114 protein-coding genes and 1 tRNA gene (1 of these 115 running past the window's edge) are annotated in these 113,381 nt (G+C 56.2%); 63 read left to right on the forward strand and 52 right to left on the reverse strand.

The genetic code is table 11. From position 1 onward, the window contains the following. A partial coding sequence (locus PHA01_RS22395; protein ID WP_271895911.1) for a sugar phosphate nucleotidyltransferase occupies positions 1 to 168 on the reverse strand: 168 nt, incomplete at its 3' end. Positions 169 to 681: 513 nt separating this feature from the next. Here PHA01_RS22395 and PHA01_RS22400 point away from each other — a divergent pair. Beyond that, positions 682 to 987, forward strand: a complete 306-nt coding sequence (locus tag PHA01_RS22400) for a hypothetical protein (protein ID WP_271898558.1) — start codon at positions 682 to 684, stop codon at positions 985 to 987. Positions 988 to 995: 8 nt separating this feature from the next. Here PHA01_RS22400 and PHA01_RS22405 read toward each other — a convergent pair whose 3' ends face one another. After that, on the reverse strand, positions 996 to 1,667 hold the full coding sequence (locus PHA01_RS22405; RefSeq protein WP_271898654.1) for a pentapeptide repeat-containing protein: 672 nt from the start codon (positions 1,665 to 1,667) through the stop codon (positions 996 to 998). Between the two features lie 156 nt (positions 1,668 to 1,823). On the opposite strand from PHA01_RS22405, the gene PHA01_RS22410 reads away from it, so the two are divergent. Beyond that, the gene (locus PHA01_RS22410) at positions 1,824 to 2,252 is read left to right on the forward strand and encodes a DUF4864 domain-containing protein (protein WP_271898559.1); all 429 of its coding nucleotides are present in this window, start codon (positions 1,824 to 1,826) and stop codon (positions 2,250 to 2,252) included. A gap of 14 nt (positions 2,253 to 2,266) precedes the next feature. Here PHA01_RS22410 and PHA01_RS22415 read toward each other — a convergent pair whose 3' ends face one another. Beyond that, entirely contained in the window at positions 2,267 to 3,202 is a 936-nt protein-coding gene (locus PHA01_RS22415) for a dimethylarginine dimethylaminohydrolase family protein (protein WP_271898560.1), read from the reverse strand. Positions 3,203 to 3,213: 11 nt separating this feature from the next. Next, a complete protein-coding gene (locus PHA01_RS22420; RefSeq protein WP_271898561.1) occupies positions 3,214 to 4,803 on the reverse strand; it encodes a zinc-binding metallopeptidase family protein in 1,590 nt (529 codons plus the stop codon). Between the two features lie 108 nt (positions 4,804 to 4,911). Between PHA01_RS22420 and PHA01_RS22425 the strand changes: the two genes are divergently transcribed. The 6 genes from PHA01_RS22425 to PHA01_RS22450 all read left to right on the forward strand — a co-directional run bounded on the left by PHA01_RS22425 (position 4,912) and on the right by PHA01_RS22450 (position 11,267). After that, positions 4,912 to 5,802, forward strand: coding sequence for a LysR substrate-binding domain-containing protein (locus PHA01_RS22425; RefSeq protein WP_271898562.1), 891 nt, complete (start codon positions 4,912 to 4,914; stop codon positions 5,800 to 5,802). A 126-nt stretch (positions 5,803 to 5,928) separates the two neighbouring features. Continuing rightward, on the forward strand, positions 5,929 to 7,035 hold the full coding sequence (locus tag PHA01_RS22430; protein WP_271898564.1) for an ABC transporter ATP-binding protein: 1,107 nt from the start codon (positions 5,929 to 5,931) through the stop codon (positions 7,033 to 7,035). 43 nt (positions 7,036 to 7,078) lie between these two features. Beyond that, entirely contained in the window at positions 7,079 to 8,194 is a 1,116-nt protein-coding gene (locus tag PHA01_RS22435; protein WP_271898565.1) for an ABC transporter substrate-binding protein, read from the forward strand. A 64-nt stretch (positions 8,195 to 8,258) separates the two neighbouring features. Continuing rightward, on the forward strand, positions 8,259 to 9,092 hold the full coding sequence (locus PHA01_RS22440; RefSeq protein WP_271898566.1) for an ABC transporter permease: 834 nt from the start codon (positions 8,259 to 8,261) through the stop codon (positions 9,090 to 9,092). A gap of 1 nt (position 9,093) precedes the next feature. Beyond that, positions 9,094 to 9,906, forward strand: coding sequence for an ABC transporter permease (locus PHA01_RS22445; protein ID WP_271898567.1), 813 nt, complete (start codon positions 9,094 to 9,096; stop codon positions 9,904 to 9,906). Beyond that, the gene (locus PHA01_RS22450) at positions 9,903 to 11,267 is read left to right on the forward strand and encodes an FAD-binding oxidoreductase (protein WP_271898568.1); all 1,365 of its coding nucleotides are present in this window, start codon (positions 9,903 to 9,905) and stop codon (positions 11,265 to 11,267) included. The genes PHA01_RS22445 and PHA01_RS22450 overlap by 4 nt, the downstream gene beginning before the upstream one ends. An 11-nt stretch (positions 11,268 to 11,278) precedes the next feature. Here the strand turns inward: PHA01_RS22450 and PHA01_RS22455 are convergent, their stop codons facing one another. After that, entirely contained in the window at positions 11,279 to 12,730 is a 1,452-nt protein-coding gene (locus PHA01_RS22455) for a DHA2 family efflux MFS transporter permease subunit (protein WP_271898569.1), read from the reverse strand. A gap of 391 nt (positions 12,731 to 13,121) precedes the next feature. Here PHA01_RS22455 and PHA01_RS22460 point away from each other — a divergent pair, with 391 nt between their 5' ends. From PHA01_RS22460 to PHA01_RS22490, 7 genes are all read left to right on the forward strand, one after another. Further along, the gene (locus PHA01_RS22460; RefSeq protein ID WP_271898570.1) at positions 13,122 to 13,709 is read left to right on the forward strand and encodes a thioredoxin family protein; all 588 of its coding nucleotides are present in this window, start codon (positions 13,122 to 13,124) and stop codon (positions 13,707 to 13,709) included. A 64-nt stretch (positions 13,710 to 13,773) separates the two neighbouring features. After that, positions 13,774 to 15,408, forward strand: a complete 1,635-nt coding sequence (locus PHA01_RS22465) for an FAD-binding protein (RefSeq protein WP_271898571.1) — start codon at positions 13,774 to 13,776, stop codon at positions 15,406 to 15,408. After that, complete coding sequence (locus tag PHA01_RS22470; RefSeq protein WP_112527140.1) at positions 15,405 to 15,734, forward strand: 4Fe-4S binding protein; 330 nt, start codon at positions 15,405 to 15,407, stop codon at positions 15,732 to 15,734. The genes PHA01_RS22465 and PHA01_RS22470 overlap by 4 nt, the downstream gene beginning before the upstream one ends. A 12-nt stretch (positions 15,735 to 15,746) precedes the next feature. Further along, positions 15,747 to 16,583 carry an ABC transporter ATP-binding protein gene (locus PHA01_RS22475; RefSeq protein WP_271898572.1) on the forward strand — a complete coding sequence of 279 codons (837 nt, stop codon included), beginning with the start codon at positions 15,747 to 15,749 and terminating at the stop codon, positions 16,581 to 16,583. 18 nt (positions 16,584 to 16,601) lie between these two features. Continuing rightward, the gene (locus PHA01_RS22480; protein ID WP_271898573.1) at positions 16,602 to 17,468 is read left to right on the forward strand and encodes an ABC transporter permease; all 867 of its coding nucleotides are present in this window, start codon (positions 16,602 to 16,604) and stop codon (positions 17,466 to 17,468) included. 42 nt (positions 17,469 to 17,510) lie between these two features. After that, positions 17,511 to 18,539 carry an aliphatic sulfonate ABC transporter substrate-binding protein gene (locus PHA01_RS22485; RefSeq protein ID WP_271898574.1) on the forward strand — a complete coding sequence of 343 codons (1,029 nt, stop codon included), beginning with the start codon at positions 17,511 to 17,513 and terminating at the stop codon, positions 18,537 to 18,539. Positions 18,540 to 18,654: 115 nt separating this feature from the next. Further along, entirely contained in the window at positions 18,655 to 20,091 is a 1,437-nt protein-coding gene (locus tag PHA01_RS22490; RefSeq protein ID WP_271898575.1) for an MFS transporter, read from the forward strand. Positions 20,092 to 20,098: 7 nt separating this feature from the next. Here the strand turns inward: PHA01_RS22490 and PHA01_RS22495 are convergent, their stop codons facing one another. Together PHA01_RS22495 and PHA01_RS22500 are read right to left on the reverse strand one after the other, a co-directional pair. Further along, entirely contained in the window at positions 20,099 to 20,524 is a 426-nt protein-coding gene (locus PHA01_RS22495) for an OsmC family protein (protein ID WP_271898576.1), read from the reverse strand. Between the two features lie 36 nt (positions 20,525 to 20,560). After that, positions 20,561 to 20,893, reverse strand: a complete 333-nt coding sequence (locus tag PHA01_RS22500) for a hypothetical protein (protein WP_271898577.1) — start codon at positions 20,891 to 20,893, stop codon at positions 20,561 to 20,563. 276 nt (positions 20,894 to 21,169) lie between these two features. Between PHA01_RS22500 and PHA01_RS22505 the strand changes: the two genes are divergently transcribed. From PHA01_RS22505 to PHA01_RS22525, 5 genes are all read left to right on the forward strand, one after another. Next, positions 21,170 to 21,709 (forward strand): tetratricopeptide repeat protein, encoded by a 540-nt coding sequence (locus PHA01_RS22505; RefSeq protein ID WP_271898578.1) that lies wholly within the window; start codon positions 21,170 to 21,172, stop codon positions 21,707 to 21,709. A gap of 56 nt (positions 21,710 to 21,765) precedes the next feature. After that, entirely contained in the window at positions 21,766 to 22,392 is a 627-nt protein-coding gene (locus tag PHA01_RS22510; RefSeq protein WP_417021015.1) for an RNA polymerase sigma factor, read from the forward strand. Further along, entirely contained in the window at positions 22,389 to 23,189 is an 801-nt protein-coding gene (locus tag PHA01_RS22515) for an anti-sigma factor family protein (protein ID WP_271898579.1), read from the forward strand. The genes PHA01_RS22510 and PHA01_RS22515 overlap by 4 nt, the downstream gene beginning before the upstream one ends. Before the next feature lie 80 nt (positions 23,190 to 23,269). Beyond that, on the forward strand, positions 23,270 to 24,988 hold the full coding sequence (locus PHA01_RS22520; protein WP_271898580.1) for an AMP-binding protein: 1,719 nt from the start codon (positions 23,270 to 23,272) through the stop codon (positions 24,986 to 24,988). A gap of 162 nt (positions 24,989 to 25,150) precedes the next feature. Continuing rightward, the gene (locus PHA01_RS22525) at positions 25,151 to 25,645 is read left to right on the forward strand and encodes a hypothetical protein (protein ID WP_271898581.1); all 495 of its coding nucleotides are present in this window, start codon (positions 25,151 to 25,153) and stop codon (positions 25,643 to 25,645) included. Positions 25,646 to 25,797: 152 nt separating this feature from the next. On the opposite strand, the gene PHA01_RS22530 is transcribed toward PHA01_RS22525, so the two are convergent. Then, entirely contained in the window at positions 25,798 to 26,646 is an 849-nt protein-coding gene (locus PHA01_RS22530; protein ID WP_271898656.1) for an alpha/beta fold hydrolase, read from the reverse strand. 149 nt (positions 26,647 to 26,795) lie between these two features. Next, positions 26,796 to 27,155: a COG4315 family predicted lipoprotein gene (locus tag PHA01_RS22535; protein ID WP_271898582.1), complete on the reverse strand. Its 360-nt coding sequence runs from the start codon at positions 27,153 to 27,155 to the stop codon at positions 26,796 to 26,798. Positions 27,156 to 27,352: 197 nt separating this feature from the next. Here PHA01_RS22535 and PHA01_RS22540 point away from each other — a divergent pair, with 197 nt between their 5' ends. After that, entirely contained in the window at positions 27,353 to 27,784 is a 432-nt protein-coding gene (locus PHA01_RS22540) for a GFA family protein (RefSeq protein WP_271898657.1), read from the forward strand. Between the two features lie 7 nt (positions 27,785 to 27,791). Here the strand turns inward: PHA01_RS22540 and PHA01_RS22545 are convergent, their stop codons facing one another. Then, a complete protein-coding gene (locus PHA01_RS22545) occupies positions 27,792 to 30,458 on the reverse strand; it encodes an autotransporter family protein (protein WP_271898583.1) in 2,667 nt (888 codons plus the stop codon). Positions 30,459 to 30,813: 355 nt separating this feature from the next. On the opposite strand from PHA01_RS22545, the gene PHA01_RS22550 reads away from it, so the two are divergent. Genes PHA01_RS22550 through tmpB form a run of 3 tightly spaced genes read left to right on the forward strand, consistent with a single transcriptional unit; the run spans position 30,814 to position 32,440 of the window. Continuing rightward, positions 30,814 to 31,059, forward strand: coding sequence for a hypothetical protein (locus PHA01_RS22550; protein WP_114430138.1), 246 nt, complete (start codon positions 30,814 to 30,816; stop codon positions 31,057 to 31,059). An 11-nt stretch (positions 31,060 to 31,070) separates the two neighbouring features. After that, positions 31,071 to 31,817: a 2-trimethylaminoethylphosphonate dioxygenase gene (gene tmpA, locus PHA01_RS22555; RefSeq protein ID WP_271898584.1), complete on the forward strand. Its 747-nt coding sequence runs from the start codon at positions 31,071 to 31,073 to the stop codon at positions 31,815 to 31,817. Further along, positions 31,817 to 32,440 (forward strand): (R)-1-hydroxy-2-trimethylaminoethylphosphonate oxygenase, encoded by a 624-nt coding sequence (tmpB, locus tag PHA01_RS22560; RefSeq protein ID WP_271898585.1) that lies wholly within the window; start codon positions 31,817 to 31,819, stop codon positions 32,438 to 32,440. The genes tmpA and tmpB overlap by 1 nt, the downstream gene beginning before the upstream one ends. A 121-nt stretch (positions 32,441 to 32,561) precedes the next feature. Here tmpB and PHA01_RS22565 read toward each other — a convergent pair whose 3' ends face one another. Beyond that, positions 32,562 to 33,092 (reverse strand): flavin reductase family protein, encoded by a 531-nt coding sequence (locus tag PHA01_RS22565; protein WP_271898586.1) that lies wholly within the window; start codon positions 33,090 to 33,092, stop codon positions 32,562 to 32,564. Positions 33,093 to 33,351: 259 nt separating this feature from the next. Between PHA01_RS22565 and PHA01_RS22570 the strand changes: the two genes are divergently transcribed. Continuing rightward, positions 33,352 to 33,495, forward strand: coding sequence for a hypothetical protein (locus PHA01_RS22570; protein ID WP_271898587.1), 144 nt, complete (start codon positions 33,352 to 33,354; stop codon positions 33,493 to 33,495). Positions 33,496 to 33,697: 202 nt separating this feature from the next. Further along, on the forward strand, positions 33,698 to 33,856 hold the full coding sequence (locus tag PHA01_RS22575) for a hypothetical protein (RefSeq protein ID WP_271898588.1): 159 nt from the start codon (positions 33,698 to 33,700) through the stop codon (positions 33,854 to 33,856). 263 nt (positions 33,857 to 34,119) lie between these two features. Here the strand turns inward: PHA01_RS22575 and PHA01_RS22580 are convergent, their stop codons facing one another. Next, positions 34,120 to 34,569 (reverse strand): host attachment family protein, encoded by a 450-nt coding sequence (locus PHA01_RS22580; RefSeq protein WP_271898589.1) that lies wholly within the window; start codon positions 34,567 to 34,569, stop codon positions 34,120 to 34,122. Positions 34,570 to 34,705: 136 nt separating this feature from the next. Continuing rightward, on the reverse strand, positions 34,706 to 34,894 hold the full coding sequence (locus PHA01_RS22585; RefSeq protein WP_271898590.1) for a hypothetical protein: 189 nt from the start codon (positions 34,892 to 34,894) through the stop codon (positions 34,706 to 34,708). 134 nt (positions 34,895 to 35,028) lie between these two features. Between PHA01_RS22585 and PHA01_RS22590 the strand changes: the two genes are divergently transcribed. From PHA01_RS22590 to bfr, 7 genes are all read left to right on the forward strand, one after another. Further along, a complete protein-coding gene (locus PHA01_RS22590) occupies positions 35,029 to 35,394 on the forward strand; it encodes a putative quinol monooxygenase (protein ID WP_271898591.1) in 366 nt (121 codons plus the stop codon). A 102-nt stretch (positions 35,395 to 35,496) separates the two neighbouring features. Beyond that, complete coding sequence (locus tag PHA01_RS22595) at positions 35,497 to 35,727, forward strand: hypothetical protein (protein WP_224512779.1); 231 nt, start codon at positions 35,497 to 35,499, stop codon at positions 35,725 to 35,727. Positions 35,728 to 35,804: 77 nt separating this feature from the next. Continuing rightward, positions 35,805 to 36,116, forward strand: a complete 312-nt coding sequence (locus PHA01_RS22600) for a hypothetical protein (protein WP_271898592.1) — start codon at positions 35,805 to 35,807, stop codon at positions 36,114 to 36,116. Positions 36,117 to 36,403: 287 nt separating this feature from the next. Continuing rightward, the gene (locus PHA01_RS22605) at positions 36,404 to 36,649 is read left to right on the forward strand and encodes a hypothetical protein (RefSeq protein WP_112527107.1); all 246 of its coding nucleotides are present in this window, start codon (positions 36,404 to 36,406) and stop codon (positions 36,647 to 36,649) included. Positions 36,650 to 36,791: 142 nt separating this feature from the next. Beyond that, a complete protein-coding gene (gene rirA, locus PHA01_RS22610) occupies positions 36,792 to 37,253 on the forward strand; it encodes an iron-responsive transcriptional regulator RirA (protein ID WP_112527105.1) in 462 nt (153 codons plus the stop codon). 660 nt (positions 37,254 to 37,913) lie between these two features. Then, positions 37,914 to 38,225, forward strand: coding sequence for a (2Fe-2S)-binding protein (locus PHA01_RS22615; RefSeq protein ID WP_271898593.1), 312 nt, complete (start codon positions 37,914 to 37,916; stop codon positions 38,223 to 38,225). Beyond that, complete coding sequence (bfr, locus tag PHA01_RS22620; protein ID WP_112527101.1) at positions 38,191 to 38,676, forward strand: bacterioferritin; 486 nt, start codon at positions 38,191 to 38,193, stop codon at positions 38,674 to 38,676. The genes PHA01_RS22615 and bfr overlap by 35 nt, the downstream gene beginning before the upstream one ends. Positions 38,677 to 38,746: 70 nt before the next feature. On the opposite strand, the gene PHA01_RS22625 is transcribed toward bfr, so the two are convergent. The 6 genes from PHA01_RS22625 to pcsA all read right to left on the reverse strand — a co-directional run bounded on the left by PHA01_RS22625 (position 38,747) and on the right by pcsA (position 45,289). Next, positions 38,747 to 39,814: a BMP family ABC transporter substrate-binding protein gene (locus PHA01_RS22625; RefSeq protein ID WP_271898594.1), complete on the reverse strand. Its 1,068-nt coding sequence runs from the start codon at positions 39,812 to 39,814 to the stop codon at positions 38,747 to 38,749. A 51-nt stretch (positions 39,815 to 39,865) separates the two neighbouring features. After that, the gene (locus tag PHA01_RS22630; protein ID WP_183660709.1) at positions 39,866 to 40,786 is read right to left on the reverse strand and encodes an ABC transporter permease; all 921 of its coding nucleotides are present in this window, start codon (positions 40,784 to 40,786) and stop codon (positions 39,866 to 39,868) included. Beyond that, entirely contained in the window at positions 40,786 to 41,877 is a 1,092-nt protein-coding gene (locus PHA01_RS22635) for an ABC transporter permease (RefSeq protein WP_271898658.1), read from the reverse strand. Before PHA01_RS22635 ends, PHA01_RS22630 begins: the two co-directional genes overlap by 1 nt. Next, positions 41,877 to 43,430, reverse strand: coding sequence for an ABC transporter ATP-binding protein (locus PHA01_RS22640; RefSeq protein ID WP_271898659.1), 1,554 nt, complete (start codon positions 43,428 to 43,430; stop codon positions 41,877 to 41,879). Before PHA01_RS22640 ends, PHA01_RS22635 begins: the two co-directional genes overlap by 1 nt. A gap of 129 nt (positions 43,431 to 43,559) precedes the next feature. Then, positions 43,560 to 44,537, reverse strand: a complete 978-nt coding sequence (locus tag PHA01_RS22645; RefSeq protein WP_271898595.1) for a quinone oxidoreductase family protein — start codon at positions 44,535 to 44,537, stop codon at positions 43,560 to 43,562. Then, positions 44,537 to 45,289, reverse strand: coding sequence for a phosphatidylcholine synthase (gene pcsA / locus PHA01_RS22650; RefSeq protein WP_271898596.1), 753 nt, complete (start codon positions 45,287 to 45,289; stop codon positions 44,537 to 44,539). Before pcsA ends, PHA01_RS22645 begins: the two co-directional genes overlap by 1 nt. A gap of 152 nt (positions 45,290 to 45,441) precedes the next feature. On the opposite strand from pcsA, the gene PHA01_RS22655 reads away from it, so the two are divergent. Further along, a complete protein-coding gene (locus PHA01_RS22655) occupies positions 45,442 to 46,641 on the forward strand; it encodes a UbiH/UbiF family hydroxylase (RefSeq protein ID WP_271898597.1) in 1,200 nt (399 codons plus the stop codon). A 1-nt stretch (position 46,642) separates the two neighbouring features. Here the strand turns inward: PHA01_RS22655 and PHA01_RS22660 are convergent, their stop codons facing one another. Then, entirely contained in the window at positions 46,643 to 47,989 is a 1,347-nt protein-coding gene (locus PHA01_RS22660) for an Nramp family divalent metal transporter (RefSeq protein WP_271898598.1), read from the reverse strand. Positions 47,990 to 48,128: 139 nt separating this feature from the next. Beyond that, entirely contained in the window at positions 48,129 to 49,073 is a 945-nt protein-coding gene (locus PHA01_RS22665) for an AEC family transporter (RefSeq protein ID WP_271898599.1), read from the reverse strand. Between the two features lie 98 nt (positions 49,074 to 49,171). Between PHA01_RS22665 and hspQ the strand changes: the two genes are divergently transcribed. Then, entirely contained in the window at positions 49,172 to 49,504 is a 333-nt protein-coding gene (hspQ, locus tag PHA01_RS22670; RefSeq protein WP_271898600.1) for a heat shock protein HspQ, read from the forward strand. A 68-nt stretch (positions 49,505 to 49,572) separates the two neighbouring features. Here the strand turns inward: hspQ and PHA01_RS22675 are convergent, their stop codons facing one another. After that, positions 49,573 to 50,196 carry an invasion associated locus B family protein gene (locus PHA01_RS22675; RefSeq protein ID WP_112527087.1) on the reverse strand — a complete coding sequence of 208 codons (624 nt, stop codon included), beginning with the start codon at positions 50,194 to 50,196 and terminating at the stop codon, positions 49,573 to 49,575. A 285-nt stretch (positions 50,197 to 50,481) separates the two neighbouring features. On the opposite strand from PHA01_RS22675, the gene PHA01_RS22680 reads away from it, so the two are divergent. Next, on the forward strand, positions 50,482 to 52,299 hold the full coding sequence (locus PHA01_RS22680; protein WP_417021016.1) for an extracellular solute-binding protein: 1,818 nt from the start codon (positions 50,482 to 50,484) through the stop codon (positions 52,297 to 52,299). 8 nt (positions 52,300 to 52,307) lie between these two features. Further along, complete coding sequence (locus tag PHA01_RS22685) at positions 52,308 to 52,973, forward strand: DsbA family oxidoreductase (RefSeq protein ID WP_114430158.1); 666 nt, start codon at positions 52,308 to 52,310, stop codon at positions 52,971 to 52,973. Here PHA01_RS22685 and mfd read toward each other — a convergent pair whose 3' ends face one another. After that, positions 52,974 to 56,474 carry a transcription-repair coupling factor gene (gene mfd, locus PHA01_RS22690; protein ID WP_271898601.1) on the reverse strand — a complete coding sequence of 1,167 codons (3,501 nt, stop codon included), beginning with the start codon at positions 56,472 to 56,474 and terminating at the stop codon, positions 52,974 to 52,976. A gap of 7 nt (positions 56,475 to 56,481) precedes the next feature. Next, entirely contained in the window at positions 56,482 to 56,769 is a 288-nt protein-coding gene (locus PHA01_RS22695; RefSeq protein ID WP_271898602.1) for an FAD assembly factor SdhE, read from the reverse strand. Between the two features lie 120 nt (positions 56,770 to 56,889). Between PHA01_RS22695 and recG the strand changes: the two genes are divergently transcribed. Continuing rightward, positions 56,890 to 58,995, forward strand: coding sequence for an ATP-dependent DNA helicase RecG (gene recG / locus PHA01_RS22700; protein WP_271898603.1), 2,106 nt, complete (start codon positions 56,890 to 56,892; stop codon positions 58,993 to 58,995). Positions 58,996 to 59,262: 267 nt separating this feature from the next. Here the strand turns inward: recG and PHA01_RS22705 are convergent, their stop codons facing one another. The 4 genes from PHA01_RS22705 to PHA01_RS22720 all read right to left on the reverse strand — a co-directional run bounded on the left by PHA01_RS22705 (position 59,263) and on the right by PHA01_RS22720 (position 63,902). Next, a complete protein-coding gene (locus tag PHA01_RS22705) occupies positions 59,263 to 59,724 on the reverse strand; it encodes a cupin domain-containing protein (protein WP_271898604.1) in 462 nt (153 codons plus the stop codon). Between the two features lie 52 nt (positions 59,725 to 59,776). After that, complete coding sequence (gene glmS, locus PHA01_RS22710) at positions 59,777 to 61,600, reverse strand: glutamine--fructose-6-phosphate transaminase (isomerizing) (protein ID WP_271898605.1); 1,824 nt, start codon at positions 61,598 to 61,600, stop codon at positions 59,777 to 59,779. 105 nt (positions 61,601 to 61,705) lie between these two features. After that, complete coding sequence (gene glmU, locus PHA01_RS22715; RefSeq protein ID WP_271898606.1) at positions 61,706 to 63,067, reverse strand: bifunctional UDP-N-acetylglucosamine diphosphorylase/glucosamine-1-phosphate N-acetyltransferase GlmU; 1,362 nt, start codon at positions 63,065 to 63,067, stop codon at positions 61,706 to 61,708. A gap of 88 nt (positions 63,068 to 63,155) precedes the next feature. Next, positions 63,156 to 63,902, reverse strand: a complete 747-nt coding sequence (locus PHA01_RS22720) for a cytochrome c biogenesis CcdA family protein (protein WP_114430164.1) — start codon at positions 63,900 to 63,902, stop codon at positions 63,156 to 63,158. A gap of 271 nt (positions 63,903 to 64,173) precedes the next feature. Between PHA01_RS22720 and PHA01_RS22725 the strand changes: the two genes are divergently transcribed. Together PHA01_RS22725 and PHA01_RS22730 are read left to right on the forward strand one after the other, a co-directional pair. Further along, a tRNA-Lys gene (locus tag PHA01_RS22725) sits at positions 64,174 to 64,249 on the forward strand. 982 nt (positions 64,250 to 65,231) lie between these two features. Beyond that, positions 65,232 to 65,831, forward strand: coding sequence for a GNAT family acetyltransferase (locus tag PHA01_RS22730; RefSeq protein WP_271898661.1), 600 nt, complete (start codon positions 65,232 to 65,234; stop codon positions 65,829 to 65,831). Between the two features lie 287 nt (positions 65,832 to 66,118). Here PHA01_RS22730 and PHA01_RS22735 read toward each other — a convergent pair whose 3' ends face one another. Then, entirely contained in the window at positions 66,119 to 67,003 is an 885-nt protein-coding gene (locus PHA01_RS22735) for an NmrA/HSCARG family protein (RefSeq protein ID WP_271898607.1), read from the reverse strand. A 99-nt stretch (positions 67,004 to 67,102) separates the two neighbouring features. On the opposite strand from PHA01_RS22735, the gene PHA01_RS22740 reads away from it, so the two are divergent. After that, positions 67,103 to 68,035 (forward strand): LysR family transcriptional regulator, encoded by a 933-nt coding sequence (locus PHA01_RS22740; RefSeq protein WP_271898608.1) that lies wholly within the window; start codon positions 67,103 to 67,105, stop codon positions 68,033 to 68,035. A 13-nt stretch (positions 68,036 to 68,048) separates the two neighbouring features. Here the strand turns inward: PHA01_RS22740 and PHA01_RS22745 are convergent, their stop codons facing one another. The 4 genes from PHA01_RS22745 to PHA01_RS22760 all read right to left on the reverse strand — a co-directional run bounded on the left by PHA01_RS22745 (position 68,049) and on the right by PHA01_RS22760 (position 72,661). Further along, positions 68,049 to 69,143, reverse strand: coding sequence for an alcohol dehydrogenase family protein (locus PHA01_RS22745; protein ID WP_271898609.1), 1,095 nt, complete (start codon positions 69,141 to 69,143; stop codon positions 68,049 to 68,051). Positions 69,144 to 69,153: 10 nt separating this feature from the next. Continuing rightward, positions 69,154 to 70,533: an aspartate aminotransferase family protein gene (locus PHA01_RS22750; protein WP_271898610.1), complete on the reverse strand. Its 1,380-nt coding sequence runs from the start codon at positions 70,531 to 70,533 to the stop codon at positions 69,154 to 69,156. Between the two features lie 18 nt (positions 70,534 to 70,551). Then, complete coding sequence (locus PHA01_RS22755; protein ID WP_271898611.1) at positions 70,552 to 72,045, reverse strand: NAD-dependent succinate-semialdehyde dehydrogenase; 1,494 nt, start codon at positions 72,043 to 72,045, stop codon at positions 70,552 to 70,554. Positions 72,046 to 72,163: 118 nt separating this feature from the next. Next, positions 72,164 to 72,661 (reverse strand): Lrp/AsnC family transcriptional regulator, encoded by a 498-nt coding sequence (locus PHA01_RS22760; protein WP_271898612.1) that lies wholly within the window; start codon positions 72,659 to 72,661, stop codon positions 72,164 to 72,166. An 86-nt stretch (positions 72,662 to 72,747) separates the two neighbouring features. Between PHA01_RS22760 and ehuR the strand changes: the two genes are divergently transcribed. From ehuR to doeB, 10 genes are all read left to right on the forward strand, one after another. Further along, positions 72,748 to 74,133 (forward strand): MocR-like ectoine utilization transcription factor EhuR, encoded by a 1,386-nt coding sequence (gene ehuR / locus PHA01_RS22765; RefSeq protein WP_271898613.1) that lies wholly within the window; start codon positions 72,748 to 72,750, stop codon positions 74,131 to 74,133. A 125-nt stretch (positions 74,134 to 74,258) separates the two neighbouring features. Then, positions 74,259 to 75,056 carry an ectoine/hydroxyectoine ABC transporter ATP-binding protein EhuA gene (gene ehuA / locus PHA01_RS22770; RefSeq protein ID WP_271898614.1) on the forward strand — a complete coding sequence of 266 codons (798 nt, stop codon included), beginning with the start codon at positions 74,259 to 74,261 and terminating at the stop codon, positions 75,054 to 75,056. A gap of 54 nt (positions 75,057 to 75,110) precedes the next feature. Beyond that, entirely contained in the window at positions 75,111 to 75,959 is an 849-nt protein-coding gene (ehuB, locus tag PHA01_RS22775) for an ectoine/hydroxyectoine ABC transporter substrate-binding protein EhuB (RefSeq protein WP_271898615.1), read from the forward strand. A 79-nt stretch (positions 75,960 to 76,038) separates the two neighbouring features. Next, on the forward strand, positions 76,039 to 76,698 hold the full coding sequence (gene ehuC, locus PHA01_RS22780; protein ID WP_210004170.1) for an ectoine/hydroxyectoine ABC transporter permease subunit EhuC: 660 nt from the start codon (positions 76,039 to 76,041) through the stop codon (positions 76,696 to 76,698). Positions 76,699 to 76,707: 9 nt separating this feature from the next. Further along, positions 76,708 to 77,364 (forward strand): ectoine/hydroxyectoine ABC transporter permease subunit EhuD, encoded by a 657-nt coding sequence (gene ehuD, locus PHA01_RS22785; RefSeq protein ID WP_112526986.1) that lies wholly within the window; start codon positions 76,708 to 76,710, stop codon positions 77,362 to 77,364. A gap of 11 nt (positions 77,365 to 77,375) precedes the next feature. Next, the gene (eutA, locus tag PHA01_RS22790) at positions 77,376 to 78,155 is read left to right on the forward strand and encodes an ectoine utilization protein EutA (RefSeq protein ID WP_271898616.1); all 780 of its coding nucleotides are present in this window, start codon (positions 77,376 to 77,378) and stop codon (positions 78,153 to 78,155) included. 3 nt (positions 78,156 to 78,158) lie between these two features. Further along, positions 78,159 to 79,160 carry a hydroxyectoine utilization dehydratase EutB gene (eutB, locus tag PHA01_RS22795; RefSeq protein ID WP_271898617.1) on the forward strand — a complete coding sequence of 334 codons (1,002 nt, stop codon included), beginning with the start codon at positions 78,159 to 78,161 and terminating at the stop codon, positions 79,158 to 79,160. Beyond that, positions 79,148 to 80,140, forward strand: a complete 993-nt coding sequence (gene eutC / locus PHA01_RS22800) for an ectoine utilization protein EutC (RefSeq protein WP_271898618.1) — start codon at positions 79,148 to 79,150, stop codon at positions 80,138 to 80,140. The genes eutB and eutC overlap by 13 nt, the downstream gene beginning before the upstream one ends. Before the next feature lie 33 nt (positions 80,141 to 80,173). Next, positions 80,174 to 81,355, forward strand: coding sequence for an ectoine hydrolase DoeA (gene doeA, locus PHA01_RS22805; RefSeq protein ID WP_271898619.1), 1,182 nt, complete (start codon positions 80,174 to 80,176; stop codon positions 81,353 to 81,355). A gap of 8 nt (positions 81,356 to 81,363) precedes the next feature. Then, entirely contained in the window at positions 81,364 to 82,368 is a 1,005-nt protein-coding gene (doeB, locus tag PHA01_RS22810; RefSeq protein ID WP_271898620.1) for a N(2)-acetyl-L-2,4-diaminobutanoate deacetylase DoeB, read from the forward strand. A gap of 28 nt (positions 82,369 to 82,396) precedes the next feature. On the opposite strand, the gene PHA01_RS22815 is transcribed toward doeB, so the two are convergent. Together PHA01_RS22815 and PHA01_RS22820 are read right to left on the reverse strand one after the other, a co-directional pair. Next, positions 82,397 to 83,809: an ATP-binding protein gene (locus PHA01_RS22815; protein ID WP_271898621.1), complete on the reverse strand. Its 1,413-nt coding sequence runs from the start codon at positions 83,807 to 83,809 to the stop codon at positions 82,397 to 82,399. Beyond that, positions 83,806 to 84,522, reverse strand: coding sequence for a response regulator (locus tag PHA01_RS22820; protein ID WP_271898622.1), 717 nt, complete (start codon positions 84,520 to 84,522; stop codon positions 83,806 to 83,808). The genes PHA01_RS22815 and PHA01_RS22820 overlap by 4 nt, the downstream gene beginning before the upstream one ends. 161 nt (positions 84,523 to 84,683) lie before the next feature. On the opposite strand from PHA01_RS22820, the gene PHA01_RS22825 reads away from it, so the two are divergent. The 3 genes from PHA01_RS22825 (at position 84,684) to PHA01_RS22835 (ending at position 85,943) form a co-directional block, all read left to right on the forward strand. Further along, positions 84,684 to 85,109 carry a hypothetical protein gene (locus PHA01_RS22825; protein ID WP_271898623.1) on the forward strand — a complete coding sequence of 142 codons (426 nt, stop codon included), beginning with the start codon at positions 84,684 to 84,686 and terminating at the stop codon, positions 85,107 to 85,109. 42 nt (positions 85,110 to 85,151) lie between these two features. Beyond that, a complete protein-coding gene (locus tag PHA01_RS22830) occupies positions 85,152 to 85,376 on the forward strand; it encodes a hypothetical protein (RefSeq protein WP_271898624.1) in 225 nt (74 codons plus the stop codon). Between the two features lie 312 nt (positions 85,377 to 85,688). Further along, positions 85,689 to 85,943 carry a GlsB/YeaQ/YmgE family stress response membrane protein gene (locus PHA01_RS22835; protein WP_271898625.1) on the forward strand — a complete coding sequence of 85 codons (255 nt, stop codon included), beginning with the start codon at positions 85,689 to 85,691 and terminating at the stop codon, positions 85,941 to 85,943. Between the two features lie 69 nt (positions 85,944 to 86,012). Here the strand turns inward: PHA01_RS22835 and PHA01_RS22840 are convergent, their stop codons facing one another. Next, positions 86,013 to 89,099: an efflux RND transporter permease subunit gene (locus PHA01_RS22840; protein ID WP_271898626.1), complete on the reverse strand. Its 3,087-nt coding sequence runs from the start codon at positions 89,097 to 89,099 to the stop codon at positions 86,013 to 86,015. Continuing rightward, positions 89,096 to 90,298, reverse strand: a complete 1,203-nt coding sequence (locus PHA01_RS22845) for an efflux RND transporter periplasmic adaptor subunit (RefSeq protein ID WP_271898662.1) — start codon at positions 90,296 to 90,298, stop codon at positions 89,096 to 89,098. The genes PHA01_RS22840 and PHA01_RS22845 overlap by 4 nt, the downstream gene beginning before the upstream one ends. Before the next feature lie 329 nt (positions 90,299 to 90,627). On the opposite strand from PHA01_RS22845, the gene PHA01_RS22850 reads away from it, so the two are divergent. After that, positions 90,628 to 91,206, forward strand: a complete 579-nt coding sequence (locus PHA01_RS22850) for a TetR/AcrR family transcriptional regulator (RefSeq protein WP_271898627.1) — start codon at positions 90,628 to 90,630, stop codon at positions 91,204 to 91,206. Here the strand turns inward: PHA01_RS22850 and tgt are convergent, their stop codons facing one another. The 5 genes from tgt to coaD are packed head-to-tail and all read right to left on the reverse strand — an operon-like array spanning position 91,207 to position 95,071. Beyond that, positions 91,207 to 92,340: a tRNA guanosine(34) transglycosylase Tgt gene (gene tgt, locus PHA01_RS22855; protein WP_271898628.1), complete on the reverse strand. Its 1,134-nt coding sequence runs from the start codon at positions 92,338 to 92,340 to the stop codon at positions 91,207 to 91,209. Then, positions 92,337 to 93,416 carry a tRNA preQ1(34) S-adenosylmethionine ribosyltransferase-isomerase QueA gene (gene queA / locus PHA01_RS22860; protein WP_271898629.1) on the reverse strand — a complete coding sequence of 360 codons (1,080 nt, stop codon included), beginning with the start codon at positions 93,414 to 93,416 and terminating at the stop codon, positions 92,337 to 92,339. Before queA ends, tgt begins: the two co-directional genes overlap by 4 nt. Positions 93,417 to 93,432: 16 nt before the next feature. Then, positions 93,433 to 93,942 (reverse strand): peptidylprolyl isomerase, encoded by a 510-nt coding sequence (locus PHA01_RS22865; protein ID WP_271898630.1) that lies wholly within the window; start codon positions 93,940 to 93,942, stop codon positions 93,433 to 93,435. A 35-nt stretch (positions 93,943 to 93,977) separates the two neighbouring features. Continuing rightward, positions 93,978 to 94,562 (reverse strand): peptidylprolyl isomerase, encoded by a 585-nt coding sequence (locus tag PHA01_RS22870; protein ID WP_271898631.1) that lies wholly within the window; start codon positions 94,560 to 94,562, stop codon positions 93,978 to 93,980. A 14-nt stretch (positions 94,563 to 94,576) separates the two neighbouring features. Continuing rightward, entirely contained in the window at positions 94,577 to 95,071 is a 495-nt protein-coding gene (gene coaD, locus PHA01_RS22875; RefSeq protein WP_114429407.1) for a pantetheine-phosphate adenylyltransferase, read from the reverse strand. Positions 95,072 to 95,257: 186 nt separating this feature from the next. On the opposite strand from coaD, the gene PHA01_RS22880 reads away from it, so the two are divergent. Next, positions 95,258 to 95,398: a hypothetical protein gene (locus PHA01_RS22880; protein ID WP_271898632.1), complete on the forward strand. Its 141-nt coding sequence runs from the start codon at positions 95,258 to 95,260 to the stop codon at positions 95,396 to 95,398. 16 nt (positions 95,399 to 95,414) lie between these two features. Here PHA01_RS22880 and gyrA read toward each other — a convergent pair whose 3' ends face one another. Then, positions 95,415 to 98,132, reverse strand: coding sequence for a DNA gyrase subunit A (gene gyrA / locus PHA01_RS22885; protein ID WP_417021019.1), 2,718 nt, complete (start codon positions 98,130 to 98,132; stop codon positions 95,415 to 95,417). 340 nt (positions 98,133 to 98,472) lie between these two features. Here gyrA and PHA01_RS22890 point away from each other — a divergent pair, with 340 nt between their 5' ends. Further along, complete coding sequence (locus PHA01_RS22890; RefSeq protein WP_210004217.1) at positions 98,473 to 99,102, forward strand: MarC family protein; 630 nt, start codon at positions 98,473 to 98,475, stop codon at positions 99,100 to 99,102. Between the two features lie 3 nt (positions 99,103 to 99,105). Here the strand turns inward: PHA01_RS22890 and PHA01_RS22895 are convergent, their stop codons facing one another. The 3 genes from PHA01_RS22895 to PHA01_RS22905 form a co-directional block, all read right to left on the reverse strand. After that, positions 99,106 to 99,558 (reverse strand): hypothetical protein, encoded by a 453-nt coding sequence (locus PHA01_RS22895; RefSeq protein ID WP_271898634.1) that lies wholly within the window; start codon positions 99,556 to 99,558, stop codon positions 99,106 to 99,108. After that, positions 99,533 to 100,834 (reverse strand): NAD(P)/FAD-dependent oxidoreductase, encoded by a 1,302-nt coding sequence (locus tag PHA01_RS22900; protein WP_271898635.1) that lies wholly within the window; start codon positions 100,832 to 100,834, stop codon positions 99,533 to 99,535. The genes PHA01_RS22895 and PHA01_RS22900 overlap by 26 nt, the downstream gene beginning before the upstream one ends. An 83-nt stretch (positions 100,835 to 100,917) precedes the next feature. Then, complete coding sequence (locus tag PHA01_RS22905; RefSeq protein ID WP_271898636.1) at positions 100,918 to 101,811, reverse strand: AraC family transcriptional regulator; 894 nt, start codon at positions 101,809 to 101,811, stop codon at positions 100,918 to 100,920. Positions 101,812 to 101,849: 38 nt separating this feature from the next. Here PHA01_RS22905 and PHA01_RS22910 point away from each other — a divergent pair, with 38 nt between their 5' ends. Further along, entirely contained in the window at positions 101,850 to 102,257 is a 408-nt protein-coding gene (locus PHA01_RS22910) for a DUF2000 family protein (protein ID WP_271898637.1), read from the forward strand. Between the two features lie 9 nt (positions 102,258 to 102,266). Here PHA01_RS22910 and PHA01_RS22915 read toward each other — a convergent pair whose 3' ends face one another. From PHA01_RS22915 to PHA01_RS22925, 3 genes are all read right to left on the reverse strand, one after another. After that, the gene (locus PHA01_RS22915) at positions 102,267 to 102,899 is read right to left on the reverse strand and encodes a Vat family streptogramin A O-acetyltransferase (RefSeq protein ID WP_271898638.1); all 633 of its coding nucleotides are present in this window, start codon (positions 102,897 to 102,899) and stop codon (positions 102,267 to 102,269) included. Between the two features lie 83 nt (positions 102,900 to 102,982). After that, positions 102,983 to 103,426 carry a YqaA family protein gene (locus tag PHA01_RS22920; protein WP_271898663.1) on the reverse strand — a complete coding sequence of 148 codons (444 nt, stop codon included), beginning with the start codon at positions 103,424 to 103,426 and terminating at the stop codon, positions 102,983 to 102,985. A gap of 48 nt (positions 103,427 to 103,474) precedes the next feature. Beyond that, positions 103,475 to 103,990 (reverse strand): single-stranded DNA-binding protein, encoded by a 516-nt coding sequence (locus PHA01_RS22925; protein ID WP_224512674.1) that lies wholly within the window; start codon positions 103,988 to 103,990, stop codon positions 103,475 to 103,477. A 441-nt stretch (positions 103,991 to 104,431) separates the two neighbouring features. On the opposite strand from PHA01_RS22925, the gene uvrA reads away from it, so the two are divergent. The 4 genes from uvrA to glnA all read left to right on the forward strand — a co-directional run bounded on the left by uvrA (position 104,432) and on the right by glnA (position 110,253). After that, positions 104,432 to 107,353: an excinuclease ABC subunit UvrA gene (uvrA, locus tag PHA01_RS22930; RefSeq protein ID WP_271898639.1), complete on the forward strand. Its 2,922-nt coding sequence runs from the start codon at positions 104,432 to 104,434 to the stop codon at positions 107,351 to 107,353. Positions 107,354 to 107,378: 25 nt separating this feature from the next. Then, positions 107,379 to 108,182: a DUF72 domain-containing protein gene (locus PHA01_RS22935; protein ID WP_271898640.1), complete on the forward strand. Its 804-nt coding sequence runs from the start codon at positions 107,379 to 107,381 to the stop codon at positions 108,180 to 108,182. Between the two features lie 251 nt (positions 108,183 to 108,433). Next, on the forward strand, positions 108,434 to 108,772 hold the full coding sequence (locus PHA01_RS22940) for a P-II family nitrogen regulator (protein ID WP_008123000.1): 339 nt from the start codon (positions 108,434 to 108,436) through the stop codon (positions 108,770 to 108,772). 71 nt (positions 108,773 to 108,843) lie between these two features. Further along, positions 108,844 to 110,253 carry a type I glutamate--ammonia ligase gene (gene glnA / locus PHA01_RS22945; protein ID WP_114429396.1) on the forward strand — a complete coding sequence of 470 codons (1,410 nt, stop codon included), beginning with the start codon at positions 108,844 to 108,846 and terminating at the stop codon, positions 110,251 to 110,253. An 81-nt stretch (positions 110,254 to 110,334) separates the two neighbouring features. Here the strand turns inward: glnA and PHA01_RS22950 are convergent, their stop codons facing one another. The 3 genes from PHA01_RS22950 to crcB all read right to left on the reverse strand — a co-directional run bounded on the left by PHA01_RS22950 (position 110,335) and on the right by crcB (position 112,691). Then, complete coding sequence (locus tag PHA01_RS22950; RefSeq protein WP_271898641.1) at positions 110,335 to 111,129, reverse strand: ATP12 family chaperone protein; 795 nt, start codon at positions 111,127 to 111,129, stop codon at positions 110,335 to 110,337. A 16-nt stretch (positions 111,130 to 111,145) separates the two neighbouring features. Continuing rightward, on the reverse strand, positions 111,146 to 112,132 hold the full coding sequence (locus PHA01_RS22955; protein ID WP_271898642.1) for an RluA family pseudouridine synthase: 987 nt from the start codon (positions 112,130 to 112,132) through the stop codon (positions 111,146 to 111,148). A 181-nt stretch (positions 112,133 to 112,313) separates the two neighbouring features. Next, positions 112,314 to 112,691: a fluoride efflux transporter CrcB gene (crcB, locus tag PHA01_RS22960; protein ID WP_271898643.1), complete on the reverse strand. Its 378-nt coding sequence runs from the start codon at positions 112,689 to 112,691 to the stop codon at positions 112,314 to 112,316. A 199-nt stretch (positions 112,692 to 112,890) separates the two neighbouring features. On the opposite strand from crcB, the gene PHA01_RS22965 reads away from it, so the two are divergent. Next, positions 112,891 to 113,381, forward strand: partial view of a glucan ABC transporter ATP-binding protein/ permease gene (locus tag PHA01_RS22965; protein ID WP_271898644.1) — the start only. It continues 1,285 nt past the right edge of the window; 491 of the gene's 1,776 nt are visible here — the first part of the coding sequence; the start codon lies at positions 112,891 to 112,893; the stop codon falls past the right edge of the window.

Genomic DNA, 113,381 nt, shown 5'->3' on the forward strand with positions numbered 1-113,381 from the left:
GTGCGGTGTCGAAATCACCAGAATGTCGCGTATTCCCGCCAGCATCAGAACGCTCAGCGGATAATAGATCATCGGCTTGTCGTAGATGGGAAGCATTTGCTTCGAGACGGCAATGGTCAATGGATAGAGACGTGTACCGCTTCCACCTGCGAGGATTATTCCCTTCATTCGCTACTTGTCCTCGTCATTAGGCGGCATCTCGACAAAACTTTAGTGGCCTTAACATGGCAACGTGAGTTCCGGAAGTCCCAAATAGCCTCTCGATTGCATGGAGAATGCTTACGGCCTCTCGCTTTGGAAACGTTCTGATTACGTGAGACCGAAAAGAAGATTTCCGTCGCAACGTCGCCCTTAAGCAGGAACCGAGCCTCTCCAGCCAATATTTTATCTAGATAGAGGCATAATACAGCCGGTTCGCGCAACACAGACGGGGATTCCGCCGCTCGTTCATACTCAAAAATTTGGAACCATCGCGCTCATTGCGCGTTTCACCTTTGCCAGGGTGGCATTGGACAAGTTCCAAAAAGTATCCTGACACGAGGCTCAGTATAGTCCAACCAAAAATGGGCTATCTGGGCCTCACTTGTTCCTCACGGACCATGTCGCCAAGATTAGCTCCTTTGAATTGGATCGAATTGCGCTTCCAAACGTTGAGCGAATTCAACCAGGAGGATGCCAGCCATGAACGCAGCCAATCTGCAAATTGAAGGTCTGTGTCTCGCCATTGCATCGATAAACCGATTACTCGTGGCCAAGGGGCTCGTTTCGCAAGACGAGTTGGACGTCGCGTTTCAAAAAGCCGAGGCGACCGCTCACGGGGATAATCGTTTTGCCGAAGACTTGTTGCCGTCAAATCGGAACGCTGTCTGCTTTCCTATCAGGGTCCTCCAGGTGGCCAACGATACCGGAGCGGAAAAACCTTGGTCCTTCTCTGAATTAGCCAAACTCGTTGGGGAAACCAAAGAACCTTATAATGATCAGCTCTAGGCTGTTTCTTAATCAGCCGTGCAGGGCCAACTGCCGGGAGTAGACAGTCCAGCCGGCAGCTTTGTTGACGTGTCTCCACACGCAAGATCGATTTGTGACTGCTGCAGCCCTTGCGCTGCGGACAAGTCCAACCCTTCTATTCTGGTCCGGAACATGAATGCGCCTTCGAACACTGGTTTGCCTCCGATGGCAGCCCCTGTCAGATCGGCGCGCGAGAGGTTTGCAAGGAAAAACCGTGCGTCCGCCAGCGCTGCCTTCTGGAAATTCGCCCGCCCCAGTTCCGCTTTCTCAAAATTTGCTTTCTTGAGGCTTGCTCCGCTGAAATCCGCGCGCTGAAATTCGGCGCTGGCAAAAGATGCACCATCGGCAGAAATGCCTGTGAAACTTGATCGATAGGCTTCAACCCTTGAGAAGTTGGCATTCTCGGCTTTGGCACCCGCCAAGGACGCCCGCATCAAGCTGGCTTTTTCGAAGTTAGCAGACGTCAGGTTGGAATTGGCTAGATCCGTTGCATTGAAATCGGTTCCAGTCAGATTGGCACCCTCCAGGTTGCTACCCGGTATTATAATGCTTTTCTTGCTACACTCACTCCAGTCTAGGCCTGGCGAAGCCGTACTGCCACAATCTGCCGCTACAGCTACATCGTATCCAAATGCAGATACAGACGCGGAAAACACCATCGCGAAAGCCAGGAACCTTATCGTTTGCATTGCTGCGACTCTCCTCATAGTTGGCAGAATGACGCCTTGCTGGTGGAAATTCAATTCCGGGTGATCTGAAAAGCGTATACTGGTTGTCGAGGTCCGGTGAAAGAGGACCTATCGCCAAGGACGGATATGGTTAGAGCGTTTCGCTTGAGATTGGCTGTCAGTGCATTGCTATTGTTTGCTGTGCCTGCGATTGCGTTTGCCGAGGAGGCCGTCGAAACGGCTCAATCAATCATAAAACAGCAAATAGAAGCCTTTCTCAAAAACGATGCGAGTACAGCTTTTTCCTTTGCTTCGCCAGAGATACAGGGAAAATTCCTCAATGAGTCTCTCTTTTTTGAGATGGTCAAACGGGCCTACCAACCTGTCTATCGGCCCGGCAATTTCGCCTTCGGACGGAACAAGGTCGCCGGCGATCAGGTGATCCAGGAGGTCCTGATCACCGGACCAGATGGCAAGGATTGGACTGCCATCTACCAACTCGTGAAGCAACCCGGCGGCACCTACAAGATCAATGGCGTCCAGATCGTTCAATCCGCCCCCGGCCCCGCGATCTGAACGGTCCGCGATTCCTATTCCGGTGACCGCAAAAGCGCCTGTGCCATGCAGTGAATACCACCACCGGTTTTGGAGATTTCACTCATATCCACCGCAGCGACTTCAAATCCAGTGGCCTTGAGCTTTTCGATCAGGGTCTTGCTCGACGTTGGCGCGATAACGCGGTCCTTGCCGAGTGACATGAAGTTGCAGCCAAGATTCATCGTATCCTGGAATGGCACATCGATGATCTCGTGCCCCTTGGATTTCAGCCAATCGACGATAGCCGGCTCCGTACAGGCAAGACAGACGGCTGTTAATTTCGGTGCGATCGGTACAACCATCAGGTCGATGTGGACGTAATATTCGTCGATGAACGCTAGGCGCGTCTCCCAACCCTCCTTGCGGAACCAGTCTTCGACCTGCCGGGCGCCCTCCTCCTGCGTGCGTGCACCGCCGCAGCCGATCAGGACACAGCCTTCCTCGATGACGTTGAAATCACCGCCCTCGAATGTGCCTGCAGTGACCATGTCGTAGATCGGAATGCCCAACCGCTCATAGGTGCGGATGGCCGCGTAGTTCTCGCCGCGACGCCACCAGTTGGCCATGGCGGTGATGATCGCGCCATACGGCGTCATCACACTCGAATCGCGCGAATAGACCTGCATCGGCAGCTCAGGCTCCGGTTCGTGCCAATGGATCTTCACGCCAAAATGTTCGTAGGCTGCAACCAGCTCCTTGTGCTGGGCCTGCGCGGTCTGGATATTGCAAGGCGCTTCGCGCAAATGTTTGCGCGACAGCGAACTCGTCGCCATATGCCGAAGGAAAGCCGGCGAACCAAGCAGCACGTCAGTTAGCGGATCCGTTTCATTGCGAAACCCCCAGCTTTTGAGTGGTTTGGTGCCGCCATTGGCATTACGACGCTTCAGTGTGAAAGCATCGGCCGCAAAGTTCTGTTCGTGACGTGTCATTGGACTGTCTCCTATTGTGCGCCGGTGGGTATCCACCATTCGCGCCCGCGTGCAGTTGTTACATATTCCGGCCAGCGGAAATGGATTGGCGGTTCATAATCACATAGCGGCGAGATCCATTTCGAGCCGCCAACGCCGCCACCTGTCCGTTCGATGAATTCATCCCTTGCCAGTTTTCGCGCGCCTTCGTCCTCAAGCAGGCGCAAGGCTGTCAACGCAACAGTCTTCGCAGCGCAGACCACCATTGGATCAATTGTCGCCGGAATGCCGCCAAGCGCGTTCATCACCCAGCTCGGATAAGCGTAGCCCTTGGGCGCTTTCAAAGCCGGTCGTGCCACATAGAAACGCACTGTCGGCGCGTACCAGGTCATGTCCGTATAGTCGTCTGACGTGGAGTTGACCTGTGACGGCGGCAGGTCCCGGCGCAGGATTGCTTCGGCCTCCTGCGGTGAAATCAGCTTCTCGCATTCGTCGATGAATGGCTCGTCCATTGCCTCGACACCGGCATTAATCTGGATTTCCCGCGCAATGGCCTTCGCCGTCTCATCCCAACGTGGCGCGCCGACAATGTTGAGTGCCTCCCAGGTGATTTCAGCCATCGCGTGATTGGCAAGGCCTGGGCGTGACTTGCAAACCCAGTGCCGCTCCACCCTGCAGCCGGTCATCGCCGCAGCGTGATCGGCGTTGCGGTCGAGCGCTGCAGTCACCTGCTCCGCCATGGCAATCGTCGGTACACGCATCATATACTGGATTTCGGCAAGACCTGCCGGAAGATTGTCGGCCGTCGCCTGCCCCGCTGTCAGGATTGCTTCGCTGATAGACCAGCCACCTTGGTGCGGCAGCATGGAATCGCGCAGCGCCTTCGACGCCATGTACATCATCATCAGCGCGTCATTGGCACCGGGCGCACGAACCGCGGAATGGGATTGCGGGATGGGCGCGCCGTCGCTCAAACCCCATCGCTCAGGCTGATCGCAGACGAAACGATAGATCATCGAATAGGCGGCGCCGCAATGCGTGTCCCAGCGCACGGTATTGCACAGTGGCAGCATATAGAACGGATGAAACGAGATCATGCCGTCCAGCCCGTCATAATAGCCCTTGGCGGCGTGGATCGGCTTGGAACCGCGCACTTTTTCCGCGGGCTCCCCGGTAAACCTCAGGGTGCCTGCGATTCCATGTTTCTGCATCGCCGCCTTGGTCGCCAGCAGACCACCCAGACCAGATATGCCAAGCCCCGAATGCGGATCCGTATGTCCGCCCGCGTGCTCGCTTAATCCAGAACGTGGCCGCTTCGCCGTCGACGCGTCCTGGCAGTTGCCCGGTACCGCATCGTACTCGGCATACATGCCGATCGTCGGCGACTTGCCATTTGTTCCGGCCTTGTTCGTCCAATGGGCACAGAACGCCGTTGGCATGCCGCCAGAGCCGGCCTCGACATCAAAACCTTCTTCACGCAGCCGCATCACATACCAATCCGCCGATTGATATTCGCGCCACGCAGTCTCGCCAAAATCAAAGATTGTACGGGTCCAGGACGACAGATCAGCCTTGTGATCGTCAACGAAATTCAATGCCGATGCCGCTGCTGCCGTAGTCAAATTCCGTCTCCCGCTGTCAGGAGATAATCATCTGGAAGGCGGGACAAAAAGTGATATGTTTTTTCAAAACGTGCAAATTCTATTCACCCCTCCTCCAAGGACCGTTTGATGCGGATACCATCCACCCAGGCACTTCGCGCGCTGGAAAGCTTCGCCAGGCATGGCAGCGTCTGGCGAGCGGCGGAAGAATTGCATCTGACCCGCAGCGCGGTCAGTCATCAGTTACGGTTGCTCGAACGCGATCTCGGGTTCGAGCTGCTGCAACGGGATGGAAAGGGCGTCACGTTGACGCCCCGCGGGCGCAAATATGCCAATGATGTCCGCAAGGCGCTCATCGTCATCGACGATGCAGGCGAACGGCAAAGCCCGGCTGGTACTGGCGGTTCCCTGTGCATTAGCTGCACGGCGGGCTTCGCTTCGCTGTGGCTATGCACCCATATTGCCGAGTTTCAGGAGAAATATCCTGATGTGGCGCTGCGCATCATAACGCCGCGCAAGCTCGATGATGTCAGCGATGCCAGCGTCGATCTCTTTATTGCGTTTGGCGATGGCAATTGGCCAAGTAGATCGGTCGAACTCCTATGCGAGGTGGAGTTCACACCGCTATGCAGCCCGGTTCTCCTCAACAATCTCGGCGGTATCGCCGAACCGAAGGACATCTTGCGCGCGCCGTTGTTGCACCTCGGCGACTTCGAGGACTGGACCCGTTGGCTGGCACTCGCCAATGTCGACAATCCGGATTCGGAACGAGGTATTGTGTTTTCCGACATGAACCTCGTCTATTCGGCCGCCATCACCGCGCAGGGCATCGCCATGGGGGATGAACTCACCTGCCGCAAAGCCATGAGAGCTGGTCAACTCATCCGGCCGTTCGATCTCAGCATCAAATCACCGAAGTCCTATTTTCTTGTCACGGATTATGCGAAAATCGATCATGCTGCTCAGCTTGCATTCACGCAATGGTTGAAATCGCGCTTGTCGCAAACCCGCAGTGCGTGAAACCCAGTCATGAGCGCTCTGGCGCAGTGGCGTGAATTTCATTCACGTATCGCGGCAATATAATTCAATTGTCGAGATCGCGGATTGTGCCTAGGCTTCTCACAAAAGCAGGGGAAAGAGGTCTCAATGCCTCAAAGCATGCAACCGGGCGATGCGAAAGCCGCCGAGATCAAGGCTGTATCGATTGGCAAGACGTTCGGCGCGTTCCATGCGCTGAAAAATCTATCGCTCGACATAGGTCGGGGCGAGTTCCTTACCCTTCTCGGCCCTTCCGGTTCAGGCAAAACGACTTTTCTCATGATTCTTGCCGGGTTCACGGCTCCAACCACCGGCCGTTTGATGATGGACGGCAAGGATATCACCGATGTGCCAGCTGAAGACCGCTCCTATGGCATGGTGTTTCAGGGTTATGCGCTGTTCCCACATCTGACCGTCGAGCAGAACATCGCCTTTCCGTTAAAGGTGCGGGGTCGTTCATCCGCAGACGTTAAGCAAAAGGTCGGCGAGATGGTGGCCCGTGTCGGTCTTGTTGGCCACGAAAAGAAACTTCCGGCCAAGCTTTCCGGCGGTCAGCAACAGCGCGTGGCCCTCGCCCGCGCTCTGGTGTTCGAACCCTCCGTTCTCCTGCTGGACGAGCCTTTTTCGGCTCTCGACAAGAACTTGCGCGAAATGATGCAGCAAGAAGTCAAACGCCTGCACCAGGAGACAGGCACGACCTTCGTTTTCGTCACGCACGACCAGTCCGAAGCGCTCGCGCTATCGTCGCGGGTCGCCATTTTCAATCACGGCGAGCTTTTGCAGGTTGGCAAGCCGCAGGACGTCTATGAGCGGCCGTCGAACCGCTTCGTCGCCGAATTCCTCGGGGAGATCAATCTTCTGCCACTCGACACCGTGGAATTGAATGGCGAAACCGCCGCAGGCAAATTCGAGGACCGGACCATCATCCTCAACAAATCCATCACCCTGGCAGGTAAGAAAGCCGTTGCTGCTGTCCGGCCCGAACATATGTTCATCTCGGCATCTCCGCAAACTTCGGACTGCAATGCCATCACCTGCCGGGTCGAAGGCGCCACCTATTTCGGCGCGTCGACCAAGTACCATTTGCGAACACGCAGCGGAACCAGTCTTGCGGTTTCAATGCCTACGGCCTCGACGTCGCCGATAGCACCACAATCCGATGTGTGGGTTTCATGGCCGGTGCACCAAGGCTTTTTGTTGCCTGACGGAGGTTAGGCAGCATTCGGAATGTACCAAATAACATCCAGAGGGAAACAAAATGGATAATGCATTTCAAAAGGACTGCCTCGAAATACTCGCCAGCAAGGTCGAGAAAGGGGAAATCAGTCGCCGCCGCTTTACACAGATGGCAGCATTGCTGCTCGCTGGTGCGCCGGCTCTGCTGCGTTCAACCGGTTCATACGCACAAGCGAAGGAACTCGTTCTGGTGAACTGGGGCGGCGACGCCATGACGGCCTATGACAAGGCTTACGGCCAGCCGTTCACCAAGGAAAGCGGTGTCACGGTCAAGATGGATGGTTCTGGTCCCACGGAGGGTGCCATCACTGCCCAGTTCAAGAGCGGCAAGCCAAGCTGGGATTTGATGGATATTGATCCCTTCTCCGGTATTTCCCTTGGCAAGCAGGGCATGCTGGAAGAGATCGATTACAAGATCGTCGACAAGAACAAGATGCGGCCCGGCTTTGGCTGGGATCATGCGGCCTCGACCTATTTCTTCTCCTATATCATCGCGTACGACTCTTCGAAATTCGGCGACCAGGCCCCAACCGGCATGGCCGACTTCTTCGACGTGAAGAAGTTTCCCGGCAAACGATCGCTCTACAAGTGGGGTTCGGCAATGTGGGAAGCAGCTCTCCTCGCCGATGGTGTTGCACCGGAAAAGCTCTATCCGCTGGACCTCAAGCGTGCGCATGACAAGATTGCCGCATTCAAGGAAAACGTCGTGGCCTATTGGGGCGGTGGCGCAGAAAGCCAGTCCGTTCTGATGGATGGCGAAGCCTCCATGGCACTCATCTGGTCGACGCGCGCGTCGTTGCTGGAGCAAGATTCCGGCGGCAATATCAAGTTCATCTGGGACCAGGGCCTGATTTCACCCGGCGCCCTCGGCGTGATGAAGGGTAATCCTGGCGGCAAGGACAATGCGATGAAATTCATCGCCAGCGCCCAGACGCCGGAACGACAACTCGAGATGTTCAACATGCTCGGCCAGGGCCCGGCAAATCCGGCGACGGACGCGCTGATCCCAGCGGACAAGAAACGCATCAATCCTGTGGATCCTGCCAATATGTCCAAGCAGGTCCCGCTAGACATGGAATGGTATGCCGAAAATTACGGCAAGGCGTTCGACGAATACACGAAAGTCATCTCGGCTTGATCGCTCTTGGCGCGAAAATCAAGTTTTCGCGCCAAGCCTTTGATTCATAACGCCAGGAGCGCCAATGATCGGAAAATCGGTCACCTCCAGAAAGATTCTGTTGCTGGCGCCGCTGTTGCTGTTCCTCGGCCTTGCCTATGTCGTTCCATTTCTGGGTGTCGTCCGCTGGAGTTTCACCATGCCCGAAGTCGGGCTCGGCCAATACCGGGCGCTGATGACGGATCCTCTCGTCCAATCCGTCTTCATTCGTACCTTGCGGATTTGCCTTATCGTCACCGCCGCGGTGCTCGTCACGGCCTATGCAATCGCCTATGTGTGGGTTCGGGGCAGTTCGGTTCAGCGCATGCTGGCGGAATTCTGCATTCTCGTTCCCTTCTGGATATCGGTGCTGACGCGAGCCTTCGGTTGGCTGGCGATGCTGTCAAACCGCGGACTGATCAATACGTGGCTGCAATCGGCCGGCATCATCAGCGAACCGCTTGCACTCGCACGCAATGAGCTTGGGGTCATCATCGGCATGACGCATTTCCTCATTCCCTTTGCGGTGTTTCCGATCGCTTCAGCCATGCGCAGTATCGACGAACGTGTTTTGCTTGCGGCACGCGGCATGGGTGCATCGCGAACGCGTATTTTCTGGACTGTCTTCGTGCCGTTGACCTATGGCGGGTTGATCGGTGCGGCGCTCATCGTCTTCGTGTTTGCGCTCGGCTTCTTCGTCACCCCGGCAATCCTCGGCGGCGGCCGCAGCGTCATGGTGGCCGAACTGGTTTACCTTCGGATATTCCAGAGTCCGGATTGGGGGCTCGGTGCAGCGATCAGCGTTGTCCTCGTAGTGTTCATCGGTATTCTCCTTGCATTGATGCGACGCTTCATCAAACCTGCGCATATGATTGGATAATATGAACTCCTCCCGCCCAGGCCCTGTCATATTGATCGTTGCAACAGCGGTCGCCCTCTTCCTGCTGATGCCATTGATTGCCGTTATTCCGGTGTCTTTCACGCCGGCGCGCTTCCTCTCCATGCCCTCCGGCAATCTTTCCCTGCGCCACTACCAGGCGTTGATGGATAATCCCGCCTGGGGTCAAAGCATCCTGCTCAGCCTGCGCATCGGCATCCTGTCGAGCGCGATAGCCACGGCGTTGGCAACCATGTTCGGACTCGGCATCTGGATGTTCCAGCCGCGCTTTTCGGCGCTGCTGATCGGCTTCGTTCTACTCCCCCTCGTGGTACCGCCTGTGGTTTCCGCGATGACGCTGTATTTCCTGATGACGACGCTATCGAGTTTCAACAGCTGGATCGGCTACGACACGTGGCTGGGCGTGGCGCTCGCCCATGCCGTGATGATCACGCCTTTTGCGGTGGTGCTCATTCTCGTCGCGCTGTATCAGGTCGATCGTCGCATTGACCTTGCCGCGCGCGGCCTCGGCGCCAATCTGGCAACACGCGCCTTCAGGATCATCATCCCCAACATCAAGTTCGGCATTGCAACCGCAGCACTGTTGTCATTTGTGCTGTCGTGGGAGGAAATCGGCGTCACGCTCTTCATCACCAGTGTCAACGCCATTACCCTGCCGCGTCTGATGTGGATGGGACTGCGCGACAACATCGATCCTGCTATCGCCGCGATCTCGGTCTTGCTGATCGTAATCACGGCGGTCATTCTGGCTTTCAGGATATTCATTGACCGGCGCAGGACGACAGATCCGCAATGATTGCAGACAAGACCCTCAACGAACTGCGCTTGATCGTCGGCGCCAGCGGCGTGAAGACCAGTGAAACATTGAGCCTCATTCACCCCGGTTCCGATGAACGCAATCTCGATGCCGGCGTGATGGTCGTCCCGAGGGATACCGGAGAAGTCGCGGCGGTACTGCGACTTTGCAACGAGCACCGGATTGCCGTCGTGCCACATGGCGGGCGCACCGGGCTGGTGGGTGGCGGCGTATCGGTCATCGGAGAAATCATCCTCTCCCTTGCTGCCATGAACAGGATCGAATCTCTTTCAGCAGACGGCGGAACTGCCACTGTGGGGAGCGGCCTCACATTGCAATCGCTCCAGGAAGCGGCGGCAAAGCTGGAGCTCACCACCGGCATTGATATTGCTGCACGCGGCAGTGCCACCATCGGCGGCATGATCTCGACCAATGCCGGTGGCATGGAGGCCTTTCGCCACGGTGTCATGCGTCATCGTGTTCTTGGCCTCGAGGTGGTGCTGCCTGATGGCAGGATCATGAGCGATATGGTGCAGGTGACGAAATCCAACGAGGGTTACGACCTGAAGCAATTGTTCATCGGAGCCGAGGGCACACTCGGCATCATAACGCGGGCGGTCATCAAGCTGGCGCCGGCGGACGAATTCACAGCGACGGCACTCGTCGCCTGCCCCTCTGCAACCGATGCGATTACTCTGTTCCGCAAGCTCCAACGGAGTCTTGATCTCCTTCGTGGGGAGTTCATGGCACGGGACTATTTTGCGTTGGCGTCAGCAAATCTGGGCCCCGCTTCCCTCGCTGCCTTTACCGAAGCGCCAGCATATCTCATCCTGGAAATTGACGCAGCGGATCAGCAGACGGCGCAATCAGACCTTGAAGAAGCACTCGCCGAGGCGATCGAAGAAGGGCTTGTCGTCGATGCAATCCTCGCTCAAAGCGAGAAGGAGCGCACCGAAATCTGGAACATTCGTGAGGACAGCAGCGTGGTCGATCGCGTTCATCCGAACGGCTACTGGTTCGATATCTCGGTGCCATTGCAGGAACTTGAACCGTGGCTGACGCACTTCAACGAAGGCATCGCCACGCTCGGACCCGACGTCCAGGGCTTTGCGTTCGGGCATCTCGGCGATGGCAATTTGCATGTCGGCGTTGCGGGTGCGCCAGATAAGGACGCCGCCAAGGCAATCGTCTACGCCAATCTACGCGAATTAGGCGGATCGTTCTCTGCAGAGCATGGTATCGGCTTGGATAAACAGCAGGAGTTGCAGGTATTTGTCGATCCGGTGAAGCTCGCTCTCATGCGCTCGATCAAGGCCATGCTCGATCCGAACGGAATCATGAATCCGGGCAAGGTACTCTGAATTGGACAGCTCTACGCCTGATGCCCGCTGATGTCAGAGCCAGCGGTGGGCGAGAAGCGCCTGTTCCAGATCGTCGCGGTGAGCGAGATTGCCGTGACGACGAGAAACGCCGCGGAAAAGTCGCCAAGCTTGGGGTCCGTGTGATCTTGCACAAGCATCGAGGTGCTCAGAGCCAGTGCGCCGACACAGATGCCGAGCGAAAGCATCAACTGCTGGAAGGTCGTATAGAAACTTGTTGCCGAACTCATCCGCTCCCGATCGATCTGGTCGTAAGCGACGATGTTGTAGGCTGTGAACTGGAACGACATGAAGAACCCGCAAAAGAACAGGATCGCGAAGATAAGCCAGATTGGCCAATCCGGACGGAAGAACGCACAGAGCGCGTAGCCAAGCGTTGAAATCCAGCCAATGACTGTCAGGCTGTTGCGAAAGCCGTATCGTTTGAGTATTTTGCCGGCCGTCGCCTTCATCAGCATCGATCCAAGCGCCGTTGCAATCACGATGCCGCCGGCTGAAGCTGCTGAGAGGCCGAACTGCAGTTGCAACATCAGGGGCAACAGAAATGGTTGTGCACCTTGGGTAATGCGGGTCAGCGAACCAGCCATGACCGACTCCTTGAAACTCGGAACCCGCATTAGGGAAAAATCGAGGATCGGCGACGGGTGATTGCGCGCATGGCGCAGGTAAGCGGCACCGAACACAAGTCCGATGGCAATGAGAAGAATGGACGTCCCCGCCTCGCCGCTTCGACTGGACATTTCAAATCCGAACAGCAGCGAACCGAGCGACACGCCGGAAAGAAACAGTCCGAAGCTATCGAACTTGCCCTTCGATTCACCCTTGAATTCCTCAATGTATATCGAAACCAGGATGAAGCCGAGAACGCCGATCGGAACGTTGATATAGAATATCCAGCGCCAATCGAGATAGGTGACGATCAAGCCGCCAACCGGCGGTCCGAGTATCGGGCCTATAAGCGCGGGCACAAGCAGCCATGACATGGCCGCAACAAAGTCCTTGCGCTGGACGCTGCGCATGAGGACGAGACGCCCGACCGGCATCATCATGGCGCCGCCAAGCCCCTGGATGAGCCGGGCAAATACCAGAAAAGTCAGGTTCGGCGCTTGGGCACAGAGTATCGACCCGAGCGTGAATACTGCGATCGCGGTTCGAAAAACCGTGCGGGATCCAAACCGGTCTGCTACCCGGCCGCTAGCAGGAATAAAGATCGCCAGGCTCAGGAGATACGATGTCAGCGCGATACTCATCGATGGCGGGCTGACGCCGAAATCGCGCGCCATTGTCGGCAGCGCGGTCGCAAGGACTGTTGCGTCGAGTTGCTCCATGAACATGGCGCTGGCGATAATCAGTGCGATTAGGCGAAAATTTGGAGCGGGTTTTAGAGTCGCCCCAATGGGAGCGCTCGGCTGGCCGGTAGCGACCTGACGAGTCTGGTCTGACATCGCTGAAATAGCTCTCGATGGCACGGTTGGATCGAGATGGAGGCAACCGTGGATAGTAAGCACTAGTGGCTTGGATGAGCGGGATATAATCCTCGACGCTGGCTATGGCCATATGTCTTTTCGCTTTTCTGCGCGGCGCGACAAAAAAGCCTCAGGTTGAACCAAGCTCGTCGCCACAACCCCGGAGTCCTCCAATTCACGGGAAATTTCGCGTACGGATCTTTTCTGGTCTCTCATTTTAATCGGTCCCGGTGCCGGCAGGACGATAATTTTCAAAAAACTACCATCTCCAAAATAATATGCCTCTCCATACACTACCGATTCAGTAGAGTATTGGTGTCAGGCGGACATCTGAGCTCTGCCGACACTTTTTGATCAATGGGAGCGCACAATGCCTAAGACAGAATCAAACGCCATTACGCTCGGCACAAAAGCCGCTGACTTCATTTTGCCGGATGCGGCCGGCAGGCTCTACGAGCTTTCGAGCTTCTCCGAAAAGCCCGCTCTGCTCGTCGCGTTCATCTCCAACCGTTGTCCGTTCGTTGTGTTGCTGCGCGAAGCGCTGGCACAGTTTGCGCTCGAATATGCGCCGAAGGGATTGCAGATCGTTGCCATCAACAGCAATGACGCGAAGGCACATCCGGAAGAAACGCTTGCACGTATCGGCGAGGAAGTCACCAACTTCGGCTATTCATTTCCATATCTGAAGGACGAGTCACAGACCGTCGCCAGGGCCTATAGAGCCGCATGCACGCCCGATCTGTTTCTCTTCGATGCTGAGCGCCGCCTCGCCTATCACGGCCAGTTCGACGATGCGCGTCCCGGCAATGGCAAGCCAGTAACGGGCGCGGACATCAGAGCTGCGGTCGATGCTGTCCTTCTTGGCCAGAAGCCATCTGACAAGCAGGTCGCATCCATTGGTTGCAACATCAAATGGCTGGAAGGCAGTGAGCCGTCCTCCCTTTCCCACGCTGCCTGAGAATTTCCGAAACAAGCGTCAGGCCCGGCAAGGGTTTGACGTTCGGTCGACTACCGGAGAACGCATGTCATCATCTTATCAGGTAAAATCCACCATCAACGATCCGCTGCATTTGCAAGCGGATGTGCTGGTGCTTGGCGGTGGTCCTTCCGGCGCATGGGCAGCGCTGGCCGCTGCAGAAGATGGAGCTCGTGTAGTCCTCGCTGACAAGGGGTACCTTGGCACGAGCGGCGCCACAGCTCCGTCCAACACCGGAACCTGGTGCGTACCGCCGGGCGAAAATCGTGGCCAGGCTGTCGAGCGGCGCTGGCAGCGCACCGGCGGGCTTGCCGATCAGCGCTGGATGCTGCGCTGCGTCGATCAGGCTTACGAAAATCTGGTGAAGCTTTCCGAGTGGGGCTACCTGTTTCCGCACGAAGATGACGGCCAGCTTTACATCGCTAACCTTCGCGGTCCCGACTACATGCGTTTCATGCGACGGCGGGTACTGAAGGCCGGTATCACCGTGCTTGACCACCACCCTGCCCTTGAACTTTTGTCGAATGGCGATGCAATCACAGGCGCTTCCGGCGTTGACCGGCAGCGCAACCGCGACTGGAGTGTCGAGGCGAAAGCCGTTGTGCTCGCAACCGGCGGATGTGCCTTTCACGAGCGTATCCTCGGTGCAACCGGCCTCACAGGTGATGGTTATCTGATGGCTGCGGAAGCCGGGGCGCATCTTTCCGGCATGGAGTTCACCGGGAAGTACACGCTTGCCCCCTATGAAACGTCGCTCAACAAAGGCCTGCCCTACAGGTGGGCCACGTTCTACCGCGAGGATGGATCACCCCTCCTCGACGCCAACGGTGAACAGGTTTCCAACGGCATTGGCGAGCGCGAAAAGGATATTGCGAAGGCGCTGATAGCGGGCCCGGTTTTTGCCCGTCTCGACCATGCCGAGCCCGCCTTGCAGGATTGGCTGCGTCGCGGCCAGCCCAATTGCTTCGTGCCACATGACCGTGCGGGCATCGATCCGTTCAAAGACTTGTTCCGCATCACACTGCGCGCCGAAGGCACGGTACGAGGCACCGGCGGCATCATGCTCGCGACCGCCGATTGCGGCACGGGCGTTCCCGGGCTCTACGTCGCCGGCGACGCCGCCAGCCGCGAGAACATGACAGGTGCGGTGTCGGGCGGCGGCGCGGTCAATTCGTCCTGGGCTATCGCCAGCGGCTGGTGGTCAGGCAAAGGCGCTTCGACCCACGCGCGTAAATCAGCACGGAAAGCTTTCCGTTCCATGTCGAAACCCCTTGGCGAAGCGGGACTGCGACCGGCTGGAAACGCTCGAGCGGACCTGCACCCCGCCGAAATCATGGAAGCTGTTCGCGCCGAAGTCATTCCGCTCGAAAAGAATTATTTTCGCGACGGTACAACCTTGCACACCAGCAGCGAGCGGCTGGAGAGCCTGTGGAATGATGTCCGTCAGCACCTTCACGCAGAAGGTGTGGAACGCGTGCGCAGTCGCGAAACCGCATCGATCACCGCTTCGGCGCGCTGGTCGCTGGCGTCCGCACTTGCCCGCAATGAAAGCCGCGGCATGCACCGGCGGGCAGACCGTCCCGGTAATGATCCGGCATTTGCCCGGCGCATCCTCGTCAGCGGGGTTGATGCGATCAGCATTGGCGAAGCGCAAATCAGTCGCGAGGGCATCGCGTCATGATTGAGATTGTCTCCGCAAGCCGTTGTATTGAATGCGATATCTGCGTCAAGGTTTGCCCCGCGAATGTATTCGATGCGGTGCCGGATTCGGCGCCCATCATAGCGCGCCAAGATGATTGCCAGACCTGCTACCTCTGCGAAATCTATTGTCCCGTCGATGCGCTCTACGTCGCGCATCGTGCGGAAGGCCACTTTCCAATCACAGAAGCCGAGGTCGAGGAACGCAATCTGTTTGGCAGTTATGCGCGCGCGCTCGGCTGGAAACGCGGCAAGGCGGGCGGAACCGAACATGACCCGACCCATCGCATTCGCGTCGCGGCAGTTTGAAGGAGAATGCAGATGGACAGAATTGTCGTCTCGGGTATCAGAAAAACCTTCCAGCTCAAGCCGGGTCAATATGTGACAGTCGACGGTGAAGAGACCGATCGCGTCACCGTCCTCGATGGCGTCGATCTGAACATCCGCAAGGGCGAGTTCATCACGCTGGTTGGTCCAAGCGGCAGCGGCAAATCCGTGCTGCTCGATATCATCGGCGGATTGACGCAGGCGAGCAAGGGCATCGTGCAACTGGACGGTACCACCATCACCAGGCCGGATCCCAAGACCGGTTATGTGTTCCAGCAATATGCGCTCTTCCCTTGGCGCACCGCCCTGTCGAACATCGAATATGCACTGGAAGTCCGCGGGGTGCCAAAGCGCGAACGCGGCGACCGCGCGCGATATTTCCTTGCTCTGTTCGGACTGTCCGGTTTCGAGGATCGCTATCCCAATCAGCTTTCCGGTGGAATGCAGCAGCGTGTGGCTATCGCCCGCGCCTTGGCGAGCAATCCCGAAGTGCTATTGATGGATGAACCATTCGCGGCGCTCGATGCGCAGACGCGTGAAATCCTGCAGAGCGAACTCCTGAAGATCTGGGAGAAGATCAACACGACTGTGATCTTCGTCACGCACTCCATCGACGAGGCGATTTATCTCGCCGACCGCATCGTTGTGATGACCGCTCGTCCCGGCACGGTGAAGGAGATCATCGATATCGATCTGCCGCGCCCGCGCGATGGCGACATTCGGTCCAGCACTGAATTCAACGCACATCGCGCCCGCGTTTGGGAAGCACTGCGTGATGAAGTCAACAAGGCGCAAAAGGATTGGGCGTTGTCGCCTGCCTACGCCAACTAAAGATCCAGGGAACGGAACATGGCCTATATCAGCGAAAAACCAGGCATCGGCATCAGGTTGCCATCAATAGCAGCGCGCGGTGCTGCCCGGCCTACGCGAAAGCACAAGACGGCGCGCGGGGACGGCACCTTCAGCTATGGTCTGCCCCTGCTCATCCTGTTTTTCCTGCTGTGGGAAATCGCACCGCGTCTCGGCTGGCTCAATCCGATCTTCTTCCCGCCGCTCAGCGATGTCTGCCGCTCATGGATCGGCTTGGCAGAAAGCGGCGTCCTCGCCAAGCATATCGGCATCAGCCTGCAGCGGGCAGCGATCGGCTTTGGATTGGCGACGATCGTTGCCGTTCCGCTCGGGTTCCTGATGGGGCGTTACTCGCTTTTCGAAAAGATCTCCGATCTGCTGGTTCAAACTCTCCGCAACACATCGCAGTTTGCCTTGCTGCCGGTCTTCATTCTGCTCCTCGGCATAGGCGAAGCGTCCAAGATTGCGATCACCTTCTATTCGTCAGTGTTCTTCCTGCTGGTGAACACGATCAGCGGCGTCAAGGCAGTCGATCCCCTTCTGTTGAAAGCGGCGCGCTCGATGGGAACATCGGATGTCGACCTGTTCCGCAAAGTCATCCTCCCCGCGAGCATTCCCTCCATCGTTGCGGGAGCGCGTCTCGCGGTGAAATCATCCATCTTCGCGGTTATCGGCGCCGAAATGCTCGCTGCCAAATCTGGCCTCGGTTACCTCATCCAGCAGTCGCAGCTGATGATGGAAACCGGCGATATGTATGCCGGCATTCTGACGATGACACTCATCGGGTTGATCGTGAATTATCTGCTGGTCTGGTTTGAGCGTTGGGCGACCTCGTGGAAGGGTCAATCCGACACCTCACCTCACTAAGAATTTTCACTTTCTGCAAAACGCCAACGAAGGAACCATATTATGACGATTTCAAACAACGGCGTTTTGCGCCGGACCCTGATAAAGGCTGTCGCCGCCTCACTACTCGGTTTGACGAGCCTCGCCCTGCCCGCCGTCGCACAGGAAAAGCCGGATGTGATTCGCATCGGCAGTACCGCACCTGGCCATCTGAAATTCATTCTGGCCCAGCATGATGGCTGGCTGGAAAAGGAATTTGCCAAGGATGGTATCAAGGTCGAACTTGTGACCTTCACCGGGGGTGGTTCCGAGGCGACCACGGCCCTCGCCACTGGCGCTATCGAGGTCACCTATACCGGCAACAACCCTGCCCTGCGCGTCGCCGCATCGGGTGCGGATGTCAAACTGATCGGTATTTCCAGTTTCGTGAAAACAGGCGGCTCGGCCATCATCGTTCCGACGAACTCGCCGTTGAAAACCGTCGCCGACTTGAAGGGCAAGAAGGTTGCATATCTCGCCGGCACAGTGCGTCACTCGAATTTCAGCAAGGCGCTGAAAGCTGCCGGCTTGAAAACCGACGACGTGGAATCGCTCAATCTGCCATTCGAGGCGTCAGGCCCTGCACTGCTGCGTGGTGATATCGACGCGATCGTGGAGACAGACAGCACGGCGGCAAAACTCGTCGATACCGGCCAGGCACGTATTCTTCTCGATGGATCGGAGCACCCCGAATGGGCCGTGCCGAACGTCATTTCAGTCAATGGCGCCTTTGCGGAGAAATATCCCGATCTGGTCAAACGCCTGCTGAAGGTCGATATCCAGATTTCGCGCTGGGCTGACGCACACCCGGAAGACACGATCAAGATATTTGTCGACGAGACCAAGTCCTCGGAAAAATCGGTTCGCAAGACCTATAAGGATGGTGTGTTCTATCAGGACCCGAAGATCACCGACGAAGCGCTCAATTCGCTCAAGGAAGAAGAGAAGTTCATGGCAGAGGCAAAGCTTCTGAAAGGAACGATCGATTACAGCAAATGGGTCGATACCAGCTATCTCGATGCTGCCTACAAGGAACTCGACGCCAATCAATAATCCGCGAGCCACGTTGACAAATCCGGTTGCCGGGCCTGAATTGCGGGCCCGGCACTTTGATTTTTGGCTGCGCAGCGTCGTGGCCATCCCGCATGAAATGCACTGAGGTTTTGAAATGACGACTGCACTATCGGACGGCGAGGAAACAGCCGTCACAGCGCGGCAACCGCGCCTTGTTGCTCTCGTTGTCGCAGTCGCCTTCTTCATGCAGATGCTTGACGGGACAATCATCACAACCTCTCTGCCCCAGATGGCACATTCATTCGGCATCGAGCCCGTGGCGATGAGCATCGGCATCACCGTCTACATGCTGTCCATGGCCGTTTTCATCCCGATTTCGGGCTGGATGGGTGATCGCTTCGGTGCGCGCAATGTCTTCATTGCCGCTATCGCCATTTTCACGATCGCCTCACTTGTCTGCGGTCTGTCGGAAACGCTTTGGCAGTTCGTCGGCGCGCGTGCCGTTCAGGGCGTGGGCAGTGCCCTGATGACCCCGGTCGGGCGCATGATCGTGCTACGCAATGCGGAGAAGTCCGAGCTTGTATCAGCTATCGCCCTCATCACATGGCCTGCGCTGTTCGCGCCGGTCATCGGCCCTGTCCTTGGCAGCTTCATCACCACCTATCTGAGTTGGCATTGGAACTTTCTCATAAATATACCGCTCGGCGCCCTTGGTATTCTATTGGTCCTCAAATTCGTTCCGGACCAGCGCGAAACGTCAGTTCCGAAGTTTGACATGAAAGGTTTCGTCCTCTCCGCAGCCGGTTTGGCGCTTGTCCTCTCCAGCCTCGAATCCTTCACGCACGGCATCCACGAGTTCTACATCGCCGTCGGCATGCTTGTGGGCGGTTCGCTGTTGTCGGTCATCGCGGCGAGACATTTTCTGGTCATCAAAAACCCGCTGCTGGATCTGTCAGTTTTCAGGATCCACACCTTTGCCATCGCCACGGCCGCATCCGGAACGGCAGGACGCGTCTCGATAAACTCGGCCCCATTCCTGTTGCCGCTGCTATTTCAGGTCGGCTTCGGCTTCAGCGCCATCAGGACGGGCACTTTCATCCTGGTATATTTCGTTGGGAATCTTGGCATGAAGGTCGTCACCACGCCGCTACTCAGGCGTTTCGGCTTTCGCTCGATTCTTTGCTTCAACGGTCTGATCGCAGCGCTGTCCCTCGCGGCCTGTTCGCTTCTATCCGCCGAAACGCCCGAGATCATCTCTTTTGCGCTCCTGCTCGTCGCGGGCCTCTCGCGTTCGATGCAGTTCACGGCGCTCAACACACTGACCTTTGCCGATATCAACGCTTCACAGCGCAGTTCTGCGTCGACACTTTCCAGCATGCTTCAGCAGATGTCGATGCTGCTCGGTGTTGCCATCGCCGCCATGGTTCTCAACCTGTCGCAAATGGCTCACGGCAATGCCACCACATCGCTGACGGATTTTCGCACGGCATTCTTCGTCGTCGGTCTTATCGGCGTTGTGTCTGCACTTCGTTTTCTGGAATTGCCGTGGAATGCCGGAGCCGAAGTCTCCGGGCACACAAGAAAGACCTGACGCCGCTTCAGTCCGCTAGCTTGGTGACGAAATCGGCATTGCCGCGCAACGTATTGCTGACGGTACATATCTCTTCGGCAGCCTCGACGATCTGATGCTTCGTGGCGTTGTCGAGATCGCCGTCGATCTCGATGGCAATATCGAAGCGGGCGATGCGCGACGGCCCGTCATGCGCCTTTTCGCCAGTCACGTGCACGCGGACTTCGCCGAGCCTATCGGTAACGCCAAGGCGGCTGGCGGCAATACGCGCGCTCAATGCAATACACGCCGACAATGAACTGTAGAGCAAATCGATCGGGCTGAAGCCTGGTTCGGAAACCGAGGTAACAACGCCCATCTTGCCTCCCGTCTCCGACGTGACGAGCGGCAGTTCCTTGGGCTGGAGTACGGACGTTGCGCCTACGGAGCGGGTCCTGATCTTGAGTTCAGACATTGGATGATTTCCCGACAATATATGCCCAGACTCTACTCAGCGCGCGTACGAAACGCTACCGCTTTGTACCCTCTCGAGCGCTCTCATCGCTTCGAAAAGCATTTCCCTGTCCCGTTGATGCGCCTCAAACAGCGCGACGAAGGCAGGGTTGCTGATCTCGTGGGGTTTCGGCGCAGCCTTGGCGCGATCAAGACTGTTGTCTGCAGCGCGCCTCGCGGCGTCGACGCGCTGCTTTGCTGCGTCGATTACAGAGAGAGCCTGGCGCTTGCCACCTGTCGACACGGTTGATCCCGCTTCGGTTCCTGCAATCAAGGATTGCAAAAACTGTCCGCTGGCCTCATCCACACGCTCGACTGGTCTACCGTTCATGCCATACGCTTTTCATTCACAAATTCACTTTGTTGCAGTATAAATCCTTGTTCCTCCGGACAGAACGCACCGGGAGTCAGAATCCTTCCGAATATGAGTAAACAATTCCAGTTTCTGGCAGCTTCTGGAAAATCAATTGCGGCAATATTGTTTACCGCCTGCCGCAGCCCGATTCGTTTAGCTATTGTCCGCCTCGAAATATTTGGCCAGATCTTCGAATAAATCAGGACGCGGCGTGTTCTCCACATGTCAGATTGTCATTCGGAGACAGAACTCATGAAACACTCGATCACATCCACCTTGCTCGGTGCCAGCCTCGCCCTCGCTGCTTTTTCCATGCCGGCCTTTGCTGCCGGCGGCGGCGGTACCGACGATTCCGCCACGACGCCCACCTGCCCCAAGGGCCAGGTCTGGAGTTCCAAGGCCAAGAAATGCGTCAAGAAGACCAGCAGCGCCGTTCCCGACAAGGACCGCACCGAGTACGCGTACACGTTGGCCAAGGCCGGGCGCTATCAGGAAGCACTGGAAATGCTCGATACGCTGAAAGATCCAAACACCAAGGAAGCACTCAACTATCGCGGCTATGCCACACGCAAGCTCGGCCGCACCGATGAAGGCATCTCCTGGTACAAGAAGTCCGTAGCGCTCGATCCGAAATACGCAAAGGTTCGCGAGTATCTTGGCGAAGCCTATGTCATCAAGGGTCAGCTCGATCTCGCCAAGGACCAGTTGATGACGATCAAGTCGATCTGCGGGACCACCTGCGAGGAATATCGCGATCTCCATGAGGCGATCGAAAAGCCCTCGAAGATCTGACCTGGCTATCGCCCGGCTGAAAGCGGTTGTGATTTGTTCACAAAGAAGGGATCAAGGTGACCATCGCTCATCGCCAACTTTCTGCTTATAGTCGGGCGACACCAGACGCGTCGTCAGCGGCGGATGTCCGCAGTGGACCTGTCTGGACGGAGGCAATCATCGCGAGCGAACACGAAATCCGGGCGAGCCTTGCCCAGTATCTCGGCCGGCTCTGGCGGTACGGTATTGTACTGTCCCGCCAGCGCGACGTTGCCGATGATCTCGTACAGGCGACCTGTGTTCGCGCGCTGGAGCGCGCCAGCCAATTCACGAGTGGGACAAGGCTTGATCGGTGGCTGTTCTCGATCATGCATTCGATCTGGCTTAATGAGGTCCGCTCGCGCCGCATTCGCATGGGTAATGGTTTCGTCGACGCCGACGTAACCCTTTCCTTCGACGGCGAACATGAAACCGAAACGCACGTCACGGCCAACCAGGTCTTGCGCCAGGTAAATGAATTGCCGGAGGCGCAGAGGACCGCCGTGTTTCTTGCCTATGTGGAGGGTCTGTCCTATCGCGAGGTCGCGGAGGTCCTTGATGTACCAATCGGCACGGTTATGAGCCGCCTGGCAACGGCCCGTGCCAAACTCGCCGAACACGCCGATCCCGATGTGAAGGCCAAACAGATGAAAGGAGGGAAATGATGGTTGATCTGAAACACGCCGAAATGCCCTCCGACGAAATGTTGGTCGCGTTTCTCGACGGCGAACTTGATGGCGAGGAGCGCGCGCGGATCGATAGGCTGATCAAGATCGATGAGGCGGTCGCCGCGCGATATGAATTCCTCTCGCGCAGTGAAATGGCCTTTTACGATGCGTTCCAGCCGCTGCTCGAAAACGCCCCCACAGCAAAGCTGGAAGCTATCCTGGGCGGGCTCCCTGCTTCGATCACCGGCGAGCCCGCTTCAAGGGGGTTGAGCCGCCGCGGTTTCATGGCCGCAGCCATCGGGCTGGTCTTTGTCGGCGTCGCTGCCGATCGAGGTTTCATGGCGTTCAAGCAAGCTTCCAGCGATCATGATGACGACTGGCGGGCAGTCGTTGCCGAATACCTGTCGCTTTACACGCCCGACACACTTGCCAATCTCGATAGCGACGAGCAATCGCAGAGCGCGCAGCTACAGAACGTAGGAGACGCGCTCGGCCTCTCGCTTCCTCTGCAGGCAGTGTCGTTGCCGGGGATCCCGCTCAAACGCGCGCAGGTTCTCCAGTATGATGGCAAGCCGCTTGGGCAGATCGCCTATCTCGATCCCGAACACGGACCAATGGCTCTGTGCATTGTTCAATCGTCGAGTGGACCGCGTTCGCCGCAAACCGAGCGACGACACGGCATGAACGTCGTCTATTGGTCGGATCAGACCCATGGTTACATGCTGATCGGTCGTAACACAGCGGATGAATTGAACGATTTGGCGGAAGGGGTGCGAACAGCGCTCGCCGCATAAGCTTCTACGAAAGCCGGTGGGTATTCCATGCTGATTGGACTACGGTAGGCATTCTGTGCATTTGACCTCGGAGGAATGTCATGCGCCCAGTCACCGAACTGTTAGAAAGCGATGTGGCTAGACTAAGTCACGTGCACGGCGCCACTGAGCCGCCATTGCTGGAGACCACCATCTCACAAACGCTCGATAGGGCGGCCTTGCGATGGCCCGATAGCGAAGCCGTTGTCTCGGTCCATCAAGATGTTCGGTGGACTTATGGCGAGCTGAAAGCAAGAACCGATGCTTTCGCCGCTGGCCTGATCGCGTTGGGGCTGCAGCGCGGCGACCGCATTGGCATATGGTCGCCCAACAATGCGCAATGGGCATTGACCCAATTCGCTGCGGCAAAAGCCGGTCTCATTCTCGTCAACATCAATCCCGCCTATCGCCTCTCCGAGGTCGAATACACGCTGAACAAGGTAGGTGTAAAAGCGTTGGTTGCGCTCGAGCGGTTCAAGACGAGCGAATATGCCGAAATGATCGAAGCCCTCGCCCCGGAACTTTCCTCGGGTGAAGGGGAGATCAATTCTTCAAGACTACCCTGTCTGAAGCATGCCATCTTGATTGGAACACACGTTCGCCCCGGATGGATCGCGTTCGAAGATGTACCCAAGCTCGCAACAGAAATTCACCGCGCTCAACTGTCAGATCGTGACGCAACAACGGGTTGCGCGGATCCGGTCAACATCCAATTCACCAGTGGAACGACTGGTTTGCCCAAGGGCGCTACACTTTCCCATCGCAACATACTCAATAACGGTTTTTTCGTAGGCCGTAGCGTTGGCCTGAATCCCGGAGACCGGCTCTGCATCCCCGTCCCGCTTTATCATTGCTTCGGCATGGTCATGGCAAATCTTGGCTGCGTCGTGCATGGCGCAACTATGGTCTATCCGTCCGAAGCCTTCGACCCGTTGGCGGTCTTGAGTGCCGTTGAAGCCGAGCGGTGCACGGCTCTTTATGGTGTGCCGACTATGTTCATTGCCGAGCTCGGACATCCCGAGTTCGAACGCTTCGACCTGTCATCCTTGCGAACCGGCTGCATGGCGGGATCGCCCTGCCCCGTCGAGATCATGAAGCAGGTCATCGAACGCATGCACATGCGGGATGTCACCATCGCTTACGGGATGACCGAGACCAGTCCCGTCAGTTTCCAAAGTTCAGGCGAAGACCCGGTTTCCCGGCGGGTCTCGACGATCGGGCGGGTTCAACCGCATCTCGAATGCAAGGTCATCGATGTCAATGGTAGTACCGTTCCTCGCGGCACGCCTGGCGAGCTCTGCACCAGGGGTTATTCCGTCATGATCGGCTACTGGGACGATCCGGAAAAGACAGCAGAAGCGATCGACGAAGATGGCTGGATGCATACCGGTGACCTCGCGACCATAGATGATGAGGGCTATGGCAATATTGTCGGACGCCAAAAGGACATGGTGGTTCGCGGCGGCGAAAACATCTATCCGCGCGAAGTGGAGGAGTATCTGTTTCGCCACTCCAAGATCAAGGACGTTGCCATCGTCGGCGTTCCTGATCCGAAGTTCGGCGAAGAACTCTGTGCCTGGATCATTTTGAAGACCGGTGAAGACGCCGACGAAGAAGAGATCAAGGCGTTTTGCCATGGACAAATCGCCCATTACAAGGTGCCGAGATACGTCCGTTTCGTCGAAGCATTTCCTCTGACGGTAACAGGCAAGATCCAGAAATATCTTATCCGCAAACAGATGGCGGAGGAGCTTGGAATACAGGAACAGAAAACGGCCTGAAAACCAGTCCGCTGCATTCTGCTAATGGCTAATTGACACTGTGAACCCGGTTAACCTAATCCGGGTGGTACTGCTTGGCTCAAAATTTCAAGACGGCTATACGGGGTTATTGCGGGAGGGCGCGAAACTGTGCTCCTTCGCGACTCAAGAATGGAGCACGCTATGATCAAATCCAAACGCGGCAACTTGTCTGGCTTATTCCTTGCAATTCCAATAAGCGTTTTATTGGCGTTCGGTGCCGATGCCAAATCGAAAGGCACACCGATGCCAACCGACACACCTCGTGCGTATCTTGCGGTGTCGAACAGCACGCCGGCGACCTTGGGCGAAACAATGAACCTCAGTCGGACAACTGCCCGCTTCTCCAAACTCAAAGGCGAAATGAAATTGCGATATTCCGGAGTGTGGAATGCCGGAGAAAATGCGCAATATGGCGGGGAGGTTTATCAGGTACTCAATGCCGACGACTTCTTTGCAAAGAACAAAGGTAAAAATGGCTTCTGTGATGAACCTGTCCGGTGGCTAACAGTAGTTGATAAAAGCAAACAACTCCTTGAAGGAACAATTCTTGTCGCGATGTTCAACATTCAGGACTGGCACAAATATACCGAGAACACCACCGGCTTATGCAGTACCGACTCGTTTCAGTTGAAATAACGCCGAGAAGACGCGGTCTGCTGTTTCCATTTAACTGAGGGCGTCATTTCCGCCGGTCGAACGGCCATTTTCGTCACACTCATAGCTGTCGCGCTCTTCGGATTGCAAACCCCTACTACTTCACCTCGCCATAACAGTCGCGACCTGCGGGATCAGTTGTCGATGAAGTCGCGCACGGCCTTGTTGTAACCCTCCGGGTCCTGCAGCATGGCGAAATGACTGGCGTTATCGAGGATGACCAGTTTGGCCCCCGGAATCGTCTTGGCCATGTATTCCGTATGCTCACGCGTAATCGCCTCGTCATGATCGCCAAGAACGATTGCCACTGGCGTCTTGATTTTCTTCAGATCGTCGTCACTCCAGTTGGGCTGGCTTGCCCACATACCACTGATCTGTTCGACAAAGGCATCATACTGGTCCGGCGTAGGCGAAATCTTCTTGTAGATTTCGCCTGACTTATCAATATAGGCCGCGAAGGTCTTGTTTTTCATGACATCTGGATTCACGCCGTCGACCTTGGAGTTGGCTGCCTGCGCGAAGAGTTTCGTCAGCCTCTCGGGGTGATTCATGGCGATGTCGAGACCAATTATCCCGCCGTCACTCCATCCAACCAGCGCAGTCTTGTCGACCTTCAGGAAATCGAGAAGCGCGAGGTAATCCGATGACATCAAATCATAGCTGTAAGGATCGGCGTTGCGGGTCGAACGTCCATGGCCACGGCTGTCGGCGACAATAACCATATGGTCTTTCGCAAGGTCGGCCACCTGTGCACCCCAGATATCGGCATAGCCGAGGCCGCCATGTATGAGGAGAACGGGTGGCCCCTTACCATAGACGGCATAGTACATTTCGATGCCGTTGACTGGAGCCGTGCCGCTTTTCTCAGCCGCGGGCATTGGTGCTGGCGGGGGAAGCTTTTCCCAGCGCTCGGCGGCTTGAGCGCCTGAACCAGCCAGCGTGAGCAATAGGATAAATGCGGGAGCTAAGGATCTAAGAAACATCATCTTTCCCTTCAAGGAGCACGAGATGTGGTGCATGCATCCTAACCAAGATCATTGTGTTTGGCGACTGTTGCGCTGATTTGGAAGTGAAGGCAGACGTAACAAAAAAGGCGGCCCGCGAGCCGCCTTCGAAATATGCAGGAGGTGTCCTACTTGGCAACGTGCCAGACACCGCCGACGCCATCGCCAGTCATATCGCCGGCTTTCTTGTCCTTGGCGAACGTATAAAGTGGTTTGCCTTCATAGGCCCACATTTCCTTGCCCGCCGTGTCCTTGACCAGCGTCCATTCGCCTTCAGCCTTCGCCCCTTTGGCGGCATGGAATGCCGGCCAGTTTTTCAAGCATTTCTCATCGCAGTTCGATTTGCCGTCCTTGTCCTTGTCGAACGTATAAAGCGTCATGCCCTTCGCGTCGGTCCACATGTCGCCCATCTTTTTCGCAGGTTCTGCCGCGAAGGCAGAAAGGCTGGTGGCGGCGAGAAATCCCATTGCGATCAAAATTGTCTTCATTGTTTTCACTCCCTCTTTGGGATTGCCAGCGGGGCGCTGACAGTGCCCGTTCTTAAGCGAACCAAGCCGTTCGCATCGAAGAATACTCTACCACATTTCGTTCCGAATTGAGGCACTGCAGGCGCATTTTGCGCTTTGATTTGATACATTTGGTCTTGATTGCTAGGAATTCGATGACCGACATTCAGGAGTGGACAATGGATCTCGATATCAGCGAAATTAATGGCGCCTGCCACTGTGGATCAGTGCGCTTCCATGTCAGACTATCAAATGGTCTCCACACGGCACGCCGTTGCACCTGCAGCATTTGCCGGATGCGGGGCGCTGTCGCCGTGTCAGCGAAAGTCGGTGATCTCGATATAGTGGCGGGTGAAGACAAGCTCAGCGTCTATCAATTCAACACGATGACGGCCAAACACTATTTCTGTTCCGGATGCGGTATCTATACGCATCATCGGCGCCGGTCCAATCCGAATGAGTACGGCGTGAATGTTGCCTGTCTCGAAGGGATCAGCCCTTTCGACTTTGACGAAGTGCCAGTGAGCGATGGCATTCACCATCCATCGGACAGCAAAAAAGCCAACAAGACCGGTCCTGTTGGCTTTTTGCGATTTGTCCGCGCGGACTAGATCCTGATCACCACTTGACGGTCAGGCCGATATTGCCCTCGAATATCTTCTGTTCGGCGCCCTCGACGTCGAACGTGTAATCTGCCACGGCAAATGCGCTGACCTTTTCGGTAAAGTCGTGCACGATACCCGCGCCGAGTTCCAGCGAAGTCGACTCGCCTTCGGTGGTGATTGCATCCGGACCGAAAAGCACAGAGTCGGTGGTGCTGAAGCCGTGCCACAGATTGGCCTTGACGTAGGGCTGGAACAGACCGGCCGAGGTTTGGTATTTCCCCTGCACCCGGAACCCGAGCCGGCCCGTGAAACCATCATCATTGTCGAATCCGACATCGGAGAATCTGTCCGATTGATCGTCAAGCGAGATGGTCTGCCATATGATCTGTGCCTGCGGCTCGATGGTCCAGCTTTCCGATAGCGGGATCGGGTAGCCGCCTTCCAGCGATGCGGTAAAACCCGTGCCGTCGATATCGATGCCGACACCGCGATTGGAGGTCGCGTCACCGCCGAACCACGATCCCATCAAAACGCCGTCCAGATACCATCCGCCCGGGCCCATATGCGTCCAGTAACCGCCAAAGCTCGTCGTATCGAGATTGAGGCTGCCGGTGTTCACACCATTCCACCCGAGCGCCTGACCGTTGACATCCGCGTCGAGATTCGAATAGCCAAAGAACAGACCGGCTATATCGCGATGTCCGTTTTCGTGCTCCCAGCCGAGAATATCGAGACCGGCCTGTATGCCATAGAGGTTTCCATCAATGGACGGATCAACGGTTCCATCCCAACTCTGCTCGGTCGATTGCCCGAAGGCACGGCCCCAGGCGGCGGAGAAGTTCTCGCGGGAGTTGACTACGCCCTGTTCGCCCCGTCTTTCGTGGAACGTGCCGAGCGTTGCCAATGCGGTTTGGCGCGCGGCCGGTCCGATAACCGAATAAGTTGGAACCTCAATGCGATAGAGCGGTACATTGTCACCTTCAACCGGCGTCGCGCCGCGATTTGGAGGTGGAGAGTAGCCTGGCAAAGGCGGTGCAACAAAACCCTCAACTGGCGGATTAACCGGGGCGTCGGCCGCCGCGGCCTGTGGCGGCGGAGGCGGCGCTACTGGCGCAGGATCGGTTGCCAATACTGGCGGCTCGATAATACCTGAACCGTCCGGTGGCGTTTCGGGCGGGGGTGGAGGCGCTGGGGGCGGTGCCGGCGGCTCCGCCTCCGGCGCAACCGGTTCAACGGGCGGATTGTTGTCGACCTGCTCTGGTGCAGCTGTTGCACCATTGTTGATGGTTGAACGCAGGTACCAGTTTTCAGCAGTTCCGGCTGTTACACCGCCTTTAAACAGGAAATATTCGTAGGCGCCAGCTGCGACAGGATCGTTGAGTGCAAACGTGCCGGATCCAGTATTTGCGCCATTGATCCCTTCGACAACCAGAATGCCGTTCTGCGTTGTAAGGCCGCCGACGCCGCCCTGATTGATGATGCTCATGCCTGTAGTGCCGCTCGCCGTGCCACCGGAAATAACCAGCTTATCGGACCTCGAAGCATCATCGCCGAGGACCGTATCAAGGAACAGGAGACCATTATTGCCGGTATAGTTGCCGGCGATGGTGAAGCTGTCGGCTTCACTGTCGTTGCCGTTCGACAGGTCGATACGTCCGGAGTTGATGACATTGACCAATTGGCCCGCCGAAAACGCCTGGATACCCGTATCTGTATGACCGGCAAAGACCGTGCTTGAAGAATCGATGTTGAATGTACCAGTCCCCGTACCGGCATCGCCAAGCACAAAGTTGCTTTCGAACCTCAGTTCAGTGTCATTGGTTAGTGAAACATTTTCCCAGCCCTGGAACCGCGTCACAGCATCGATCGTTACGTTGCTGAATGTCAGATTATCAGTCCCCGTCCCGCCGGATAGCAGGGTCATGCCGCCCATATTGCCATTCGTCAGATTTGTGAGCGTTGCGGTGTCGTTGCCGGCTTCCAGCTCGATCCCGTTATAAATGATACCGCCACTCCACGCGAAGGTGTCGGCGTCATTGCCAGTCTTGATGCCGTTGCCGATGCTGCCGCCACTCACGGTAACACTGTCGATGCCGCTGCTGGTGCTGATATTGCCGCCGATAACGCCGCCGGAAATTATGATCGTGTCGCGGCCAAGTCCTGTGACGACGTTCCGGTCGACGGTTCCTCCGGACATGTTGTAAAAATTGTCGTCGAGCTTCATGTTGACACGGCCGATGCGGCCGCCTGTCATAACAGCGTTGTCACCATCCTCGAAGAAGTCGATGATGTGCCCGCCCGACATGGTGAAAGTATCGAGACCGTCGCCCTGGGCCAGTGAGCCGATCGTCCCGCCGCTCATCCTGTAGTCGTCGATGCCGCTGCCCTGCTGAACCGTGCCTCCGATCGTTCCCGAATCGACGATAATGCTGTCCGTCCCAGCACCGAATGTCACATTACCCGTGATCTGGCCGGTTCCTCCCGTCGGAAGAGTGAGGGAATTGTTTCCGCCTGTATCTGTCAACGATGCGGCTGTGCCGCTGTCGCAAATATAAGAATCGTTCCCGGCGGTGGGGACAAATGTACAGGCGGCAGATGCGGTTTGATTGGATATGGAGAGTGTTATGAGGGAAACAGAAGAAAGCCAGAAGATTCGTGTCAAAAGCTTAGACGACTTCATGTAATTCCCCCTATAGCGATCATATGATAAGGGATTGCCAACTACTCAAAGCAGTCCCCGCGACCAAACAACGATATCGGCAAGTGCAAGCTAGTTTCACATCGAAGGGTGTGCAACCCATGGTTTAATGTGAGCACACTGAACTTTACCGGTGTGGTAAATTGGTCTCACTTTTGTACGCCGGAAGACTTTAAACTTGGCGTTCGTTAACAAAATATTCTTTTGTATTACAAATTTTGGCTCCGATCAGATCAGCTCGAGTTCAAGGTCGGCGCTCCTATTTCCGGATTTGACTGCCTGTTGATATTCCGTTGTAATCGAAATAGAAGCGCATGGACTGACCGGAGAGCACACGATGGACCGCTACGAAACCTTCGCGACCTGGATCTTCATCGTCTTCGGTGCACTCATCATTGCCGGGCTGATGGCCTTCGCGATTACTACCACGGACAAACCTGCTTTTCTTTTCGCGCTGGCTTCCGCATGCGCCGCATTTTTTCTTGGCTTCGCCGTGATTTTCGATCAGCCCCGGCTTTACGGATTGATCTTGTTTGTGTCGGTAGCGCTGATCGCGGCCTCAATCACTGCGATCGTGACCTGACGCAGTGGAAGTTGCTACTTCTACTCCAGCGCTCTGATATTGCTGCCGAGTTTGGCAAGCTTGTGGGCGGGCCGGTTGAAAGCGGTGCCTTGTTTAAGGTTGCCAATCTTTTTGGCTATATTCGTGAAACCAACTACGGCAGACATTTTGAGGTTCGCACAGAAGTAAACCCGTCGAACCTTGCCTATACCGGGCTTGGCCTGCAGGCGCATACGGACAACCCGTATCGCGATCCGGTTCCGACGCTGCAAATTCTGTATTGTCTGGAAAATTCTGCTGAAGGCGGCGAAAACATGGTCGTTGACGGCTTCCGCGCGGCAGAACGGCTGCGTGAGGAATTCCCGCGTGGTTTTGACCTGCTGACACGCCATTGCGCAAACTTCGAATATTCCGGCAGTGCCGGCGTCTGCCTGCGTTCCCGCCGACCGATGATCGAGCTCGCACCGGATGGAGAACTGGTTGGCATCCGCTTCAACAACCGTTCGACAGCAGCCATCACCGACGTTCCCTATGAGGATATGGCTGACTACTACGCCGCTTACCGCAGGCTTGGCGAGATCATAGACGATAGTTCCATGGAAGTGACGTTCAAGCTGGCTCCGGGCGAATCTTTCATTGTCGACAACACCCGCGTTCTCCATGCCCGCAAAGGATATTCCGGTGCGGGCTCCCGCTGGCTTCAGGGCTGTTACGCCGACAAGGACGGCCTGCTTTCGACCCTGAGCGCTATCGAACTACAAGACCGAAAGGCGGCGTAATGACGAAACCTGATCCTGAAAAACTGTCGCCAGAGACAATCGTCGATTTCCTCGGCGATATCTTCGAGCGCCGCGGCGGCGAGGAATATCTCGGCGAACCCGTCACCATGGCGGAACACATGCTGCAAGGGGCCTATATTGCCGAACAGCAGGGTGAACCGGATATCATCATCGTTGCGGCTCTGCTGCATGATATCGGCCATTTCACCAGCGAGTTCGGCACGTTCTCCATGGACGATGTGCACGACAAGCATCATGAAGAGGCGGGTGCTCAGGTCCTTGAGCGCTTCTTTCCAAGCCTTGTGATCGACTGCGTGCGTTACCACGTGGCGGCCAAGCGCTACATTTGCGCGACGGATCCGGGCTACTTCGGGCAGCTTTCGGCAGCGTCCATCTACTCGCTGAAGCTGCAGGGTGGGCCGATGAATGACGCCGAAATCGCTGAGTTCGAAAAGAACCCGAATATCAGTGAAATCGTGCGGGTGCGCCATCTTGATGATGCCGGCAAGATTGCCAACATGACCACGCCCGCCTTCTCGCATTTCGCCCCGATGGTACAGCGCATCGTGAACGCGCATCTTGAGGTGGCGACAAGAACTGTGCGAAATCATACGGCAAGCTAGAACGGACCTCGAACTACACTGATCCGGCTTGCCAGGCTGCAGTGTCGAACCGTTCGTCCGGGGGAGAGGCGTGGCTCGCCCCGGACGACCCCGCCTCTCCATTTCTACCAGACTTCTGAGTCTACGACCTGATCTGGCGATAGGCGCCATGCCAATAGATCAACGGTTCGGCATTGTGGCGCAACGTCACTGCCCTGACCCTGCCGATCAGGATGCCATGCGAATGCCGCTCGATGGCATCGTCGAGTTCGCAATCGAGCACCGCCAGCGCATTGACCAGCGCCATCGTCCCTGTGCTGAGCTCCTGCCAATCTGCACCTTGATAGCGTTCCGCGCCCTTTCGACCATCTCTTCCAGAAAAACTGTCGGCCACATGACGCTGATCATGTGCCAGTATATTGATGCAGAAGCTGCCATGCCGCTGCAGGACCGGCCAGGATGAAGACGCGCGATTGATGCTGACGATCACCGAGGGCGGATCTATAGTCAATGACGAGACCGACGTCGCAGTGAACCCCGTGCGGTCGACGCCACGTCCAACCGTAATGACGCTCACAGCCGCCGCCAGGTGCCGCATCGACTCCTTGAACAGGTCGGCGTCTACGGTCAGCTCGTGGTGGGCCAAACGCGCCACGCTTGGAAAAATGGACATTCATTTCCTCGTTCATTGGATTGTCGCGAACCGCCGGGACGCGACGAAGACTCTCATCCTGCATTGCAACACATCAGGTGTGCCTCGAACCAGACCGCTCTTTGCTCCGCTTGGCCGCATTTGGCGATTTTGTTTTGCGATTTTCGCAGATTTCCAGAAATCGATTTCATCGGATGCGAGTGCCGGATTTCATCCGCAACTATCACAGAGCCATCCCGTTTCGTAATAAGATGGCCCCTCGGCAACGAGGATAATCCTGATGGCTTCAACAGATTACACCAGCACGCGCAATTCGCCCCAGGGTGTTCGCCGTTCCGTGGGGGGTCGCGCCCTTGGTGTGGTCCTGTTTGTGACTGCCTTTGCGTTTCATGTGGCGGTCCTTTTCAACCTGCTGCCGTCATAGTTCCAGGCCTTGGACTTCCGATGATTTTGTCCGAATAATTTTGCTGGCAGCCGGAACCAACGTACACTTGAAACATTTCTATAAGACTGGTCCCAAACCAGTCTTGGCTTAACCCCACAAAGCCAACATGACCCAATCCTCACGCCCCTTGAGGATTGGGTTTTCTGCATGAGCTGAACAGCAATCGTGAGTGGAGAAAACAATGTCGATTGAAGATGCCAAACATGCGATCGAAGCGGCCATTCATAGCGGTGATTTCAAAAGTATGGGCGTGGCTGTCTTCAAGGCAATCAATGCCTTGGAGCAAAGAATCAAACGGCTTGAAGAAGAAAGCGAACGTAGCAGGGCAAATTTAAGATAGACTTTTGCCATCTGAACCTTGAAATTTTCGCGATATGTGCTAGCATTTTTGTAGGTTGAGTGTAGCGGTACCTTGAGCCTGCGCCGCACTGAAACGATGCGCGATATTCTTATCCAGAGTCCAGTTTGTTAGAGCCAAATCAAGCCTCAACTTGCGAAACCCCTACCGGTCACGGCAGGGGTTTTGCTTGTGTACTGTGAAGTGCCATAACACCAGCTTAGCCGACTAATCAGCCACGTTTCACTTTGCTAGCGCCCGAGGCTCTAACTCTCTGTCAGGATGGACTGGATATCGGTGATTGGGTGATTGGTCAGGGTTTTCGGGATTTCGCTGACTATCCTGTCAGAGACTTCCTTGTGAAACTCCTGGCGCATTTCGCCGAGCACCAGCGGTGGAGCAATCACAACCAGTCGTTCGAAACGTCCCTTATGGGCGTAGCTATAGAGTGCGTCGGCTACTTCCTTGGCAAATCGTTTCTTCGAAATCTCATGCCAGTCCGTGTCCTCCACAGCACTGCGGTGCGGGCTTGGTCCGTCATTGAAACGCCCTGGCCTGTCGCTTCCCTGTTCTCGTGTCGCCGGATTCGAGTGATGCATTTCATGGATGGTGCTGAGTTGGACATGCTTCATATCGTTTTCATTACGGAGAAACAGTGCCTTTTCCCCATCGGCAACGACGATCCAGGTCTTTTTGTTCAAAACGATGTTGGCCATCTCAAGCTCCCTTCGCCATATATTTATCAAAGGCTATCTTCCTTTCACTTTCAGTTTGTCGTTCAGCGACAATGAGACCGCAATTGCTGTGGCCACGATAAAAAAACAACGCTGGCGGGTAAGAGAGGTTCCGATTTCATAGGGATCGTTGCCTCCTGACGTAATAAAGAAGTCCCGCACCAATCGCGATCGTCAGCAACCCTATGGTGATCCATCGCGTTTGACCCACCATGAAGCTACCGCCGAGAACACTGAGGCCCTGAAGCGCCCAGATTGCGCCCATGATGATAAGAAGCACGGCAACGATCGACAGGATGGTTCTCATTTGGTCCGCCTCTTTTCAGGTTGCGTTTTCATTCTCGCACCATCAAGGCAGGATGAAAACACTTATGAAACAGGCGCTGGATTTGTAGATTGGCGGCTGATAGACCTCGTTGCAAAGCAGGAGGCTGAAATTTTATGACTGCATTGACGATTATCGTTGAATTCGAAACGCACGAAGGCCGCGAAGAGGAATTCACTGCGCTCATCCGCGAGCATGCCCGCAAGACGCTGGAAGAAGAACCCGGTTGTCTGCGTTTCGAGGTCATCAAACCCATCGAGCGCAATGGAACACCCATTGCCAACAAGGTCATGGTCAACGAACTCTACGCAAATGAAGCGGCGGTGACGGCTCACGAGAACAATCCGCGCCTCGTCAGAGTGCGGGCGGCTAATGCGCCCTTGCTCAAGTCCAGCAGGTTGATCCTGGCACAATCATTGACCGGCAAGGCAACCGACGAAGGCTTGACGCCGCAACAGCTGAACGCCAGCAATGACGACTAGGCTTGAACGAAAGTTCAATGACATGATCATGAAAAATGTGCGATGACTTGTTCAGCGCCATTCAACAGCAACCTGATCAAGCCGGACCGGAAGAATAGAACGATGAAGAGATTGGCTCTGGCTTTCCTGCTGCCTTGCACCCTTGCGATGTCTGGTTGTGGCGCAATGCGCTGGATGAGCGAAGCGCCGCAAAACGCGTCCAGCTGTGCCGGCTGGAACAAGATCAGGATCAAGCCGGAAACGGCAGTCTATCTTGTGAAGAACGATTTTTCCGCCAGCATAGATATCGATTCGCACAATCTCAACGGTCAGCGAAACGGCTGCTGGAAATAGTCCGCTGAATGCCGTAGTCGGAACCAAAACCCATAAATCACGTTCCCCTTTCTCTACTTATGGAAAGGATTACTGAAATGGCAACGAATACAACCAAAGTTCAGGCTATGGCTGAAAAGGATCTGCAAAATCAGGTCGCGGCGTTGCGCAAGCAGCTGGCAACAATCAGCAAATCGCTTTCCGAGCACGGCTATGAACTTTACGAAAATGGCGGCAGCTCTGCCTACGAGGCGGTAAAGAAGAACAGCCGAAAAGCAGCACGCTTCGTTGGTGAGGAAGCGCACATGGTCAGTGAAAAAGCCAGGGAGAACCCGATGACCGCGGTCGCCATTGTTTCTGCCGTCGCCGGCATAGGTCTCCTGGCAGGATTAAGCGCTTATCGGCGTTAAAGACCAAGCCTTGAAATTCAGGGGCACGCTTCATATATGATGTTTAGAATTCGTCTCCGCTTTTGACCACGGATGTACTGGCACTGGCGTTGAGGCGAATTTGGAAGGTCGGGAGTTCCCGGCCTTTTTTGTTGCCTATAGCACACATGACCCTGTCTGAGTGCGGTGCGGCAGTGTCTCAGGTTGCTTTCCGGGGCGCGAACAGTCTATGTAGGGCTCACTATCTGCCTGATCATTCGTCAGGTTAAGGACATTCCGTTATGCGTTCTGAGAGTGAGCTGCCCCGAATGGACAATTTTGAGAAATACGCCCTGGCTCTAATGGTCGTATTCGGCGCCCTTATCATCGGCGGTCTCATGGCCGTCAATATTGCATGGGCCCACAAGGCAGGCTTTCTCTACGCTCTCGGTGCCGCAGTGGTGGTTTGGTCCGCCGGTTTCGCGGTTCTTTTTGACAAGCCCCGGGTCTACGGTCTCCTGTTGCTGTGCGCGATCGCTCTTATTACGGCCTCTATCGTTGTTATCGTTCGATAAAAATTGGATCCACGTTTAGGCGCTATGTCTGGGATAATATGAAACTGGCTTTCATATTATCGTTTACTTTATCAAGAATAATTCTAAACTGCGGCCAGATTGAATGTGCAGGCCTGGATTTCAGGTTGAAAGAGATATTCCCATGCGACTGACCAGACAGACGAACTACGCTATCCGAATTCTTATGTACTGTGCCGCCAATGAAGGCAATCTCAGCAGAATCGGTGAAATCGCCCAAGCCTATACGGTTTCCGAACTTTTCCTGTTCAAGATCCTTCAACCGTTGGTCGAGAATGGTTTCATCGAAACCGTGCGTGGCCGCAATGGTGGCGTGAAGCTCGGCAAACCGGCCAAGGACATTACCCTCTTCGACGTTGTGCGCGTGACCGAGGAAAACTTCGCTATGGCGGAGTGCTTCGAAAACGATGCCGCCGATTGCCCGCTGATCGACAGCTGCGGATTGAATGCGGCGTTGCGCAAGGCGCTCAATGCATTCTTCGAGGTGCTCGCCCAGTTTACGATCGAGGATATTGTCGACAAGCGCGATGTGCGTGCTCTGCTCGGGATCGACATACTCACCCCTCGCCTCGCGACCGCCAGCTGAAGCGAGTTTGCCGTACTGCACAGTACGGTAAACTGCCGTGGCTTTTGGCCGATGCAAAACGGAACGGCTCTTTGAACCGAGCGGCCTTTTAGGGTGACGTTCTCAACGAAAAAACGCAAATATGATTCAAGAAGCATCGAATCTCATGCAAGAAGTGTCGATTCCGGAACGCTTTTCTGCACCCTGCGTTGCAAATTGGTTGTTCTGAGTTGCGAGAAACGGAGAACCCGCGACCTCACCATGTCCATCACGAGGTTGTGAGACGTTTTGACACATGTTGAGCCGGCAATATTTTTGTGCTTTCAAGGCGCCTGGAAAGGCAAACATGATTGAAATGGTTATGTTATTTGCCTAGTTTAGAATTATTCTAACTAGTTGAAATCATGACATAATATCACCATATGCATTTGACAGGTTCTCAACAAACCGGCTTTATAGCCGGAGCGTTGAATGAACGCATGACCTTTAATGTTTGGGCCTTGAACCCTTGCGATTGGAGGAACCATTGTCTGGTTCGAAAGTATCACCCGGTTTCGGGATAGTATTTTGTGGGTCTAGCGTAAGCAACGCATTCGGATCAGCAATTGATACAAGCTTAAGCGCCTCTGCGGCATTAGATGTCGTGGATATGTGTTCTTGTGAGTATGGCGCCTATACAAAATGCTAGTTTGCCATTGCAACATAATTACTCAAAAAGAGATCGAGAATTCCATTGTTGAACTTCTCGATGCTGATCCGTGGCAGCTCGTTGTTCCCGCCAAAGTTTACCATGCCATGAAGAAACGCGGCCGCTGCTGCGGTTGCTTCCCAAATGTCGTTGAAACCATCATAAAGGTGACGGAAGAATATCATCTCCGGCATGGTTCAGACGATTCTGATGCAGTTTCGTTCATCGACCGTGTCCGGTCACTGCGTCACGAATACGGGAGTTCACGACATGAAGGGCGAACCAAAGGTCATCGAGCGGCTTAACGAGGCATTGTTTCTCGAATTAGGCGCCGTCAATCAATATTGGCTGCATTATCGCCTTCTGGACGATTGGGGCTTCACGAAGCTGGCCAAGAAGGAACGCGCGGAATCCATCGAAGAGATGCACCACGCCGACAAGATCATCCAGCGCATCATCTTCCTCGAAGGTCATCCAAATTTGCAGTCCGTCGGCGCGCTGCGCATTGGCCAGAACGTCAAGGAAGTGCTCGAGGCGGATCTTGCCGGTGAATATGACGCGGTGAAATCCTACAAGCTTTCCCGCGAGATTTGCGATCAGCTTGGCGATTATGTCTCCAAGGAATTGTTCGACGAACTGCTCAAGGACGAAGAAGGTCATGTCGACTTCCTCGAGACGCAGATCGATCTGCTCAATTCCATCGGTGCAGAGCGTTATGGCTTGTTGAATGCAGGGTCTGCCGACGAAGCAGAGTGATCCATTCGATTTTGACTACAAAAAAGGGCGCCCATGGCGCCCTTTCCTTTTCAACACAGGTCGCTTGTTGTCATTTCGGCAGCTTGTCGTCCACACCGGCGACGTAGAAGTTCATGCTCAGAATGGTCTTGTCGTCAGCTGTCTCGCCAGCTTTCAACCATTCAGAACCATCCTGCTTCTTGATCGGGCCGGTGAAAGGCTTGAGTTCGCCTGAGGTGATCTTGGCCTGCGTTTCTTCGGCAAGCTTCTTCACGTCATCCGGCATGTTCATATAGGGCGCCATCACGACGAGCCCTTCCTTCATGCCTTCGAACACATTGTGCGATTTCCAGGTTCCATCCAGCACCGCCTTGGCCCGTTCGATATAGTATGGACCCCAGTTGTCGACGATCGATGTCAGCTGTGTTTCGGGGCCAAACTTGATCATGTCCGAAGCCTGGCCGAAAGCCTTGATTTTGCGTTCTGCCGCAACCTGCATAGCAGCGGTCGAATCCGTGTGCTGGGTGATGATATCCACGCCCTGATCGATCAACGCCTTGGCAGCATCGGCCTCCTTGGCGGGATCGAACCAGGCATTCGCCCAAATAACCTTGACCTTGAAGTTCGGATTGACTGACTGCGCGCCGAGCATGAACGAGTTGATACCTTCGACCACTTCAGGAATAGGGAAAGAACCGATATAACCGGCAACACCAGCCTTCGACATTTTTGCTGCAATCACGCCCTGCACATAGCGGCCTTCGTAGAAGCGCGAATTATAGACCGAGACGTTTTCAGCGGTCTTGTAGCCCGTCGCATGTTCGAATTTGACGTCCGGAAACTTCTGCGCAACCTTGACCGTCGCATCCATATAACCAAATGACGTGGTGAAGATCAGCTTGTTGCCAGCGCGAGCAAGCCGCTCGATGGAGCGCTCCGCATCGGCGCCTTCAGGTACGTTTTCGAGGAAGGTTGTCTCGACCTTGTCGCCCAGCTCTTTCTCGAGCTGCTTGCGGCCCTGATCATGCTGGTACGTCCAGCCGAAATCACCAGGCGGCCCGATATAGATAAAGCCGATCTTCAATTTGTCGGCGGCCAAGGCGGGCCCCGCCACGGCAAAGCTGGCGGCTATCGTTAGCGCCATCATCAGTTTTTTCATCAGGTTCACCTCTTCTGTTAAATCGTTCAAACTGTTCTTTGCGTCCGTGTCCTAGCGATCAGGCACGAAGGGTTTGCCGAGCGATGTCGGCGTGTTCATCAATGTCAGGCGCTTGTTGCGCGAAATCAGCACGAGCACGATGATCGTTGCAAGATAGGGCAGCGACGACATGAATTGCGAAGGAACGCCGATGCCGAGCGCCTGCGCGTGCAGCTGGCCAATGGTTACAGCACCAAAAAGATAGGCCCCGGCAAGGATCCGCCACGGCCGCCAAGACGCGAAAACCACCAATGCCAGCGCAATCCAGCCCCTGCCCGAAGTCATATTTTCCACCCATTGCGGCACGTAGACAAGCGAGAGTTGCGCGCCAGCCAGGCCAGCACAGGCACCGCCGAAAATCACGGCAAGGTAGCGAATGCGAACGACAGGTACACCCAGAGCGTGCGCCGATGTGTGATTGTCGCCCACAGCACGCAACGTCAAACCTGCACGCGTCCTGAACAAAAACCATGCCACGCCAATCGTCAGCAGGATGGAAATGTAAAAAATGGGGTCCTGTCCAAACAGGACCTTGCCGACATAAGGGATATCCGTAAGCCCTTGTATATACAGCGAATCCATCCTCACACCCGGAAGGCCGACAAAGCTTTCACCAATCATCGCCGAAGCGCCGAGCCCGAGCAGCGTGAGTGCGAGGCCGGTCGCCACCTGGTTGGTGATCAGCGTCAGGGTCAGGAAACCAAACAGCAATGAAAACGCAGCCCCGGCGAGGATCGCCGCGAACATGCCCAGCCAGGCCGAACCGGTGTATTGCGCAACCGCAAACCCGGTCACGGCACCCATGACCATCATGCCTTCAACACCCAGATTGAGAACACCGGACCGCTCGACGACGAGTTCACCCAACGCGGCAATGAGCAGAGGCGTCGCCGCTGTCGCCACTGTCAGAAGTATGGCCTCGAACATTGTCATTACGCACCCTTCAACGCTGTCTCGCTCAAGCGCGACACAATCCGAATGCGATAATAAATCAGACTGTCACTGGCGAGGACAAAAAACAGGATGATGCCTTGGAAGATACGCGCCGATTTTTCCGAAATTCCCAATGAAATCTGTGCTGCCTCGCCTCCCAAATAAGACAAAGCCAGCACCAATCCCGCGGCAATTATCCCCAACGGATTGAGCCGTCCGAGGAATGCAACGATAATTGCAGTGAATCCATAGCCCGGTGAAATGCTCGTTCGAAGCTGACCCACGGCGCCCGAGACCTCGGCGATACCCGCGAGTCCGGCTAACGCGCCCGATACCAGAAAAGCAAAAAACGTCAGACGACCCGCGCTGAAACCGGCGAACCGCCCTGCCCTGGAACTACGGCCAAGCACCTTGATCTCGAAGCCATTCAACGTGCGTGACAGCATAAACCACACAACCACCGCAGCGATTATGGCGAGGGCAAAACCCCAGTGCGCGCGGCCCGAATCTGGCCATATCGCGGGCAGGATGGCGCTATCGCTGAACTGTACCGTCTCGGGGAAATTATACCCCTGAGGATTGCGCCACGGGCCCCGCACCAACCAGTCGAGAAAAAGCTGCGCAACGTAAACCAGCATCAGGCTGGTGAGAATCTCGTTCGTATTGAAGCGGACTTTCAGAAATGCCGGGATCGTCGCGTAGGCCATGCCTCCCGCCATTCCTAGCAGGAGCATAATTGGCAACACATACCAGCCCTGAAAATCCGGGAACACGACCGGCAGGATTGAACCGGCAATACCGCCTGCGATGAACTGTCCTTCAGCCCCGATATTCCAGTTATTCGAAAGAAAACAAACGGAAAGCCCTACCGCAATGAGGATCAGCGGTGCCGCTTTCACCAGCAATTCGTGGATCGACCAGACCTCGGTCAAAGGCTCGATGAAGTAAGAATAGAGCGCTGAAATCGGGTTCTTGCCGAGTACGGAAAACAGGATCGCGCCTGCAATCAAAGTCAGGAACAGCGCGATGAATGGCGACAAGGCGCTAAACAAAACTGAGTGCTGCGGACGTTTGACGATCTCGATCCGCATCATGCGGCCCCCGCGGTAGCGTCGGCGCCACCCATCATCAAACCGACGCGTTCCATTGTCATTGCCTCGATTGGCACAGATTCGGAAAGACGGCCATGCACCATCGCCGCGATGCGGTCGGAGATTTCGAACAGTTCATCGAGGTCCTGGCTGATCACGATCACGGCCGAGCCGCTGCGAGCAAGGTCGACCAATGCCTGACGGATAAGCGCAGCCGCGCCGGCGTCGACACCCCATGTCGGCTGGTTGACGACTATCACCGACGGGTTACGATCGAGCTCCCGCCCGATGAGAAACTTTTGCAGGTTCCCACCGGAAAGCGCTGACGCATCGGGGTTTTCTGCGCTTTTGCGCACATCCATTTGCACGACGATGCGCTTTGCCGCAGATGCGAGGCTGGATTCCGATACAAGTTTCAGCACACCGCCAGTCAGGAACATTTTTCGATCCGTTGAATGGCGCGACAGGAGCAAATTGTTGGTTAAAGACATATCGGGCACTGCACCGTGCCCAAGCCGCTCCTCGGGCACAAAAGCTGCACCAAGCGTGCGCCGGGCCGATATGCCGATTCTGCCGGCATCTGTGCCGCGGATGCGCACGACTTGAGGACGTTCCTGCAGTACTTCGCCGGAAATCGCCTCAAAGAGTTCGCCTTGGCCATTGCCGGCAACCCCCGCAATACCGAGAATTTCTCCACCAGTGATCGACAGAGAGATATCATGGAGCGCGACTGAAAACGGCCCGCGCGGCCTCTGCGACAGGCCGTTCACTTCAATAAGCGGTATCCGGTCCGTCCATTCTGCCGGAAGCCTTTCAATGACATGGATGTCATTGCCGACCATCATCCGCGCTAATGAAGCTGCAGTCTGCGTGCGTGGATCACATTGGCCGACAACCTTACCGTGCCTGAGTACCGTTGCGCGGTCGCAAAGCCTGCGCACTTCCTCGAGACGGTGACTGATGTAAAGGATGGATTTTCCTTCCGAGCGCAAACGCTCAAGTGTCACAAACAGAAGATCGGCTTCCTGCGGAGTGAGCACTGATGTCGGCTCGTCCAGGATGATCAGATCAGGATTTTGCAACAGGCAGCGAATGATCTCGATGCGTTGCCGCTCGCCAACCGAAAGATCACCGACAAGCGCGTCAGGATCGACCGGCAAGCCATAGGTCTGGCCGATCTCGCGGGCACGTGCGGCGATCGTGTCGAGTGGCGACTTCTCGTCCAGCGACAGGGCAATATTCTCGGCGGCGGTCAGCGCATCGAACAAAGAAAAATGCTGGAAAACCATACCGATACCCAGCGATCTTCCCATGGCAGGACTGGTAACTGTAAAACGTTCACCCTTCCATGCAATGTCTCCGGAAGTTGGCTGCAATGCACCGAACAACATCTTGACGAGGGTGGATTTGCCCGCGCCATTCTCACCGAGGAGCGCGTGAATCTCGCCGGCACCGATCTTCAGATCGATCCCGTCACAAGCCTTGAGTGTCCCGAAAATTTTGGTGAGTTTTTCGGCTTCCAGTAACGGTATTTCAGAGCCGTCTTTTGTTATTGTGCCTGTCATAATTCCCCGCGGCCAAGACCGTTTTTCGATCCTATGTCAGGCCCACCAAATTTGGAAAGTACAAAACGTATGGTTGCGGCCATTTGCGCACAATATTCGGGCATCAGTAACGGTGGCTTAAGGAATAAGCACTGTCGTGCCGGTAGTTCTCCGTCCTTCCAGGTCGCGATGAGCCGACGCAACGTCCTTCAGCGCGTAGGTCTGGCCGATTTCGATGCGGATAATGCCCTTCGCCACGAGGTCGAAGAGCTCTTCGGCGCCAGCAACAAGCGCGTCGCGCGTTGCCGCATATACGAATAACGTTGCACGCGTCAAATAAAGCGATCCCTTCCGTGACAGGATGCCGAGATCGAAAGGCGGAACCGGTCCGGAAGACTGACCGAAACATACCAGCATCCCGCGAGGGCGCAGACAATCCAGCGAGCCGTCAAACGTATCCTTGCCGACCGAATCGTAGACGACGTCGACGCCTTTGCCGCCGGTAAGTTCTTTTATCCGTTCGACAAAATTCTCGGTCTTGTAGTTGATGACGTGATCGTAGCCATTGTCCAGCGCCAGCTTGGCCTTTTCGTCCGACCCGGCCGTGCCGATGACCGTCGCACCAAGATGCTTTGCCCACTGCCCGGCGATCAGGCCAACGCCGCCGGCTGCAGCATGGAAGAGGATCTTATCACCCTGTTTGACTGGAAACGTCTGGCGCAGCAGATATTGTGCTGTGAGCCCCTTCAGCATCATTGAAGCGGCCTGTTCCAGCGATATCGCCTCCGGCACCTTGACCAGGAATTTGGTCGCGATCAGCCGCTCTTCGGCATAGGCGCCTATGGAAGTGGTATAGGCGACGCGGTCGCCAGCCTTGAAATCCTTGACGTCGGGCCCGACGTCGAGCACGACGCCAGCTCCTTCATGGCCCGGGATCAGCGGCAGTCCGCTTGGCGATGGATAGAGGCCAGTCCGGTAATAGACGTCGAGGAAATTAAGCCCGATGGCTTCATTGCGGATGCGCACTTCCCCGGGTCCCGGGGCGCCGACGGAGATGTCTTCATAGGTCAACACTTCAGGCCCGCCAACCTGATGAATGCGAACAGCTTTGACCATCAAACTTTCTCCGTACGACCAAGATTAGGGAACGCCTGCATCACGGCGCCAATGAAGAAAAGATAGATGCCCGTCACCGAAATGCCAATCCGCACCCAGAGCGGCGAATCCAGTTCCTGAAACAGTGAATATGCACCAAAGGCGCACCACAGGAAGAATATCGCAAGATTGAGCGGCCGCAAGCGCTGTACCCTCACAGGATGGAGGAAATAGATCGGCAGGAAGGAGACGATCGCGGCAACGAGAACGATGGCGAAGGCCACCCATTCTCCGGGGCGCACGATGAACAACGTGAAGACGATCATGTTCCAGACGACCGGGAAACCCTTGAAGAAGTTCTCCTTGGTCTTCATGCCAGTATCCGCATAGTAGATGGCACTGGAAACCACGATGATCGCCGCTGCCAGGAAGGACAACCCCTCGCCCATGAAGCCGCGCTGGTAAAGCGCAAAGGCCGGAATGAGCACGTAGGTCATATAGTCGATGATGTTGTCTAGAAGTTCGCCGGACCAGTTCGGCAGGACATATTTGACGTCCAGCTTGCGAGCAATCGGCCCGTCGATACCGTCGACGAAAAGCGCCAGTCCAAGCCACCAGAACATCGCTGTCCAGCTTTCTTCGCTGGCCGCAACCACAGAAAGAAACGCCAGAAAGGAGCCCGACGCAGTGAGAAGATGGACGGAAAATGCCTTCGCTTGCGGTGCCGTTACCTTTTTGGGCGTTATGGCCTTGGGCAATATCGGTTTTTTCACGGTCCGTGCCAATCTGCTGCATGATAATAGTGCGCTCGCTGTTGTATCTTATCGATAGCGAACGATTTGTGAGCAGCTTTTCTTGAAAAATGCCCAAAGTGCAAGCAATTAGGCTAATATAAACTGTTGAAAGCGTGAAGCGGAGACAAACAATGACCTCTACCAAAACCGATCTGATTATTGTTGCGGGCGCAGGTCATGTGGGGCTGATCGCGGCTATTGCGCTTGCGCAAAGTTTCGACAATGTCGTCAGTCTTGGCGTTCTGCCGGAAGGATCCGACAAGCGCACGACTGCTCTGATGGTGCCTGCAATAAAGTTTCTGGAGAGGATTGGTCTCTGGGCGAACATCGAGCCACATGCCGCGCCCATTGCCACAATGCGCATCCTCGATGGCACCAACCGGCTCATCAGAAGCCCGGCCGTAACCTTCGAGGCGAGCGAAATCGACGAGCCAGCATTCGGCTACAATATTCCCAATATCACTTTGACGTCAGTCCTCAGCGATGCGCTGAAGAATTCGAAAGTGAAACACGTTGCAGCCTCGGCCACTCACTATCACCCGACTGAAAATGCGATTGCTGTCGAAGGCAGCGACGGTTCCGCGTACGCCGCCAATATCGTCGTCGCTGCCGATGGCCGTTCCTCGCTGGCGCGCGAAGCCTCCGGCATATCCGCGCGAACCTGGAGCTACAATCAGACCGCCATCGTCCTGAGCTTTAGCCATACGCGCGATCACCATGATATTTCAACGGAATTTCATACAGAACATGGTCCATTCACCCAGGTGCCCTTACCGGGTAATCGTTCAAGCCTTGTCTGGGTGACGACCCCGGCCCATGCAGCTGAACTGCTCGAACTTTCGCGTGACCAACTGGCAGCGCGGGTTGAAGAGCGCATGCAATCCATGCTCGGCGCCGTAACCATCGATGTCGATCCTCAGAGCTGGCCGCTGTCCGGGCTGGTACCCAATTTGTTCGCCCGCAACCGCGTGTTCCTGGCCGGCGAGTCAGCTCATGTTTTCCCGCCGATTGGCGCACAGGGCCTCAATCTCGGTGTTCGTGATGTCGAGACCTTGCTGGAAACTCTGCCGGTCGATGGTGTGAACCTCGGCACAGCCAGCGTTATGACAACCTATAATCGCAAGCGAAGCCCGGACATTCTTGCCCGAACGGGTGCTGTGGACGCGCTGAACCGTTCGCTTCTCTCGGATTTCCTGCCGGTTCAGATGGTCCGCAGCGGCGGCCTTGAGCTCTTGCGGGCCTTTTCGCCGCTGCGTGGCTTTGTCATGCGCGAAGGCCTGCGCCCAGGCAGCGGCTGGCGGTTTTCGCACAAGGAGGCCGGCAGACGTTAAATCACGCCAGCACGAAGTCGCTCAGCAATTTGACGTTCAGCAGGGCAATGACAACGGCTATAAACATCGCGAATGCCGAGAGCCAGCGCGGTGAAACGAGTGCGCCCATCTTTGCCTTGCTTGCCGTGAACATGACCAGCGGGAATACGGCGAACGATAGCTGAAGGCTCAAGACAACCTGCGTCAGGACCAGCAGCTTCGCCGTGCCGCTTTCGCCATACCAGACCGTGACGATCGACGCCGGAATGATGGCGATGCCGCGTGTGATCAGCCGCCGCAGCCACGGCGCGAGCTTGATATGGAGGAACCCCTCCATGACGATCTGCCCGGCCAACGTTGCCGTTACGGTCGAATTTATCCCGCAGCAGAGCAAAGCAATGCCGAACAGCGTCGGTGCAATCGCCAGACCCAGGAGTGGCGCGAGCAGCGAATGCGCCTCGCCGAGCTCCGCGACGTTTGTCTGACCCGTCTTGTGGAATGTTGCCGCAGCAAGAATGAGGATGGACGCGTTGATCAGGAGCGCGAACATCAGAGCCAAAGTGGAATCGATCGTTGCGTATTTCAGTGCAGAACGTTTTTCCGGCAGCGTACTTCCGTAATCGCGGGTCTGCACAATACCGGAATGCAGATACAGATTATGCGGCATCACGGTCGCCCCGAGAATACCCAGCGCAAGATACAGCATCTCCGGATTGGTCACGATTTCTGTGGTTGGTGCGAAACCCTTGATGACGGCGCCCCATTCCGGATCCGCCATGAAAATCTGGATCGCGAAACAAACAGCTATGACACCGAGTAGTGTGATAATGAGCGCCTCGACCCAGCGGAAGCCAAGCTTCTGAAGATAAAGAATGAGGAATACATCGAGCGCTGTGATGAGTACGCCAATTTCAAGCGGAATACCGAAAATCAGATTGAGACCGATGGCCGTGCCGATAACTTCGGCGATATCGGTAGCGATGATGGCAATTTCCGCCAGAAACCACAGCGTATAAGCAACTGGCTTTGGAAAGGCATCGCGGCATGCCTGCGCCAGATCCCTGCCCGAGCCTATGGCGAGTCGCGCGCAAAGAGCCTGCAGGACAATCGCCATGATATTGGAAACGAGGGCAACGACGAGAAGCGTGTAACCGAATTTCGATCCCCCGGCGAGCGATGTCGCCCAGTTTCCAGGGTCCATGTAGCCCACGGCGACCAGATAGCCCGGACCGACGAAAGCCGCTGCACGGCGCCAACCCGGCCCGCTCGTCCGTACGGCAATCGAACGATGAACATCCGACAGTGACGCCTCGCCCCTTGCGTGTCGCCAGCCCTTAGGCGTGTCGACCGCCTGCCCTAGTTGATCCATGGAATACCCCTAATCGCAATTGCAAATCATTCGCAACTATATATACACAAAATCGACAGCCGCAAGGGCTCGGCTGCGTCGAAAGACGCCAAGTGAGCGATTATCTTGATGACAAAGACGTTGACGGCGTCTTTTGATGTCAGGGAATGAGACCATGCGCCATGAAATAGAGCCACAAGGTCAGGGTCGCGATTGAAAACAAGGTGGTCGCCAGAATGCTGCTGGAGGCCCGCTCAACCCACACGCCATATTGTTGGGCTATAACAAAGACATTGGTTGCGGTGGGCAATGCCGCCATGAGCATGGCCGTGTAAATCCACACTGGCGGAAAATTCCCGACAAGGTTCAGCACCCCATAAATCAGTAACGGCTGAACCAGCAGCTTGATCGGAACGATGAGATAAAGCTCCTTCGGGACACGCCTCAGTGGACGTAATGCAAGCGTTGCGCCCATGGCGAAGAGCGCGCAAGGCGCTGCCGCCTTGGCAAGGAGATCGATCATGCGATCGATTGCGACAGGCGGCTCGATACCGAGTATGGCCGCACCAACACCCATGATCGTAGCGATAATGAAGGGATGGCCGAATATCTTGCGAAGGATACCGATAGCGACGTTGCGCGAAGAACGCTTGTCCTTGCCTGAAAGCGCCATCAACAGCGGCGCCATGACGAAATGCAGCGTGTTGTCAAAGCAGAATATCAGCGCTACGGGCACGGCCGCCGACGCACCGAAGGCGAGAATCGCCAAGGCCGGGCCCATGTAACCTATATTGCCATAGGCTGCAGCAAGCCCTTGAATTGTGCTTTCATCAATCTTCCGCGTCCGCGCGAAGGCGATCAGAAACATCGTCAGGAAAATGGCAAATGTTGACAAAGTGCATCCGACGATAAAGTTCCACTGGGTCAGTTCCGCCACGGGCGTTTTCGAAAGTATCTGGAAAAATAGAGCCGGCAACGCCACATAAACGATGAACGTATTCATCCATCCCAGCGCTTCCAAAGGCTGGTGGTTGATTTTCGCCACGAAAAAGCCAAGGAAAATCAGTCCAAAGAATGGAAGTACCAGATTGAAGACACTGAGCATGACGGACTTTTTGAATTTATGGCGGGATAGAGTGTTCGCAGGAACCATTTAGGCTCGCGAGCTTTGATAGAAACAGATACCTACTACGAATGACGATAATGACACAGATACGCCATGCAAAATTCCAGATCGGCCAGGTGGTCAGCCACAGGATCTTCTCGTTCCGGGGCGTGATCTTCGACGTGGATCCGGAATTCAACAACACGGAAGAATGGTATAGATCCATTCCCGAGGATATTAGGCCACGGCGCGACCAGCCCTTCTATCACCTTTTTGCAGAAAACTCCGAGAGCGAATATGTCGCTTATGTATCGGAACAGAACCTTGTTGCCGATACGACCGGTGTGCCCTTGAGGCATCCGCAAATCAGGAACATGTTTGAAACCCCGGAAAACGGCGTCTATCGCGTGAAAAAGCCACATATGAACTAGCGCATCGACTTAGGCTCAATAAAAAAGGACGCTCGAAGCGTCCTTTTTTAGCTCTCAGTGCCAATTGATTAATTGCCGGTTTTGGCTTTTTCCTGCTCGGCCTTCATCTTCTCCTCGAACTCCTTCTGACGCTTCTGGACTTCGTCCTGAAGCGTCTTCTGGCGCTGTTCAAGCTCGTTCTGCTGCAGGCCGGGACCCTCATAAGCCTGGGTGAAACCTGTGAGCGCAACGTTGATCGGATTGGGCTTGTTCTGGAAGTTGACCGAAGTCATGGTCAGCTGATTGCCTTTCTTGAAGGCAGCAAGCAGATCATCGGACAAGGCAACTTCGGAGATGCAACGATCCGGGAAGCAGATGGCGTAATCAACCTTCTGCGTCTTGCCGCCGTTGATCTGGAGGCCAACACCCGGGGCGATCAGACGGCCGGTCGGGACGGAAACCTGGAAGATCTTGCGATTGATCTTACCCTTGATCTCGATGAGATTGACGGCAGTCAGGAGCTGGCCGCTATCGGCCGTCACGATATTCTGCGTATTGCAGATATCATTGTCTTCCTGTTTCGAGCAAACCTTGAACCAACCCTGAGGCGCTCTTTGCTGCTGCTGGGCTGAGGCTGGTACTGCCGCGGCGGCAAGTAATGCAACGGCACCGGCGAAGGATGCGGTTGCAGCGAAAGTCTTTCGGGTGGACATGGTCAACTGGTTCCTTTCAGCGCACTTATCCGAAGTGTGGCTTGATCACTTGTATTTGCTTGTCTGGCTTTGGTCACTAAATGCGGCAACAGAGTGACCCTAGAGCGAGATGCAATTATCGAACGCCGTGTTACACTGCATGCCGATGCAAATCCAGACTACTTTTGGCTGGTCTATGAATTCAGATGGCACATAACACGTCTTCCGCCGCAGAATCGTCTTCAAATGATAGTCTTTGACACGAATCAGGGTAAATCGCGCCTTTAAATGCGCAAGGTTGAGACGATGTTGAAGAGAAGTTTGCAGATTCTGGCGCTCATGATCGCCGCATGTTCAGCAACGGACGCTTCTTTTGCAGAACCAACCTATGGAATCGCCATGCACGGCGAACCCGCCCTGCCCGCGGACTACAAGAATTTCCCCTATGTCAATCCGGCCGCACCAAAAGAAGGCTCCATTACCTATGGTGTGGTCGGCACATTCGACAGCCTCAATCCGTTCCTGATCAAGAGCATGCGGACGACCGCGCGCGGCATGTTCGGCGATTCCGAGTTTGGCAATCTGGTCTACGAATCGCTGATGCAGCGAAGCGCGGACGAGCCATTCACCATGTATGGTTTGCTCGCTGAAAAGGTTGAAACCAATGACGAGCGAACCTGGGTCGAATTCACGCTCAATCCAAAGGCGAAGTGGTCCGACGGGCAGCCGGTAACGCCCGATGATGTGATTTTCACGTTCGATGTTCTGACCAAAAAGGGGCGACCGCCCTTTAGCAGCCGCATGAAACTGATCTCAAAAATCGAAAAAATTGGCGAACACGGCGTAAGGTTCACGTTCAACGAGCAGGCGAACAGAGAGTTTCCGCTTGTCTTGGCGCTCATGCCGGTCCTACCGAAACATGCGATCGACATCGACAAATTCGACGCTTCGCCCCTGGCCATTCCGGTCGGCAGCGGCCCCTACATCGTTTCGAAGGTCCAGCCGGGCCAACGTATCGTTTTCAAGCGAAACCCCGACTACTGGGGCGCTGACCTGCCGAGCAGGGTCGGGTTCAACAATTTCGATACGGTAACGGTCGAGTATTTCCGTAACGATCAGGCGCAGTTCGAAGCATTCAAGAAAGGCGTGTTCGACGTCTTCATGGAAGGCGATCCGAACAAATGGGCGACGTCCTATGATTTCCCTGCGGTCAAGGATGGCCGGGTCATCAGGGAGACGTTCCGGTCAAGATCGCCTGCCAACATGTTCGGCTTTGTCTTCAATACGCGGCGCCCCTTCTTTCAGGACAAGGCCGTGCGGGAAGCGCTGGCACTGATGTTCGATTTCGAGTGGACGAACCGCAACCTCTATGCCGGCCGCTATCAGAGACTGGGCAGCTACTGGCAAGGCTCGGAGTTGTCTGCACTCGGCAAACCTGCAGACGCGACGGAACGCACGCTGCTGGCGCCATATCCGGATGCGGTGTTGCCGGAAGTGATGGACGGCACCTATGAGCCTGCGAAAACGGATGGAACAGGGCGCGATCGCAAGGAAATGAAGCGCGCTTATGACATTTTGGTCAGCCGGGGCTACAGGATCGAGAACGAGCAGATGCTCGACCCGCATGGAACGCCGCTCACATTCGAAATTCTGACGCGCTCCGTTGGCGAAGAGCGTCTTGGCCTCGCCTATAAACGCACGCTTGAGCGCCTTGGCATCGGGGCCACCATCCGCACAGTCGACGACGCACAGTATCAAAAGCGGCTGCAGACGTTCGATTACGACGTTGTCCTAGGTGCTTATTCAAACTCGCTCTCGCCGGGATATGAGCAATTCAGCCGCTGGGGCGCCCAGTCGAAAGAAGTTGAAGGCAGCTTCAATTATGCAGGGGTAGCCGATCCCGTCATCGACGCGCTATTGGACAAGATGCTGGCCGCACGCGGCGACGAGGAATTTACCAGCATTGTGCGTGCCCTCGACAGAGTCCTGATCTCCGGCCATTATATGGTCCCGATCTACTACCAGCCCGAACAATGGGTTGCCCGCTGGGCGCATCTGCAACATCCGGACAAAACGTCCATGGTCGGTAACCAGCTGTCCACGTGGTGGTCCGATAAACGATAGGAATAGCCATGACCGATAAAAAGTTCACGATCGACGTGGTGTCGGATGTCGTTTGCCCCTGGTGTTTTCTCGGACGCAAGCGTTTGGAAAGCGCGCTCGCGCTCAATCCAGACCTGGACGTCATTGTGAATTGGCGACCATTTCAACTCGATCCGACGATTCCACCGCAGGGAAAAGATCGCAATCGCTACATGCAGGAAAAGTTCGGCAGTTCTGACAAGATATTCGAGATTCATCAGCAATTGACCGAGCTCGGCAAGGAAGCCGGCATTGAGTTCGACTTCGAAGCCATCGAAGTAAGCCCTAATACGCTGGACGCGCACCGCCTAATTCGTTGGGCATCTCAGGCTACGCCCAACGTTCAGGATGAGATGGTTGGTATCCTTTTCTCCTACTATTTCGAACAGGGAAAAAACATCGGCGATCACCAGATATTGCTGGAGGCCGCGCAAGAGGCCGGCATGGATGTCGCCATCGTTGCAAGCCTGTTGCCAACCGACGCCGATACTCTCGGTGTGAGGCAGGAAATCGACACCGCCAACCAGATCGGCGTGCGCGGCGTTCCCTGCTTCATCCTCGACCAGAAATACGCCGTCATGGGTGCGCAATCTGCAGAGGCTCTGGCAGATGCCATCCGCCAGGCCGCCGATGGCTTTGAGCCACGTCCTGTCTGACTATGCGGCCTCAGCGAGTTTCGCCAGCTGCGTCATGACGACCGCTGCACCGTTGAGCCGCTTTTCCGCTGTAGGCCAGTCGCGCACAAAGACGATACTCTGATCCGGCCTAATCTTCGCCATCGAACCCTGCTCGCCGATCATCTGGACCAGCGCAGCGGGATTGTTGAACGTCTTGTTGCGGAACTGGATCACAACGCCCTTGGGACCCGCATCTAGCTTGTCCACATTGGCACGGCGGCACAACGCCTTGATGTAGACGATCTTCAACAGGTGCTGAACTTCTTCCGGCAGCGGGCCAAAGCGATCGATCATTTCGGCGCCAAAGCCGTCGATGTCCTGCAGCTCCTCCAGATCGGCCAGACGGCGATAGAGGCCGAGACGCAATTGCAGATCCGGAACATAGGTTTCGGGGATCATGACGGCGGTGCCGATCGCAATCTGCGGCGACCAATGGCCGTCCTCGACTTCGCCGGTACCCTTGATCTCCGCAACCGCTTCTTCCAGCATCTGTTGATAAAGTTCGAAGCCGACCTCGCGAATATGCCCTGACTGTTCCTCCCCGAGCAGATTGCCTGCACCGCGGATATCCATGTCATGGCTTGCCAGCTGGAAACCGGCACCGAGCGTATCGAGCGATTGCAAGACCTTGAGCCGGCGTTCTGCCGTCTGCGTCAGCAGCTTGTTGGCTGGCAGCGTGAACAGCGCATAGGCACGCTGCTTCGATCGCCCGACGCGTCCGCGCAACTGATACAATTGCGACAGGCCAAACATGTCGGCACGATGGATGATCAGCGTATTTGCGGTTGGGATATCAAGTCCCGATTCAACGATCGTCGTCGACAGCAGCACGTCGTACTGCCCGTCATAGAAAGCATTCATGATGTCGTCGAGCTCACCAGGCGCCATCTGGCCATGGGCAGTCGCAACTTTCAGTTCCGGCACCTGAGCATCAAGGAACTCCTTGATGTCGCTCAAATCCGAAATGCGCGGGCAGACATAGAAACTCTGCCCGCCGCGATAACGCTCGCGCAGCAGCGTTTCGCGGATGACAAGTGCATCAAACGGTGAGACGAAGGTTCGCACAGCCATGCGATCCACAGGCGGCGTGGTAATCAAGGAAAGCTCGCGGACACCCGTCAACGCAAGTTGCAGCGTGCGCGGTATCGGCGTTGCGGACAGCGTGAGCACATGCACATCCGATTTCAGTTCTTTCAGCCGTTCCTTGTGCTTGACGCCGAAATGCTGCTCTTCGTCGATGATCAACAGGCCGAGATTCTTGAACTTGATGCCGTTTCCGAGCAGCGCATGCGTGCCGACGGCAATATCCACCTGCCCCTCTGCGATGCCCTTCTTGTTTTCAGCCAATTCCTTCGAACCCACGAGACGCGATGCTTGCACCACATTGACAGGCAGACCCTGAAAACGTTGGGTGAACGTCTTGAAGTGCTGGCGCGACAACAGCGTCGTTGGCACCACAACGGCGACCTGGACGCCATTCAGCGCCGCAACGAATGCAGCGCGCAGCGCTACTTCGGTCTTGCCGAAGCCAACATCGCCGCAAATCAGGCGGTCCATCGGCTTGCCGAGCGAAAGGTCATCGATGACTGCGTCGATGGCGCGGTCTTGATCTTCCGTCTCATCATAGGGGAATCGCGCTGCGAACTCGCCATAAAGGCCGTCTGGTGGCAGCAGGATCGGCGCGCCGCGCATCTGCCGTTCGGCGGCAATGCGAATGAGATGACCAGCAATGTCGAGCAGGCGTTTCTTCAGCTTTGCCTTGCGGGCTTGCCAGGCCCCGCCACCGAGCTTGTCCAACACGGCAGTCGAAGTTTCCGAGCCAAACCGTGACAAAAGCTCGATATTTTCTACTGGGAGGAACAGCCGGTCATCGCCGGCATAGTGCAGTTCAAGACAATCATGTGGTGCGCCGGCTGCCGTAATTGTCCTCAGGCCAATGAATCGGCCAATGCCGTGATCCACATGTACGACGATATCGCCGGCATTAAGCGCAGCAACCTCGCTGATGAAATCCCGGTCGCGCTTGCGGCGCTTGGAATGGCGGATCAGCCGGTCGCCAAGGATGTCCTGCTCCGCAACGACGACGAGTTCGCCAGCATCGAAGCCGGTTTCAAGCGACAGGATGCCCGCAGTGATTTTGTCGCGAGCCAGCGCTTTGACCGTTCTTAGGTCATCGACAAACTCGATCTTTTCGAGACCATGTTCATTCAGAACCTGCACAAGCCGGTCGCGTGTGCCTTCGCTCCATGCAGCAAGCAGCACCTTCTTGCCTGCCGCACGCTCATCGGCAATGTGCTTTACAACGCTATCGAAGACATTGGTGTCCTTGGCGGTCCTCTCTTCAACGAATGTACGGCCGCGATGGGCACCGGCATGGATAACCGCTCGCCCCGTGACGAATGGTGCGTCGAACGGCGTGAAATCGATGCGCATCCCTGAGCCCATTGCCGCCGCCTCGACCTGTTCAGGTGTCAGATACAGCGAACCCGGCTCGACCGGCTTGTAAGGGATTGTATCGCCCGGCTCTTTGCCATCGGATTGCCTCCTGCGCGCCTCGTAGTGGTCTAGCACCATCTTGTGGCGTTCAGCCATGGATTCGTGCGCGAGATGATCGAAGACCACCGGCATTTGCCCCGCATGGTCGAAAACGGTCTCGAGTTTGTCGTAGAACAGTGGCAACCAATGTTCCATGCCGGCAAAGCGCCGCCCCTCCGAGATGGACTGATAAAGCGCGTCATCGCGCGACGGTGCCCCGAATTTCAACACATACTGCGAGCGGAAATGGCTGATGAGCTCAGGCGAGAGCGTAATTTCGCTCATCGGCTGCATCGAGAATTCTTTCTTTTGGCTCGACGTTCGCTGCGATGCCGGATCAAAAGTACGGATAGTCTCTAAGGTGTCGCCAAAGAAATCCAGGCGCAGCGGCTCCTCGGCACCCGGAGCAAAGAGATCGAGAATACCGCCACGCACGGCATATTCGCCAACATCACGCACTGTTGGAACGCGCTCAAATCCATTGCTTTCAAGGCGTTGTACCAGCGCATTCATGTCGATTCGATTGCCGGGCTTCGCCATGAAAAGCTGCTCTGCGAGAACTTTGCGCGGCGGCAATTTTTGCAGAACGGCATTGGCTGTAGCCAGAATAACGCCGGGGTGCTTATGCTGGCGTAAGACTGCAAGACCGGCGAGCGCCGCCAGGCGGCGTGCAGAGGTATCGGCTCCGGGCGAGACGCGATCATAAGGGAGGCAGTCCCACGCCGGCAATTGCAGCACGCGCAAATCCGGCTGGACGAAATTCAGCACCTGTTCGATATCGGCAACGCGATTACCATCACGTGCGATGAATAGCACAGGACCACCTGCCCCGGCTTCAGCCACCACTTTCGCCAATGCAAAAGCTTCATAGCCGTCGACGACACCGTCGATGACCACATGTCCATTGACGTCAGATTTCAGTCCGAGTTTGGTAAAAGCAGTCATTTCGATTTCAGAATTTCATTCTCTGGCGGGATGTAACGACCTTCTGGAAGATCGGCGTATCGAATTCTGCGGGAACGGCAGCCTCTCCCGTGACCCACTTCAACAGGTCCCGATCGAGCGCTTCCATCAGTGCTTCATATTGGTCAAGTTCATCATTGGACAAGGTGTCGATATGGGCGTCGGCAAACTGTCCGAGGATCAAATCCATTTCACGCATACCGCGATGCCAGGAGCGAAACAGGATTTTTCGCTGTCTCGGCTGCAGATCGGCAGTGGTGCGACTGCTTCCAGTCATGAACTAGCTCCGTTTATGTATTGATGAAATGGTTCTGACGTGATTGATGCGGCTGGGTATAGCCTGCCTTGTTGCGTCTGTCAGCCTTGCAACGCACATCGAACGCGCTAAACGTTATGCATGCGTCCGTCATTGCTTGATCCCCTTTTTGCCTCCGTTCGTTCGCTTTCCGGTATAGGCCCGAAAGTGTCGGGCCTGCTGGGTACATTACTGGGCACGCAGCCGGGCGCCGAGCCACGCGTCGGCAATCTGGTCTACCTCCCGCCGAACAGCGTGATCGACCGGCGCAACCGGCCAGGGATTGCCTACGCCCCGGAAGGCGCAATCGTCACGCTGGAAGTGCGCATCGACCGCCATCAGCCATCGCCCAGTGGACGTAGCAATGTCCCATATCGTGTCTTCGCTCATGACGATACGGGGGAAATCGGGCTCACTTTCTTTCATGCAAAACAGGCCTGGCTCGAAAAAGTCATGCCGGTTGGCGAAACGGTTATCGTGTCCGGCACCATGGAGTGGTTCAATGGGCGTCCGACGATGGTTCATCCAGATCATATTGCCAGTATCGAAGATGCTTCATCGCTGCCACTGGTTGAGCCTGTTTATCCGCTGACAGCAGGACTGTCTCCAAAAGTGCTGGCACGCGGTATTCAGGAAGCGCTGGCCAAGGCACCGGATATGCCGGAATGGATCGATCCGCCAGTCCTCGAACAATATGGCCTGCCATCGCATCGCCACGCACTGCAGGTCCTGCACAATCCACTAGATCCGAGCGACATTGCTCTTGATCATCCCGCCAGGCAGCGGCTTGCCTATGACGAATTTCTCGCCGGTCAGCTGGCGCTGGCACTGGTGCGCTTGAAAACACGTCGCCTTTCCGGCCGCAAGCTCGAAGGCGACGGCCATCTCATGGCGAAAATCATCGCAGCCCTGCCCTATTCTCTAACGAATAGTCAGAGCCAGGCGATCAAGGAAATTATCGCCGATTTGCGAGAACCCGACCGGATGTTGCGCCTGCTGCAAGGCGATGTCGGCTCCGGCAAGACCGTCGTCGGGCTCCTTGCCATGGCGCATGCCGCCGAGGCTGGCGGTCAATCGGCCCTGATGGTGCCGACAGAAGTACTCGCGCGCCAGCATTTCGCCACAATCGCCCCTCTCGCCGAAAAGGCAGGGTTGCATACCGCGCTTCTCACCGGACGCGAGAAAGGCCGCGAGCGTGAGGATATCCTAGAGGGCCTGCGGACTGGCGCCATCCACATCATTGTCGGAACGCACGCGCTCTTTCAAGAGAAGGTCAGTTATCGCGACCTCGTGCTGGTTATTGTCGATGAGCAGCATCGTTTCGGTGTACATCAACGCCTGCTCCTGACCTCCAAAGGTGCCGCGCCCGACATGCTGGTCATGACCGCAACACCCATTCCGCGCACGCTGGTATTGACTGCGTTTGGTGATATGGATGTTTCGAAACTGACGGAAAAACCTGCTGGCCGCCGCCCGATCACCACCGCGATCCTGCCGATGGAACGGTTGAGCGAGCTCGTTGATCGCATGCGTACTGCAATCTCCGATGGGCAAAAAATCTATTGGATCTGCCCGCTGGTCGAGGAATCCGAACTGGTCGATCTCGTTTCGGCCGAAGAACGTTTCGAATCGCTGAAACCTCTGCTCGGTGACAGGATCGGGCTCGTCCATGGCCGCATGAGTGGACCAGAGAAAGATGCCGCCATGCTGGCATTCAAGAGCGGCGAGACACGCTTGCTGGTGGCAACCACAGTGATTGAAGTTGGCGTCGACGTTCCGGACGCGACAATCATCGTTATCGAACATGCTGAACGCTTCGGTCTCGCACAGTTGCACCAGTTGCGCGGGCGTGTCGGGCGTGGGGACAAACCCTCAACCTGTCTCCTGATCTACAAGGGGCCACTTGGCGAAGTCGCGCAGGCGCGGCTCAAGATCATGCGAGAAACTGAGGATGGTTTCAGGATCGCCGAAGAGGATCTGAAGTTGCGGGGTGAAGGCGAGTTGCTTGGCACCCGACAATCCGGAACGCCTGGTTTCCGGCTCGCGAGCATCGAAGCACATCAAGAGTTTCTGGAAATCGCCCGCAAGGACGCCCGGTATATTTTGACGCGAGATCCTGAATTGCAGAGCACGCGTGGCGAAGCGTTGCGCATCCTGCTTTATCTGTTCGAACGTGACGAAGCTGTGCGGCTGCTTCGTGCCGGTTAGAGCAAATTTTGTCTATTTAGAGCCAGTTCTGTTTCACGGATGGCGAGGAATCCGCGCGGAAGGTGGCGAGGTCGATGTGTTTCCATCGTCCGACGCCGCCTGACAAAGTGGATGTCCGCCAGCCGGAAACCCGAAGGGCCGGGTGAATTTGCTTCAAATCCTTCGGGTTTTTGCTTCGTCCGATAGAACCACATCGGCCTCGCCAAATCCCTCGACCTTGAATCAAATTCCCTCCGGCAGAACGGCTCTGAATAGGCAAAACTTGCTCTAGGTACCGGGATAGGGCCTGCCATCCTTGTGCACGAACCTGCCGTCGGCATTGGAACTCATCATGTCGATGTCGGAGCAGGTGGTAATGTCAGAGGGCGAGCGCGTCCCTACCTCGAGATAAACAGCCATCGCACCCGACTTGTTGATCATGTGATGACCATTGCCGGAGTCTATTGGAAAGGCCGCACAATCGCCGGCTCGAAGCAGCGTCTCGCCGTCATCCTCGATCAGCACCAACTCGCCTTCGAGCACATAGACGAATTCGTCTTCGGCCGAATGCCAGTGGCGCTGGCTCGACCAATTGTCCGGCGGCAAGTGCATGAGATTGACACCGAAATCAGTGAGTCTACCGAAATTACCAAGGCGCTGCCGGATGCGATCGGCGCAGGGTACATCAAATGGTGTCGGATAGCCCGAACCTCTGTGTTTCGGGACAGCGGCAGTGTCAATCTTGGGCATGGCAATTCTCGAGGTGACTGTTGTCGCTGCCCTTATAACCCGATGGGGCCAGTTATTCCACAGTCACGGACTTTGCCAGATTGCGGGGCTGATCGACGTCCGTGCCCATGAAAACTGCTGTGTGATAGGCCAGCATCTGGATCGGCAGCGTGTAAACGATTGGTGTAATGACTTCCGGCATCTCCGGCAGGAGGATCGTATGCCACGTCTTCAACGTGCTGGCCGCTGCGCCTTTCTCATCGGTGATGAGTATAATCTTGCCGCCACGCGCCGCCGCTTCCTGCATATTCGATATGGTTTTTTCGAACCAGCGGTCATGCGGAGCAATGACGATGACCGGCATGGATTCGTCAATCAATGCGATTGGCCCATGCTTCAACTCGCCGGCCGCATAACCCTCGGCGTGAATATAGGAAATTTCCTTGAGTTTCAGTGCGCCCTCAAGCGCGAGCGGATAACTCGTGCCCCGTCCCAGATAAAGTGCATGCTTGACCTGGCTGAGTTCGCGGCTGATAGCCTCGATCTGAGCTTCGAGTTTCAGCGCTTGCGTTGCATAGCGCGGAATTTCGGATAGTTCGCGCACAAGCTGGCGCTCTTCTTCGTCGCTGATGGTACCGCGCATCTTGCCGGCAGCCACAGCCAGCGATGCCAGAACGGATAGTTGGCAGGTGAAAGCCTTGGTCGAGGCAACACCGACTTCCGGACCTGCGAGCGTTGGAAATACAGTATTGGACTCGCGCGCCATCGTCGATTCCTTGACGTTGACGATGGTTCCGATCGTGAGACCCTGCTGCTTGCAATAGCGCAAGGAAGCCAGCGTATCCGCGGTTTCACCAGATTGCGAGACAAAGAGCGCAAGGCTATTTTTGGAAAGCGGCATTTCGCGATAGCGAAATTCGGATGCCACATCGATATCGACCGGAAGCCGGGCAATGTGCTCGAACCAGTACTTTCCGACCAGCCCGGCATAATAGGCCGTACCGCAGGCGGAAGCGGCGATGCGGTCTACCTTGGCGAAATCGACCGGCGCCGCACCAGGCCGTATCGTGCCCTTCGAGAAATCGAGATAATTTGCCAGCGTGTGCGAGATGACTTCCGGCTGTTCATGGATTTCCTTCTCCATGAAATGCCGGTGGTTGCCCTTGCTCACCAGAAACGCGGTGCCCGCCGATTTCTGCACGGGGCGGTCTACAACGTCGCCGCTTTCGTCATAGATGATGACGCCGTCGCGGGTCAGCACCGCCCAATCCCCATCTTCGAGATACGACAGATTATCCGTGAACGGAGCGAGAGCGATCGCATCGGAGCCCAGATACATCTCGCCTTCGCCATAGCCGACTGCGAGAGGCGGACCATTGCGGGCGGCGATCAGCAGATTGTCTTCGCCCTTGAACATGATCGCGATGGCAAAAGCGCCACGCAATTGCGGCAACGTCTGGCGAACTGCCTCGACCGGTGCAAAGCCGCGATCGAGAGCGCGCGTTACCAGATGCGCGACCGTCTCCGTATCGGTTTCCGTCTCGAAGACGTATCCATCTTTTTCGAGCATTGCGCGCAGTTCGGCAAAATTCTCGATGATGCCATTGTGGATCACCGCAAGCCGAGGCGTCGTATGCGGGTGTGCATTGCGGACCGTCGGCGCCCCGTGCGTCGCCCAACGTGTGTGACCGAGACCTATAGTGCCGCCGAGTGGATTTTCCTTCAGCAGTTTGTCGAGATTGCCAAGCTTGCCCTCGGCCCGTCGGCGATCGAGCACACCAAAATCGAGCGTCGCGACGCCCGCTGAGTCATAACCGCGGTATTCCAGCCGCTTCAGTGCATCCACAAGCAGCGGCGCGACCTGCTCACGCCCGATAATTCCAACGATCCCGCACATAAACGACTCCAATACCCCGAATAGTTTCCAGCTCTGGCCAACTCAGATTCATCGCTACAGAAAAACACTTTCTGTGTCAGAATCCCACACGAACAAAAGGCGTGCCTAGTCAGCCTTCTTGGCTAATTTCTGCGCCGCATAGCGTGCCCGCAATTGCACCGCTCGCCCCTCTTTTACCTCCTGCCGCGCCCTGCCGAATGCAAGCGCGTCCGCCGGTACATTGGCTGTGATCACACTACCGGAGGCGACATAAGCATTGTCACCAATGGAAACCGGTGCCACCAGCGAACTATTCGAGCCGATGAATACGTTGGCGCCGATCTCGGTCAAATGCTTGTTATAGCCGTCATAGTTGCAGGTAATGGCACCGGCACCGATATTCGCCGCCGGACCCACGATCGCGTCACCGATATAGGTCAGGTGGTTCACCTTCGCGCCGACCCCGACCTTCGCGTTCTTGACCTCAACGAAGTTCCCGACCTTGGATTTTGCTGCCAGATCCGCACCGGGACGAAGCCGGGCAAAAGGTCCTACATTGGCGTTTGCGCCAATCTTCGCGCCTTCAAAATAGGAGAAGGCATGGATCACGGCTCCGCTCGCGATCGAAACGCCGGGGCCAAAAATGATATTCGGTTCGAGGATCGCATCTGCTTCCACCAATGTATCATGCGCGAAGAAAACAGTTTCCGGCGCCTGCATGGTGACACCCGCCAGCATCATGTCGCGGCGCTTGCGCGTCTGCCAGACTGCCTCAGCCTCCGCGAGTTCAACGCGCGTATTGATGCCGATCACATTGTCGGGGGAAATCTCGATGGCAACGACGGATTTTCCTTCCGCGTTGGCGATCTCCACGACATCGGTGAGATAGAATTCACTGTTGGCATTGTCGTTGGTGATCTTGTCCAGTAACGCAAGCGCGCTTTGTCCGCGCAGCGCCATCAGCCCGCCATTGCAGAAGCCGATTTTCTTCTCGGCCTCACTGGCGTCCTTCTCTTCGCGGATCGCGATCAAACGGCCGTCTTGCTCGATCAGGCGGCCATAACCATTCGGCACTGCCGGCCTAAACCCCATGACCACGACATCCGCACCGTCTGCGAGCTTGGCGCGCGCCTGATCGAGAGCGGCGGTTTCGATCAGCGGCGTATCGCCAAACACAACGAGGATATCGTCATACCCGCGTGCAATGCTTTCGCGAGCTGCCAGCACGGCGTGGGCAGTTCCAAGCCGTTCTGTCTGTCCATGCACTGTCACGTTGGAAACGATCGAACGGACTGCTGCCTCGACCTGATCGCCGCCCTTGCCCACAACCAGCGCGATGTCGCGGACACCCGCGCCATGCACGGCCTTGGCGACGTGGGCGACGATGGGGAGACCCGCAATGTTGTGGAGTACTTTCGGCAGGGAGGATTTCATGCGCGTGCCCTCACCGGCAGCGAGAATAACCGTGAGGCAGGAACGTGATGTCATGTCGGACTTCCAGATCAATTTGGCTAAAGGCAATATCGTGGCTAATCATGACACGCTATTGGTTTCCAACATGGAAACTTCCGTCTGTTTAGCCGAGTTGACCGAGGATGGGAAATGTTTCGAGAAGCCAGAACGAGAATGTCTGCAAGCCGCCTGTCAGAAACAGGATACCGGTCAGTACCAGCAGGCCGCCCATCAGCTTTTCCACCTTGCCAAGATGCATGCGGAATCGCGCTAGAAAGCGCATGAACATCCCGGAAAACAACGCGGCGACGATGAAGGGAATGCCGAGGCCGAGCGAATAGACTGCGAGGAGCAGCGCACCGTCGGCAACGGTGTCACGGGCTCCGGCCAGCGCCAGTATGGGGCCGAGTACCGGCCCGATGCATGGCGTCCATCCGAATGCAAAGGCCAGCCCCATGACATAGGCAGCGAACGGGTTGGCGGGCGCTCCCTGGGTCTGGAACCTTGCCTCCCGCGAGAGAAATGCAAGGCGGAATACGCCGAGAAAATTCAACCCCATGAGAATGATGACGATGCCTGCGGCGATGGCGATTTCCTGTTGCCACATGCGCAGGAAGCCGCCGATGGTCGATGCGCCAGCACCGAGCAGTACAAAAACGGTCGAAAAGCCGAGAACAAAACAGAAGGATGACAGAAGTAGCGCCTGCCGGACCGGCGAGATTCGCGCCGCTGCTTTATCAGAGCGGAAATCCTCAACCGTCACACCGGCCATATAACAGAGATAGGGCGGGACGAGTGGCAGGACGCAAGGAGAAAGGAAAGACAGAGCGCCGGCGCCGGCAGCAGTCAGGTATGAAACATCAAGCGCCATCCGCGCTCCTTCACTGGCATTTTACTTGTCGCGGTGGATTAAGCCGAATCTCCTTGAAATTCCAATCACCTTTTCGCCAGTTTGGCAGCAAAGCCTATCCCGTTTATATTCTTTTCTGTCCAGCTGGGGGTGCTTTCGGCCAAAAATTACAAGAACAGCTGAAAACAAGGCTTTTTGTTGCGAAAACCTTGCACATTAGTTGTTGACCGATTGGCAAGTCGCACCTATGTTCCGCCGCACTTCCCGAGGCCACCGAGCTGGCTTCGTTTGGGAGCGCGTAGCTCAGCCGGTAGAGCAACTGACTTTTAATCAGTAGGTCCGGGGTTCGAACCCCCGCGCGCTCACCAAGGTTTCAAAGAAATCAGCCATTTACGTTCGAACAATCAATGCAGAAGCGGTTCAGTTTTGCTGACGGCGTCCTAGGGTTTGCATGCCGGTGCAATTGGCCGACAGGGGGGGCTAGTGGAAAAGGCTGGAGCGCCTATCGCAAGGGTGGCATGGTGGGGCGGCTCCAGCCCTGCTTGCCGGGGAAGGTTTGACGTTTTCCCTGTAAAGCAGGATAGACCTTACAAACTAAGCCTGAAAAACCCAGTCGGCCATTTTACTTAATGGAAAACCCTCAATTTTCGAATTTTTCTACCCATAGCGGGCAAAAAAAGAGGCCGGGCGACACAAACACCGTTGGGGGTGCGTAGTCAGCTCCGACCTTGGGGTGCCGCCTTAAAGGGCATTGGGGGCATTAAGTTCAAGGCAGCACAGCAGTGTTACCCGGTCGAGTGCTAAGGTCCAATCACGCTTTTCCTGCGTCTGACACAAAAAGGGAGAAGAGAAGGCGTTTTGAGCCCCCGTTCTTCCCCCGAGATAGGACGGTTGAAAAATTTGACATGTCATCACAACCGGCGCGGCAATTTACACCGGTTTCGGGCATTTTGCTAATGAGAGTTAATAGCACAACGGCTTTTGGATTTCATTGCCGGACTGGCTATGCTGGGACTCGCGGTCCAGCTGCACTATGCCAAGGCGGCTGGTGATTGCCGCGTCATAGGACGGCGAGCACGTGTTTCCGTCTCTACAGGTGCCGCGTTTATTCATGGCTCCTGCCAGTTCGGGGCGAAGTCCATCGCCGCGCAGCGCAGCAATCATGTGCATAGCAGTTAACAGATGTTCCCTGGGTTCAATTCCAGCGAGCATATGCCCCACTGTTTCACTCACCGAATCGTTGTGCCACCCGATTCCTGCGCAAGCTGGCCGGTAACAAGCAGAAAGACTAGCTGATCTGCAACTTATATGGTGCAATGATCGAGGTTTGCCGAGGACACAAACTTGGCAATGCATCAAAATGACCTGCCGCGTTACAGCGATCCCAAAAGAACGAGATATCTAGAAGGAAATTTCAGGGGAACTGAAGGAATGATCTTCGACAGAGTTACCCGAATTGCATTCGCAGTCGCCAGCACGTTTCTCATGTTGCTGGCTTTCGGTTTGATCGCTTACGCAGCCTATGAAGTTGTGAGCGATTTGCTGACATACAGTGCCGACATCGGCACGACCCTGCTTGAAGCAGTGGGCTATACCGTCATTGCCATCGCGGTGTTCGATGTCGGCAAATACCTGTTGGAAGAAGAGGCAATTCGCGCCCGTGAGATGCGTAGAGCCGACGAGGCACGCAGGAGTTTGACAAAATTCATCTCGACGATTGCCATCGCAGTGTTTCTCGAAGGGTTGGTCGCGGTATTCGAGGCTGGGAAAAAAGACGTCCCCATGATGATTTACCCTACCCTCCTGCTGCTCACAGGCGTTTTGTTGGTCGTTGGATTGGGCATTTATCAAAGATTGAGTGCGTCGGTGGAAAATGAAATATCTGACAAGGATACACCACAGACGACACGGAGCAGACGCTCTCCTTCCACCAGCAAACAAGTGAAATGATGCCTGAAACTCCTGAGAAACCGGAAATAGAAGCTAGTTGGGCGGACAAATCCAAAGACGCGCGTGTCACGTCACATTTGGGAGATCATCTTGTTGGCAAGCTTATCTTGATCGCTGCTTTCATGATCTTTCTGTTTCTCATACTGCATTTTGACCCGGTCCTTTCGCGAAAATTCTAGATGTCGAAATGGATCCACTGTGGGAATGGGTCGGAAGCGGACCACCAATTTTGCGATTGCTGATCCGCTTCCGCCCGGGTTTCATCGCTCGGGGATGTCTGCAACAGCTCAGGTAGAAGCCGTCTGTTCAAGAATACTCCAGTCAAACTTGCGCGCCCAGTCGGCGAAACTGTGCCAGCTGACTTCCGGGAAATCCCGCTGCAAGGCGGTGATATCGACATCATAGCCGACGCGGTCGAACCATTCGAACATGAGTGCCACATCCTCACTTTGCTGGCGAGCCGCGGCGAGCGGGATTTCCTGATAGTTGATCGGGCGGCCGATGGCTTGCGACAGGATTTTCACCTGCTCTTCGCCGGACAACTCATCCCCGGCGAAATCGAAACGCCTGCCGAACACTTGCTCGCGTCTCTCAACCAGCGCGGCGACGAAGGCCCCGATGTCCGCCGCGGCTACCAGTTGAAGGACGCGTTTGGGGGGCATCGCGAAAGCATGCGTGCCTTGGCGCAGCGCGGCAATCGACCACGGCGCGACGATATTCTCCATGAAGGCGACCGGCGCGCTGATTGTGTAGGAGATGCCAAGGCCGGCGACATGTTTTTCGACAAGGTATTTGCTTTCGAAATGCGGGATACCGGTCTTCTTGTCGGCATCGGCGACGGACGAATAGATCAAATGCCCGACGCCGGCAACCTTCGCGGCGTCGGCGGCAAGGATCCCCTGGCGGGTTTCCGCCTCCACCCCGGCCTCGTAGCTGTTGCCCATCAAGAACATCGTATCGACGTCATTTGCAGCCTTCAAAACGGATGTCGCGTCACCGAGATCGCCGGCCACGACCTCAGCACCTGCCGACGCCAGTCGCCTTGCGGTATCGCTGTCCGGCTTGCGCGTAAGTGCTTTGACGTGATGTCCTCTCGATAGCAATGCGTGCGCAACCGCGCCGCCTTGCTGACCCGTTGCGCCGGTGACCAGTACATTTCGTTTGGTAGTCATATCTCTGCTCCTTTTGTTTCCAATGGAGCTAAGTTAGGACCTGTCGCATTAAACCATAATGGTCTATAATTGGAAAACATCGTCCCAAATTTGGATACAATGCTGGATCTCAACGATATTGTGGTGTTCGCTCGTGTCATCGAAGCTGGCAGCTTCACCGCCGCCGCACGGCTGCTGGGAATGCCCAAGACGACGGTCAGCCGCCGCATTGCCGCGCTTGAGCGCGAGGTCGGCGTTCGCCTGCTTCAGCGCACGACACGCAGCCTCAACGTGACGGATGCCGGACGTCTCTACTATGAACAGAGTAGCCAGGCGCTGCGGACAATTGAAGATGCGAATCTACAGCTCGCCGAGGCGAGGGCAGAGCCTTCGGGCATAATCCGGATATCAGCTCCGGTCGGCTTTGGTGGTCACTTTCTATCCAGCGCGATTTTCGATTTTCTGGCGACATATCCGAAAACCAAAGTCGAGTTGTGCCTGACCGACGACACGCTCAATCTGGTCGGGAACGGTATAGACCTCGCATTCCGCACCGGGATCCTTCCAGACTCCACACTGATCGCCCGTAAACTCGGCTCCACGCACAGAATTCTGTGCGCCAGCCGAAACTACCTCGCCCGTCATGGCGTGCCATTAGTGCCGGCGGACCTCGCGCGCCACCACTGCGTCATCGCCGGCCCTTCGATAGCGAATCTGCACTGGGTATTGGAAGGCTTGCATGGGCAGGAAACGGTCACTGTTTCTGGGCGCTTTGCCGCCAACGAAATGCAGGCCGTAACTGCTGCTGCGATCGCCGACTACGGCATCGCGCAATTGCCCTACCAGGTGGCCGAAGTGTTTATCAAGGATGGGCGGTTGCGCCGTGTTCTCGACGATTACACGACTCCGATCGGAGGCCTCTATGTTGTGTACCCGAGCAGCCGACACCTATCGCCCCTGGTAAAGGCATTCATCGAGCTTGCAGCGGAGCGATGGAACGCCGCCCGCGAGAATTATGGAGCTGTGGTCGAATCGAACCAAAGCAGGCGGTAAAGTCGGTCCACTCCTACACTTGCGGGAATTTCGAATCCGGCACCACAACCAGTTTCCCGACAAATCCCTTTGCCATGAAATCGGTCTGCGCTTTGTGAAACTCGGACAAGCGATAGACGCCGCCAACGAGCGGCTTGATCTTGCCTTCCTCTATGTAGCGCACGATACGGCGAAAATCACCGCGGGTGCCCTGCGATGATCCATGCAGAGCGAGCTGCTTGAGGTACATGGTACGCAGGTCCAGCTGCACGACCGGTCCACCGATCGCTCCCGCTGTGGTATAGCGGCCCTCAGCGCGCAGGATGCGCAGAAGATCATTGAACATCGCACCGCCGACGAGATCGGCAACGACATCGATGGGCTTTCCGCCCGTTGCATCATTGACGGCCGCAACGAGATCTTGCGTGCCTCGCGTGATGACGGCCTCGGCGCCGAGATCGAGTAGTGCCTGTTCTTTTCCAGGTCCGACGAGTGCATAGGGAATTGCGCCACGTGCCCGCGCGAGCTGGACAATGCCGGAACCGACACCGCCGGACGCGCCGGTGACAAGTATGCGTTCGCCACGTTTGAGCCCTGCCCGCTCCAGCATCTGTTCGCCGGTCAGATAAGCACAGCAAAACGTCGCCAGCTCGATATCGCTCATATCCGTATTCACGACATGAGCGTTCTCGGCAGGCACCGCGACGTATTCCGCGTAGCCGCCATCGCGGCCGTGGCCAATATAATCGATATCCGCAAGGCTATCGTCTTCACGATTATAGATGGAGAAGTCCACCATGACGCGCTGGCCAACGCGGTCCCGCGGGACGCCCTCGCCGACAGCCGCTACATTTCCGACAATGTCGGTTCCCTGAACACGCGGAAAGGTCAGCGTCGGCTCTTGTCTGCGCCAGGTGGAAACGGCGCCGGCATCCTCCTCGGTGCCGTAAGCACCTTCGCGCACCCATACATCCGTATTGTTCATGCCACATGCCGTGACCGAAATCAGCACTTCGCCCGCGGCCGGCGTTGGAACTGGTGCCTGCGTGTTGTAGACCAGCTTGTCGAGACCACCATGACCGATGAGTTGAACCGCGGCCATGGTTTTTGGAAACTTCTCATGCTTCATCGTTGCTACCTCAGAGTGTCTTGGCTACTGACTCGACAGCGTCGGCCGCGGCTTTGACGACGATATCCGCTTCGTCCCGTGTCAGGCAAAGCGGCGGCGCGAAGCCAAGAATATCGCCCTGCGGCATGGCGCGGCCGATGACGCCACGTTCAGCCAGTGCCGTTGCGATGCGTGGTCCAACTTTCAATGCCGGATCGAAGAACTTGCGGTCGTCCTTGTCCGCAACAAACTCCACAGCTGCCAGCATGCCGTCACCACGAACCTCGCCGACGATAGGGTGATCAGCCAGCGCTTGCGTCAACTGGCTCCGGAAATAAGCCCCTGTCTCACCTGCATTGGTCACGAGATCGAGCTTGTCGATCAATTCGAGGTTGGCAACCCCGGCAGCCGTGCAGATCGGGTGTGCCGAATAGGTCCAGCCATGTCCAAGCGCACCCAGCATATCCGAGCCTTGCACCAGCACCTGCCAGACCTTGTCGGAAACGATGACGCCAGACAGCGGCGCATAGGCGGAGGTTAAACCCTTGGCGATGGTGATCAGGTCTGGTTTGATACCGTAGTGATCGGAACCGAACATGGTGCCCAGACGGCCAAAGCCCGTCACGACCTCATCGGCGATCAACAGGATGTCGTATTTATTAAGGACGGCCTGGATTTTTTGCCAATACTGCGCCGGCGGCGGGACAATACCGCCCGTGCCGAGGATCGGTTCGCCAATGAATGCGGCCACGGTTTCTGGACCTTCGGCGAGGATCATCTCCTCAAGCTTGTCGGCGCAATGCTGGGAGAATTGCTCCTCGGTCATCGAACGGTCTTCGCGGCGGAAATAATAAGGCGCTTCGGTGTGCAAGATTGGCGCGCGCGGCAAATCGAAGGCGTTGTGGAAGAGTTCGAGGCCTGTCAAACTTCCAGTCATGACGCCAGAGCCATGATAGCCGCGCCAGCGCGAGATGATCTTCTTCTTCTCCGGACGTCCAAGCACATTGTTGTAGTACCAGACGAGCTTGATGTTGGTCTCGTTCGCGTCCGAGCCTGACAGACCGAAATAGACGCGGCTCATGCCTTCCGGCGCGCGGTCAATGATCATCTTGGCCAATGTGATCGACGCATCCGTGCCATGCCCGACATAGGCGTGATAATAAGCGAGCTCCTTGGCCTGCTTGGCAATCGCGTCGGCGATCTCCGTCCGCCCATAGCCCACATTGACGCAATAAAGCCCGGCAAACGCATCGATGCTGGTCCGTCCTGTGCTGTCAGTGATGTGAACGCCCTCACCGCCCCTGATAACCCGAGTCGGCGTTTCGCCACGCGCATGTGTGCCCATATGCGTCGAGGGGTGGAAAAAATGGTCTCTGTCCCAGGCGTTCAGTTCGTTAGAGCGGTCAAGCATGATGATTTCCTTTAAAATTCAGTGCGTATCAATGCAGAGATATTTGAGTTCGGTGAAAGCCTCGATCCCATGCCGCGAGCCCTCGCGGCCAAGACCTGACTGTTTGATGCCGCCGAATGGAATCGGCGCGCCGGTGATTTTCACGCGATTGATCGCGACCATGCCGTATTCGAGTTTGCGTCCAAGACGCAGCATTCGCGCTCCATCCTTCGTGACGGCATAGGCGACAAGGCCGTATTCCGTGGCATTGGCCCGCGCGATGACCTCGTCTTCGGTATCGAACGAGGTGATCGCCGCGACAGGGCCAAACGTTTCCTCTTGCATGATCAGCGCATTGTCGGAGACGTTGGTCAGAAGCGTCGGCTCGTAAAAGAATGAACCGGCCTGATGGCGTTTACCACCAACGAGGCAATTCGCCCCGCGTGCCAGGGCATCAGCGACTTGTTCTTCCACCTTCTGCACCGCTCGCTCGTGCATCAACGGCCCGATATCACTGCCTTCGGTCAACCCAGACGCGACTTTGAGCTCTCCGATTCGCTTGGCAAGCGCATTGGCAAAAGCATCATGAATGGAGCGCTCGACATATATGCGGTTGGCCGCAAGGCAATCCTGACCAGACGTTGCAAATTTTGCATCGACGGCGATATCAACCGCCCGATCGATATCGGCGTCCGCGAAAATGATCAACGGCGCATGGCCGCCAAGCTCCATGATAAGGTTTTTCATCGTCGGAGCGCATTGGGCGGCGATTAAACGACCGACTTCCGTCGAGCCAGTGAAACTCAAAGCGCGAACGCGCGAATCTTCGCAAAGACGACCGACAATGGTGGCTGCGTCGCCTGTAACGATGTTGAAAACACCGCCCGGAATACCTGCACGGTCGGCAAGTTCGGCCAATGCCAGCGCCGATAGTGGCGTTTCAGACGATGGATGCGCAACGATCGTGCACCCGGCCGCCAACGCCGCCGCAGCTTTTCTCGTCAGCATCGCCGACGGAAAGTTCCACGGTGTGACGACGCCGACAACGCCCAAAGCCTCGCGCCGGACAATCATTTCGGCATGCGGCAGATGACTGGTAATGCTCTCGGCGTTGAGCCGTTTGGCTTCTTCCGCATACCATTCGGTGAAGGATGCAGCATAGTCGATTTCGCCGCGGGATTCGGCCAGCGGCTTGCCCTGCTCCAGCGTCATGATCAAAGCGAGATCATCCTTGGCTTCGAGAATGAGTTCATACCAGCGACGCAGCTTGGCTGTACGCTCTTGCGGCAACAGATCTCGCCACGCTGGGAATGCCTTCGCCGCGGCATCGATTGCAATTGTCGTTTGATCGGCATTGAGTTTCGAAACCCAACCGATTTTGGCGCCGGACGCCGGGTCGGTGACCTCGAACGTCTGACCTGCATCGCCGGCCGTCCAATGGCCGTCGACATAAGCCAATTCGCGCAGCATGCGGCGGTCGCGCAGGCCATCGAGGGCCGGATGGCGGTCTGGTCGTGCGAAATGGGCAGACATGCAGTTCTCCCGAAAATGTTCGGTACGAGACTCGCATGAAGATGAAGAGAGAGAGGCTGTTTCCCGTTGCTATCCAAGAGAGATTGTCTGCATCGGGCCAGGAATGAAGAGAGATTGACTAGTTCGGTTCGGATGCCGTCACGAGGTCTGCGACAGGCAGAATAACGTCATCCTTGACCGTCTTGGTAACGATATAGGTGAAATAGCGGTCTATCCCGATTTCGCGCTGCAAGAGCCCATCCACCAAACGCTGATAGGCATCGATGTCCCGCGCCATGACCTTCAACACATAATCCACGCCGCCGCCGACTGACCAGCACGCTACAACCTCCGGTATGGTCTTGATAGCCCGTTCGAACCGGTCGAAATCCGCCTGACGATGCGCTCCAAGGGTCACTTCCATCAGTACAGTTGTTACCGGCGTCACCAGCCGCAGAGCAATACGAGCATGATAACCGGTGATAACTCCGGCTTTCTCCAACCGGCGCAGACGCGTCCAGCACGGCGTTGGCGAGATGCCGACGCGTTCGGCCAACGCAAGTTTGGTAATTCGGCCCTCGCGCTGAATCTCGTCAAGGATGCGAATATCGATCGGATCAAGCTTGAGTGGTGTCATGTCCCGCCTGTTTAAAATTAATCCAATAACCATGACGTTGTGATTTTTCGATTGTCAATTGCACTGACTTGGATCACTTATAAATCATGACATTTTGGCGCCCCGATCCGACAACCCTCCGCCGCCCGGCCTACCTCTCGCTGGCCGAACAGATTGCACGTGCCATCGCCGATGGCAAACTCGAGAGCGGGGCGCGCCTGCAAACCCACCGGCAAATGGCTGACGACTTGCACCTCTCAGTGCAAACCGTGAGCCGCGCCTATGAAGAATTGATCCGGCGCAATCTTATTTCCGGTGAAACCGGACGCGGTACGTTCGTCCGCTCGCTGCGCCGCGAGCCGGATCCGCCCTATCTGCCGGAACGGCTCGGCGAGGTCATTGATCTCTCGATTCTGAAACCGATCTGCGAGCCCATGCACCTGGATCGCATGAAAAAGGCGCTGGGCTGGCTCGCCGAGAACCTGCCAGCGAGCTCGGCACTCTCCTTCCGCCCCAATGTGGTGTTTCCACGCCATCGTGCTGTTGCGGTGGAATGGCTGCGCACCTGCGGACTTGATGTGCCCGCTTCGAATATCAGCCTGACCAACGGCGCGACTGCCGCCATGAGCGTGGCGCTGATGAGTGCCGCCCCCCCCGGTTCGAAGGTCGCGACCGAAGGCATTGGCCATCACACGCTGACACCACTCGCTTCCTATCTTGGTCTAACCCTCGAGGGTCTGGCGATAGACGATCAAGGGATTGTTCCGGAGGCACTGGACGCTTGCTGCCGTGAGAGCGGTATTCGGGCGGTTTTCGTGCAACCATCGGTGATCAATCCAACCGCCACGCTGATGGGCATCGAGCGGCGCGCCGCCATTGTCGAGGTAGCACGCCGACATGACATTGCGATCATCGAAAGCGACATGCTGGGTCCACTTATCGAGAACCGCCCTCCGCCGATCGCGGCGCTGGCGCCGGAGCGGACGCTCTATTTCACCAGCTTCACAAAGATCGTCGTGCCGGGATTACGCATCGGCTATCTGGTCGCGCCGGATCGTTACGTGGCTGCCGTCGCCAATCGTCATCTTGTATCGAACTGGATGGCAACGCCGATCGTCGCCGAGATCGCAACACGCTGGGTTTCGGACGGTACCGCGCTCGAATTGGTGAATTGGCAACGCGAAGCGCTCCGTACGAGGCACGCCACAGCAACAGAAGTCCTGTCCGGCATTCCGTTTCTGTCGCATCCGCAAAGCCTTCACATCTGGTTGCCGCTGACGGGGGAACGAACCGAGGAGGCCTTTGTCGCCCATGCTAGACTGCAAGGTGTGGCTATCGCCACGGGCGCCTCGTTTCGCATATCAAACCATCCCTGGCATCCGGCCGTGCGTATTTCGCTCGGATCGACAACAGAAGCGGAACTGCGTTCCGGCCTCGGAGTCGTTGCCAATTTGCTGCGTGGAGATCTCGAACATCTGTTGCTCGCGATTTAATCGCCTCGCCTCAAAATTCAGCACGATCATCTATATTGTCATGATTTAATTTTTATAATTGACATGATTTCATAAGTCTCCCATCGTTAAGGGCATGAGGCTGTCTCAACCAGAAGGAGACATGCATGCCCCCAACGAATACCGCGCCGATCATCGAGATCAACGGCATCAACAAGAGCTTCGGCGCGTTCAAAGTCCTGAACGACCTGTCGTTTAGCGTTGCGCCGCGCGAAAAGCTTGCTTTGATCGGTCCATCCGGGTCTGGCAAGACGACGATCCTGCGCATTCTGATGACGCTGGAAGGCATCGACAGCGGTGAGATCCTTGTCGATGGAGACAGTCTCTATCAGATGAAGCGCAACGGCAAGTTGCAACCAGCCGACGATGCTCATCTGCACAAAATGCGCGAAAAGATTGGCATGGTCTTTCAGCTATTCAATCTCTTCCCGCACAAATGCGTTCTCGACAACGTCACGCTCGCTCCGATGTTGACAAAAGGTGTGTCGCGCAAGGATGCAGACCATCACGCCATGGAATTGCTCGATATGGTCGGTCTTGCCGACAAGGCTAAGTCCATGCCCTCGCAATTGTCCGGTGGCCAGAAGCAGCGCGTCGCCATTGCCCGCGCACTCGCACTCAAGCCGAAAATCATGCTCTTCGACGAGGTCACGTCCGCGCTCGACCCTGAATTGGTCGAGGAAGTGCTCAATGTTCTCTGGAAGCTTTGCCGGGAAACCGACATGACGATGCTTCTCGTGACTCATGAAATGGGCTTTGCCCACGACTTCGCCGATCGCGTTCTGTTCTTCGATCGTGGACGCATAGTCGAGGACGGCAAACCCGACGAAATCTTCCGCCATCCCAAACAGGAAAGGACGCAGGCCTTCCTGAAGAAGATCATCGCCGCCGGTCACCGCGTCTGAAGACGGGAACCCCCGACGATTAGCAACACAAGAAAAACCAAAGGAGCTGGGAACATGACCAAACTACTAACCATCAACGCATTGCTTGGAGCGGTGGTACTTTCGACCCTTGTGTCGTCCTTGCCTGCCAAGGCGGACGAAGCACTCGACAAGCTGAAAGCGCAGGGCTTTGCCCGCATCGCCATTGCCAATGAACCACCATTCACGGCCGTCAAGGCCGACGGCACCGTATCTGGCGCTGCCCCGGACGTTGCGCGGGCAGTGTTCAAGAAGCTCGGCGTCAACGACGTCGTGGCGTCTATCTCTGAATATGGCGCAATGATCCCCGGCCTTCAGGCTGGACGTCATGATGTCGTTACTGCCGGTCTTTTCATGAAGCCGGAGCGCTGCAATGCCGTGGCCTATTCCGAGCCGATCCTTTGCGATGCGGAAGCATTCCTGGTGAAGAAGGGCAATCCAAAAGGCTTCAAGAGCTATGCCGATATCGCCAAGGATGAAAAGGCAACCATCGGCGCGCCGGGCGGCGGCACCGAAGAACGTCTTGCACTCGAGGCCGGCGTTCCGCGTGACCGCGTGATTGTCGTTCCGGATGGCCAGAGCGGCCTGAAAATGCTGCAGGACGGCCGTATCGACACCTATTCGCTGCCGGTCCTGTCGATCAATGATCTGGTCAAAAAAGCCAATGATCCGAATATCGAAGTCATCGCTCCTGTACAGGGCGCCCCGGTCTATTGCGATGGCGCGGCATTCCGCAAGGGCGACACGGCTCTTCGCGATGAATTCGACAAGGTTCTCGCTGAGATGAAGACGTCAGGCGAGTTCGCCAAGATCATCGAGCCTTATGGTTTCTCGGCAAAGGCGGCAATGTCCACCACCCGCGAAAAGCTCTGCGCAGCCAAGTAGTTCCGCGCTAGTCTTCGACCGCTTCGTTTAACAGCGAAGCGGTCCCATGTTCTGCAATTCCAGCAAAGGTGGCGTAGCGATGGGCCAATGGGCCGGCTATCTGCAACTCATTCTCGACGGTGCTGTCGTGACCATCAAGCTGACGCTGATGGGCTCGGCGCTGGCGCTCGTGATGGCATTCCTGGCTGGTCTCGGGCGTTTATCGCGCTTTGCGCCGGTGCGCTGGCTCGCGACCGCCTATATCGAATTTTTTCGTGGCACGTCGATCTTCGTTCAGCTGTTCTGGGCCTATTTCGTACTCCCGCTCTTCGGCTTCACGCTGACGCCCTTGCAAGCCGGCGTCCTCGCACTTGGCCTCAACGTGGGAGCATATGCCGCCGAAGTGGTGCGCGGCGCTATCAAATCCATTGGCAAAGAACAATACGAGGCTTGCACCGCGCTCAATTTCAATCGTTGGCAAGGCCTTCGCCACGTAATCTTGCCGCAGGCTTTCGTGCTGATGCTGCCAACGTTCGGCAACAATGCCATCGAACTCCTGAAAGCATCCGCCGTGGTCTCCCTCATCTCCCTGTCAGACATGACATTTCAGGCACAAGTGGTACGGGCACAGACTGGCAGCACGCTGTTTCCGTTCCTGACAATTCTCATTCTCTATTTTGCCATCGCTTGCGTCATCTCCTTCGCCATTCGCGGCCTTGAGCGTCACCTGACGCGCGGCCTTGACGGCATCAGGTCGTAGGAGGCAGCGATGGAATGGGATTGGGCTTTCGTCATTCAAATTCTTCCGACTCTGATCGAGGGCGCGAAGATCACAATCCTCGCGACAGTGCTTGGATACATATTGGCCGCAATTGTTGGTCTTGCCATCGCTATCGTTCGCCGATCAAAGAACAAACTGATTTCGAGGCCAATGGGCTTCGTTGCGGAGTTCATTCGCGGAACACCTCTGCTGGTGCAGCTTTATTTCATCTTCTACGTGCTGCCGGATCTTGGCCTGACACTTTCGCCGCTCGTCGCCGGCGTAATCGGTCTTGGTCTGCACTATGGAACCTATACCGCGGAAGTCTATCGCGCAGGCATCGATAATGTTGCACGCGGACAGTGGGAAGCGGCCAAGGCATGTAATCTCAACGCCTGGCAGACCTGGACGCAGGTCATCCTGCCCCAAGCGCTGCCGCCCATGATCCCCGCTCTCGCGAATTACTTCATTGCCATGTTCAAGGAAACGCCGCTTCTATCTGCAATTACGGTGCTTGAACTGATGAACCAGGCGCGCAGCATCGCCAACTACAACTACCGCTATATTGAGCCGATCACGCTGGTCGGAGCGTTCTTCCTCGTCATCAGCCTGATTTCCGTCGTCGGGCTGCGTTGGCTGGAACGCCGCTATGGCAGGATCGACTGAGGAGTATGACCATGGACGCCTTCCCTACGATCCGCCAAACCGCCATGGCACTGGATTTTGACGATCGCCCGCTCGTGAAACGCGTCGGGCTTGTCATCCTCGCCACCGATCACACCACCGAACCGGATTTTCAGCGCATGGTGGCGAGTGATCGCATCGGTCTTTACACAGCGCGCATTCCCTATGCGAACCCGACCACGCCCGACAATCTGCGGCGCATGCAGCCTTCGCTTACCGAAGGCACAAGCCTCATCCTGCCGGATGAAGATCTCGATGTGATTTGCTATTCCTGTACCGCGGCTTCCGTGGTGATCGGCGACGACGAGATCGAAGCTGCAATCAACCTTGCCAAGCCCGCCGTGCCGGTTGTGACGCCGCCGCTTGCAGCCGTGCGCGGATTGCAGGCGCTCGGTGCAAAACGCATCAGCATTCTCACGCCCTATACAATCGAAACCAGCACGCCCATGGCGGGTTACTTCGCGGCCAAAGGTTTCGACATTGCGAGTTTCACGTGTTTTGGTCTCGACGATGATCGCGAGATGGCGCGGATCAGCCCGCAATCGCTAATTTCTGCCGCTCAGGAAGCGATGGCGAGCGATGCTGACGCGCTGTTCATTTCCTGTACAGCAGTGCGGGCGGCGGGCATTGCGCTCGCCATCGAACAGGCAATCGGAAAGCCCGTTGTCAGCAGCAATCTTGCAACTGCCTGGGCAACGCTACGCATATGTGACGATCTTACGCCTCGTCCGGAATGGGGCAGCCTTATGACTCAATCCATGGCTGGTTGGTGAGCCATGACCAACAAGCTGGTGACCATCGCTGAGATTGAAAAGGCGCGCGACGCGCTTGCGAGCAAGGTGGTGCACACCCCTACGGTCAGCTCGGTATCCTTATCGGAAATGACAGGCCTGCCGGTTTTTCTCAAGCTCGAACACCGCCAAACTACCGGCAGTTTCAAGCTGCGCGGTGCTACCAATGCCTTGAGCCAGCTTTCAACAGCCGAAAAGCAACGCGGCGTGGTGGCAGCATCCACGGGAAACCATGGCCGCGCCCTCGCCTATGCCGCACATCTGGAAGGTATACCCGCCATCATTTGCATGTCGCGGCTGGTCCCGCAGAACAAGGTTGATGAGATCCGTCGTCTTGGTGCCGAGATTCGCATCATCGGCAAATCACAGGATGATGCACAGGAAGAAGTAGACCGGCTCGTGCAGGAAAGCGGCCTCACCATGGTGCCGCCCTTTGACAATGCCTCGATCATTGCCGGTCAAGGCACACTCGGTCTTGAGATCATTGACGCCGTTCCGGATGTCGACACCGTCCTCGTCCCGGTGTCGGGCGGTGGTCTGGCCTCAGGTGTTGCGGCGGCGGTCAAGGCCAAACGCTCCGCCACGAAGATCATCGGTATTTCGATGGATCGCGGCGCCGCCATGCGTGCCAGCCTTGATGCTGGCAAGCCTGTTCTTGGCGAAGAACGTGAAAGTCTTGCGGATTCGCTTGGCGGTGGGATCGGTATCGATAACCAGTTCACTTTCGCGATGGTCCGTGACCTGCTTGATGATTTGATCCTGCTCTCCGAGGATGAAATCGCGGCCGGCATGGCTCACGCCTATATGCAGGAGCGCGAAATCATCGAAGGTGCGGCGGCCGTCGGCATCGGTGCGCTGCTCGCGGGAAAAATCAGGGCAAAGGGGCCTATCGTCGCCATTCTTTCCGGCCGCAATGTCGACATGGAACAGCATCGGCGCATCGTCTGTGCGGATTTCAACGAAAGGGTTGAACCATGCCCCGCATGACGATTCTTACCGAAGCGGATTTACGCAAGATCGTGTCACTCGATCTTGACGCTATTGCTTGCGTGGAATCTGCGTTCGAAGCCTTGGCGACCAAGGCTGTCGCCATGCCGCCTATCTTGCGGCTCGATATTCCCGAACATCGCGGTGAAGTCGATGTGAAGACGGCGTATGTTCCGGGTATCGATGGTTTTGCCATCAAGATCAGCCCCGGTTTCTTTGATAATCCCAAACTTGGCCTGCCCAGCGTTAACGGCATGATGGTTCTGCTCAGCAGCCTCACCGGTCTGGTCGAAGCCCTGTTGCTCGACAATGGCTATCTCACCGATATACGCACGGCAGCTGCGGGCGCAGTTGCGGCAAAGCATCTGTCGCGGCCCGAATCCAGTGTCGCCGCCATATTCGGGGCCGGTGTTCAGGCGCGCTTGCAACTCGAGGCATTGACCTTGGTTCGTCCAATCAAGCAAGCGCGGATATGGGCCCGCGACATCGATAAAGCCCAACTGGTGGCAAACGAACTCACTGAAAAGCTTGGTATTCCCGTCACCGCTGTACATGATCCGGAAAAGGCCGTTCGCGATGCGGATATCGTCGTGACGACAACGCCCTCCTCCGCGCCGATCCTGCAATCAACCTGGCTGCAGCCAGGCCAGCACATCACCGCCATGGGTTCCGATGCCGAGCACAAGAATGAGCTCGACCCCGCCATCATCGCCAAAGCCGATCTTTACGTCGCAGATAGCCTCAAACAGACACGCCGCCTCGGTGAACTTCATCACGCCATCAAATCCGGACTGGTAAAGGCCGACGCGATCTTCGCCGAGCTCGGTTCCATCATCGCCGGTTCGGCAAAAGGCAGGCCGTCACAAGAGGCAATCACTATCGTCGATCTGACCGGCACCGGCGTGCAGGATACCGCCATCGCAACACTTGCCCGTGATCGCGCCAGACAGTCGAGTGCGGGAACCAATTTCGAAAGTTGATATGGGCTTCGGCCCAAGCATGAGGAAACTGATATGACAGAGCCAAATCTCAAATTCACGCGGCAGGAATTCGCCGAAAGATTGCAGAAGACCCGCGCGGCAATGCAAAAGCGCGGCATTGATCTTCTGATCTGCAGCGATCCGTCCAATATGGCGTGGCTGACGGGATATGATGGCTGGTCTTTCTATGTGCACCAGGCCGTGTTGGTGCCGCCGGAAGGTGAACCCATCTGGTATGGCCGCGGCCAGGATGCCAACGGCGCGAAGCGCACGGCTTATCTCTCCAACGACAACATCGTTGGTTATCCGGATAACTATGTCCAGTCCACCGAACGCCATCCAATGGACTATCTGTCAAAAATCATTGCCGAGCGTGCTTTGGACAAGCTTACCATCGCGGTCGAGATGGACAATTACTGGTTTTCCGCCGCTGCATTCGCATCCTTGCAGAAACATTTGCCGAATGCCCGCTTCGTTGATGGCACTGCGCTCGTCAACTGGCAGCGCGCGGTGAAAAGCCCGACTGAGATTGAATACATGCGCAAGGCAGCGCGCATCGTTGAGCTCATGCATCAGCGCATCGTCGACAAGATCGAGCCGGGCATGCGCAAATGCGACCTGGTCGCCGAGATTTATGATGCTGGAATTCGTGGAACCGATGATTTTGGCGGTGACTATCCCGCTATCGTGCCACTGCTTCCTTCGGGGGCAGACGCCTCGGCGCCGCACCTTACCTGGGACGACAAGCCGATGAAGGTCGGCGAAGGCACCTTTTTCGAGATTGCCGGTTGCTACAACCGCTACCACGTTCCCCTGTCGCGCACGGTGTTTCTCGGCAAACCCACCCAGGAATTTCTGGACGCTGAGAAAGCCACGCTCGAAGGCATGGAAGCCGGTCTCGCTGCGGCGAAGCCCGGCAATGCCTGCGAGGATATCGCCAACGCGTTCTTTGGCGTCTTGAAGAAATATGGGATCGTCAAGGATAACCGCACCGGCTATCCGATCGGCATTTCCTATCCGCCGGATTGGGGCGAGCGCACCATGAGCTTGCGGCCGGGCGACAGGACCGAACTCAAGCCAGGCATGACGTTCCATTTCATGACCGGTTTGTGGCTCGAAACCATGGGCCTTGAAATCACCGAAAGCATCCTGATCACCGACACTGGCGTTGAATGCCTCGCCAATGTGCCGCGCAAGCTCTTCGTCAAGAACTGAGATCCATCATGCAGTCAAAAACCCTGCGGCCATCGCCCATCACACCTACCGTCGATCTGGACAAGCAAGGCGTGCAGCACGGCTTTTTGCGGCTGCCCTATAGCCGCGATGATTCCGCCTGGGGGTCTGTCATGATACCCATCGCAGTCATCCGCAATGGCAACGGGCCAACGGCGCTGCTGACTGGCGGCAATCACGGCGATGAATATGAAGGGCCGATTGCTCTCTTTGACCTTGCCCGCACGCTGGACGTCGGCAAGGTCAGCGGTACGGTCATCATCGTTCCGGCGATGAATTATCCGGCGTTTCGCGCCGGCACGCGTACGTCGCCGATCGACAAGGGCAATATGAATCGCAGCTATCCGGGAAAACCGGATGGCACGGTAACCCAGAAGATCGCCGACTATTTCACCCGCGAATTGTTGCCGCGCGCCGATGTAGTGCTCGATTTCCATTCCGGTGGCAGGACACTCGATTTCGTAGCCTTCGCGGCCGCCCATATCCTGCCTGACAAAGTGCAGGAGGCCAAAGGCTTCGATGCCGTCAAGGCATTCTCGGCACCATGGTCGATGCGCATGCTCGAAATCGACGCGGTCGGCATGTATGACACGACGGTGGAGGAAATGGGCAAGGTTTTCGTCACCACTGAACTTGGCGGCGGCGGTACGGCTCGCGCCGAAACAGTCGCCATCGCAAAACGGGGCGCGATGAATGTCTTGCGTCATGCGGGCATCGTCAGCGGTAATATCGACCACCGCGACACGCGCTGGCTCGACATGCCATCAGGCGACTGCTTCTCCTTTGCGGAGGATCAAGGGCTGATCGAAACGATGATCGATCTCGGCGACTTTGTTAAAGAAGGGCAAGTGATCGCTCGCATCCATCCAATTGGCCGCACTGGCGCGGCTCCAACCGAAATCCGAACGAAGCTCACAGGGCTTCTCGCTGCACGGCATTTTCCGGGTTTGGTTAAACCGGGTGACTGTGTGGCAGTCGTAGGCACTGTCGACTGAATTTCTGGCCGCCTCTCGGCGCACCGCATCAGACAGCGCGGGGAATCCGCAATTCCGCTCTTAGGCCGCCGTCGGTGTCATTCGCCAGCGTGATATCACCGCCACTGCGTCGCGCGATATTGCGCGCGATGGTCAGGCCCAGACCAAATCCACCAGTCCCCCGGTTACGGGATCCTTCGACCCGCCGGAAAGGCTGGAACACCTCGTCGAGCTTGGCCTGAGGAATGCCCGGCCCTTCGTCGCGGATCGTCAGCAAAATGTCGGCGCCACTTTGCGCGAGGCTGATATGGGCTTTTTCGCCATAGGTCACGGCGTTGTTCACGAGGTTCGTTACGCAGCGCCGCAGCGCGATCGGACGGCCCATGCAAATCAGCCCGCGCGACGCAAGGCTGGTTTTGTCGAATGAGGCCTGCGGAAAACCATCGGCAACCGAGTCAACCAACGACCAGAAGTCGATCTTCTCCTGTTCTTCATCGACGATTTCATAGGTAGCAAAATCGATAACCGATCGGGATATGGCTTCGATATCGTTCAGATCGTGTGTGAGCGATTGGCGCAATGGCGATTTCCGCAACAGTTCGAGGCGCAGGCGAATACGCGTCAATGGCGTGCGCAGATCATGCGCCAGCGCGGCAGCAAGCTGCTCACGGTCGGCCACATATTCCCTCAATTGCGCCTGCATGGTGTTTACCGCTCGCGCTGCCGATTTATACTCGCTGCTGCCAAACTCGGGCAATGGCGGCGACTTTACATCGTCACCGATACGCTTGACCGCTCTCTCCAGTGCTCGATATGGCGCCGTCAACCGGCGCATCGCCCAGATCGACATTGCAATGACCACCGCGGCAACAGAACCAAACAGAGGCAGCGTCTGCGCGGTAAAGATCGGGGGCTCCGGCGCGATCGGCGTGACGAAGTTCAGCCATTGGCCATCCTTGAACTTGATCGAGGCCGCGAGCCCGTCACTCTGGCTGAAATCCTCCGCTATGTCAGAAAGCTGGCGCTCCACAATACCGACATCGGGATCAGGTGCACTGGGGCTAGTTGCAGGACTGCTGGGTGGCCGGTTCGATACGCGGCGAATCCGCGCGTCGGTTACTCCGAATGCGGACAATCGTGCAACCAGCACATCTTCAAGCTCAGCAAGACTATCGTCCGAAGCAATGGCCGATGTCACGGCCGGCTCGTCGGACATGGAGAGAGGATTGGCAGTGTTCGACAAAGCGCTCGCGAGAATTGATCGCTCGGATGGCGGTGCGGCGTAGAGCACCTTGACGAGCGTATAAGCGCGTTCGCTCAAGCGAAACAGTTCGAGCACATTGTTGTTTTCCGCACGATCACGAGAGACGATCGATAATGTTGCAACCTGCGTTGTAAGCAGGCTGGCAATCAGGATGAGCAGGATCCAGCTTGGCAGCGACTGGGGCAGAAACCGTTTCATTCCGGGCTGACTTCGGGAACGAATTGATAGCCGCCGCCGCGGATCGTCAGGATCAGTTTTGGCGAACGGGAATCATCTTCCATCTTGCGGCGAAGGCGGCTGATCAAAATATCGATGCTGCGGTCGTAACCATAGGCGGCATTGTTGCCCACCAATTCCAGCAGCTGGTCGCGGCTCAACATGCGCTGAGCGCTTTTGACCAATGTTTCCAGAAGATTGAACTCGGCAGTCGTTAGTTCCACGCGCACTGCATCCGGAGATACAAGCCGCCGCCGCGAGCAGTCCATAGTCCAGCCGGCGAATTTGTAGATCGTGGGTTCGAGGCGTCGGTCCGGGCCGGACGTATCGAGACGGCGCAGCACTGCCCTGACCCGCGCCAGTAGCTCCCTCGGATCGAACGGCTTGGAGACGTAGTCGTCCGCGCCCATTTCAAGCCCGACCACCCGGTCAGTGGTTTCCGTGACGGCAGTCAGCATGATGATCGGGATACGGGAGTGCATCCGGATATCCCTGCAAATTTCCATACCGCTTTTGCCAGGAAGCATCACATCCAGAATGAGAAGATCTATAGGCGTGCGGGAAAGGACGTCCTGCATTTCCTCGCTGTCTCGTGCAACCGAGACATGCATTCCCCGCTTCTTCAAAAATTCATGCAGGAGATCGCGAATGGCTTCATCGTCGTCGACAATCAGAATATGCGCTTCAGATTTCATACTCAATTCCTGATGGCGATCATTTTGCGCCCAGCCATAAGGCGCGGTTCAACCCGTTGTTTTTACGCACGATCCACTGTGGAAGCCACGTAATTCTTTGGACTGGAGAGCAAACCTGCAACCTCCAATGACTGGCGAAGCGGGCGAAATTCTGTCGTTTCGTGTCTTGTTACAATCCAGAAACAAAACACCACAAAACAGAAAAACTGAGGCAACACTCAAGTCCGATAAAAGCCCGTCAACTCGTGGTTGACTGGTCGAAACAGGATTTCTTCGTAACTCAAATGGCTCTTATGCGGAACATATTGACCATTTCGACAATCGTCCTGACCGGTGCGATCGTATCCATCGCACCAATCGAGCAGTCAATGGCAGCAGAGACACTCACCCGCACAGAGTTGTGCGGCAAACTCCAGCAACAAGTTCAACACGCAATGACGGAACACGCCGAGGCAAAACGGGCAGCCAAGGCGAAAGCACTTCAAAAAACGGGAACGAGGTTCTGCGCAAGCAACAAGCAGGCGCAGGGGATCAGATCGTATGCCCAGGCTTTGAAGCTGCTTGGTGTGCAGCCGGTTGATGACTAACCGACTGTGTCCCATAGGCCCGCATCGAAAGGAAACTGACCAATGAAAAAGTCCCTCTATACAGCTCTCGGTCTCGCCGTTGCTCTCGCTGTTTCGGCTCCGGTTATCGCTTCGAGCGCCAGTGCAGCTCCGGCTGCAACGACAGCAACCGCTCCTGATGCAACAACGACGATGAAAAAGGCGCCTAAGCACATGAAGAAGGTGCACAAGACATCCGCCAAGAAGCAGGCTGTAAAGAAGCCCGTTCAGCCTGCTCCTGCACAATAACCTCGGGCAGTACGACATTCTTGTCGAAGTAGAAACTATGCCGGCCATGGTAAACCACAGCCGGTATAGTTTTTTTGACCGCGTTAAAGGGCCCTGCCTCCAAATTTCATTCGCAAACTTTCGTTATTCAAATCCCGCATCCCATCGTAAAATCAACTTGGTGATTCTCTTGGCCAATGCATGGATCAAGAATCCGGGGCCGGTGGAGCATCTTACTGCGCCGTGCGTTCAAATCGAACGCACAAACATTGATTGGAACACAGTCCTCTCGGGACTTGTGTTTCGGCAAACCGGTTTTATGGAGAATTGGCTATGGGCGGAGAAAGTCTTCTTATTTTTCTTTTGGTGGGATTGATAGCGGGATGGCTGGCCAGCCAGCTCGTTCGCGGAGGCGGCTTTGGCCTCGTGGGTGACCTGGTGGTAGGCGTTATCGGAGCCTTTATTGCAGGATATCTTTTTCCGAGGCTCGGCATCTCGCTAGGCAGCGGCCTCATAGGCGCAATCATCGCCGCAACGATCGGAGCGGTCATTCTGCTCTTTATCCTTCGGGCCGTTAAACGGGCCTGATTTCAGTCGATAAAAAAAGCCTCCGAACTGACAGTTCGGAGGCTTTTTGTTTGGCTGCAATGCACTTTGCTAGGTATGGCTAGCCTGCGGAGCAGCGCCTCTCCCAACGGGAATAGCAGTTGCTTCAGCTTTTACATCCTTCTTGGAAATGAAGGTGTAGAACATCGGCACCACGAAGAGTGTGAAGACTGTCCCGACAAGAATGCCGGAGAAAATCACCAGACCAATCGAATAGCGCGCTGCGGCACCAGCACCAGTGGCCGTGATGAGCGGTATAACACCGAGGGCCATGGCCGCAGTCGTCATCAAAATCGGACGAAGCCGGGTCTTTGCCGCAAGGATGATTGCATCATGCCGCGATATACCGTGCAGTTCACGCTGCTGATTGGCAAATTCCACCATCAGAATACCATGCTTGGTAATCAGCCCCACGAGTGTGATCAGACCTACCTGCGTATAGATATTGAGTGTGCCGAGCCCCAGGTTGAGCGGAACGATCGCACCGAAGATCGACAGCGGGACCGACATCATGATGATAAACGGATCGCGGAAGCTTTCGAACTGCGCCGCCAGCACCAGATAGATCACCACCACGGCCAGCAGGAAGGCAATAAGGATCGTGCTTCCCTGCTCGATTTCCAGGCGCGATTGGCCGGAATAATCCATGAAGAACCCATCCGGCATCAAAGGCTTGGCCGTATTGATAACGGTCTGCAGGCCTTGACCCGTCGTAACACCCGGCAGCGGCAGAGCTGAAATCGTCGCCGAGTTCAGCTGGTTGAACTGCTCGATGGCGGCTGGCGAAGCGTTCTCGGTGACCTTGATGACCGCCGACAACGGCACCATCTCGCCAGATGCACTCTTGACGAAGTACTGGCCCAGATTTTCTAGATTGGACCTGTAGTCCTGCGGCACCTGAGGAATGATGTCGTAGCTGTTGGAATCCCGATCGAATTTCGAGATCTTGCCGCCACCGACCAACAACCCAAGTGTCTGGCCGATATCGCTGACGGGCACGCCCAACGCCGAGGCCCGATCGCGATCGATCGTGACCGTGACTTGCGGCGCGTTGAACGAGAGCGAGTTTTGCACGATGATGAACTGTCCCGAGGCTTGCGCCTTGTTCTTGATCTCTTCGGCAACTTCGAACACCTTGTCCGCCGGGCCGGTCGACTGAATAATGATTGAAATCGGCAGCCCACCACCGGTACCCGGCAAGTCAGGCGGCGCAAAGATAAAGGCTTCGACGCCGGCAAGCGGACTGATCATGCCTTGCAATTCTGCCTTGAGCTGTGCTTGCGACTTGGTGCGCTCGGACCAATCCTTGAACACCCAGATGGCAAAGGCGGAGTTGGTCGTGCCGAAGCCCAGGATGTTGAAGCGCGTTTTCAACTCCGGCAAATCCTTGGTCAAGGCATCGATCTGATCCGCGTAGAGCTTGGTATATTGCGATGTCGCATATTGCGGACCATTGACGATGGCAAACAGCGCACCGGAATCTTCTTCAGGAGCCAGTTCGGAATTGGTCTTGGTAAGAAGGAAGCCGGTCAACGCGACAAGCGCGACAACAATGAACAAGGTGACGAACCGGAAGTTGAGCGAGCCTGCAACGCGCCGTTCATAAGCGCCTTCAAGCCAGCCAAAACTCCGGTCAACAATCCGCTGGAAGCGGCTGTGACCGCCTGCCCGCAGCAAGAGTGCGCACATCATCGGTGATACGGTCAATGCGGCCACACCGGAGATGATAACGGCGCCGGCAAGCGTGAACGCGAATTCACGAAACAACGAGCCGGTGAGCCCGCCGGTAAATCCGAGCGGCGCGAACACAGCCGCAAGCGTGATGGTCATCGCCACGATGGGTCCGGTGATTTCCTTCATGCCTTTCAATGCGGCATCAAGCGGTCTCAGCCCCTCCTCGATATGACGATGGATATTCTCCAGGACCACAATCGCGTCGTCGACGACGAGACCGATGGCCAGAACCATCGCCAGAAGCGAGAGCAGGTTGATCGAATAACCGAGCATAAACAGGAAGAAGCACACGCCGATCAGCGATATCGGGATGGTTACGACCGGAATGATGACCGAACGGAACGATCCAAGGAAGAGCAGAATCACGGCAACAACGATCAACACCGCCTCGCCGATGGTCTTGAACACTTCCTCAATCGATGAGCTGATCTGCTCCGTCGAGTCATAAACCATGTAAAGCTGCATGCCTTCGGGCAGAGTCGCCTGAATCGAGGGCAATTCCTTACGAACAGCAGCTGTCATATCGATGGGGTTGGCGGCAGGCGTCGGAAATATCCCGAGGAACGTACCACTGGCTCCATTGAAGCTGACGATGGTGTCCTTGTTGACGGCGCCGAGCTCAACCCGCGCCACATCGCGCAGACGGATGATATTGTCGCCGTCGGATTTGATCGGCATCGCGCCAAACGCCTCAGGCGTCTGCAACGTCGTCTTCAACGTGATCGGAGAAGCCGTGTAAAGATTTTCAATCTTGCCCGGCGCGGACAGGAAGTTCGACTGATTGATCGCCGTCAATACTTCCGATGCTGTCGTCTTGCGGGCAGCCAGCTTGATCGGATCGATCCACACGCGCATCGAGAATACCTGACCACCCAAAATCTGAGCGTCGGCGACACCCTGAATGGTCGACATGCGTGGCTGGATAACGCGTTCCAGATATTCGGTGATCTGCTCACTCGTCATATTCGGGTTTTGCACGGCCAGATACATCGTTGCGAAGTCCTGACCGGTACCCTTGGTGATGACAGGATCATCGGCTTCTTCCGGCAGATCCCCGCGCACCTGGTTGACCTTGGAGATTACCTCGGTCAACGCCGCGTCAGGATTTGCGCCAAGCTTCATCTGGACCGTCACCGTGCTCGATGACGGAGCGGAAGACGACGTCACGTAGTCGATGTTTTCCGTGGTGGTCACAGCCTTTGCGATCGGAGCAGAAATGAATCCCTGCATCAGGTCGGCACTGGCGCCGGCATAGGCGGTTTTGATGGTGATAACCGTCTCCTCGACCTTCGGGTACTGGCGGACCGAAAGGTTCACCAGTCCCTGCGCGCCGAGCAAAATGATCATCAGAGCGACAACCGTCGACAGAACCGGACGGCGAATGAATATTTCTGAGAAATTCATTTTGTTGGCAGTCCTGACTCTGTCTTGCTGGCGGGGTTCACATCATTGGCGATCTTGACCACTGCACCGGGGCTCAAGCGATTTTGGCCCGCCGTTACGATAACGTCGCCCTCTTTGAGACCTTTGGTTATTTCGACCACAAGACCGGACCGGCGCCCCGGTCTGACGAAAACCTGCGTGACGATGAGCTTCTCTTCTTTCTTGTCAGTCGCAGCTGGCTGTGTTGACGAGGTCACGTCAGCAGGCTTTGCCGCATCCGCAGGCTTTGCTGGGTCTGCCGGTTTGTTTTCATCCGGAGCGGGACGAACGACGAAGACATAATCGCCATAGAGGCTCGAAACGAGCGCCGTCTGCGGCAGCGTGAAGACGTTTTCTTCCTTCGGCAGCGTCACCCGGACCTGGGAAAACTGACCCGGGCGCAGTTCTCCTTCGGAATTGTCGACCTGCGCGCGAACCGAAACTAGTCGCGTTGCCGGATCTATTCTGGGTTCGATGGCCGTGATCTTGCCGTCATAGTTGATGTCATTGTCCGTCAGGCCAAGTTTGATCGGTTGGCCGATCTTGATCTGGTTCAAGACCTGCTCATTGACCGTAAAGTCCACACGCATCGTCGTGAGATCCTGTAGGGAAACGACGACGGTGCCGATTGGCAGATATTGCCCGAGTTCAATGCGCGGGATGCCGACCGTGCCCTTGAAAGGCGCCTTCAACAACTTCTGATCCATAACGGCCTGCAATTTGGCGATCTCAGCCTTCTTGGCCAACGATGCAGATTGCGCCTCGTCGACAGCAGACACGGCACCAACGCCTCGGGTGTTGAGCGTGCGCGCACGTGCCAAAGTCTGATCCATCAGGACATCCTGCGCCCGAGCGGCAACAATGTCGGCTTTCTCGATCGCGTCGTCGAGTTGCAGGAGCGGCGCGTCCTTCTCGACCGTCTGGTTAGCTTTGAATGGGATATCCTTGACGATACCGGCAACCTCGACCGAGAGCTCAACACCCTGGATGGCGCTTACCGTACCGATCGCTTCGATCTCAGGCATCCATTCACCCGGCTTGACCGTATAGGTCGAGACCGGTGCAGCTGGCTGCTGCATGGTCGCAAAGAACTGCTTGATCATCGAGTCCCTGAAGAAATTGAACCAGACCAGGCCACCAGCGACTGCTACGACAAGAATTAGAATGATCGCAGGCATCATGTAGCGCTTGATCTTGGGGAATAACGCCCAGATCAATCCAACGAAGACCAGAATTCCGATTGCCGTGGGCAGTATATAGCCCTTGAACTCCGGAGCCTTTGTCCACACCAATCCACTGATCACCGCGACCAGGATTAGAACGATTAGGGGTGCAATGTAGCGCTTAATCATGGAAAGGCGGCTCCAACAAAACAATGGCCAGCAAAAAGTCTGCCAGCCTGTCATATGAATGTGAATCGTGTGGACTTGATGACCACGCGCAATGTACTGTACCGTCTGGACGGTAATGTCAATACGGGCGCTGAATGCCCTACATCGAAAGCGTTGGAATGACGAGTGATACCCTCTCTACAAAAGACAAGATCCTGCAAGCGGCAGCCGAAATCGCCAAGGAAGTCGGGCCTGTGCATCTCTCACTTGATGCCGTGGCGCGACGAGCGGGTCTTTCAAAAGGGGGATTGCTTTATACGTTTCCGACCAAGGCCAAATTGCTCGAGGCACTCGTTGAACAGCACGTTTCGGAATTTGACGAATCACTGCGCAAGGAAGAGGCTGCCCGAAATCATGGCCCTAACAGCGTCGTTCTAGCATGTATCGCCGTCTATCGGGCAGAGTTTCTTTGCAACGAACCAGAGCCTTCCGGGATTCTTGCCGCCATCGCCAACGATCCGGGATTCCTTGAGCCAATCCGGCGATACAACAAGCAGCTTCTGCAGCGTATGCGCGAGAACGCAGAAGATCCCACGCTTGCAATGATGGTCTTTTTGACGATCGAGGGGCTACGCAGTCTCAAACTGTTCGAGATGGGTCTGCTCAGCAAGGACGAACAGATCGCCGCAATCGACCGATTGAGGAACCTCTTCGAACCGGCCGATGCTCAAACGGCAGACGTGCCCGTTACCGCCTGATCACGCAAATAGGGGTATATCGCCCCGCGCCCACGCGACTTGAGTTTCTTCTGTGAAATGATTGAAATTGCTTGATTCTATAGCATCACGAATACCCTGCATCAATTGCTGGTAGTAGGAAAGATTGTTCCACGTCAGCAGCATGGCGCCAAGCGCTTCCCCTGATTTGACCAGGTGATGCAAATAGGCGCGGCTGTAGTCGCGCGCCGCCGGACAGGGCGATTCCTCGTCTAGGGGACGCGGGTCATCTGCATGTCGCGCATTGCGAAGATTGACCTTGCCGCGCCTGGTAAAGGCGAGGCCGTGTCGCCCTGCCCGCGTCGGCATCACACAATCGAACATATCGATGCCGCGCGCCACCGATTTCAGGATATCGTCGGGCGTGCCAACGCCCATGAGATACCGCGGCTTGTCATCCGGAAGTTCCGGACAGGTAATGTCGAGCATTTCCAGCATGACGTCTTGCGGCTCGCCAACCGCCAGTCCGCCCACGGCATAGCCTTTCAGATCCATACCCTTCAGCGCCTGCGCAGAGCGAATACGCAGATCGGCGACATCACCGCCCTGAACGATGCCGAACATGGCTTTGCCGGGCTGGTTGCCGAAGGCGATCTTGCAGCGTTCCGCCCAGCGCAGCGACAGTTCCATAGCCCGCTGGATGTCTTTCGGCGTCGATGGCAAAGCCACGCATTCGTCGAGCTGCATCTGGATATCCGAATCCAGCAACCCCTGGATCTCGATCGAGCGTTCCGGCGTCATCTCATACGCGCGGCCGTCGATATGCGAGCGAAACGTCACGCCGCTTTCAGTCAGCTTGCGCAATTGTGCCAGCGACATGACCTGAAATCCGCCAGAATCCGTCAGGATTGGCGGCCGCCAGCGCGCAAACTCGTGCAATCCACCAAGTTTTGCAACGCGCTCGGCGCCCGGCCTCAGCATCAGATGATAGGTATTACCGAGGATGATATCGGCACCAAGGTCACGCACCTGGTCCATATACATGGCCTTGACTGTTCCGCCGGTGCCAACCGGCATGAAGGCCGGTGTACGCACAGTCCCGCGCGGCATTGTAATTTCGCCGCGGCGCGCCTTGCCATCGGTGGCAATCAGTTTGAATTCGAAATTTTCACTCATGATGCGGATCGCCATAACAGGCTTGCATCGCCATAGGAATAGAAGCGGTAGTTATTCTTGATGGCATATTCATAGGCTGAATGCATCCGCTCGAAACCGCTGAAGGCCGACACCAGCATGAACAGTGTCGAGCGCGGCAGATGAAAATTCGTCATCAACATGTCGACTGCACGAAACTTGTAACCTGGGGTAATGAAAATATCCGTCGGGCCCGACCATGGCTTGATAGTGCCGTCTTCGCCCGTTGCACTTTCAAGCAAACGCAGCGATGTCGTTCCGACGGAAACGATCCTCCCGCCTCGTGCCTTGACGGCGTTAAGCGCGTCTGCCGTGCGTTGATCGACCGTCCCGATCTCCGCGTGCATCTTGTGATCGGCGGTATCGTCGGCCTTGACGGGGAGAAATGTGCCCGCGCCAACGTGCAGCGTAACGAAATGCTCTTCGATCCCGCGCTTCTTCAGATCATCCAGCAGTTCAGGTGTGAAATGCAGCCCCGCAGTCGGCGCAGCAACGGCACCTTCTTCCCGGGCATAAACGGTCTGATAGTCCTCGACGTCACGAAGATCATCGGCACGTTTTGAAGCAATATAGGGTGGCAGCGGAATATGCCCAACCGCGGCAATGGCCTGATCGAGATCGGCACCGCTGAAATCAAAAACCAGCAGTGCCTCACCAGCTTCGCCCTTTTCGGCGACAGTCGCCTGCAAAGACCCAAGCAGGCAGGCATTGTTGCCATGGCCAAAGTCGATCCGCTCACCCTCCTTGATGCGTTTTGCCGGGCGCAGGAAGGCCTTCCAGCGGTCAGGTCCGGTCCGCATGTGCAACGTCGCACCGATTTGCGCTTTCGCACCGTCGCGCTCGCGAAAGCCTTCAAGTTGTGCCGGGATCACTTTGGTATCGTTGAATACCAGCGCGTCACCCGCCTTCAGAAAATCACCGAGCTTGTGGACATTACTGTCCTGAAACTCAGAACCGTCCGCCCGCACAAGCAAAAGCCGCGCTGAATCGCGCGGCTCTGCTGGTCTCAATGCGATGCTCTCCTCGGGCAGATCGAAATCGAAAAGATCAACACGCATAATGCATCATATTGTCTTATTCGGCGTCTGCGGCAACGCGCATGGAAACGATAGAATCCGGATCCTGCACCGGCTCGCCGCGCTTGATCTTGTCGACATTGTCCATGCCTTCGATGACCTGGCCCCACACCGTGTACTGACGGTTGAGGAACGCTGCATCATCAAAGCAGATGAAGAACTGCGAATTGGCAGAATTCGGGCTTTGCGAACGAGCCATCGAGCAAGCGCCGCGGCCATGGTTGGCATTGGAGAATTCAGCTTTGAGGTCGGGCTTGTCCGAGCCACCCATGCCGGCACGGCCCGGGTTGAAGGAACTTCCGCCCTGCTTGCCGAATTTGACATCGCCAGTTTGGGCCATAAAGCCATCGATTACGCGATGAAAGACGACGCCATCATAGGCGCCTTCCCGTGCGAGTTCCTTGATACGCTCGACATGTCCGGGCGCGAGGTCCGGATAAAGTTCGATAATGACATCGCCCTTCGTGGTTTTGAGAAGGATCGTGTTTTCTGGATCTTTGTAAGCCATATCCGGCAATCTCCTGATTTTATTGAATTGCGTGATTATTTGCCCGCACCAACGGTGACCTTGAGCATCTTGTCCGGGTTGTCGACAGCGCCATTGTCTGCCTCAGAGCCCTTCTTGATCTTGTCTACGATATCCATGCCGCTCGTGACCTTGCCAACGACTGTATATTGGCCATCCAGCGACGGGTACTCTTTGAACATGATGAAAAATTGCGAATTTGCAGAATTTGGACTTTGGGCACGTGCCATGCCAACTGTTCCGCGCACGAAAGGTTCCTTCGAGAACTCAGCAGGCAGATCGGGCCGTGTCGAACCGCCAGTGCCTGCAGCCTGTGGGTTGAAGCCTTTTTCCGTATTGCCGTACTGGACGTCGCCTGTCTGTGCCATGAAGCCTGGAATGACCCGGTGGAACACGACATTATTATAGGCGCCTTCCTTGGCGAGCGCCTTGATCTGCTCGACATGTTTCGGCGCGAGATCGGGAAGCAGCTCGATCTTGACGTCGCCATCCTTGAGCTTGATCGTCATCGTGTTCGCATCATCGGCAAGAGCCGGGTTCAGCGTTGCAAACGACAGGGACGAGACGGCAGCAACGAGCAATGCTGTGCGAAATACGGACATGGAAAACTCCGGGGTCAGGATTTGAATTTTGTCTTGAGCGCGTCGGCAACAAGAGCGGGAACAAAATGCCGGACGTCGCCGCCCATGGCTGCAATCTGGCGAACCAATGTGGCAGTAATGGTGCGAACCGCCGGATCGGCGGGCAGGAATACCGTTTGCAGCTCGGGCGCCATCTTGCCGTTCATGCCGGCCATCTGCATCTCATAGTCGAGATCGGTACCATCACGCAAACCGCGAACCATCAAGGACGCACCATATTTGCGCGCAGCGTCGATCAGCAAACCATCGAATGCGATAACGTCGATCCGCTCGCCATCCTTGCCGAAAACATCAGTCGCAACACGCTTGATCAGATCGACGCGTTCTTCGAACGAAAACAGCGGGGCTTTGCCCGGGTGAACACCGATCGCCACGAAAACCTTGTCCGCAAGCCGGAGCGAGCCCTGCAGGACATCCATATGGCCGTTGGTAATAGGATCGAATGATCCCGCATAGATCGCGATTGTCATGCCGCTTCCTAGCCTTTTTGTCTGGCGCTTTCAATGGCCAGAAATCGGCTACATGAACGGCAGATGAACGGACTCATCAGCAAGCATTCAGACAGCCTCAACTATGTGTGAAATAATCAGATGAAACCATTTCGAAGTTAGCACGTTGCTAACCATGGAAGACAGCAAGATCGAAGGGACAACTGCATGTTTATTCTTCTAAGCATTGCTATGATGATTTCCATGATGGTTTCAGCATTGATCATGATTATCGAAGAGAACAAAAAACGGGAAGCCCCGGTTAAGACTTCCCGTTTTGGTGTCTATCATCCCCGTCGCGATCACTGATCGCAAACAAACAGCTCTAGATTTCTTCAGAGCCGTCTGTTGTGTCCGGTGCTACGACTTCACCTTCAAGTACGGTTTCAGCCTCGATTTCATCGGTTTCGGTTTCCGAAATCCGCTCTACCGAAACGACCTTCTCGCCATCGGCTGTATTGAAGATCGTGACGCCCTTCGTTGAGCGCCCGGCAATACGGATGCCGTTGACCGGTACGCGGATCAGCTGTCCGCCATCGGAGACAAGCAGGATCTGATCCGAAGCCTCTACCGGGAACAAGGACACGAGCTTGCCAATCTCATCGGTCTTCGATGTATCAGTCGCGCGAATACCCTTGCCACCCCGTCCAGAGACGCGGAATTCATAGGACGACGAGCGTTTGCCATATCCGTATTCGCTGACGGTAAGAACAGTCTGCTCGCGATCACGCAGTTCGGAATAACGTTCTGGCGACAGGTCCGCCACATCCGTCGCTTCCTCGCCAACGAGTGCCACCTCTTCCGTGTCGTCCGCACCCTGCGCGCGTCGATCAGCAGCAGCCTGCTTCAGATAGGCCGAGCGTTCGGCAGGACTTGCCTCGACGTGTCCAAGGATAGCCATTGAAATGATTTTATCGCCTGGAGCCAGCGAAATACCGCGAACGCCGATTGAGTTGCGACCGACGAAGACACGCACATCGGTTACCGGGAAGCGGATGCACTGACCACCGGCGGCAGTCAGCAACACATCATCGAATTCGTCACACGTATCGACGCTGAGGATTTCGTCGCCCTCGTCCTCCAGTTTCATCGCAATCTTGCCATTGCGATTGACCTGAACGAAGTCCGACAGTTTGTTGCGGCGTACCGTTCCGCGTGTCGTCGCAAACATCACGTCGAGATTGGCCCAGCTTACCTCGTCCTCCGGCAGCGGCATGATCGTGGTAATGCGTTCGCCCTGTTCGAGCGGCAGCATGTTGATCAAGGCCTTGCCGCGCGATTGCGGCGTGCCGATCGGCAGGCGCCAGACCTTTTCCTTGTAGACGATACCGCGCGAAGAGAAGAACAGCATCGGCGTATGCGTGTTGGCGACGAAGAGCCGTGTGACGAAATCCTCGTCCTTCATCGAAACGCCCGAACGGCCCTTGCCGCCGCGGCGCTGTGCGCGATAGGTCGCCAGCGGAACACGCTTGATATAGCCGGCATGGCTGACCGTCACGACCATGTCTTCACGGGCGATGAGGTCTTCATCGTCCATGTCGGCGCCGCCATCGGTCAATACCGAGCGGCGCGGTGTGCCGAATTCATCGCGAATGGCAATGAGTTCGTCCTTGACGATGCCCATGATCCGCAGACGCGATGCCAGGATCTCAAGGTAGTCGGCAATTTCAACACCGATCTTATTGAGCTCATCGGCGATTTCATCGCGTCCGAGTGCTGTCAGGCGCTGCAGGCGCAGATCGAGAATGGCCCGCGCCTGCTCTTCCGACAAATTATAGGTGTTGTCGTCGTTGAGCTTATGACGCGGATCCGCAATCAACTGGATCAACGGCGCAACATCACTCGCAGGCCACCGGCGTTCCATCAACTGGTCACGCGCTGTCTGCGGATCCGGTGCCCGGCGGATCAGTGCAATGATCTCGTCGATGTTAGCGACGGCAATCGCAAGACCAACCAATACATGGGCGCGGTCACGTGCCTTGCGCAGCAGGAACTTGGTCCGGCGGCTGACGACTTCCTCGCGGAAGCTGACGAAAGCCCGCAGAATGTCGAGAAGGTTGAGAAGCCCTGGCTTGCCACCATTGAGCGCAACCATGTTGGCGCCAAAAGACGACTGCAGTGGCGTGAAGCGGTAAAGCTGGTTGATGATGACATCGGTAACCGCATCGCGCTTCAGTTCGACCACAACACGATAGCCGTCACGATCGGATTCATCGCGAATGTCGGAAATGCCTTCAATGCGCTTTTCACGCACCAGATCGGCCATCTTCTCGATCATCGTCGCCTTGTTGACCTGATAAGGCACCTCGGTGATGATAATGGCCTCGCGATCACCGCGCATGCTCTCGACGGCGACCTTGCCGCGCATCAGGATCGAGCCGCGGCCCGTGCTGTAAGCCGAGTAAATACCGGAACGGCCGAGGATCAGGCCGCCGGTCGGAAAATCCGGACCTGGAATGTGTTCCATCATTTCCGGCAGTTCGATCGCCGGATTGTCGATCAGCGCAATACAGCCGTTGATGACCTCGGCTAGATTGTGCGGAGGCACGTTCGTCGCCATGCCGACGGCAATGCCGCCCGAACCATTGACGAGAAGATTGGGGAAACGCGCCGGCAGAACGGTCGGTTCCTGCTCGCGGCCATCGTAATTGTCCTGGAAATCGACAGTTTCCTTGTCGATATCGGAGAGCAGCGACTCCGTGACCTTCTCCAGCCGGCACTCCGTGTACCGCATCGCTGCGGGGGAATCGCCATCGATCGACCCGAAATTGCCCTGGCCGTCGACCAAAGGATCACGCAGCGACCAGTCCTGCGCCATGCGGACGAGTGCATCATAGATCGAGGCGTCGCCATGCGGATGGTATTTACCCATCACTTCACCGACGACACCTGCCGACTTGCGATAGGACCGGTTCCACGACAGACCCATTTCGTTCATCGCATGCAATATGCGTCGATGCACGGGCTTCAGGCCGTCGCGCACGTCGGGCAGCGCACGGCTAACGATCACGCTCATCGCGTAGTCGAGATAGGAGCGCTGCATTTCCTCGATGATGGAAATCGGCTCTATCCCGAAGGACGGTCCGGATTTATCGTCTTCGGAGCCAGGAGGTGGAGTTAAATCAGACACGAGGCACTCATCTTTCGGATAGAATCAATCTTTGATCTTATAGAGGCTTTTCAAGCCAAAAGCTAATAAACGGCGCGTTAATACACAGCTGAAAACCCTTTGAAATCAATGGGATAAAATGGCATTTCTCATGCGGTGAAAAACTTCTGGGCTGAATTGCATGTTTCTCGACGTTGGACAGCGAATCCGGTAGGTTGAATCAGCTATAACAGCTGGGTTGGTGCAGCTTTAAACAGAAAAGAAAAGCAAAATCGTGGCGTACTCAGACACCATCCTCAATGCCTTTGTGACGCTCATGGTAACGATCGATCCGCCCGGTCTCGCACCACTGTTTCTGGCCCTGACGACGGGCATGAACCGGGCGGAACGCAGTCAGGTTGCCCTCCGGTCCAGCCTGACGGCATTTATCGTTCTCACCGTTTTTGCAATTGCCGGTGCACAGATACTTGCCCTCTTCGGCATTACGCTCGGCGCTTTCCGCATTGCGGGTGGTCTGCTTCTCTTCTGGATAGCCTTCGAGATGATCTTTGAGCGGCGTAACGAGCGCAAGGAGAGAAGTGCGGAGGTTGCGATTACAAAGGATCACATCCGTAACATTGCCGCCTTTCCTTTGGCGATACCGTTGATTGCCGGTCCAGGCGCGATTTCTGCAACCATTCTTCTGGCTGGAACCCTTTCGAGCGCCACATCGCGACTGGCGTTGATCGGCATAATCCTCATCTGCATAGCCTCTTGCTATGCTGTGTTTTTCCTTGCCGAACGTATCGACGGCTTTCTTGGCGAAACAGGCCGTTCGATATTAACCAGACTGCTCGGCGTAATTCTCGCCGCCCTCGCCGTCCAGTTCGTAGCGGACGGTATCCGGACCCTCGTCAACAGCTGACAGTCAGTAACCCGGGCTTATGCGGACATCGACGCCATCGCTAAAAACGACCGTCAGGGGCTTGCCTGCGATGATCTCACCAAGTTCGGGCGCAATCGCCAGTGGGATTGCCTTGTTGACGGTTTCAAGGGCCGAAGACACAAACGCTTCCTTGACGACCCGGTCGCCGCCCGGTGTTCTGAAAGTGACGCGCGGCTGTGCGATGACCGAACCATCCCGCCGCAATGCAAAGCGCAATGTTACGCCCATATCTTCGGCGCCGCTTGGCCGGTCCCAGCAGGCAAGAAGCGCCGAGCCGATTTCTCTCGTGGAATATATGGGCTCGCTTTTGCCGCAAGTCTGCTCGGATGCCAAAACAGGCACCAGACCGGGAAATGTGAGAGCCATGGCTGCTATGAAGCCCCCCCAGATCGAACGCATGACAAACAATTCAGCGCGTCTCTGCTTCGGTTCCATCCGTGGCATCCCTTTGCGTGATCAATCGTGCGCTGCGAACCCCGCTGACGGAAATCCACAGCCAGCTCAATGCCACGGCCAACCGGTTGCGTACGCCGATGAGAAAATAGATATGTGCCAAGCCCCAGAGCCACCAGGCGAGATAGCCCTTCAGTTTGATCCAGCCGAAATCGGTAACCGCCGCACGCTTGCCGATCGTCGCAAGATCGCCCGCATGGCGATAAACAAACGGCCGCGGCGTCTGATCACCGCCGAGCCTTGCCTTGATGGTTTCAGCAATGTGCTTACCTTGCTGTTTCGCTGCGGGCGCGATCCCCGGCACAGTCCCCTTGCCGCCATTCGGAACGGTCGCCGTATCGCCGATCACGAATATTTCGGGATGGTCCGGCGCGGTCAAATCGGGATTGACGACAACACGTCCGGCTCGGTCGGATGGCGCGTTCAGCCATTTGGCAGCTGGAGACGCCTGCACGCCGGCTGCCCAGATGATAGTCCTGGCACGCAGCGACTGGCCGCCGAATTCAACGCCGTCAGCATGACATGCTGTAACCGGATGGCCGAGATGAACCGTCACGCCCAGCTTTTCCAGTGCTCGCTTCGCATAAGCCGACATATCTTCGCTAAACGCAGGCAGCACGCGGGGGCCACCCTCGATCAGCACCACTTGTGCCTCTGCGGGGTCTATCACTCTGAAATCGCCCTTCAACGTATCACGCGCGAGATCGGCTATTGTTCCGGCGATCTCGACACCTGTGGGCCCACCGCCAATGATCACCAGGGTCAGATATTCCATGCGCTTGGCAGGATCCGGTTCGCGCTCGGCCTTTTCAAACGCTGTAAGAATGCGTCGGCGGATCATCGTGGCGTCTTCGAGCGTCTTCAGACCAGGCGCATAAGGCTCCCAATCATCGTGACCGAAATAGGCGTGGCGAGCGCCGGTCGCCAGCACCAGTGTATCGTAGGGAATTGTCTCACCGTCCGCGGTTGAAACAGTCCGGGCAGCCGTATCGACACTTTCAACAGTGCCGAGCAAGGTCTTGACGTTCTTGTACTTCCGCACGAGGTGCCTGATCGGCCAGGCAATTTCCGAAGTGGCCAATGTCGATGTTGCGACCTGATACAGGAGCGGCTGGAACAGATGGTGGTTACGCTGGTCGATAATTGTAATGTCGATATCGACATTACGGAGATTATAGACAGCCTCCAGGCCACCGAAACCTCCGCCGACGACGACAAGGCGGTGTTTGCTGTGGGATCGCGTCTGGATTTCAGTCATGATGAGGCTCCGATGCACAGAGGTCTTGGCCCTAAGCCTGTCTAACAGACCAATTGCCATGCGACAATTGCACGAAATACCGATCAGGGATGAGTTATCGAGAGGTCTCTGAGAGGTTCGACGCCGATCAGTGCGGCCCAACGGCCGGGTGTCATGCCGAACGCTTTCTTGAACTGCCGGTTGAGATGGCTTTGGTCGTTGAATCCTGTTTCCACCGCAATCCCGGCAAGCGGTTCGCCGGTCTTGATCATCTCTCGGGCCCGTTGCAGGCGCCGCATCAACAAGAAGCGATGGGGGCTCGTTGCGTAGAGCGTACGGAAGTGCCGGGATAAAGCGTAGCGATCAAGGCCGCTTACCGCTTCAAGCTCGTCCGATCGTACAAGACGCAGGGCGTACTCTTCGAGATAATCGCGTGCCAATTCTGTTTGCCGGATCGCCGGCGCACTCAGCGGTCTGACATGCTGTCTTGCATGCCGCGCCAAGCCGAGGGTCAGCTGTGAAACGACATCGTCGACCAGTAGTTCATCCAGTTCCTCATCGAGATTGCCGAGAGCTGCTGCCAGGGCACCCTGTAGCGCCGGATCAGCGATGACAGGATCGTTGACGAATGGCAGCGCGCCTTGGCGGTCGCCAAGCGATTGCAACGCCAGCGCCGGTTCCAGATAGAGCATGCGATAGCGCAGGCCATCATCGGTGCCAGCGGCGCCATCATGCATCTCGTCGGGATGGATCACGATGATATTGCCAGGCATGCTGTGGCGCCGTTCTCCGCGATACGAGAACGTCTGCACGCCGTGCAGCGTCACACCGATCGCATAGGTGTCGTGCCGGTGCAAATCATAGGCATCCCCGGCAAACCGCGCTTCGATGCGCTCAAGGCCCGGATTGGACGGCGCAGATGTAATTGCATCCTGCACGGGAAGTTTGCACAAACGTCCAAGACCTCGCGCGGCCTCTTCGCCTAAAACGTTTTGCATAAGTTCAACTCTTCCATGACTGACGGAGAATTATATCGATGTTCGATACCAAAATTGCAATCGTGTTGCGAAACGACATGGCCCCATGGCAGGCATTGAACGTGACGGCGTTTCTGACAAGCGGCATTGTTGCGCAATCGCCCGACGTGATCGGCGAGCCCTATCGTGACAAGGCCGGGAACACTTACAACCCGCTTTCCATCCAGCCTGTGATTGTGCTGGCTGCCGATCAGGCAACGATTTCAAATATTCACCGCCGTTCGCTCGAACGCGACATCAAAACCTGTCTCTATATCGAGGAGATGTTCTCGACTGGCCACGACGCGGCCAACCGCGCTGTCTTTGCACAATTCGCGCCGGAAGATGCGAAAGTCGTCGGCATCGCCATGCGAGCCGACAAGAAACTGGTCGACAAGATTACCAAGGGCGCCAGAATGCATCCTTGAGGGTTGTCATCACGTACAGACACTCAGTGCGTCGACGTCGGCAGAGACGATATGCTGCAGGTTACGGCTGATCTTTTCGATGGGCCAATCCCACCAGGCCAACGCCTCAAGCTTATTGACGACATCCGGCTCAAAACGACTCTTGATGGTCTTGGCCGGATTGCCGCCGACGATCGTATAGGGTGGGACGTCGGCAGTCACGACGGAACGCGATGAAATAATAGCGCCGTTGCCGATGCTGACGCCCGGCATGATCAAGGCTTCATAGCCAATCCAGACGTCACTACCGATGATGGTGTCGCCCTTGAATGGCAGGTCGCCGGGTTGCGGCATGACCTTTTCCCAGCCATTGCCGAATATCTGAAAGGGATAGGTGGATATGCCTGAAAGCTTGTGGTTGGCACCATTCATGATGAAGCGCGCACCCTTGGCCAAAGCGCAGAACTTTCCAATGATCAGTTTGTCTCCGATGAACGGAAAGCGATAAAGCACGTTTCTTTCAAAACCCTCAGAATCTTCCGGATCATCGTAGTACGTATAATCGCCAACGATAATGTTGGGACTAGTGATCGTGTTCTTGATAAAGCACACCTGAGGAAACCCCTGCATTGGATGCTTGTTTTCTGGGCTCGGTCCGTTCATGGGAACTCCGCAATCGGTGTGGAGGATTTGAGGCGGTCATTGTCACACAGGACATGGCGAAATCTTGACGCCACACTCGCCACTCATGTGAGCTGCCACCCCTCTGCCAGCATGAAAACGACCATATAACGCATGGTCTTTGCGATGGTTACGAGGACCAGGAAGCTTGGCAAGGGTTCCCGCAGGACACCGGCAACCACTGTCAGCGGATCGCCAATGATCGGGGCCCAGCTCAGCAAAAGTGTCCACCTGCCATAGCGATGATACCAGGAGGCGGCGCGGTCGAGTTGCGCGTGGCTGGCGGGAAACCATTTGCGGTCGCGAAACCTGTCTATGCCGCGGCCAAGCAGCCAGTTGACCACCGAGCCAAGCACGTTACCGATACTGGCCACAGCTATCAGCGCAGCCGGCGAATATGAATTGCTGAGGAGAAGTCCGGCAAGTGCCGCCTCCGACTGCATCGGAAGGACAGTCGCCGCAGCGAAGGCTATTGCGAATAGCCCAGCATAAACGCCCAGATCACTGATCATGACTGGGCGCTGTATCGTTCATTTGGGTCTTATTGGATCTGGATCTCAGAACGGGATTTCGTCGTCGAGATCGCGCGAGAAATTGCCGCCTGCACTCGACGAACTGCTCGACGATGCACTGGAACGGCCGAAATCCGAACCCTCATTGTCCGATACTTGCCCGCGACCCGAATTGTTATCGAACGAACGTCCACCGCCAGCATTTTCACCGCGTGAATCGAGCATTTGCAATTCACCACGGAACTTCTGCAGAACGACTTCTGTCGAATAGCGGTCGTTACCAGTCTGATCCTGCCATTTGCGAGTCTGCAGAGCACCTTCGAGATAGACCTTCATGCCCTTTTTCAGGTATTGCTCGGCAACCTTGGCAAGATTGTCATTGAAGATAACGACACTGTGCCATTCGGTCTTTTCCTTGCGCTCGCCGCTGTTCTTGTCGCGCCAGCTTTCCGACGTGGCGATGCGAAGGTTGACGACCGGATCGCCAGAACCGAGCCGCCGGATTTCCGGATCAGCGCCAAGATTTCCTACCAAAATGACCTTGTTGACACTGCCTGCCATGATCTGAACTCCGTAAATTCCGCTTTTAAAATTTTCGCCATCATACAGAAGCCGCATTCAAGACGGGGCAACTGATTACCGCTATCCACAATATACAGTCCCGGGTCGCGCTCGCATCGACCGCCACCAAAACCCTCCTGCCAGATTTGTCAGGAGACTTGCCGCGCTTCCAACGCAGCCACGGACCGCAACGCACCTGGTTTTTTACAGCCAACGCTTGAACAAGACTGCTTTCACACCCTGTCAGCACTGTGTCAGTAGAGCATCCACAGTTTGTTCTTTTTTTGTTCTATCACTTGCCCTAACAATGTCAACATGACTATGGTGATTCCAATAGGGTTTGACCTCGTAAAGCGGAGAAGACTTTCTAAATATAGGAAAGCCGCTCGCTGAGGGCCATAACTCCTTCCAAATAGCGCGCCCTCTCAAAGGCAAACACATATGAGCGATCAGAAGTACATTTCCATTCGCGGTGCCCGCGAACATAATTTGAAGAACATCGATCTTGATCTGCCGCGCGACAAGCTGATTGTCATGACCGGCCTTTCAGGTTCGGGCAAGTCGTCGCTCGCGTTCGATACGATCTATGCCGAAGGGCAGCGGCGTTATGTCGAAAGCCTGTCCGCCTATGCGCGGCAGTTTCTCGAGATGATGCAGAAGCCTGACGTTGACCAGATCGACGGCCTGTCGCCGGCGATTTCCATCGAGCAGAAGACAACCAGCCGCAACCCACGATCAACGGTAGGCACTGTCACCGAGATTTATGATTATCTGCGCCTGCTCTATGCGCGTGTTGGCATTCCTTATTCTCCCGCCACCGGTCTGCCGATCGAAAGCCAGACGGTCAGCCAGATGGTCGATCGTGTGCTGGCAATCGAAGAAGGCACGCGTCTTTTCATTCTCGCGCCGATTGTCCGCGGCCGGAAGGGCGAATACCGCAAGGAACTCGCCGACCTGCAGAAGCGCGGCTTCCAGCGCGTCAAGGTTGACGGCATTTTCTACGAGATCGCCGATGTTCCGGCGCTGGACAAAAAATACAAGCACGACATCGATGTCGTGGTGGATCGTATCGTCGTGCGCCCCGATATGTCCGCTCGTCTTGCCGACAGTCTTGAGACGAGTCTAAAACTTGCCGACGGCATCGCCGTTGCGGAGTTTGCTGACAAACCGCTTCCGGCCGACGAAACGGCCAGCGAATCCGCCAACAAATCCAAGAACGATACGCATGAGCGCGTGATGTTCTCGGAAAAGTTTGCCTGTCCGGTTTCGGGTTTCACCATTTCCGAGATCGAGCCGCGGCTGTTTTCGTTCAACAATCCCTTCGGCGCCTGCCCGACCTGCGATGGTCTGGGCACACAAAAGGCCATCGATCCGACGATGATCGTACCGGACGAAAGCCTGACATTGAAGAACGGCGCCATAGCGCCATGGTCGAAGTCAAGTTCGCCTTACTATAACCAGACGCTGGATGCCCTTGGTGCAGCCTACGGTTTCAAACTGGCTGATCGTTGGCGCGATCTGAGCGAGGAAGCCCAGAAAGCCATTCTTTACGGTACCGGCAGCCGCGAGGTTCAGTTCGCCTATGATGACGGCCTGCGTTCTTATCGCACCACCAAACCATTCGAAGGCGTCATTCCCAATCTGGAGCGCCGCTGGAAGGAGACGGACTCCGCCTGGTCACGCGAGGAGATAGAGCGTTTCATGTCGGGCACACCCTGCCCTGCTTGCAATGGCTATCGCCTCAAGCCCGAGGCTCTTGCGGTCAAGATCGGCGGCTTGCACATCGGTCAGGTCACCGAGAAATCCATTCGCCATGCGGATGCGTGGTTCAGTGACATCGACAAGACATTCAATGAAAAGCAGACGGAGATCGCCGCGCGTATCCTTAAGGAGATCCGCGAGCGCCTGCGCTTTCTCAACGATGTCGGGCTCGACTATCTGGCATTGTCGCGCAATTCTGGCACGCTGTCCGGTGGTGAAAGCCAGCGTATCCGCCTCGCCTCGCAGATCGGGTCGGGCCTGACTGGCGTGCTCTATGTGCTCGACGAGCCCTCCATCGGCCTGCATCAACGCGACAACGAACAGTTGCTCAAAACGCTCCGCCACCTGCGCGATCTCGGTAACACCGTCATCGTCGTCGAGCATGACGAAGATGCGATCCTCACTGCCGATTATGTCGTCGATATCGGCCCGGCTGCGGGCATCCATGGCGGTGAGATCATTGCGCAAGGCACGCCTGCCGATATCATGGCCAGCCCCAAATCCCTGACGGGCAAGTATTTGTCCGGTGAGATCGAAGTTGCGGTGCCTTCCGAGCGGCGCAAGATCAACAAGAAGCGCATCAAGATCGTCGGCGCGCGCGGCAACAATCTGAAGAACGTCTCGGCTGAAATTCCGCTCGGCACGTTCACTGCCGTTACCGGCGTTTCCGGCGGCGGCAAATCGACATTCCTGATCGAGACGCTGTTCAAGGCCGCCTCGCGCCGCATCATGGGTTCGCGCGAACATCCGGCCGATCATGACCGCATCGACGGGCTGGAATTCCTCGACAAGGTCATCGATATCGACCAGTCGCCGATCGGTCGCACGCCGCGCTCCAATCCTGCCACCTATACGGGAGCGTTTACGCCGATCCGCGACTGGTTTGCCGGTCTTCCGGAATCAAAAGCGCGTGGCTACCAGCCCGGCCGCTTCTCGTTCAACGTCAAAGGCGGGCGCTGCGAAGCGTGCCAGGGCGATGGCGTGATCAAGATCGAGATGCACTTCCTGCCGGATGTCTATGTCACCTGCGATGTATGTCACGGCAAGCGCTACAATCGCGAGACGCTGGAGGTCCTGTTCAAAGGCAAGTCGATTGCCGACGTCCTCGACATGACCGTCGAGGAAGGTGCGGAGTTCTTCGCTGCCGTCCCTGCAGTGCGCGACAAGCTGCAGACGCTGGCCAAGGTCGGCCTCGGCTATATTCACGTCGGCCAGCAAGCCAATACCTTGTCCGGCGGCGAGGCCCAGCGCATCAAGCTTGCCAAGGAATTGTCGCGCAAGGCGACCGGCCGCACGCTCTATATTCTCGATGAACCCACCACTGGCCTGCATTTCCACGACGTGGCGAAGCTGCTCGAAGTGCTGCACGAACTTGTCGACCAGGGCAACACAGTCGTCGTGATCGAGCACAATCTTGAAGTCATCAAGACAGCCGACTGGGTCATCGACCTAGGACCACACGGCGGCGACGGCGGCGGTGAGATCGTGGCTGTCGGCCGGCCCGAGGATATTGTCGAGGCCGAACGCTCCTATACCGGCCAGTTCCTCAGGGAGCTCTTGCGACGACGCCCGGGGCACAAGGCACAAGCCGCGGCAGAATAATCTATCTTCAAGGGAGGAGACGGAGATGACCAGTGGAACCATAAGGGCGGGCATTGGTGGCTGGATTTTCGAGCCTTGGCGCGGCACGTTTTATCCGAAGGGTCTCTCCAAGACCAAGGAACTCGAATATGCAGGCCAGCATCTGCAGACGATCGAGATCAACAGCACCTATTATGGTACGCAGAAGCCCGAGACTTTCGCCAAATGGGCGAGCCAGGTGCCGAATGGCTTCGTTTTCTCGGTGAAGGGCAATCGCTTTGTCACCAACCGCCGTGTCCTCGCCGAAGCCGGCGAGTCGATGCAGCGCTTCATCAGATCCGGTATAGCCGAGCTTGGCGACCGGCTCGGACCACTGATCTGGCAATTTGCGCCAACAAAGAAATTCGATTCGGATGATTTTGGCGCCTTTCTCGATCTCTTGCCAAAAAACGCATCCGGCCTCCCCCTGCGCCACGCGGTTGAGGTCCGCAATCCTTCCTTCATCGATCCCGACTTCATTGCCCTTGCTCGCCAGAAGGGTGTGGCAGTGGTTTATGCGGAACATTTCGAATATCCGGAAATTGCCGACGTGACCGCTGATTTCGTTTATGCCCGTCTGCAGAAGGGTGATGATGCCATCGAAACCGCCTACCCTGCCAAGGCGCTCGACAAATGGGCAGATCGCGTCAAACATTGGGCAAAGGGCGATGTACCGGATGACCTGCCACTGGCCTCTCCCAAGCAGCACCCGGAAAAGCAGCCTCGCGATGTTTTTGTCTATTTCATCCACGAAGGCAAAGTGCACGCCCCGCAGGCAGCACAGGCGCTAACCCAGCGTTTGAACGCATAACTCAAGTCGCTGACGCGCAGTATCTGTCTATAATATAGGCAATCTGTACATTTTTTCAGCAACTTGCTGCATCTCTGGTTGTGCTTTACGGTGACGGGTTAGGCAGAGGGGCAGAACTTTCGCCGCCTTCACTCGATAAACTCAGGTTCGTGGAAATATTTAAACTATTCAACCGAGTTGGCATGCTTCCTGCTTTTTGAAGTGAAAGCGGGCAAGAGGTCCGTTTCTATGCATAGGGAGATTGTTCTCTGATGAAGAAAATCGAAGCCATCATCAAACCATTCAAACTGGATGAGGTGAAAGAGGCGCTGCAGGAAGTGGGGCTTCAGGGCATCACAGTGACCGAAGCAAAGGGCTTTGGCCGCCAAAAGGGTCATACCGAATTGTATCGGGGCGCTGAATATGTCGTCGACTTCCTGCCGAAGGTGAAAGTCGAGATCGTTCTGGGCGACGAATCCGTCGAGGCCGCCATCGAGGCGATCCGCAAAGCTGCACAGACCGGCCGTATCGGCGACGGAAAAATCTTTGTATCCAACATTGAAGAAGTTGTGCGCATCCGGACCGGAGAGTCCGGCATCGACGCCATCTGATCCCAATACCCTCCCGCTGGCACGTTCGCGCCGGCAACCAGTATCATCGTCGCTTAACAAGGAAAATTGATATGACGACCGCTAAAGATATTCTGAAACAGATCAAAGACAACGACGTAAAATTCCTTGATCTCCGCTTCACTGATCCAAAGGGGAAGCTGCAGCACGTGACGATGGATATTGCTGAAGTTGACGAAGACATGTTCGCCGATGGCGTTATGTTCGACGGCTCTTCCATTGCCGGCTGGAAGGCCATCAATGAGTCCGACATGGTTCTCATGCCAGACACCGATACGGTTCACATGGATCCGTTTTTCGCGCAGTCGACCATGGTTATCCTTTGCGATATTCTCGATCCGATCTCCGGCGAATCCTATAATCGCGATCCGCGCGGCACGGCCAAGAAAGCCGAAGCCTACATGAAGGCAGAAGGTATCGGCGACACCATCTTCGTTGGCCCGGAAGCTGAGTTTTTCGTCTTCGACGACGTCAAGTACAAGGCAGATCCCTACAACACCGGCTTCAAGGTCGACTCTACCGAACTGCCGTCGAACGACGATACCGACTACGAAACCGGCAACCTTGGCCATCGTCCGCGCGTCAAGGGCGGTTACTTTCCAGTCCCCCCAGTAGATAGTGCGCAGGATATGCGTTCGGAAATGCTCACCGTTCTCACGGAAATGGGCGTGCGCGTTGAAAAGCACCACCACGAAGTGGCTGCCGCCCAGCACGAGCTTGGCATCAAGTTCGACGCCCTCACCCGCAACGCCGACAAGATGCTGATTTATAAGTACGTCGTGCATCAGGTCGCCAATGCCTATGGCAAGACAGCGACTTTCATGCCAAAGCCGATCTTTGGCGACAATGGTTCGGGCATGCACGTGCACATGTCGATCTGGAAGGAAGGCAAGCCGACTTTCGCCGGCAATGAGTATGCCGGTCTGTCTGAAAGCTGCCTGTTCTTCATAGGCGGTATCATCAAGCATGCCAAGGCTATCAACGCCTTCACCAACCCCTCGACCAACTCCTACAAGCGCCTGGTTCCAGGCTATGAAGCTCCGGTTCTGCTGGCCTATTCCGCACGCAACCGCTCGGCCTCTTGCCGTATTCCTTTCGGCTCTTCGCCGAAGTCCAAGCGTGTTGAAATCCGGTTCCCGGATCCGACTGCCAATCCTTATCTCGGCTTTGCCGCGATGCTGATGGCCGGTCTCGATGGCATCAAGAACAAGATCCATCCCGGTCAGCCGATGGACAAGGACCTTTATGATCTTCCTGCGAAGGAACTCAAGAAGATCCCGACCGTCTGCGGCTCGCTGCGTGAAGCACTCCAGAGCCTCGACAAGGACCGTGGCTTCCTGAAGGCCGGTGGGGTATTCGATGACGATCAGATCGACTCGTTCATCGAACTGAAGATGGCCGAAGTGATGCGTTTCGAAATGACGCCGCATCCGGTCGAATACGACATGTACTATTCGGTCTGATCTAGCCGAGATTTCAAAAAGAACCCCGGTGCGAGCCGGGGTTCTTTTTATCCAAGCGCTGCTCGAAAAAACAAGAGCAGATTACGAAGCGGAAACAGCTTCCAGCATCTTCACCGCTGCGGTCATCTCACGTTCACGCAAAGCGCGGCGGGCAGCAGCTTCGGCGTCTTCCCCCCAATGCTCGATCGTCCAGTCCTCATCAACGTGCGCGAGCCTCCACGCTTCATCGCCGGAAATCTCGCCTTTGGCGACGGCGAGCGCCATGATTGCCGAGCCGGTCAATGTCGTGATCGTATGCAGCGCGGCAATGGCGAACGGGTCATTGAACTGGCCGAGGTGAACACTGAAAGCGCCGAGCGCCTCGCGCGGCTGCTCCACATGCATAACACCTTCCGCCAATGCGAAGCGCGCACCGAGGTCCGATGCCGCCCAATCGATGAGCGGATCCCAAAGTTCGGTCTGGCGCTTGACCAGCCGTTCGGGCGATCCGGCGCGATAGCACAACATGTCCGATGACGCGAAGCGCAACACATCTTCCAGCACCGCCTGCGGATCATCTACGATCCCGTCGATCGCTGTATTGGCAAGCCGGGTCGCTGGCATCTGTGCCGGGTCGATTTCCTTTTCCTGCGCGGAAAATTCGTCGGCAATCAACTGCGCCGCTGCTCGCGTCGGCAGTGCAAGGGTCTGCCGGGCCGGTGTCTTGACTGCGCGGCCATCCAGCTCGACAGCAAACATGCCCTCATGCTCGGCAACTGCGGCTTCTTTGTAAAAGCGCTTTGGCAAAGGCATTTTCGACTGGATCTGCGCGCGGCGAACCGGGTCCGGATCGGAAAGGTCCTGTTTCTTATCCATATTGAAAAGGTCGTTACGCATCGTGACAGCCCGCTGATTAATTATCTTCGTCCCCGTCGGTCTCATCGAGTCCCAGCAGGTTCCAGGTCTGTACCATATGGGGCGGCAATGGCGCGGTTACATCGATGATGCCGCCCGACGGGTTGGGAACACGGATCCGGCGCGCATGCAAATGCAGGCGGTTCTGGATACCACCCGGAAAAGACCAGTTCGTATCCGCCTCGAAATATTTCGGATCGCCGATGATCGGGCAGCCGATGTGGGCAGCGTGCACGCGTAACTGGTGTGTACGGCCCGTATAGGGTTCCATCTCCAGCCATGTCAGAACCTGTCCGGCGGATTCGATCACACGATAATAGGAGACGGCGTGATCCGAATCCGGTTCGCCGTGCTGGGCAACGCGCATTCGATCGCCATCTGGCGTCGTTTCCTTGACTAGCCAGGTGGTGATCTTGTCCTCGCGTTTGCGCGGTATGCCTTTCACCAGGGCCCAATAGGTTTTCTTCGTCTCACGCTCGCGAAAAGCCGCAGTCAGCGCCTGCGCTGCGCCGCGTGTGCGGGCAACGACGAGAACGCCGGATGTATCGCGGTCGAGCCGGTGGACAAGCCGGGGCTTTTCGCCCTTCTTGTTGCGCCAGGCTTCCAGCATGTCATCGACATGGCGATTGACGCCGGAACCGCCCTGCACCGCCAGACCCGCCGGCTTGTTGAAGACGAAAACCTTCGGATCCTCGTAGAGCAGCATCTGCTTCAGCACGTCGCCGTCGTCACGGCCGCGAATGCTCTTACCTGTCAGATGGCCCTCGGCTTTGGAATCAACCGGCAGCGGAGGAATGCGGACGGTCTGCCCGGCCTGCAGCCTTGTGTCGGATTTGGCGCGCGATCCATCGATCCTTATCTGGCCGGACCGCAGCAATTTCTGCAGATGCCCGAATCCCAAACCAGGAAAATGTACCTTGAACCAACGGTCGAGGCGCATTTCCGCCTCACCCGTATCGACTGTCTTCTGTTCTACCGCTGCCATCAACTCTGCCTTCTTAGATCAGAGCCCATTTCGAAAGTCGCTGCGGTGAGGCATATGACGTGGTTTTCGAGAACCGGAGCGCAGCGTACTTTTAGTACGTGAGCACCGAAAGCGCAGAAAATCGCGTCAGATGGCCGCCGCAGTAGAGTTTCAAAACGGGCTCTCAGAGGTGCGAATAGCACTAAGTAGTCATTCTTGCGAGCCATAATCCTAAAAACAGCGCGCCAATGCTTAAGATCACACTCGCGAGCATATAAAAAAGAGCGATTGCGAGTTCACCGCGTTCCCAAAGCACCGCGACATCCAGCGAAAATGACGAAAACGTCGTGAAGCCGCCTAGAATCCCGATGGCTACAAAGAGCCGTAGTTCAGGCGACCCTTCGAAGCGGCGGGCGAGAAGCTCGATGAAAAGCCCCATGAGAAAACCGCCAATGACATTCACCGCCAGTGTCCCGTATGGGAAAGCCACGCCGAAGGCCCGCGCCATCCCGACCCCGACAAGATATCGCGCGACAGATCCGATGGCGCCACCTGAAGCCACAAGTAATATTGCGTTCATTTTACATTCAGCCTGCGCAGTTTATGTTGCCAACTCAATTGGTTGAATCATCACGGGACGTTACGCGACGTAGAAAAATGTTCCACACAGGAACGAGGAACTGGCATAACTTTAGAGCATTGAATATTGCGGTGCACAAGAGTCTGATACAGTGTCATTTCTACAGCGTGAGTAGCGGCCCCAGTAGCGGAGTGGCAAAGTGTCATTGTTAAACATCTATTGGAAATCGCTCCAATATCTCGGCGCTGAGAAGCGCGCGACAGTGTTTATCTGCGTCGCCAACGTAGCTCTTGCTCTCACCATGGTCGCCGAGCCCTGGCTCTTGGGACGCGTGATCGAGGCCATCGCAACAAAAGCGGCCATTTTGCCTGCGCTGAGCCTTTTGGCGAGCGTCGGATTGTTTCACATCGGTGCAAACGTACTCGTTTCCCGCGAGGCTGACCGGCTTGCGCATCGCCGCAAACTTGCGGTGCTCACGGAGTCCTATAACCGCGTCATCAGCATGCCGCTTGCCTGGCATCATCAACGCGGAACATCCAATGCCTTGCATACGCTTTTGCGCGCCGTCGAGACCTTGTTCGGTCTGTGGCTCGAGTTCATGCGCACGCATCTTGCAACCGCTGTCGGTATCCTGTTCCTGTTCCCGCTCGCGTTGAGCCAGGATTGGCGCCTCACCTCCGTGCTGGTCGT

The sequence above is a fragment of the Candidatus Phyllobacterium onerii genome (genome assembly GCF_028331445.1).
GTDB lineage: Bacteria > Pseudomonadota > Alphaproteobacteria > Rhizobiales > Rhizobiaceae > Phyllobacterium > Phyllobacterium onerii.

Bases quoted from the DNA above. Each gene is read 5' to 3' on its own strand.
- PHA01_RS22400 (WP_271898558.1), top strand. From the start codon at position 682: ATGAACGCAGCCAATCTGCAAATTGAAGGTCTGTGTCTCGCCATTGCA.
- PHA01_RS22405 (WP_271898654.1), bottom strand. From the start codon at position 1,667: ATGGTGTTTTCCGCGTCTGTATCTGCATTTGGATACGATGTAGCTGTA.
- PHA01_RS22410 (WP_271898559.1), top strand. From the start codon at position 1,824: ATGGTTAGAGCGTTTCGCTTGAGATTGGCTGTCAGTGCATTGCTATTG.
- PHA01_RS22415 (WP_271898560.1), bottom strand. From the start codon at position 3,202: ATGACACGTCACGAACAGAACTTTGCGGCCGATGCTTTCACACTGAAG.
- PHA01_RS22425 (WP_271898562.1), top strand. From the start codon at position 4,912: ATGCGGATACCATCCACCCAGGCACTTCGCGCGCTGGAAAGCTTCGCC.
- PHA01_RS22430 (WP_271898564.1), top strand. From the start codon at position 5,929: ATGCCTCAAAGCATGCAACCGGGCGATGCGAAAGCCGCCGAGATCAAG.
- PHA01_RS22435 (WP_271898565.1), top strand. From the start codon at position 7,079: ATGGATAATGCATTTCAAAAGGACTGCCTCGAAATACTCGCCAGCAAG.
- PHA01_RS22440 (WP_271898566.1), top strand. From the start codon at position 8,259: ATGATCGGAAAATCGGTCACCTCCAGAAAGATTCTGTTGCTGGCGCCG.
- PHA01_RS22445 (WP_271898567.1), top strand. From the start codon at position 9,094: ATGAACTCCTCCCGCCCAGGCCCTGTCATATTGATCGTTGCAACAGCG.
- PHA01_RS22450 (WP_271898568.1), top strand. From the start codon at position 9,903: ATGATTGCAGACAAGACCCTCAACGAACTGCGCTTGATCGTCGGCGCC.
- PHA01_RS22455 (WP_271898569.1), bottom strand. From the start codon at position 12,730: ATGTCAGACCAGACTCGTCAGGTCGCTACCGGCCAGCCGAGCGCTCCC.
- PHA01_RS22460 (WP_271898570.1), top strand. From the start codon at position 13,122: ATGCCTAAGACAGAATCAAACGCCATTACGCTCGGCACAAAAGCCGCT.
- PHA01_RS22465 (WP_271898571.1), top strand. From the start codon at position 13,774: ATGTCATCATCTTATCAGGTAAAATCCACCATCAACGATCCGCTGCAT.
- PHA01_RS22470 (WP_112527140.1), top strand. From the start codon at position 15,405: ATGATTGAGATTGTCTCCGCAAGCCGTTGTATTGAATGCGATATCTGC.
- PHA01_RS22475 (WP_271898572.1), top strand. From the start codon at position 15,747: ATGGACAGAATTGTCGTCTCGGGTATCAGAAAAACCTTCCAGCTCAAG.
- PHA01_RS22480 (WP_271898573.1), top strand. From the start codon at position 16,602: ATGGCCTATATCAGCGAAAAACCAGGCATCGGCATCAGGTTGCCATCA.
- PHA01_RS22485 (WP_271898574.1), top strand. From the start codon at position 17,511: ATGACGATTTCAAACAACGGCGTTTTGCGCCGGACCCTGATAAAGGCT.
- PHA01_RS22490 (WP_271898575.1), top strand. From the start codon at position 18,655: ATGACGACTGCACTATCGGACGGCGAGGAAACAGCCGTCACAGCGCGG.
- PHA01_RS22495 (WP_271898576.1), bottom strand. From the start codon at position 20,524: ATGTCTGAACTCAAGATCAGGACCCGCTCCGTAGGCGCAACGTCCGTA.
- PHA01_RS22500 (WP_271898577.1), bottom strand. From the start codon at position 20,893: ATGAACGGTAGACCAGTCGAGCGTGTGGATGAGGCCAGCGGACAGTTT.
- PHA01_RS22505 (WP_271898578.1), top strand. From the start codon at position 21,170: ATGAAACACTCGATCACATCCACCTTGCTCGGTGCCAGCCTCGCCCTC.
- PHA01_RS22515 (WP_271898579.1), top strand. From the start codon at position 22,389: ATGATGGTTGATCTGAAACACGCCGAAATGCCCTCCGACGAAATGTTG.
- PHA01_RS22520 (WP_271898580.1), top strand. From the start codon at position 23,270: ATGCGCCCAGTCACCGAACTGTTAGAAAGCGATGTGGCTAGACTAAGT.
- PHA01_RS22525 (WP_271898581.1), top strand. From the start codon at position 25,151: ATGATCAAATCCAAACGCGGCAACTTGTCTGGCTTATTCCTTGCAATT.
- PHA01_RS22530 (WP_271898656.1), bottom strand. From the start codon at position 26,646: ATGTTTCTTAGATCCTTAGCTCCCGCATTTATCCTATTGCTCACGCTG.
- PHA01_RS22535 (WP_271898582.1), bottom strand. From the start codon at position 27,155: ATGAAGACAATTTTGATCGCAATGGGATTTCTCGCCGCCACCAGCCTT.
- PHA01_RS22540 (WP_271898657.1), top strand. From the start codon at position 27,353: ATGGATCTCGATATCAGCGAAATTAATGGCGCCTGCCACTGTGGATCA.
- PHA01_RS22545 (WP_271898583.1), bottom strand. From the start codon at position 30,458: ATGAAGTCGTCTAAGCTTTTGACACGAATCTTCTGGCTTTCTTCTGTT.
- PHA01_RS22550 (WP_114430138.1), top strand. From the start codon at position 30,814: ATGGACCGCTACGAAACCTTCGCGACCTGGATCTTCATCGTCTTCGGT.
- tmpB (WP_271898585.1), top strand. From the start codon at position 31,817: ATGACGAAACCTGATCCTGAAAAACTGTCGCCAGAGACAATCGTCGAT.
- PHA01_RS22565 (WP_271898586.1), bottom strand. From the start codon at position 33,092: ATGTCCATTTTTCCAAGCGTGGCGCGTTTGGCCCACCACGAGCTGACC.
- PHA01_RS22570 (WP_271898587.1), top strand. From the start codon at position 33,352: ATGGCTTCAACAGATTACACCAGCACGCGCAATTCGCCCCAGGGTGTT.
- PHA01_RS22575 (WP_271898588.1), top strand. From the start codon at position 33,698: ATGTCGATTGAAGATGCCAAACATGCGATCGAAGCGGCCATTCATAGC.
- PHA01_RS22580 (WP_271898589.1), bottom strand. From the start codon at position 34,569: ATGGCCAACATCGTTTTGAACAAAAAGACCTGGATCGTCGTTGCCGAT.
- PHA01_RS22585 (WP_271898590.1), bottom strand. From the start codon at position 34,894: ATGAGAACCATCCTGTCGATCGTTGCCGTGCTTCTTATCATCATGGGC.
- PHA01_RS22590 (WP_271898591.1), top strand. From the start codon at position 35,029: ATGACTGCATTGACGATTATCGTTGAATTCGAAACGCACGAAGGCCGC.
- PHA01_RS22595 (WP_224512779.1), top strand. From the start codon at position 35,497: ATGAAGAGATTGGCTCTGGCTTTCCTGCTGCCTTGCACCCTTGCGATG.
- PHA01_RS22600 (WP_271898592.1), top strand. From the start codon at position 35,805: ATGGCAACGAATACAACCAAAGTTCAGGCTATGGCTGAAAAGGATCTG.
- PHA01_RS22605 (WP_112527107.1), top strand. From the start codon at position 36,404: ATGGACAATTTTGAGAAATACGCCCTGGCTCTAATGGTCGTATTCGGC.
- rirA (WP_112527105.1), top strand. From the start codon at position 36,792: ATGCGACTGACCAGACAGACGAACTACGCTATCCGAATTCTTATGTAC.
- PHA01_RS22615 (WP_271898593.1), top strand. From the start codon at position 37,914: ATGCTAGTTTGCCATTGCAACATAATTACTCAAAAAGAGATCGAGAAT.
- bfr (WP_112527101.1), top strand. From the start codon at position 38,191: ATGAAGGGCGAACCAAAGGTCATCGAGCGGCTTAACGAGGCATTGTTT.
- PHA01_RS22625 (WP_271898594.1), bottom strand. From the start codon at position 39,814: ATGAAAAAACTGATGATGGCGCTAACGATAGCCGCCAGCTTTGCCGTG.
- PHA01_RS22630 (WP_183660709.1), bottom strand. From the start codon at position 40,786: ATGACAATGTTCGAGGCCATACTTCTGACAGTGGCGACAGCGGCGACG.
- PHA01_RS22635 (WP_271898658.1), bottom strand. From the start codon at position 41,877: ATGCGGATCGAGATCGTCAAACGTCCGCAGCACTCAGTTTTGTTTAGC.
- PHA01_RS22645 (WP_271898595.1), bottom strand. From the start codon at position 44,537: ATGGTCAAAGCTGTTCGCATTCATCAGGTTGGCGGGCCTGAAGTGTTG.
- PHA01_RS22655 (WP_271898597.1), top strand. From the start codon at position 45,442: ATGACCTCTACCAAAACCGATCTGATTATTGTTGCGGGCGCAGGTCAT.
- PHA01_RS22660 (WP_271898598.1), bottom strand. From the start codon at position 47,989: ATGGATCAACTAGGGCAGGCGGTCGACACGCCTAAGGGCTGGCGACAC.
- PHA01_RS22665 (WP_271898599.1), bottom strand. From the start codon at position 49,073: ATGCTCAGTGTCTTCAATCTGGTACTTCCATTCTTTGGACTGATTTTC.
- hspQ (WP_271898600.1), top strand. From the start codon at position 49,172: ATGACACAGATACGCCATGCAAAATTCCAGATCGGCCAGGTGGTCAGC.
- PHA01_RS22675 (WP_112527087.1), bottom strand. From the start codon at position 50,196: ATGTCCACCCGAAAGACTTTCGCTGCAACCGCATCCTTCGCCGGTGCC.
- PHA01_RS22680 (WP_417021016.1), top strand. From the start codon at position 50,482: ATGTTGAAGAGAAGTTTGCAGATTCTGGCGCTCATGATCGCCGCATGT.
- PHA01_RS22685 (WP_114430158.1), top strand. From the start codon at position 52,308: ATGACCGATAAAAAGTTCACGATCGACGTGGTGTCGGATGTCGTTTGC.
- mfd (WP_271898601.1), bottom strand. From the start codon at position 56,474: ATGACTGCTTTTACCAAACTCGGACTGAAATCTGACGTCAATGGACAT.
- PHA01_RS22695 (WP_271898602.1), bottom strand. From the start codon at position 56,769: ATGACTGGAAGCAGTCGCACCACTGCCGATCTGCAGCCGAGACAGCGA.
- recG (WP_271898603.1), top strand. From the start codon at position 56,890: ATGCGTCCGTCATTGCTTGATCCCCTTTTTGCCTCCGTTCGTTCGCTT.
- PHA01_RS22705 (WP_271898604.1), bottom strand. From the start codon at position 59,724: ATGCCCAAGATTGACACTGCCGCTGTCCCGAAACACAGAGGTTCGGGC.
- glmS (WP_271898605.1), bottom strand. From the start codon at position 61,600: ATGTGCGGGATCGTTGGAATTATCGGGCGTGAGCAGGTCGCGCCGCTG.
- glmU (WP_271898606.1), bottom strand. From the start codon at position 63,067: ATGACATCACGTTCCTGCCTCACGGTTATTCTCGCTGCCGGTGAGGGC.
- PHA01_RS22720 (WP_114430164.1), bottom strand. From the start codon at position 63,902: ATGGCGCTTGATGTTTCATACCTGACTGCTGCCGGCGCCGGCGCTCTG.
- PHA01_RS22730 (WP_271898661.1), top strand. From the start codon at position 65,232: ATGCATCAAAATGACCTGCCGCGTTACAGCGATCCCAAAAGAACGAGA.
- PHA01_RS22735 (WP_271898607.1), bottom strand. From the start codon at position 67,003: ATGACTACCAAACGAAATGTACTGGTCACCGGCGCAACGGGTCAGCAA.
- PHA01_RS22740 (WP_271898608.1), top strand. From the start codon at position 67,103: ATGCTGGATCTCAACGATATTGTGGTGTTCGCTCGTGTCATCGAAGCT.
- PHA01_RS22745 (WP_271898609.1), bottom strand. From the start codon at position 69,143: ATGAAGCATGAGAAGTTTCCAAAAACCATGGCCGCGGTTCAACTCATC.
- PHA01_RS22750 (WP_271898610.1), bottom strand. From the start codon at position 70,533: ATGCTTGACCGCTCTAACGAACTGAACGCCTGGGACAGAGACCATTTT.
- PHA01_RS22755 (WP_271898611.1), bottom strand. From the start codon at position 72,045: ATGTCTGCCCATTTCGCACGACCAGACCGCCATCCGGCCCTCGATGGC.
- PHA01_RS22760 (WP_271898612.1), bottom strand. From the start codon at position 72,661: ATGACACCACTCAAGCTTGATCCGATCGATATTCGCATCCTTGACGAG.
- ehuR (WP_271898613.1), top strand. From the start codon at position 72,748: ATGACATTTTGGCGCCCCGATCCGACAACCCTCCGCCGCCCGGCCTAC.
- ehuA (WP_271898614.1), top strand. From the start codon at position 74,259: ATGCCCCCAACGAATACCGCGCCGATCATCGAGATCAACGGCATCAAC.
- ehuB (WP_271898615.1), top strand. From the start codon at position 75,111: ATGACCAAACTACTAACCATCAACGCATTGCTTGGAGCGGTGGTACTT.
- ehuC (WP_210004170.1), top strand. From the start codon at position 76,039: ATGGGCCAATGGGCCGGCTATCTGCAACTCATTCTCGACGGTGCTGTC.
- ehuD (WP_112526986.1), top strand. From the start codon at position 76,708: ATGGAATGGGATTGGGCTTTCGTCATTCAAATTCTTCCGACTCTGATC.
- eutA (WP_271898616.1), top strand. From the start codon at position 77,376: ATGGACGCCTTCCCTACGATCCGCCAAACCGCCATGGCACTGGATTTT.
- eutB (WP_271898617.1), top strand. From the start codon at position 78,159: ATGACCAACAAGCTGGTGACCATCGCTGAGATTGAAAAGGCGCGCGAC.
- eutC (WP_271898618.1), top strand. From the start codon at position 79,148: ATGCCCCGCATGACGATTCTTACCGAAGCGGATTTACGCAAGATCGTG.
- doeA (WP_271898619.1), top strand. From the start codon at position 80,174: ATGACAGAGCCAAATCTCAAATTCACGCGGCAGGAATTCGCCGAAAGA.
- doeB (WP_271898620.1), top strand. From the start codon at position 81,364: ATGCAGTCAAAAACCCTGCGGCCATCGCCCATCACACCTACCGTCGAT.
- PHA01_RS22815 (WP_271898621.1), bottom strand. From the start codon at position 83,809: ATGAAACGGTTTCTGCCCCAGTCGCTGCCAAGCTGGATCCTGCTCATC.
- PHA01_RS22820 (WP_271898622.1), bottom strand. From the start codon at position 84,522: ATGAAATCTGAAGCGCATATTCTGATTGTCGACGACGATGAAGCCATT.
- PHA01_RS22830 (WP_271898624.1), top strand. From the start codon at position 85,152: ATGAAAAAGTCCCTCTATACAGCTCTCGGTCTCGCCGTTGCTCTCGCT.
- PHA01_RS22835 (WP_271898625.1), top strand. From the start codon at position 85,689: ATGGGCGGAGAAAGTCTTCTTATTTTTCTTTTGGTGGGATTGATAGCG.
- PHA01_RS22840 (WP_271898626.1), bottom strand. From the start codon at position 89,099: ATGAATTTCTCAGAAATATTCATTCGCCGTCCGGTTCTGTCGACGGTT.
- PHA01_RS22845 (WP_271898662.1), bottom strand. From the start codon at position 90,298: ATGATGCCTGCGATCATTCTAATTCTTGTCGTAGCAGTCGCTGGTGGC.
- PHA01_RS22850 (WP_271898627.1), top strand. From the start codon at position 90,628: ATGACGAGTGATACCCTCTCTACAAAAGACAAGATCCTGCAAGCGGCA.
- tgt (WP_271898628.1), bottom strand. From the start codon at position 92,340: ATGAGTGAAAATTTCGAATTCAAACTGATTGCCACCGATGGCAAGGCG.
- queA (WP_271898629.1), bottom strand. From the start codon at position 93,416: ATGCGTGTTGATCTTTTCGATTTCGATCTGCCCGAGGAGAGCATCGCA.
- PHA01_RS22865 (WP_271898630.1), bottom strand. From the start codon at position 93,942: ATGGCTTACAAAGATCCAGAAAACACGATCCTTCTCAAAACCACGAAG.
- PHA01_RS22870 (WP_271898631.1), bottom strand. From the start codon at position 94,562: ATGTCCGTATTTCGCACAGCATTGCTCGTTGCTGCCGTCTCGTCCCTG.
- coaD (WP_114429407.1), bottom strand. From the start codon at position 95,071: ATGACAATCGCGATCTATGCGGGATCATTCGATCCTATTACCAACGGC.
- PHA01_RS22880 (WP_271898632.1), top strand. From the start codon at position 95,258: ATGTTTATTCTTCTAAGCATTGCTATGATGATTTCCATGATGGTTTCA.
- gyrA (WP_417021019.1), bottom strand. From the start codon at position 98,132: ATGCAGCGCTCCTATCTCGACTACGCGATGAGCGTGATCGTTAGCCGT.
- PHA01_RS22895 (WP_271898634.1), bottom strand. From the start codon at position 99,558: ATGGAACCGAAGCAGAGACGCGCTGAATTGTTTGTCATGCGTTCGATC.
- PHA01_RS22900 (WP_271898635.1), bottom strand. From the start codon at position 100,834: ATGACTGAAATCCAGACGCGATCCCACAGCAAACACCGCCTTGTCGTC.
- PHA01_RS22905 (WP_271898636.1), bottom strand. From the start codon at position 101,811: ATGCAAAACGTTTTAGGCGAAGAGGCCGCGCGAGGTCTTGGACGTTTG.
- PHA01_RS22910 (WP_271898637.1), top strand. From the start codon at position 101,850: ATGTTCGATACCAAAATTGCAATCGTGTTGCGAAACGACATGGCCCCA.
- PHA01_RS22915 (WP_271898638.1), bottom strand. From the start codon at position 102,899: ATGAACGGACCGAGCCCAGAAAACAAGCATCCAATGCAGGGGTTTCCT.
- PHA01_RS22925 (WP_224512674.1), bottom strand. From the start codon at position 103,990: ATGGCAGGCAGTGTCAACAAGGTCATTTTGGTAGGAAATCTTGGCGCT.
- uvrA (WP_271898639.1), top strand. From the start codon at position 104,432: ATGAGCGATCAGAAGTACATTTCCATTCGCGGTGCCCGCGAACATAAT.
- PHA01_RS22935 (WP_271898640.1), top strand. From the start codon at position 107,379: ATGACCAGTGGAACCATAAGGGCGGGCATTGGTGGCTGGATTTTCGAG.
- PHA01_RS22940 (WP_008123000.1), top strand. From the start codon at position 108,434: ATGAAGAAAATCGAAGCCATCATCAAACCATTCAAACTGGATGAGGTG.
- glnA (WP_114429396.1), top strand. From the start codon at position 108,844: ATGACGACCGCTAAAGATATTCTGAAACAGATCAAAGACAACGACGTA.
- PHA01_RS22950 (WP_271898641.1), bottom strand. From the start codon at position 111,129: ATGCGTAACGACCTTTTCAATATGGATAAGAAACAGGACCTTTCCGAT.
- PHA01_RS22955 (WP_271898642.1), bottom strand. From the start codon at position 112,132: ATGGCAGCGGTAGAACAGAAGACAGTCGATACGGGTGAGGCGGAAATG.
- crcB (WP_271898643.1), bottom strand. From the start codon at position 112,691: ATGAACGCAATATTACTTGTGGCTTCAGGTGGCGCCATCGGATCTGTC.